This window comes from Rhodococcus sp. NPDC060176 (genome assembly GCF_042728675.1).
Lineage (GTDB): Bacteria > Actinomycetota > Actinomycetes > Mycobacteriales > Mycobacteriaceae > Rhodococcus_F.
The window spans coordinates 1-111,148 of record NZ_JBHWYS010000008.1 but is presented as its reverse complement, the minus strand read 5'-3'; the positions used below and the strand labels follow the sequence as shown (position 1 = coordinate 111,148).

Sequence of the window (111,148 nt, the reverse complement as noted above, 5' to 3'; positions counted from 1 at the left end):
CGACGTACGAGGTGACGAAGTCGTCGGGGCGGACGTACTCCCCTTTCGCGTATCGCTCGACAGGGTGCCGCGTGCCGTCCGGGCTTGTTGTGCGCCGTTCACGGAACGCGATGCACGCCACCGGGAGACTTGGTTGATGCGCTTCGACACGATGGGACAGCTCGTGCACGCTTGTCCGATGGGATGATTCCGGGCTGGATTTACTGTTGGGCACACGCATTTCGGAGAGAATTTGCGTTCGGTTGTCGGTGAGCCTCAGCTTCCACCGCCACCTCTTGTCTTCGTCCCGGACCGGAACCCACTTCGCGGTCCCTCGTGGATATCCGAGTTCGGCGACGCGGTCGTGAGGGTTCTTGTCGGGGGTCGCCGGCATCTCTTTTCGGGTCCGCCAGCTCTGCTCTTCGGACGGGTCGTCGGAGTAGTCGAATTCGTTGATCTCGTTGATGGACAGGCGAGATCGGCTGTTGTAGAAGGCTCTCGCGGAGGATTCTTTGACGACCATCGGCAGTCCTCGGGATGCTGCTTCCATCCAGCTGTCAGGGAACGATTGCGATGCCTGCGCGATCAGGGTGTGTGCCCGCGCCGAGGAAGTGGGGTGTATCTGTGTCGTGGATGTGCCGTACGGCCGATATCTGGCGAGGGTGGCGGAGGCAATCTGGCCTTCCTTTGTACCTCTGCGCATCATCGCGTCTTCGAGTTCTCGTCGGCGCGCCGACAGCAGCGCCGCCCGTTGGTGGAGCTCGCCGTGACGAGTGTTGATCTCCTGCTGCGCCTCTCCCCGCTCTTCAGAGGACATGTACCTGACTTTGCCGGAGAGGGTGTGCAACCGTTCTGCGTACGCCTTCTGATCTCGACTGAGTGCGTCGATGTCGGCGTCGAGCTGTTCGCGTTGCGATTCGATGTGGGTGATCTCGGTGGCGTCGAGTTCGTTGGCGACCTGATGGTCGATCTGGGTTGCCATTAGTGCGCCGACACAGCGGACAGCAGATTCATACCTTTGCGCATTCTCTGCTGTCTCCATCGTCTGATATGCCGACCATGCTGCAGCGACAGCTGCAGTGGCCTCGGCCACGTCGTCATCTGACGGCAGCATTGCCGGCGCGAGGGCGTCAACGTCCGGACCAGTGGGGTTCTGAGTAGCTGCAGCTTTCTGAGCGGCGTACAGCGCGCGGCGATAGTCGCGGCGCCGGTCCCCTCGCTGGGAGGGGCAGCGGCGCGGGCCGCCGGGGTCATTGATGCCGTTGCACACAGCTGGGTCTCCTGGGTGATCCACGATGCGAAGAATGCTCTGATCTGGGATTTCGGCGTCCCACGCCCCAATTGAGGTGGAGCGCGTGTCGTGCCGTTCACCACGTGACAGCGGTGACACGGCATGATTGCGTCACCACCGCAACTGTTTCCCCATGAGAAGAGGCCTCGCTGATGCCCGCCCGCCGCGCAGCTCTGTCCGAGCTCACCGACGCCGAATTCGTGCGTGAGGTGCTGAAGGAACTGGACTCGCGCCGAACGTTCTCCACAGTTCGTGATCAGCTCGGCACCTTGCTGGCGATGGGGCCGACCCTGACTGCCGCTACCGAAGCGGGCGTCGGACAGCTCGTCGAGGATGCACTCACCCGTGCACGAATGTTGATGGCCGAGCAAATGCTGGTCCTCGAGCAGCCCCTGTTCACTGCAGTGGAGGTATCTCAAGTTCTCGGGGCACGTGGGGGCGGCAATAGAACCGCCGCTGCCCGTGTCCGAGCGCGCGGTGACATCATCGGGCTCGAGGTCCAGGGCCGCTTCCTCTTCCCTGCCTTTCAATTCGACATTGCCCAGGCGCGAGTGCATCCAGTCGTCGCCGAGGTCAACCAACTGCTCGACGCGCTCGCTGAGCCTTGGGGCGTCGCCCTCTGGTGGCTGACGACACAGGGGCGCACGACGCCCATCGACCTGATTGGTCGGGGCGAGAAGCGGTTGCGGTCGTTGGCCGCGGCCGCAGAGGTCGGCTGAGGCTCTCATCGGGCCAACGGCACCAAGCACAGCAGCAGCACCGCCGACACGATCGGGCAAGCCGACCACCCCAGGCGAGCTGCTTGTTGCCATCGGCGGCCCACCTTCCGCGAATGCGCGCTGCGATGCTCCTGGAGGGACCTCGCGCGGGACTCGGAGACGACCGCGACGGCGGGTGCCACGAGCAGCACAATCAGACACCCCGCCATCACGTACAGGGGCCACGGCAGCATCTCCAACATGCCGGTGATGGTGCCGTGCAGGTTCTCCGTTCGGGATAACTCCTGCTCGTCATCTCCGGACAGGGTGGAGCGTCGCGGCAAAGACGCGATTCACTCGTCGCCGGGAGCCAGGAAGTCAACGGCGAATTGCACTGTTAAGCGCCCCGGGTCGCCCTGGTGGCACCCCCTGACCAGTTTCCGGATTCCAGGGCCGCTCGGGCGCTCACATGACGTTGCTGGAGAAGTCGTTGCTGCCGGGCGTGGTCTTCGCGGGGTACGTGAGACGACCTTCGCGACGCAGCCGCCGCATACTGCGGCCGAGCAGGAAGAAGACCAGCGTGAACACGACCAGGCCGCCTGCGGGGATCGCGACCGCCAGGAGCAGGCCTGCGTGTGCACTCATGGGGACCATCCTGCCTGTCGAATGCCCTCACCGACCGCTGAGCGGCAGTGACGTTTCCAGATCGTCTGCCACGGCCCGAATTCGGCAGGCACGGCGCACCGACCCGGTACCGGTAGACGATGCACCCGACGACCCGGCGGTTGTTGCGGAACGGACGTCCACCCTGTTCGCTGACAGGCGGCAGCAGGTGCTCGATAAACGCCCACTGGGCGTCGGACAGGCACTCGGTACGTGACACGCGGGCCTCGCCACCCGCTACGGCAAACACGCGATCGTCTGCCGAGCGGCCGTCCTCATCCACGCCGCAATCGCCTGGACCCACGCTTTGTCAGACACGCCCTGGGTCGATCTATGCGCAGACGGGCCGGACTCCGCTCAGTAGATGGGGCCGGGTTGCTCGTCATCGCCGCGGAGTCCTTGCCACAGGTCGTCGTCCTGTTCGACGACGAGACCGTGGCCGTTTGCCGCTCCAAGCATCGCGATCATCGCCCCTTGGCGGGTGTTTTCGTCGGCGACGCCGTACCCGCCTGGCGGAAGAACCTCGACCTCGGCGTTGATGGCAGCCAGCCGGCGGGCGGCGAGCACAAGATCAGGGTCGCCGGCGAATACTCCCCCAGACCACGCGACAGCACGGGTTTCCCCGGCGATCCGGACGGTCACGGTGTCTTTTTGTTTCGCCATCTCCTCGTCTTCCTGCCGGGAAGTCTGGTTGTCTCCGGCACTGTGAGGGTAGGGCTCTCGTTGGCCACGGCTGATCACAGTGTCACCTTTGGTCGGTCGAAGAGTAGTGCCGCTTCGGTGAGCGCCGAGTTGACCATTTCTGCGATGGCGTCGAGGGCTTCGTCGACCAGCGCAGGCCCGGTCCGGGTCAGGCCGGGCAGTCCGTTGTCGAAATCATCGACGATCATGTCGAGAGTCGAGACGGTGTCTTCCTCGATTCGGTGAAGGGTTGCGACGAGTTCGAAGAACTCACTGCCGCTGTCCCTCATCAGTCGCTCACCTGAGACCGCGACGACGAGGTCGGGTCGGTCAGTCGCGTGGAACGCGGACGGATGCGCCGCAAGGAGGTCGAGGACGTTCTGTGCGCCTTCTGGGCCGGCGAAGTCTTCCGCGGTCAGCTCGCCAGCGGCGTCGGCGTTGTCTTTTCTCTGGATGTGCAGCATGGTTGCGCCTCTCGAATCGCGTGTTTCTTGGATTCGACGATGCTCCTGCTGAGGTGGAGTGTTGCAGGACTCGCTCTCGGTGAGGTGCCGCCCTCACCGAGAGCTGTGGGGTCTTGGGACGCGGGCGCTGGATAGCGGCGCGGTGTTCCGTTATGCGAATCGGGCCAATAGGGCTGCCCGTTGGTTTTGCCCGAGACCACGGATCCTTCGGTTTTCGGCGATGTCGAGTTCAGTCATGGCGGTCTTGGCGCGAGCCTTCGCGAAGCCCGGCAGTGATGCGAGGAGATCGATGACCTTCATTTTGCCGGCGATGTCATCTGTGGCAGCGCGGGCGACGATTGTCGCGACGTCTGTCCGCCCCTTCTTGAGGTTCTCTTTGAGCAGTGCGCGGTCGCGGCGTACCGCGGTCGCCTTCGTCAAGGCATTCGCGCGGTCCTCGGCGGTGAGCTGGGGAAGAGGCATTGCTTCTCCTCGGGGTGTCCGATTGTGGGCGGTGGGGCGGGGGTGCCACACCGTCGCGGTCGATGATGCAGGAGCCCTTCTCCACTACCTCGTCAGCCGACACTTGCCACCCAATTCCGCCGCCGAGTTCGCTGTGCAACAAAGGAAATCGTTGTTCGTAGTGTCCTTCTCATCAACTTTCCGATAAGGAGCACACGCCATGGATCCCAACGCACTTTCCATCCGCGCCACGACCGCCCAGTATCCCGACGCCTGCGGGGCGACCATCGATGTCACGGCGATCGGTCATGACAACAACCCCCATGACCCTCCGGTCTGGGGAAAAGGAGGTGCCTGTCGCACGCGGCGGGTCCGCAGCTCGGAACCAACAGTGCGCCGACGACGCGCTCATCGCACACGGATACCGGCGAACAGGGCAGTGGACGTGCAGTTCCGATCTGACCGGATACCCATCGTGGACCACCGAGGTCACCGCGATCTGACACACCAGCTGCCCATGGAATTCGCGCTCGCCTGGCGCGATACGCCACTCGAAAATATCGACCACTCCGCGGGCCTCTACGCGGCACCAGCGATCACCAATCGAGAACGCGACACGACGGATCGGTTGCCCTCCGCATTCGGCGAGGGTGTCACCACTGCATGACACGATGACAGACAGAGGCTGATCGGCGACGACGATCTCGTCGTCAACTAAGACTTCAAAATTGGGGGAATTGTGACCGACTACGAAACCGAATTCCAGACCGCACTGAATCACGGTCGCATTTATGCCACCGTCGCACAATTGCGCGAGGCTCCAGAGGGAACCCCGATCACCGATAGTGAAGGCCGACACTGGATCCGCGGGTTCAACGACGCGACTGAACGCCGATGGCGTCGCCGAAAAGCACCGAGGCTGATCTGGGTGAGGATTTCCGGCGATCAAGCCAGATGCCCGTCCTCCGAAATCCCGCTCCCCTCACGGTATACAGCCATTGAGGACTTCTGGACGGTCGACGGATCACCGACGCTCGTCGAAGGTCCGCCCACGCCATTTCCGATCGGGTCGATCGCCGGTGGTTGCGTCGGGGCGATCGTCGGGGGTTGCGTCGGCGGCGCGCTGTGGGATGAGGCTGATGTCGCTACCCGCCGTTACTGGTTGGGGCTCGGACTGACTCCGGTTCCAGCCGCGTTCGTCGCAGGCAGTGTCGGCGATACTCCGGACGTCTCACCGTGAGCTGAGGCAGAGACACTCGCTCGTGCCTCCTTGTCAGGCGTCAGGGAACCGGGCACACGCGGTGAGCCCGAGGCCGCTGCCGCCCCCTGGATCAGGTTTCTCGATAGCTTCGAGGAGCAAGACCGATCGGAAAGGATGAGGCGATTGGTGGACAAAGACAGTCCGTCATTGTTGATGATCGACGCTGAAACCGCTCGCGATCGCGACGACGCGATCTCTGTAACCCGACTGCCGGACGGCGACGGATGGTCACTCGAGATCCACGTCGCCGGTGTCGCTGATGTCGTTACCCACGGTTCGATCGCCGACGAACAGGCATTCCTTCGGGGTGGGACCCGCTACCTCCCCACACGCACAATTCCGATGCTCGGGGAGGAAGCAGAATCAGCTGCCACGCTCACCGAGGATGCCGACCGCACAACTTTGCAGGTCACCGCCATAGTCGACCGAGACGGCGCTCTCCACGACGTGAGCGTGAGCAGAGCCAGAATCGCTGCGGGCCGCTGTGTCGCGCTCAATCATGGCCAGGTTCCGTCGATCCTCGCTGACCAAGGCCACCCGCTGCACCAGGACGTCGCCGCCGCAGACGAAGCGGCGCAGGTGCTGCTGAATGCGCGCAGGGCCAGCGGCGCGCTCGCGATCTACGATCTCGCCGCCGGCTGGGCGACGGACGAAGACGGTTCCCTCGTGCGAATCGAGGCGCCCAACCGCACCAGTGCATATGTCATCGTCCAAGAGATGATGATCGCCGCCAACGAGGCGGTGGCGATGTGGTGCATCGAGGCGGGTTTGCCAATCCTCTTCCGCAATCATCGGATGAACCCGGTTGCCGGGAGCGCCGAGGACCTGATGCACGAGTATGTCGCCGCCTCTGGTGATGCGACGCTGTTCGACAAGCTTCGAAGCCGGATGCTCGCGGCCGTACGGCCCGCGACTTACGAACCGACAGTGCACGGTCACCACTCCCTTCGGTTGGCCGCGTACACGCACGTCACCTCTCCCCTGCGGCGGCTGGCAGATCTGGTGAACCAACGAATGATCTTCGCTTACCTCGACCACGACCCCGCGCCGTATTCCGGTAGTCAGCTCACGGCGATCGGGACCGATCTCAACCGTCGTGCTCGGGAGCGGCGTGAGTTGAAGAAGAACAGCTTCAAGTCTGCGAGCAAACGGATCGTCGCCCGGCAGGCTGCCGGCGACCTCTCGGTCTTGGACGCCGGCGGGTTCACCAAGGTGCTCAAGAGTCTGCGGAGCCAGCCTCTGAGCGAAGATCTCGCGATCGAACTGAAACGTCGCTCGAGTACCGACCAACTCTCGGTAGCCGATATCGCGTTCCTCATCGACGCGGTCGATCCTTCGTGGAGGGCGTCGCAACTGGACGTGGTGGACCAGATGTCGCTCACTCACCCCGAGATGGCACCGAGCGCCGCGGCAGCATGGCGACAGATCGATCCGCAGCGGCCTGCGAGCATCGTCGAGTTCGAACAGCATGGACCGTCACACGATCGCTCTTTTGCGGCGAGGGCGACGCACCTGGGCTCGCAAGGTCCGTGGGTTGTTGCGAAGTCGAAGAAGGCGGCCGAGCAGGGAGCCTTGTGGGCGGCGATACGGGCGCAGCTCGCTGGTGTCGTCGTGGCGGACAGTGCCCCGGACTGGCCCGTTGCCGCCGTATCGGAGGCAGAAGCACCGGTGGACAGCGACTACGCCCCCGCGCAGAATCCTGTGGCCAAACGGAGGTCTGAGAATGAGGTCGCGGGCTCGGTGGTCACAATCGCATTGGGCGGTGCCAAGAAACAGAAGGCGCTGTCGAATCCCGTTGCCTGGTTGATGACGCTGGCACAGAAGGAGGATGTTCCGGCTCCGGAATGGGTGTTCGACGCTCAGGGGCCTGATCATGCGCGGCAGTTCGTGGCCACCGTGTATTTCGCGGGACGAACGCACACGGTGGCGTCAGCCACGAAGTCCAAGGCCAAGACCCGGTCCGCGACAAACCTGATCGAAGCTCTGTTCGCCGACTGTGCGGAGTGATCGGTGCCGCTCGTTTCCCCGGCGGCTTTGGAATGGGCTCAGGCAGCGGGCCTGATGCTCAGATCGATGTGTAAGCCTGCAGCCGAGACCATGTTCACCAGTGTGTCCAGGCTGAACAAGTCGATCTTTCCGCGATTGAGGTCGGAGATGCGGGGTTGAGTGACGTGGAGCCGCTCTGCGGCGTCCTTTTGGGTCCATCGTTGCGTCTTGATCTGATCGGCCAGAGCCATCATGAGGCGAGAGCGGAGGCGCATGTTCTCCGCCTCCTCCGGGGTGTTTTCGAGTGCATCCCAGACGCTGTCGTAGGTGTTCTCGCTCATCGCCGGTGTCCTTTCCTGCGTTCGTTGTCGAGTTGCTTGTATCGGCGAGTGGCGACGTCGATGTCGCCTTTGGGTGTCTTCTGGGTCTTCTTCTGGAAGCAGTGCAAGACGATCACTCGGTCGGCAAGTTTCGCGATGTAGACGATGCGGAACGCTCCGTGTTCGTCGCGTACGCGAATCTCGCGCACGCCTGCCCCGATGGTGACCATCGGTTTCCAATCGTCGGGGTCGAGGCCTTGCTGTATCCGGTCGAGCTGGTATCCGGCCTGTCGGCGTGCGGAGTCCGGGAATGCTCGTAGGTCGTCCAGCGCGGTGCCCATGAACTCGATTCGCTTCACACGTCGTTTATACAAAGTCTTGTATATCAGTGTTGCACGATACCTGCGCACCGACAACCCTGCATTCACCTGCACTGCAGGTAGTCGGCGTGCGAACCCGGCGGTGCGGAAGCTCACTCCCCCGACACTCTCGACGGAACGCGTGGATCGACGTACTCTCAACTGGAGTGATTCATTTTGGACCAGGAGGTGAGTGGTGATGACGACCCTCGAAAGCGTCACGCCCCAGCAGAACCTGATCCGCGCCGCCGCCCGACGCCGGATCGACAATCTCGAACTGAACCGCGCAATTTTCCGGGCCTCGCGCGACCAGAACCTCTCGCACCGCCAGATCAACGCCTTCGTCACGGATCTTTCCACGACCACGATCCAGCGGATCCTCGCCCGATTCTCCGACGACCCCTCGCTGCTCGACGAAACACCAGCCGAGGTAATCGACAAACGCGCTGCCGGCCTGATCGACGACAAGACCATGATGGACAGGCTCCTGAACTGGCGATACACCTTCGGGCGCGTGCAGTACGTCGATGATGTCGCCACCGACGCCTACGCAAGTGGCGACTGGGACGACATCGAGCAGGCTTACTATCGCGATCGACTCGGCGAAGAAGAGTTCAACAAGCTCGTCGACCGCCAGAAGACGCACCTCGAACGAGCGGCCCGCGCTCAGTGACAGACGATCACCAGTTGCGCCGCGCTGTCGCGGCGCAACTCATCGCCATGTCCGCCCTAGGAAAGCCGTTGCACACCGACGCGGACCACAACACGAGCATCCGCTACGCCGGCGACACACGGCGCTTCGCATTCCGTAAACGCGTCGTCGGCGAATATCTCGATCGGCAGACACCGGAACGAGGGGGATTTTGCGGGGTAGTCACGGCGGGGGCACCGGGGGCTGGCAAGAGCACTGCGCTGGGCGAATACGGCGCAGATCTAGCCGGCTTCCGAGTCCTGGATCCGGACATCGTCAAGGACTATCTGATCGAGCAAGCGCTGATCGACGGGATATTCGACGACATCCTCTCGCACCCCCTCGATGACGGTCGCACCGTCGCGCCGCGTGAGCTGGCAGCCCTCGTGCATCACGAATCGACTCAATTGATCGATCAGATCCGCCGGATCTGCATTGCACAGCGCGAGAACATCGTGGTCGAGGGCACGCTCAGCTGGAAGGGGCTGGCACCGAAGCTCGTCACCGAATTCACCGAAGGTGAGTACCGATCCGTAGAGATCCTCGCGATCGAGGCCGACCGTGATACCTGCCATGAACAGGCGCTTTCCCGGTGGTGGTCCGGACGCCGTCTATGGGCCGAGGGCGCGGACAGGCTCGGTGGCCGCTTCACACCACCCGCCGCGATCAACCTCTGCTACTCCGACACCGAGTCGTCACTGTGCACGGAGCACGCCGTCGAGTTCGAAGAGCTCGCGTCCGCCACAATCAGTCACACGCACCTCGCCGTGCTGCGCCGCGACAACTCCGGCGCGCTGGAAACGATCCTCGAACGTAGGCACCACAGGACCGACTAGGCGATCATGCGGCACCTACGTAAGGCCTTCAGATCCGACGAAAACCGCACCGATCGTTTTCGATTGGTCGTCTTGATCCTGTCGGCCGACTAGCGTTCCGTCAGGCGTACGTTTCGGCCATCAAAATGTGAGACTTCTTGGGAGAGAATATGACCGATCAGCTAGCTGGTTCGAGTGAAGAAGCTGTGGAGGTGGCTGACGCCTACCATGATGCGAACGGTAAGCCAATCATGGCCGAGTCGATCGTCATCTACATCGACGCGCTCGCAACCAAGGTGTACTGGGAAGAAGAATCAGACGCGACAAAGCTCGAGTTTGTCAGGGATTGGGTACGCCAGTTCAACGAATTCCGAGGAGACCTTGAGCTCTATCGTGACCTAATCGGTGGACCTGAAACGCCGCAACCTCCCATGGCTGTCACGTTCACAGACAACGTGGCAGTCGCGATTCCACTACCGCCGAAGCATATCGAGACACTTGCTGCATTGGCTGAGCACAGACTTCCAGCCGGTGCTGAGGCCGCTGAGCAAGCTCACGAAGCCTTGGATTGGTTGATGGGCATGGTGTTCAGTCTCCAGATTCATATACTGCGATTGGTGTGGGGACACAGCCGATTGTTCCGCGGTGCTGTGAGAGTTGGCCCTGTCTACGCGGACGACTGGACGATCATCGGCGACGGCCTCATCGACGCTGTAATGGGCGAGGAAGTGGGAACCATAGTCCCTGCCATTCAGCTCCCCGAATGGATGGTGCAGGCGTATGAACTGGATGCCAGTTTCTACAAAAACCACAGAGATTCCTCGCTATACCAAACCCTTGGACACACGAAGTTCACTGCAGGAGGAGTCGACTACTCGTTCGTGTTCTTGAGCTACCTCACCTGCCCCGACCACGCCGAGTACGCACTGTGGCGTGACGAGGTCATCCCCGCCCACAAGGCCATGGTGACCAAAGGTCTAGACACGAACGCCAACAGCCATGTCCGATTCAAATTCCTGTGGACAGCTGTGTACCACAACTGGGTTGTAGCAGACAACGGTCTCGACGAGTCCCTCCGAATAGATCTCGAAAACGAACTCGCAGCACGCTCCATCATCGTCCAATCGCTCGACAAAGCCACATGACCTAGTCGCTACGGCGGCAACCATTGCTTCGCATGTATTGCTGACTTCCCGCTCTCGATTCAAGCTGTCCGACATCTGCGCACAATTGCCCCGCGGATTACAGAGTTCCGCGGGGCCTGTGGCCTGTCCGCTGGTGATCAATGCGTCCACGGGCGAGGATCATCGGTCGTATTGCCTATGCCCGTCAGTGTCTCGATTTGATCCCCGGAATCACTCCTGAGGGTGACGCCGTGAAATGTGTTGACCGGCCGTACCGTTGCAGTCGTTATGGCCTTAGGGACGGTGTCTCACGTCAACATGGACCACCGCAGGTAAGGAAAGATCAACGAATGCACCACTCCCTGGTCGCCTTGGAAAAGTACAAAGGCTGGACGTTCTACGCATCGAGTCACACCGGCAAGGTCAAGAGACTGGTCGTGTTTGTGCACGGTTTCGGTGGCAAGGCCATCACGACTTGGCAGAACTTCCCGGTCTCGGGCGAACGAAACTGGTGGCTCGAAGCCGACATGCTGTTCATCGGCTACAAGTCGCGGACAGAGAACCCGAAAGGCGTAGCGGACCGGATCAGAGGATCCATAGGGGACTTCTTTCCGAAACCCAATGAGGCAGCGCTCAACACCCGCAATGGTCAACTGCGCACTGACATTACGACCGAGTACGAGGAACTGTTCCTGGTCGCGCACTCATTGGGAGGTCTGATCGTTCGCCGTGCGCTGGTCGACGCTGCAGAAAAATGGGAGGAAGACGATTTTTCCCCTGCAAAGAAGCCTCCCATTTTGAGTGCGGAGACTCGAATGTTCAGCCCTGCCTCTGCAGGATTTCGGGCGGCAGGCACGCTTGGAGCGATCAAAGCCGTGGACTCACTATGGGGCGCTATCGAAGTGCTCCTCCTCCGCGCCCCCGCGTACCACGATCTCCAACCCGGCTCCGAGTTTTTGGATACGACGAAAGCACGAACAGAAAAGTATGTGAAAAAGCGCGGATGTGAGGCGCTGAAAGCCCGGATCGTGTGGGCAAACCCTGACAATGTAGTCGTCACCGATCGCTACGACACCGATTACGTCGACGAATCCATCGACGAGACCTCCCACACAAAAGTCTGTAAACCGCGCGCCGCTGAACCAACATCAGGTGGGGACCAAGCCTTCGAGGCTCCCTGGATTTTCATCGAGACTGGCACCACGGAGGTGTCATGAATAATCACTTCGACATACCCGACGAGATTCTGCATGCACGGCTGACCTCGTTCATGGACACGTTGGTACTGCCAGAAATCAGAAGGATCAGCAACTGGGACTTTGGCGATCAGGATGAGTACGTTATCGGACTCATCTCGAACAACGGGCCCGAGGACCTAAACTGGAGCCCGTATTCGATCGAGCAGTCCGAGGCTATGACGTCGACCTTGCTACTGTTCGAAAAGCTCGATCTACTCCGCCGCGGCCAGATCGAGGGCTACTTCGTCGACAATTGGCAGGACGCCATTGACCTTGTGCAGAGGATCACTCCAGACCGTAAAGAACGCTTCACGAACGTGTTTGACGCCTGGATCCGTGAACCAATTGCAGACCACCAGAGGTTACTCGAGATCTTGCGAACGCAGGAACGAGATGACTTCTCGTGGCTGGGATTCAATACTCGATACGCAACCATTCTTGATATCGACACCCCAGAATTCCGAGAGTTCGTACGACTAACGCTGTTCGCGCCGGCACGTGAATGGAATTTCCGAATTGAGCAAGTTGAGCTGTTGATCGACGAAATCCTACGTAACCCAGCTGTTCTCTTGACTGCGGCCGAGTTGGATGAGCTGGCGTGGGCACTATCAGGAGCTGACGACATGCCCACCCCTGGCAGACTGTACTTCCCCCAATATGATGCGCCAATCACGCGAGCATTTGCCCATGTAGAGAACAGTGCCCGCCTCGCTGCACTGCGATCCGCACGGGCCAGACTGGCCGACATTGCACCAATAATCACAGCAGACGAAAACACTGCTGCACTACGTGCTCTCGATCGTGAGAGATACATGTCCAGGGTCGACCGCGAAAGACCTCGGAAGATATCGCGCGAGTACACCACCCTTCGATCCACGTTCGAAAACCCTCCAGATTTCCTGTGAGCCACTCGCTACAGAAGGTGACCTACATCCCCGAACTCGATTTGTAGGGCACACCTGAGTGCCGCGAAACGCCAATTCGTCGCGCCCTGTGGAACTGCTACCTCGTCACGCTGCCTCGCGGCTGCAGCAGCGTGACGCTGTTGTCGGCGAGGATGTGAGCGGGCTGATACCCGTTGATGATCCCGAGGGGGCGGCCGGCGTTGTCCGTGGTGGTGTTGAGGTAGACGGCCACAACGCCATCCGTGACTGCGGCTTCGTCGGCGGGGCGCGGGTCTCGGCTGGGTTCAGGGATGCGAGTGTGTCGGCCATGGGGCTCCTTCGGTAAGTGCAGCACGGTGCCGCGTTCCTCCATACCGTTCCGCTACCGGTTCGCCGGAGTTGCACTTCGCATCCGCGCCCCGCTGAGGTGTTGTCGTTGATGTCGACGGGCGGTGGGTTCAGGTGACCTGCCGATAGCCGGTGCTGACCGGGTGCAACCGATCGACATCGATGCGCACGACACGATCGATCGGCACCCGCTCACCGGTGGCACGGGCAACGCCGTGCGTGATGTGACAGACCGCCTGCCGGCTGCTGTAGACCTGTTCGATGTCGGTGATCGTGAAGTGCCGGATGGGATCCCTGGAGGGGTTGTTGTCGGCCCACCGTTGCCCGACACGGATAGCTGTGCCTCGTTTGTTCTCCACTTCGGTGTGGTGAATGTTCTTGCTGCTCATAGGTTCTCCTGGGTAGGTTTCGCAGGGTCATTGAGGGTCATTGAGGTTCACTGTCTTCGTCGCGGCGGTAACCGCGTCGACGTGACGACAGTCTTCGTAGCGGCGCTAGGTGTTGCAGCTCAGGAAAAGCGGACCCGGTGGACCGGGCTGTGAGGTTGGACAGACGAGGCCCAAGGTCGCGAGCCCGGCCGCGTCGCCGGCCGGGCTCGCGCGGTGGCGTCACCTGATGGTGATTCCCGTGCTTGTGCGTTTGATGGTGACTGTTGTGTTGTAACCGAAATGTCCTGCGTGATCTATCAATCCATCTGTGTAGTCACCTTCACTGAGCGACTGCAGGAAGACCTCGTCACTGTCACCATCGGTGAAGTCGACTTCGACGTTGCCGGAGGGGAAGTATCCGTCGTCGTATTCCTCGCTGGTGATCTCGATCTTGCGGATAGTCTTCCCTGTCTGTTCCTCGAGATCGTCAAGGATCCGCTCCTGCAGGGTGCGGAACGGGTACTCGCCTTCCCCGCGCAGGTCGGAGACGCAGAAATACGCGGTCGAGCCATCACGCTGCCACGGCCACGTGCCCTCGCTTGATGGCAGGTATTGGAGGCAGTGACTTACGAGCCTGCGGATTTCGGTGGGCAGCCCGGTGATTTCCACGGGTTGTTCCGTTTCGTCCGTGTAAATGATCTTGTCGAAATTTCGCCACGAGTCGATCCCGTGGACGGTCACCACCTCACACGAGGATTCAACGGATTGCGCCGCCAGCGCGAGTGCGCGTGCCGTTGTGGATCGCAATTCCGCTGCGCGGGCGTCAATCTCACGTCGAAGCAGTCGCTGATGGTTGTCGATGCGTTGCACTAGATTCGGATCGAGTATCGCTGTCATCGTGGCCTCCGTATGCCGAGGGGTTGGTACGTCTTCGAGCTTTCGGCATTGCCGAGGCTGTGTTGCAGGGCGCGATCATTGTTCTGCGCGCTGCGGCGGAAACCAGCAGCAAGGAGTGCCGCCAAGATGAGATCGGGTGATCAGGTGTGGTTTCATCAGCGAATGAAACGATCGCTCACAACGGTCATTCAGGGGGGACTCGCAGTTGCCGGCGCAACCATTCTGGTTTCGTGCGCCACTGCTTCAGACTCCGCTGAGACGACCTCCACGACGCCGGACAGCACGACATCCACAGCACCAACGACGTCGGTGTCGCCGTCCACTGTCACAGACGTCGACCCCGCGCAGTTCCAATTCGCACCGGATAGATACCGTTTCGCCGTCGACGGCACCCCTCGACGTGAGTGTGTGCTCTCTCCCGATATCTCCGCGTCCGAGAGGACTGTGACGTGTTCGGTGCCGTTTCCCGCAGGAACTCCCGAGGTCACCGTGCCACCGTTCGATAGCGGAAAGCCGAATGCAGTGGTGTTAGGGCCGCAGGGGCATTACCCGACGATCACCGAGTCCGGTCCACCTGGGGCGGCTCTGCTGACGGTCAATTCCCGTTTGACGGTAGGGAACACGACCTGCACGGCGATAAGTGGCGGGTTCGAGTGTGCGGTCGGCGAAAACTCGGTCCGGTCCGTCGATGACGCGGTGACGTTTGCCGGCGCTCAGGTGGCCGCTCCCACCACGACAAACGAAGTGCCGTCGACGATTTCGACGACCACTCCGCCACCTGCAAACGACGCCCCGATGGACGTTTACACGGACAGCACCACGCCAGCCTCACCAGGGACAACCTGCGGGGCAGCCACAGGCAGGCGGGTTGTCACTGTGGTCAGCGGCCCCATTTCTTGCCGTGACGCGATCGCGGTTATGGATACCTACTGGACGTTGCCCGCCGACGGGAACTACGGCAATGCAAATATCCGTCAGTTCGACGGCTGGAGCTGCAGTGCCCCAACAGCTGTGCGGTCACGTGAGCTCGGTTACGGGTCGCGATGCTCGAAGGATGACGTGACGTTGACGACGCCGCTCGGCGCATTCTGAGACAACCAGGCACCGCATGGAGGAACGACATCACCGCAGTGATGTCCCTGCTTCTGGGGGTGTGAGGCAAGGATGGCGGGCGATTGTTCGCCGCCGCGCCAGGTCGCTGCTGTCACTTCGGTCTCGGCGCGGGGAGCGATCGTCACAGCATGGTGTGATGAGCCTCCCTCGCTTCGGCCGCTCGTAGCATTCGCTGTGCGTGCAGATGCCGCCGCTGGAGAGCGGTGTAGCGCGCCAGACGTGAATCCTCACGGGACGCCACCCTGCGGGTTCGCTTCACCCCGAGGGCCGCTCCCCCAGCTGCTGCACGGTCATTGATGAGCGGAGTCGACAGCGCCTGCATCTCCTTGTCGATCTTCTCCACGCGTATGCGCCAATACGATGCGGGCCGATACTTCCTCGGACTCGTGGAACGCGGTGGTTCAGGATCCGGTAACCGTACATACGGAATGTCTGCATCCAGAACGAAATCCGCAAGGAGTGGTGTCCACATCGCCCGAATGGTGAGCCCTTCGCCTTCAGCGGTCGCCGTGTGCTGCTCGCTCCACGCCCTCTGCCTCGCCAACAACACGTGCTCGAGATAGGCGTCCCCTGTCAGTGGGTTGCCGTGTTCGGTAAGTGCGGCGTTCAGGAAATTGTCCGAAGCAGTCGTGTACTCGCTGGTCGTCGTCATTCGGATCTCCTCAGGTCATCTGCGCATAGTGATCGGAAGGGACGCTACGAACGCCGGACCCGCCATGTTCCAGGAGATGAGCCCAGGACACGCAAGGCATGCACCAACGGTGGACAGCGTCAGGTGGTCGAGCGGAAAGTAGAGATGGCGCGGGTGTGCCGGGACGGTATTCCCGGTATAGCGCGGTGCGGGGCCGAGATGATGCATCCGGCCCCGCACCGCCGTCGTCACTGCGCTTGGTAGACCTCCCATTTCACGCCGCCGACGTCAGCCCACCGCTCGAGGAACATGGAAGCCTCTACGTCGAAGTCGATACGCGCGGGGTCCAAGGCACCGGCTGCAATGAGCGTGCGGGCCTCCGTGCGAGCCCAATCGGCGAGGATCGCTTCCGCGTCGGACTCGGAGCCGACGACGGCGACATGGTCGGAGTCACTCTCGTCGGTGCTCTGCATCTGCACGATCCACACGCCGGTGATCGGGCCTCCGGAGTACACCGTTGTTCCTTCGTCGCGATGCAGGTCACCCGCAGCGTCGATGCGGTGCCGCCACCGCTCGTAAAGTTCATCCTCGCAGGTCACCGTTCCGCTGAATCCTGCATCCGCCAGGATCATCAGCGTCTGGTCGACTGCACGCGACCGCCCCCACCCGCAGGTCGTCACCATGAACTGATCGCCTGCGCGCACCACTTCCGTGGAGTACTCGTCACGGGAGATCCCTAGCGCTTCGGCAACCATGAAGGCGATGACCTCGAGCGGTGCCCCGGCGGCTTCGACCTCGTCGCCGATTTCCGGAATTGCCCGCAGTCGGTCAACGACCGTCGCGAGAATGTCGGCGGTGGCCCGCTTTTCGTCGATCATCAAATTTGCGGACGAATAGATGTCGTTACCCATCGGTGTGCTTCCTCGCTGTCGCTGATCTGTCGCTGTTCTGTCGCTACAAGATTCGCGAGTAACACCCTTCGATGTTGCACCTGAAGGGGATAGACACCGCCACGTCGAAATGAGGAAACGACTACGCCAGCCCGTACGCCACGCGTAGACGCCTACGCACCGGTCCCGGAATCCAACGTGTCAAACCCGGAGTCACCTTGATGCGCTGCCCCAGAATCCGCACATGGGTTTCGACGGTTACCTCGACAACATTTGCAGGATCTCGACTCATGACCACAACTCCACTCCCCCGAAAGTTCGGGACTCTGTGTGCACCCTCTGTGCACTCTCACTTTCACCCACTGCCGGGCACCATGTTTCGGAAAGCGAGTTCCGCAGCCGGCGTTTCTGACCCATGGTTCGTGGTGAGGTGCCTGTTGCGGGCCCTAGCTGCGCTGGAGATAGTGCGCGTCCTCGCCGAGCGCCAATTCCACTTCCGCTCTCAGCGTGGGACGTCGCTTCAATAGTGGGTCGGTGGAGAGCATTTCATGTGCATCCGCACGGGCAGCGTGCATCAGTTCCGCATCGGCCAGCAGGTCCGCGACCAGTAGTCCAGCGCGGTGGCCGGCTTGGGCGCTGCCGGCCAAAGCGCCCGGGCCACGCAGTTCGAGGTCGACATTGGCGAGCTTGAAGCCGTCCGTGGTCGCGCACATCGCGTCCATCCTCGCCTGACCGACGTCGGACACCTCGCCGGTCAGTACGCAGAATCCTGCGTACTTTCCGCGACCGACGCGGCCTCGAAGCTGGTGCAATTGAGCGAGTCCGAAGTTCCCCGCATTCAAAATGGTGATGGTCGTGGCATTGGGCACCGACACCCCGACCTCGATCACAGTCGTTGCGACGAGAACGTCGACTTCCCCTGTGGCGAAGGAATGCATCACCTCGGCGCGGTCGGCGGGCTTGAGGCGACCGGTCACGACGGCGATGCGCAGCCCGGACAGTGCGCCTTCGTCCAATGCCACTGCCGTCTCTACCGCCGCCGCTGCCTGTGCCTCCGACTCTTGTCCCGCCTTCGTCTCCGGCTCTGCTACGAGGGGGCACACGACGAATGCCTGCCGTCCTGCGTCGACCTGGGCGCGCACGAACTGCCAGTGCGTGTGATCGGCATCGTCGAGGGGAACAACCGGCTCCCACCGGGTCTGAATCGGTGTGCGCCCGGGCGGCAGCTCGTCGAGGATCGAAATGTCGACGTCCCCGAACTGGGTCATCGCCGCCGTGCGCGGGATCGGTGTGGCCGTTGCACCAAGTTCGTCGGCGACCGCGCCGCCGGGACCTTTGGCGATGAGCGCGGCGCGCTGGTTGACGCCGAAGCGGTGCTGTTCGTCGATCACCACCAGGCCCAAGCTTCGGAATACGACGTCCTCGGACAGCAGCGCCGTGGTGCCGACGGCGATGTGGATTTTCCCGGATTCCAACCCGGCGAGCGCTTCGCGGCGGGCCTTGACTTTGTTCTTCCCTGGCACGAGAACGGCGCGTAGGCCGAGCTGTTCGCAGGTTTCGGCGATTTCTTCGTAGTGCTGCTGCACGAGCACGCCGATGGGTGCCATGAGGGCAGCCTGGTGACCACCTTCGATGGCCATGAGCATCGCCCCAATCGCCGTGGCGGTTTTTCCACTGCCAACATCGCCCTGCAGGAGTCGCTTCATCGGCGACGACGAACGCAGGTCCTCGGCGATCTCTTTGAGGACGCGGTTCTGCGCGCCGGTCAGCGCCCAGGGCAGTGTCTCCAGCCACCGCCGCGTCAACGTTCCTGTTGGGGAGTGCACGACTGCCGGCCGGGCTTTCGCAGCGGCTCGGTGCACGCCCATCGCTAACTGCATACGCAGTAGTTCGTCGTAAGCGAGGCGGTCGCGACCGACTGTGGCGTCCTCTGCGTTGTCCGGTACGTGGACAGCGCGCATCGCAGCGAGCCGTGTGGGAAGCCCACGGGTAGTACGAATCCGGTCCGGTACGGGGTCATCGAGGGTCGGGATACGTCGAAGGGCGTCGAGGGCGGCCCGGTGCAAGGTCCACGTGCTCACTTGATGCTTCTCGGACTGGGGGTAGACCGGCATGAACGGGGCCGTGGCATCCTTCATCGGCGCGATCAGCGCGCCGGGCATCTGCACAAATCCGTTCCACTCGGTCACATCCCCGTACAGGAGCACCAAGTCGTCTGCGCGGAATCGCTGCGCCATCCACGGAGCTTGGAATTGAATGGAACTGACCCGATGCCGTCCGACACCGACTTCGATGCGGGCGTACCGCTTTGCGTAGTCGGCTTTCGTGGAGACCACTTTTCCTACGGTTGCGACGTTCTTCGTGCCCGGTCGTAAATCAGCCAGCGCAGTGATCTGCGAACGATCTATGTAGCGCAACGGGATACGCATCATCAGGTCGTACACGCTGCTGATTCCAGCGGCGTGCAGCCGTTCCAGTTCTTTGTCGCCGACCCCGGCGTCATCGCGTATGCCCGCCAAGTCGTCGATCGGCACACCCCGAAGACCATCGAGTGTCCCTTCGAATTCGAGTGACGGTTTGTGGGAAGGCAAATTCAGGACTGCCGCTGCCGAGAGCACCGGCACTGTAGGCAGCTCCACCTCGTGGCGTGGCCGCTCCGACGCCGCGGCTGTCGCGACTTGCGAGACGCGATGCTGCCCAGCGGGCTCCACTTGCGTATTCGGTGTCCCTGCGGGGGTACGCAGGGCTGGATCGAGAGGCTGGACCGATGGGCCGGCGCCGAACGCCAACCTGCCAACGAACACCGGCTCAGCTGGTTGCCGGAGCGCGGGATCGGTGGGCTGGCCGGCAGGACTCGCGCCGAACCGCCGGACAGCCTCCGGTACGGCGACCGACGGCGATGCAGGTGCCGGCGTGACCAGCGACTGGACGTCGACCCCGTACGCCTGGAGCTCGTCAACGAACTGACTCAAGGTCGCTTGTACGCGTGTGGTCACAGTGGGATGCCAGGAGGAGGCCTTCGCTGCCGCGGTCAGCACCGGCATGCGGATGCCCGCGTCCAGCAGGACTTGCACCGCGCTACGGAGCTGCCCTTCGGTCTCTGTCGTCACTACCCTTCCCTTCACTGTGAACGCGCGATTGTTCGATCATGACGGCGGGCACCGACACATCCCGCTCCTGTGAGCGTGCGGGATTGGGACGCTAACAAGTGGTTTCGCCACTGGATCGGCTCGACGATCGACTAACGACCCTCGCAACGAAGAGCGTCGTACGCCAGCGGGCAAGATCGCTCAGGCTGCATCATGTTCACCGTCGTCATCACTCCAACGACCCGACAAGTGAGCGCAGTGCGGCTCGTGGAGCGAATCCCAAGTTCCACAGGTGCACTCCGTGCGGGGTGCGATGCGAAAGTCGCGGCTTTCGAAATCGTTCATGGCGGTCTCCTGGCATCTCGGATCAATCGTGAGGCAGAAGACGACGGTACAAATTCATGGCCGACAATGTTTCAACATGCGACGCAGAGCAATTCGAGCTGGCGAGCTTCCCGATCCCGAGTACTACGGCCATCCGCCAAGGCAGAACCATCGCATGAACTCCCCCGCACGGATCGAAGGTCGAGTACAGCTTGCGAACTCGGTGGAGATCCCTGGTCAGGATGAGGGCGCGTCACATCCTTGCCGGAAGTATGGTGGTACGAGTGAAATCTCGAATCTAGTTCCTGCGCCCCTCTCTCTATATGCGCTCCACACTCGACGGCGGGAATTGTGCCGGTGTCTATAGCTGACGTACTGAAGTCCTATCCCGATGTCCAGCGGGTGCTGGTTCCGACGCATCCAGACCGATCATTCGACGTCTACAACACGTACGACCCTCCAGCAGACAACGAAGAGGTGGGTCGGTACTGGGATTTGAAGACTCTCCCGGATGATCTCTTCGATTTATGGCGAAGCGCGAGAGAATGCAGGCTCCACCAGGACAGGGGTTTAGGTAAGGACGGGATCACGCTGCTGTCGCCGTCCGAAGCTCGGGATAGAACGAAACAAGAATTGGAGTCGTGGGATTACGGGGACGGGCGCTTTCGGAAGAGCGACATCGTAATCGGCACGATGGTGGTCGAGCCAGACCTCATCGTCTTCGATAAAACAAAAACCGAGTTCAACGTACTGCTGGCATCAACGCTTGACGGACGCGATGACTGGCCAATCGTGGGACGGACCATTTCCGACTTCTTGCTTCGTTATCGCGATTCACTTGGCGACGGCGCCTGGCAGCGCTCGATCGGACAACGCCGCCGAAGTGAATGATGCGCTTGCTCAGTGGATTTCCGAAGCGGTCAGATGGTTGCCAGGGATGCCCATTGCCGAGTGGAAGGAACGGGCAACTCCCTCAGCTCAGCTCGGCGCCACGGGATCGGCATTGAACCCGAAAACCGATTTAGCGGAACACATTGCGGCAGACGCGTTTACCTTCGTCGGCCCAGGAACGGCGATCCGCACTCGGAAAGCTTCGCTATTGCTCGTGATTGCAGAAAAGCGGCCCACCTCCAAGGATGTGGGCCGCTCTCACGATCGAGGCTTCAGTTCTGCGAGTAGCTCTGCATCACATCGAAACGTGTGATCGGATGGAAGACGACGGCAGGGTTTGGAGAGGACAGGGCAGTGAGCTTTTTCGGACGACGACCGACAGTGTGCGGATATTGGGGCACGCGGGTGCAGTCGAGTCGGGAGGTGGCGCAGACGATGCGGGCTTTCCTCGATGATTTGGAAGCGGTCGACCCGGGGTTGGCGTTGCCCTGGGTCTCGACTGCCGAGTTCGACAAGGTGCCGGCGGATCTCAGTGTGGATGGGTTGGTGCGTATCTTCGAGCATTCCCGCTCGAAGGAGATGGGGTATTCGGACACCCCGGGGCCGGGCTACGACGTCGACTTGTCGCCCGAGGACGGGACCGCGCGCCGGGTCGGTGCCTGGGTCGGCGGGCTGGAAACCAGTGCTCCCAACAGTGTCCGGGTGTCGTTGCCGACGGAGAAGCAGCTCACCGACAGCACCCGGCAGTTGCTCGAACCCGACATCGGAGACGCGATCATGAAAGTGATCGTCAAGCATTGGGAGCCGGATCGGGCTCGGTGGAGCATCGGCGACTACCTCGATCTGCAGCCGCGAGTTAGAGGTCAGATCCAGGTGGGATGGGAAACGTACTTCCATTCCCAGATCGCAGTCGACCGCAGCGCACTGCCTGAAGCTGCGGCGATCGAGGAACTGCCCACTGGCACGTTGATCCGGTTGGGAGACAAGCCCATGCACGTCGATGCCGCAGACATCGTGGCGGTGCGGGCGGCCTTGGGTTACTCGGTGTAGCTCATGGTCCTGCTAATCGATCGTCTCGCATTCGAACAGCGAGCACCGTCACCACCGATTCGTCTCGTCGTCGGCCTGCCGTGGCGCGGTCGAGAATCCGGCACCAGCACGCCGGCTAAGGCGAGTCTGTAACCGTCAAAGAGAACGGGTCCGAGTTCATGGGCCCATTGCGTGCGGTGATGTGAATTGATTGATCGTCGGCAACGTCGAACTCACGCGGGAGAAGGGCAAGAAGCCAGGGTGTGCCCCGGTAGCGAATTCCAGCTGCGAGAGTGTGCATTCCCGCGGCGACTGACAGAGTCGTCGCCTTGCCCCAGCGAGTCGGATGCTCGACCCCGTCCAGGACTAGGACAGGACGTGCTGCAACCCACAGATAGCAGGCATTGACCCAGTGCCCACGCACCGTGACCACGAATTGCCCGCTCATGTGGCAACCATATCGATTGCGCCTCCGCTGATACGGCGCCGCCACCCATCAAGAAGAAGAACCCGCACCCGACGAGGCAGCGTGCGGGTTCTGCGGTTGTGAGCCTCGATCAGCCTTCGTTCCACTCGGGGCTGTTCTCGGTGGTCGTGGGGCGCCCAACCGCGGGATTCGTCGCCGATATGATCAGTGCCGGTGCGAGAGCAATGCGGGAGTGCATGTCACCGTCGGAAGCCTGGCGTGAATGTGACAACGACACGCGTGTCGCTACTGACGACTTTCCCTGCGGAGGGCTCGATTGCAAATGCCCGCCAATCTCGAGGCTGGGTGATCGAGGTTGTCGACACGTCTTTGGATGCCAACTGGACATTGGTGAGACCCAGTTTCTTCAGTTCATCGACGACGATCGCGCCATTCCGCCCGTACACCTCTGGAATGGTGACATAGACCGATGAGGCTGCGGACGTAGTCGGAGAGGGTGCGACCTGAGGCTCTGGGGCAGCGCAGGAAACACCCCCAAGTGCCGCCGAGATGGCCACCGCCGCAATGATCTTCTTCATCATTTTCCCTCTCGGTAGGTCTGGCACTCCCTCTTCGAGGCGGAATGACATGGATCAGAGCTTAGGGCCCGAGATCACGCGAGATCACACTCAGACCCTGAGGTGTGGGAGCGGACCGCCAGCGAGTCACGGGTGAGGGAACCATGCCCACCGCCAGTGGCGGGCTGGCGACGAGGAAGCCGCTGCGGCGATGCACGGTCGCGGCTTGGGTCGATCAGCCAAGATGCCTTGTTCTATCTGACAAGCTGCGGGGTTAGCCGATGGTCTTCTGAGCGTTGGAGTTCCGAGGTCACCGATCGCCCTCGTTGCACAGTTTTCAATAGTTGCGCGAGTTGGCGGCTTCAGCGTCGAACACCGCAAGAGCTGCCCGGCAATGTTCTCGGAAACGACCAGCTTTCGACCGGTCGAACCAGCCTTGCACCCGCCACCGCTCTGTGTCGGGACTGGCGACGACAAGTCCTTTGCCGCCCTGTAGCCGTATGGAGCCCTCATTGTCACGTGCGGCAGAGAAGTATTCCTGATCCGCACCGCCGACCCGCGAGTGCTCGACGACGACAGCGGAACGCAGTGAAATATCGAAGGTCCCCAGTAGCCGTTCCGCGATGCGTTGACACACAGCGAATTCGTCGATCATTTGATCGCGCGAGCAAGTGTCATTGTGGTCAGCGATGTGATCGAGCTCTTCGTTGATTTCCGCCTCGATCTGCTCGCGCAGGCCCGACGACTGCGCTCCCCCATCTGGGTGATCGGCGGAGGCGTGCAGGCTTGGATCGTCGTCACAGATGGAGTCGAGGACGTTCCCGAATTTTGTCATCACATTCCTTATGTCGCAACGATGAGTGCGCCGATCACGATGGTCGCACCGATGATGGCTGCGATAGCGACGGTGAAGAGGACGATCGTTGTCATCTGAATGGTCCCTCGGTGTAGTGAGTGCGCGGCATTTCTACGGTTCGGTCATGGAGAGTGGTCAGCGGTTCGGGTCATCGGGTCACAGGCGACAGCGAAATGGACGGCGTTTTGGCCAGTTGGGTGTCGCTGCTCTGGACTGGATGAAGGGTAGTGACGCCGTTCTCCAAGGCAAGGTGCTGTTTTCAGCCGGCGAGCAGCGCGCGCAATCCCGCTGTGGTCTCCACTGTCATTTCAATAGCCCAATCGATGATCAACCGCACAAGTTCACTTTCGTCGGCAGCTTCTGCGAAACCGTCGAGTTCGGCGATATCTTCCGCCGCTTCGCTCGCGCGGCAATATCGGATGGTGACGAAGAACGTGGGCGCGTCCTCGTCGCGGCTGCGGACCGCCGCGCTCAAGGCGAAGAAGGTGTCGCCATCTTCGGTGGTGCCCGTCTGCACTGTGGGAGTGACGTCGACTTTGCGCGCACCTGCCCCATCGGCGACTGCCATGGTGATGAGCCCTGCAGTTAGGTCTTCGAAACTTTCGAATAGCCGGCATACGATCGGGGCCCAATCCCCGCCGGTTCGAACTGTCTCCACGGTGAGTGGGTTCCTGTCATCGACGAATCCGGCGATCGCGCTGTCGATGGCGGATCGATCGACTGTTGTTTCGATCATCATGGGGGCCGTATCTTTCAGGTCGAGTGGAATGGTGATGTGAACGCTATGAGCCGACTACCCAACGTGTTTCACTCTCGCCCACAGTCCCGGCACATGTAGAACCCCAAGCGCGCCCACGATCAACGCCTAAGGAACTCGTCGGCTACGTCACCGAAATTGGCTGTTCCGCGCTTTCGGTCAGTGCGTCCACAAGTTCCTGAAACTTGTGTGCCGCAGTTGGTTCCGAAAGTAGAGCAGCGTCGTGAAGGGTGGTGCGATGCTTTTCGAGCAGTGAGCGCACGCGGTCAGCGAGGATGATCTGCCATCCGTCCGGCATGGCGGTTGCCGGCGAAAAGCTACCGAACTCACCCACGATCTGCCACGCAATCACGGACAGTTCCCTGTCCGGGACGGAGTCGACGCGTGAGAGCCTGTCTGTCAGTGCGTTTCGGATCGCATCGACGATCTCGGTCGGCCACACAGTCACCGGACCTGCGGCGTGAATCTTGTCGATGTCGGGGTTGGTGCCGCGGCAATGCGCGGCGTGTACGGGCATGACTGATGATTCCTTCGTTGCTGTTGGACCCCATTAGGGGGTGCGCACCGAGCTGCCGAATGCTTCGGGACGGACCGGCGACTCGTTGAGGCAGAGGTGAATTGGTCTATCGGGTGGGGAACGGAACAGGATCCAGTCCGTCGAAAACACGTAGGAGATTCACTGTGTTGTGAATGTCGCCGAGCACACGATGCTCACCGGCCATCTGGGACCTTGCGCGGGCGTATCGCTGTGCGGCAAGTTCTGGTCGCCTGACCAGCGCAAACTGCCAGAACGAGGAAGCGTCGATGATGCGGTAGCTGAACAATGCGTCGATCTTCGGCATGGCCACTTCGAGAAATGCGCGGTCCATTCGGTGGGAGCTGCCACAAAGTGGGGTGGTGTCGTCGGCGCCCCAACGGGTCAGGACGTCGATCGCTTCGGCTTCGTATACGCCGAGCCCATCGGGCAGGTTCTCGGCGCCCGTTTCGGCGATCTTGGTATCCAGCTCTGCGAGTAGCCCATTCGTTTCGTGCATGCCGCGTACGAAGTCGTATTGGGGCTCGGTGCGAAGCCTGAACAAGTCGTGGGGCGTAGAGGATGTGACCAACAGTCTCTGCCAGTGCTCGACCAGTTCAAGATCCCGGGAGTACAACGCCAGTCCGAGTTCGAAGATCGCATCCGTACCATGGCTGGTCCCACTGGTTTCCAGGTCCACGAACACGAACCCGTCAACGCTCATCTCGATCTCCATTCCCTTCGTCTCGATCGGTCGACATGACCGTATGAGGCCTCTTCTCCACTGTTTCAGCACAGACCGACATCACTCGCCGGGACCACGTTCCACGGCTCACCGTTCTGCGAGGTCGCCGAGGTCGACCCACGGCACCCGCAGCTCCCCGTCGATGACAATCGCACCGTCTGTTCCATCCCCACACCGCGCGAGGAGCCGGCCCACCCGCACGCGCACCGAGTCCACCAGTGGCTCGAACACCGCCTTGACCACTCCATTTGGGATCGCACCGGCTTTGGACGGCGGAACCTCGATCCCCCACGTTTTCATCGCCGCGATGAAGGGCCACGGCGATTGCGTCGCCGCCGTGACGAGGAGCTGTCGTGAGGTGATCCCTGCCTCTATGCACAGAGGCGCGGGCCTGCTGTTCTGGTCGGCGATGAACACCCACACAGGCGACTCTGCTGGAGTAACTTCTTCGTCGGTGGTCGTCATGGGAGGTGAAACTAGCGGTGGCATTCACCCGATGTTTCAGCCATGAGAGCGGCCGACTCTAGAGTTGGATTCCGCCCACACTCACAGGACTGGCGCTTGCTCGGCTTCAGCGAGGACGTTGTCATATCGGTCGATATGCCCGCACGGGTTGTCCCAGCTGTCGCAAGAGAGCCAGGCACCGTCGTCGTGAAAGTTGTAGTTGCGGGGCGTACCGCGCGAGCCACCACAGCGTGGGCATAGGGCGGCGATCGTGACGGTCCGAATGGTGGCGTTGCCGACGGGTGAACTGCGTCGATCCACAACGCGAACTGTCATGTGGGTTTTCGGCTTGTCGTTCATGGTTACTGCCCTTCGTATCGTGTGTGTGTTTGTCGAGCTGGGCTTGATCGTGTGAGGTCGTCTGTCGCACAACGCAGTCAGAGGGAGGGGCGCGGGCAACTAGAGCGCGAGCGTTGTTTGGCGTGTGGTGATGTCGACTGTGATGACTGGGCGCCGGCCGTCAAGCGCTCGAAGCGCTTCAACGGTGCCGCCGGAGGTGACCTGGCGATCTCTTACCGCGATGACCACGTCGGAGTCGTTGAGCATGAGTGCGTTTCGGGCGTGGAAGAACTTGTTGTCGGCGCGACCGCCGAGTGTCACCGTGCGCTGGGCGGCTGCGAGGAGCCGCTTATGCTCGCCGATCTGCTCGGCGGTCCATTGATCGGCCTGCGCAGGGAAGGGACGGTATCCCCACAGGTGAAGCCCGGCGCCGAGGGAGGCTTGCGCCCACCAGGTATCGGAGCCGGTCGCGAGACCGCACAGTGCAATCACGGTTCCATGACCGGCGGCGAGTTTGTGCGCGAGCCGTCCGAGCTCCTCATGCACCCATCGTTGAGTGTCCGGATCTGGGATGCGGTGCTCACGATGTCCCGTCACGGCAGCACGAACCCACCGGTTCGGCGCATCTCCGCGGAGACGCGCGCGGGCAGTCATCAGCGAGCGGCCCAGTTCATTCCGTCCGGTGGGGGTGCGGAATCCGCGCTCGGTGGTGCGCCCCCACAGTTGGTCGGTGCCCACATTCACGAGCAGTGCGTCACCGGTGTCGAGGAGGGCAGCGGCCAGCGCGAGATCATCGAACTTCGAGGCAACGATCTCAGTGATAGCTGCGAAACGGTGGGTTGGCCAGTCGTCACGACGTACAGCGTTCTCCCCGATCCGCTGTGCCTCGGCGGCGGTGGTAGCGGCGTGGATTCGCGCGTGCATTTCGGTGGAGTTGGTCTTGGCTGCGGCGAATGCGTGCGCCGCGGTCGGCCACTGCCTCCCGGTGTACTCCACGGGGTGGTCACTGGAGAGGCTCAGAAATTCCTGGAGGCCGGTGAAGTCGTCGATGACCGTGCCGGCGTTGTCGGTAGGGGTCGTAGTAGGCACGATCGTGGCCTTCCTCGTGGGTGTTCTGGGGGCTATTGCAGGGCGAACACGGGCAGTTCGTGCCATCCATTGGCCAGGTATCGACCGGCGAATTCTCTGATGACGTCGGCTCCCACGGAGCGGCCGCCGGCAGCGCCGCGCTGCGCATCCCGCCGGATGCACTCCTCGACAGGGGTAGCCGCGTCCCAGACGACCAGTTGCGCACCAGCGGCCGCAGCAAGATCGCGCCACACAAGGTTCCGGGCCGGGTCGAGGTTCGTGTCATCGCAGATCGGTGTCCTACCGGCTGCGAGTGCAGCTCTCACCCGCAGTACCTGCGCACGGGTGATCTCGGCTTCCTGTTCGTGCGCTAGGCGCCCCTCCGCCTGGAAGAGTTCCGTTCGGAGATCATCCCGATTGATACGAAGGCGTCGTTCGGGTTTCGCATCCACCAGTCTCACCGCGAGCGACGTTTTTCCTGACGCGGGTAGACCGCGGGTGATCACCAGGACCGGGCCGCCATTGGGCGAGTCTGTAGCGGTGCAGGGGTTTTCGTTCATAGTTGGTTGCGGAATTCGTCGGCGGTCATTGCACCGTTCACGCATTGCCAGAACATCGCCGTCTGCGTTTCTGTGAGGATCCCCGAGTTGAGGACCACGTCGACTGCGGCGTCGTTGGTGGTGTCTCTGCCACTCATGATTTCGCCTCCGCGATCGCCACGGTTGTTGAAGGCTGATCGGTTCGCTGCTGCTCTTCCATGAGGTGCTTGATGACGCCGTCCACCAGGAGTGGATAGTGCGTACGAAGCCAATGTTCGTCAATTGTGGCGGCAGGTGCAGCATTGGCCACGATCGATTCCTTCACCTGAGAAGTCATCGCGCCCTCTTCCTTTTCGTCAGTTGTTCGATGTCGCAACGACGGTCAGCAATACGTATCGGATGTGACGCTAGTTGCGGCTTGAGACCGTGTTGCAGACGTCGCAGAATCATCGGATTCGGTCAGGGACCGGGGGTTCTGCGCTCCGAGTGCAGCAAGGATGTTCGGGTCGACGATTGTGCGGAGTCCAAGCGCCCCGACGAATGGGACAGCCTCTGGTAGAGCCCAGGGATGTTCGAGTCGCAGGTGGAAGAACCCGGGTAGCGCCCACGGCGAGCACGCGCCGTTCGGCTCTGATGCGCATTCGGAATGGTGATGGACCGACCGGAGATACACGCCGCCGATGATCGCTCCGTACTGGAAGACTCGGGGGATCCCCGAGGGATGGAGACGGGGAAGGTCGCGGAGCGCTTCACGATCCGCGCGTAGGCCGGCATGTATCGCCAGCGGACCCCGATAGCGTCCGGCAATGTTCCGGGATCTGTTCTCCACGTCCTTCCCACCATTCACGATGTCCCATGCCCAGGGCTGCCGAACCGTGAGTACCTTCATCCGGCATCCCCTCTCTCGCTGTCGCGGCCGTTCACCGGAAGCGTGCTGTCACTGTCGCGGCGATCCTCGCGTAGGCCACCTTCGTTTCCGATTGCAGGACAGCGAAATCCAGCGCGGCCCCGGCATCGAGGTGTGGATCCCATGGGACCCTCCTGACGACGGCACACCGGCGTTTGAGGTCGGCGTGCATCTTGTCGACATCCACCGATGACGTCGCGGATACCCCGGTGATCACCGCGGTCGCCTCACCGACGAGATCACCGAGACCGAGATCGACGAGTTCGTCGATTGTCTCGAGCAATCCGTAGAACCCGTCAACCCGCGCCGGAGTCACCAACACCAATTGCCGAGCAACAGCGAACACCGCCCGCGCGGCCCCCGACGTCGAACTTGTTCCGCAGTCAGCGATCACGACACGATAGTCGTCACGCAACGATGTCAGCACTTCTCGGTACGTGCCCTCATCCGCCCGGACATCACGTCGACGACTCGACACCATCGCATCCAACCCGACGTCATTCCGCAACAGGTAAGGATCGAGCTGAGCATGACTGTGAATTTGATCGGTACGCCCGGCAAGCAAGTGCAACGGTCGGACCTGCTGCCCCATCGGCATCTTCAATTTCAGCGTGCCTTTGTCCGGGTTCGCGTCCACGACCACTACCCGCTCGCGCAATTTGGCCGCGAACACGGAACCCAACGCTGTCGACGTAGTGGTTTTGCCGGCCCCTCCCTTCCCTCCGAGCACCGCGATGTACTGAACGGTCCGCGGCGGACGAACCGCTGAGACAGCCTCGGCCATTTGCGCTCCAAGATCCGGGCTACGGCGAAAAGTGCTGCTCCACCACGTTCGCGCAGGGACCTCAAGCGCCACATCGACAGCGTCCTCGTCGTCGATGCCCACGCTCTCTCGTCCTGTCACCATCACCTCGTCTGTCCCTTCCGCTGATTCGGCAACTCCACATCAACGCCGCCGTGCCGCCACGACCGGGTCCGTCGATCGATCCCCCAGGGCGAACCCGAAGCCACCCGATCGGACAGCCGCCTCGCATTCCCACCAAGCCAGCAGCCGGCGGCCGGGCAACTCCAAACACCCAGCAGCGGCAACGAATCAATGAAGGTGCACTCGACGCCGCCGATAAGTTGGCACGCCCGACTCCACTCGGCGATCAGGGCACGTTCAGAGTCGACGGCGGTACAGGTGGTCATCCAGGAGCCTTTCGACGGTCGTTTGTGGTGGTGTTCGGCACCGTATCTGCTCGGTTCTCCACACACCGCCCTGACCTCGTCAACCAGTTGTACTGCGATTTCGGTGTCCCTAAACGCATCTCGATAGGGCGTGGCCACCTGAATGTGGTGCCGATCGTGGAGGCAGCGAACACGCCCGACGCCGCCGATCGCAACACTGGCATTGACTCTGGGGCAAGCTCATTCACGAAGCGCAAGTCAATCCGAACCTCTAGACAAGGACTCCCGTGAACCACACCAAAATGACGGCGGTAGCCGTCTGCGCCGCATTGAGCCTGGCAGTGGCGGGGTGCAGCAGCGACGACGAACCCGCCAACGCATCGGACGCCTCGAGTGCGTCATCGACTACGACACAGACTTCGGTCGATGCCACAACCACTGCGCCGACATCATCGGCGTCCTCCGCGCAGGGTGGTGTCGTAACCCCCAAGCCGCAGGACGAAGTGGGTGGAACACAACACGTCACCGGTCAAGGATTCACTGCGCAGATCAGTGTGGCAGAACCAGTAATGGCGGAGAGCATCGGGCGCAAGATCCTGGCGTTCCCGATCACCGTGATCGTCGATTCCGGCGCGCTCGTCGCCTCACCAAATCATTGGGCGGTGCGGACATTGAGCAGTGACAGCGTCAAGGGCTTGAACGGCCAGAGTGTCACCACAGAGATCGGAACGGCGAGTATCGACTCACGCGCAGAAGGACTCGTTCCATTCAAGGACTTCGGTTCGAAGTTGACCGATGACGTGTCCATCACCGAAGTGGCTCTCTACGGCGACAGCTACCAGAACGATCCTCCGCTCGCTCGGTGGAAGCTCCCGGAGCCAATCGCCATTCGCGATATCCCGGCCTTGACGAAGTAGTTCGCAACCCTCTCGGAATTCTGCACTCACTCGCATTCAATTGAAGGCCCCGTTGCAGCCCCTGCTGCGACGGGGCCTTCGTGCTTCCCCTCGACTTGTCCGGAACTCTGCTCGGACAGCGCAACATTCGTGATCCCGTGGCCGCCCCCACCGAGCGCTGAAGGAGTTCGCCGACGTCTAACCTGGTTGACTTCTCAGATGCAGAAACGATTGAAAGCCACGGTCGCGTGCCTCACTGCCAAGATTCCCACACAGCTCAAGCGAGCTATCTGCGCCCGCACCCACGCCCCCACACCTCAGCCGGCGGCCGCGGAGTCAGTCGAATCCGCAGCCAAACAGGACAGCGCTGCCCTCGAAGGTGAATTTTGGTCTGCCTCAGAACCTGAACGTCGGCGCCGCGGTGAACTCACTGTCCCAGCGCAAGCGCATGCGCGATTGGAGACAACCGGCAGCTTGGTCGATATGCGCGCGTTCTCGATGACCATTCTCGAGAACGGTCTTGTGGAGTGGACGCAATCCGAGGACCCCGCAGATGTAGTAGCCGACTTCTCCCCTATCACCATCCACGGAGTCCTCGACACCGGCCGCGAAATCACACTCGTCGACGCGATGGGAACCGCTGGTCCGGATTCTCAGAGCTTTCGAGTTCGTTATGTCTTGGACGGCGCGCATGTCGACGGTCACGAGGAACGTTTCAGCGCGGTGCGCTTTCAACTCGACGATCCGTGGTGGTGGGCCCATCTCAAAGACGGGATGAGCGCACAGGCAGGGGCAGTGGGTTCCTTGAGCATTTCGCGCGACGGACAGTCGGTGTGGTTCGTCTTCGAGTCGGCGGAACCGATGACCCTCCGCGAATGCGATTCACTCGTGATTTCCCCGGTGCTCACGCTCACGCGCCTGGCATTCGATGTGGACCTCGGCATCGGTCCGACTCAACTTCGGGTAGACCCAGCGACGTCCCCGTGGATTTCGGTGCTGACAAAGCGCCGCGGCTCGGAGCCTGTCCGTCGCACCAAGCTACCGACTGATTTGCTCCTCCCTAAATCTGTTCTCGGCATCGATAACTTCGCCACCTGGATCGCGCTGTCTGTTGACCTCGACGGATTGGCCGCAGTAGTCGCGCACCCACCGAGAGGTGTCGCCATTCAAGCGGAGGCATTAACCATGGCTGCCGTCACGGAAGGACTCCACAGACGTCTGTTCTCCGGAACGAAGCGGTTTCAATCGTTAGGGCCAGCGCAACGCCGAAAGGTCCGCAACGATGCGATCGATGCCGGTACCAAGGCCTTCGAAAATGCTGGGTATCCAAACCTCGTGGAGGCACGGGATGCTCTGACTGAAGCCCTCGGACATCTCTCGGATGTGTCGTACCTGTCCCGCCTCAGAGAACTCGAGAAGGACGCGACCGAGGTCGTACCGCAAGTGACAGCGGGATTCCCGAACGATTCATGGGGACCTCTTGTAGTGAAGACTCGCAACCTGCTCGCGCATCAGTTGAGTAACGACAAGAGAGTGATGCTCGAGAAGATCGACGCGATGACTCTCGTCACCTGGTCGCTGCCCTGGGTTCTGCGCATCGTCTTGCTCCGCCAAGCAAGAGTGGAACCCAAGATCATTCGCGAGTGTTTTGCCGAATTCAGCGCTTTCCAGTATTACCAAGCCAACGTCGCCGCAGTTCAGGCAGACAGCCAACGGTAGCCGTCTGACCGACTCCTACGTCAGTCGACTACGTCTCCGTCGGACAGCCTGTGGCGGGGAGATCCGGCGGTGCGCTGTTGCGAGAACTATGTGAGCAGACACCCAGCTTGGAAATGGAGGTCGCTACAACTGTCATCGACCGACTCGGTCGTGAGACCGGCAAAGACCTGAACGACGATTTTCACGGTGACACCTCCAGATGGGAAATGTCCCGGCTAATCCCTATCGCCGTTATCTCTCAATCCAAACTCCCTGTCCGCCAATCGATCAACCGGATCACCGGCACTGACACTCAGCCTCCGGAGCAAGACCGACAGCATTTGTTCCGGGTCGTTCACTACGTTGCTCGCCGCATACTGCCGGCTCGGACCAAACACGACGAACCTCGCTCTGGGTGTCCTACCTCTGCTCAAGCGGTGTGCCGAAGCTCTGGACCACCTGCACACCTGAGGGTGCTGTCATCAAGAGTTGCCTGCGCCGGGGTTGCCTGAAGCAGATGAATTCCGGCCCGGACGCCTACCCCACACCTCCGTCAGGGGCTCTTACCAAGAACCGCAGCGGTCGAGTTGTATCCCGCTCGGACCTATTTTGGATCCCGTGATGACGCTCCAGGTAGGGAGGAGAAGCACAGCAGCTTGTCAGCCCATTTTTCGCTCATCTCATATGGGCCCTCCCACTTGGTTCCGCCGGTCATGTGGTCAATGTGTCGATAAACGAGAACTGCACCGTCTGGGCGGACACCGTAAACGACCCCATTTTCCCCGCCGAATATGGATGAAAAGACAGCCCATCCTGCACCCACGACCTTCGGCCCTTCCCAGTTGTCTTCCCCTGTCGCAAACCCCACATGTTTGTGCCAATACAGCTGGCCGTCACCCATCAGGCCATAGATGATGCCTCCACCGACGGAAAAAACATCCCTAAACTTTCCCCACCCCCGGTCTATTCTCCGCTCGGCCGTGAAGGTTCCTTTTCCATCGAAATAGCCTGGGTGGCGTTTCCAGGTGAGGTCACCACCCCGCAACCAGTTCGTGCTTCCGTCAATCATGAAAGGGAAGTTCCGGGCAATGGCATACAGAACACCCTCACCGCCCCCGAAGATCTTGGCACGGCCCCTAACGTAATCCAGACGACTCTCTGTTGGTCCCCAGATTTGTCCTGGTTCCTGACCGGGGTCTCCTACTGCAGCGCCCCACGGATTTTCCCAGTCCGCCGTCGGCGGGTCCACCTCAGAGCCAGTATGGCGGAACCTGTAGATGAACCCGTCAGGCTTGAGTGAATAAATGGTCGCGCCGCCGCCGGGCACGATCCTGCCGACATTCCAACCCTCGCCAACAACCGTCGAATATTGCCACTGCGGTGCTTCCGGATTACCCGGCGGCAAGAGTTGCCGATGAAATACGAGAGCTCCCCCGGGCGCGACGGTATATACATCGCTACCTGTCGCTTGCGCGCCGAACACTCCGTAAGTCGGATTGGATATCGGGAACTGCGCAGATGCGGCCAAGCACCTCAATGTCGTACTGAGTGCGTCGAGAAGCTGGACGCTCGGATTGCTGTCCTGTGCTTCCGTGATCCATAAATCTAGATTGCTCAGTGTGCACAATTCGTTCGGCTGGTAGCCGTCGTTTTCGACCGATCCGAGAACCCACCTTCGGAGATCGATTCGGTCGACGCCAACCACGTCGAATTTGCACAGCCCGTCCTTCGGGTACTTCGATTCCGAGAACTCTTCAGCCCAAATTCGCGAGCGAACTTCCTCCATTAGACTCTGCGGCTTGTCGAGTCCTTGCTTCCATCCCCTTCGTACTTCTATTGCGTCGACGTGCCGCCATAAATGGTCTTTGTACTTCGGGCGAGTGTCCCCAGGCGTCGCAGCTGCTTCAAGGACTATTGCTATGCCCCACACAGCGATAGCCATTGCATACACAGGCAAGGCCACACTGGTCTTGAAATCGGGTTCCATCGGCACGACATGCTTGCCCTGCCCATCTGCGTCCGGGACCAACTTCGTGTCCGTCCACAACCAAAGCCCGCGGTCTGTGATCAGCTGGTCCGCGCGAGAACTCGCATCAATAACAGCCTTGGCTGCGAAGGCTCGATCGTGCGGGTCAATTTGAAGCTGCTCAAGGATCACGCCTAGCGCGCGCCGAATGTCTTCAATCGCCCTCACTCTCGATTCGTTCTCGGCTTTCGCCAAACGCTCAACCAGCACACTTAGCTGATCCTGCAGATCGTCGAGCAGGACGTTGATTCGTTGAATTTCCGCTTGTAGTTCAGCGATCGCTTTTTCAGTGGTCGTGGGACGGCCGAACTCGTACATGAATTTTATTGCTTCGTATGCTGCTTTGACATACGGATAGACCTCGACGACGGTCGCTATCGTCTGGTACTCCTCTGATTCAACCGGCGGTGGCATCGCAAAGCTCCATTTCCGAATCCCGGACGAAATCGAAACCAGGAGACATGGAGGTGCCTTCGCGGGTCTGCGCGCCTGCACGAACAACCCGTCCGTCCCTGGATGGCAATCTCGCAGGGGAAATCCCTTGGCGCGGAACAGCGCCCGTGACGTTGCGTCGACGCGAGACTGCGCGCCGACCACCTCCATCATCAATGCTGCCACGTTGCGACTGGTTGGTAAATACTGTGCGTCGATAGCCGCGGGACGGTTACCGAGTGCGCGAGACGGATCCTGTGAATCGTGACAGATTCCATCTGAAGATCAGACGCGACCCATCGGCCTCGGGATCGCGCGGCTCCCACACGACGAACGAATACCCCCGGGTCTGACCGAACTGCCACTGATCGGGTCCCGATACCGCCGAGACGTCACACTCGCCTGGGGCGCCACAACCGAAGCACCGCCCACCCGCCGCCTCAGCAGCTTCCTACTCCACTACCTCGACTGACACGACCACCCCCCACATCTGCCGCACACAGCCGAGTCGACCGCTCATCGGTTCAGCTCCTGTCATCAGCCCGATGACCCGCAACAGTTAGTGCTCCTCGATCAGTGCGAGTCCAGAACCGAGCGCTGGGCTGTGGATGACGTTCGCGCGAACGAATTCGATCTGGGCGGTCAGGTTCGCTCTCAGTGCGGTGAGTTCGTCGGCCCTTCTTTGAGTGTCGGACGTGGCGAGCTCGTTGAGCGTGATTTCGGTGTACGCCTGGTGGAGGCCTTCTTGCTGCTCTTCGAGCTGGTCGAGGGCTTTCATCTGCTTGATCAGTCGGTCTAGCGGTGTGAGTTCCTCGCGGTAAGCCAGCAGTGCGGCAACGCGGTTCACAAGGCTCCCCCGCATTTCGTCGATCAGCCCTGTGCTGCGCTCGACTGCCTGGCGGAGACGTTCGGCGTCGGGGCCTTCGTCCGCGAGAACGTCAGGGTCGATGGCGGCCGAGAGTTGTTGCTTGTCCAGTAGTGCCGCGCTCTTGGTGATCTCGAAGCCTTCCCGATCGAGGTCCAGCCGGATGCGGTGTTCGTCGAGCAGTGGAGATTTCCACGCTGCGCTCTTGCGGATGTCGGTGATGATTCGGTCTGCAACGTAGGCGATCTTTTCGGCGTCGCGGGGCAGCTTTCGTGCTTCTGCCTTGAATCCTGTTGTCTTGTTTGCGTCGTCAATCGCTCTGCGTTGGTCCTTTGTCACGTGGAGCGGGTGTGCTGCTGCACGCCGGCCACTTGCATAGCTGGCGATCGCCTACCCCGCCGGAAGAATGAACGGCACTGCCAACGCGATCGAACTCACGTCGCTGTTCGCCGCGACAACGACAACCATCACGATGGCGCTCAGCAGGGAGATCACTGACGTAATGGCGAAGAACAGCGCAGTCCCCCAACCGATCCCCGGCGCCCACTCCCAGGAGTCGGTGATGCCAACCTTCTTGCGCTCGTCGAGTTTCTCGACGAGTTCGGGTTGAAGAGAACTCCGGTCCAATCGGCGCAGATGGCTGAGTTTGCTGCTGGTCGCATAGTCGTACTGGGAGATGCGCGAGATGAGTTTCTCGACGTCGGCCGCTGAAACTGGTGAAACGTGCCGAGCGCGATCGAGACCGCCGGCCTCCGGTGCCAACTCTCCCCTGTTGCTGTTGTCGCTGCTGTTCCGGTCCATCGTTTCCCCTTCGTGCCGCGCCTGTATGGGCGCGGATCAATACCCACCACCAGCTCTGCTGATGTGTGCAGCGCCGAACCTGCGTCTGTGTCGATCACGATGCCACCACCCATCTCCGCTGTTTCACGTCCCGCGCTGCAATGGCAGGTGAGGCCGCTTCGGCGGTGAGCTGGCACTTGTTCAATTGGGGCATTCGTTCCGACCTGACCTCGGAGTCACCCATTCGTGCAGTTCAGAGACCACTTCGGGGACAACATCCTCCTAGGACAGCAGTATCCCGGGAGACTGACGTCATCCCGGGGATACATAGGCTTTCGACTTGAAGCTAGCTGGTGCGGCGGCGACCGTCTGCCGGCAACAGCTCTTCGAGCCGTTCGTTGTACTTGTCGTTCTCGTTAATTGCTTCGAGGCCGAGAAGTACAAGTGCGGTGATCAGCTTGTTGTCGGACGGGCGGCGACCGAGTCGACGCTTGCGTTCACGCTTGGAACGATCGCTGTACCAATCGTCGGCGCCGTCCTGGAACATTGCCTCGACTTCGCTCGTCCATTCGACACTCTTGCGCAGCACTTCGAGGTCGGGCGTGCTCGCCTTACGCGCAGTCTTCTTCGCCGGGGCCGACTTCTTGACCGGTGCTGATGTCTCCTCTGGCTCCGGTACAGGCGCCAGGGTCGGCGCTTGCGGCTCGACGTCCGCTGTCACAGTTTTCGCCGCTACCGATGCCGGCGACGGCGCCGAGCTTTCACCGAAACGGCTGGGTCGGTTCGAATTCATAGCCATCAGCGGACTCCCTCAACAGCGGAGACGGCTTCTGCCTCCGGAACGAACTTCAGTGGCGACTCGAACAGCACCTCTCGCATCACAGAAGGCATCTCTTCCTTCTGCAGCTGAGCGACGGTGTCCTCATATCGTGTTGGCGCCAGCAGCGCCAGCAAGTTCAACGCGTGACGCATATATGCAGACACGAGTCGGAATTGGTTTTCCGATCCGACCTTCGGATCCCCCACTGCGGTGTACAAGCTCGGCAGTGCGCTGGCCACCGATTCGCCTCGACCGTTCGCGGCCGGTACAAACGCAGCTTCGGTGATGGCGGGCGTCCATACGCCTGAGGCGAACGCCGCACGTGGATCGTCGTCGGGGAAACCAGAGTCCGGCCAAATTCCTGATACCCAGCCGATGGTTTCGGTCTGCCCTACCTTGTGTTCGTTCGTGCGGTTGACCTTGGTCAGCACGACGCCGGCCACGGCCAGCGGATGACGCCACGCCTCAGCGAACGCCTGGACAGCACGGACACCGTCGGCGAAGCCAACAGTGCCGAGCATTTCGGGGTGCGCGGGAAAGATGGTCCAGCCCGACGAGAGAATCGCCAGCTCGGTGGTCGAACCTGACGACGGCGGGCAGTCGATGAGTACCGCGTCGAAGTCGGCGGACACTCCCGATTCGTGCAGGCCCTTCCACATTCGCAGATGGGCTGCGGCAGGCTTTTCGTCGGTGATCTCCTTGAGCGCGCTGCCCGTCGAGGGGATTACCCAGATGCCGCCGCCTTCGACGAGAGCGCCACCTGCTCGCCACGGCCGCGTGGAGTCGGGCTGCCAGGCCGGCGCAGCCTGATGTACACAGCGGGCGCAAATGTCTGCGTCAGTGTTGTGCTTGATCAGGTCGGCGATCGAGTACGGGCTTTCCGCAGTCGGCGACGTGCCCGTCAGCATGGTCATACCGCGGCTGGGGTCGGCGTCGACGACGAGCACTTTCAGGCCGAGGCTCGCCAGGAATGCTGCGTACTGGGCGGTGGTGGTCGTCTTCGTGACGCCTCCCTTCTGGGAGGTCATGGCGCAGGTCTTGTCGAGGGCGGCTGAGGCCTCTTCGCGGGTGAGAGTCATCGGACCCCTCCCCCACTGGCGCCGCGGACCGAAGTCTGTACGGGAGATCGCTGCATCGCTGATCCTGTTCTGGTGGTTGTTCTGTGATGGTGCGAGAACCGTATGGTGTGGGTTCTCCACGACATCCGGACTTCACGGGTGCAGGTGGTAGCGCGTGACACCTGTGACTCCTGGGATACGTGCGAACAAAGGGTATCCCCCAGATTCCGGGTCCCATGGCATTGACGCGTCACACGCCGAACACGTCGAATCCACCACTCCCCCAGTGCACAGGATTCACGCAGGTCGTGGATGTTCCGTGATACCCAGATATTCCCGGTAGTCCGTGTGACGCCCCTTCGGCGTGTCGCACGCGATATCTGCAATACCCGTCAACCCCAGCAATCGTGCGATACCTGCAAAGCCCGCGTTTGCCACTGATCCCATGAAAAGCATTGAACCTGTGATGCGCGGATATCCAGTCGATCACGTGTCATCCGCAAGATGCGTGATACCCGGTGTCAACGTGACTCAATGGTGTTGAGGGTCACCCGCAACACCAGAAGTGCGCGTGTTACATGCGTATCCATTGAATTGCAGATTTCCTTCGTATCCCCCGTTGCTAGTGATACCTGGGAATCACGTATGTAGTGGATTACACCGCATTGGCACTAGACGTGGGTTATCCGCCATACCCGCAATTGATGGGATCAGCACTGATCTCGCACACTCCACATTGCCTGCGTTATCCATGGTGGGCGTGGATTACGCCATTTGCGTGATACCCACAATTCGCGTTCTTCCCGGCGCGCACTGGATTTACACGTATCGCAGATTTCCCAGATCCCATGCATATCCCGCCAACCACATGAAGTGCGGAATATGGCGATTGCACAGGGAGCCCACATATCCCGCTTCTTGTACGCATAGGTGAATACCCTGCTTTAGCGCGGGGTGCAGGCATCACGCGTTACCTGTATTACCCGTGATATCCACAGACGACGGGTAGTCCGGGTTCAGTGGGTGTCACATGTTCAACTGGTGACGCGTGGGTCGTGCGAGTGGGGGAGTGGCGGGTGATGGGGATGTTGCGCCGAATCCAGGTATCGCGGATGTCACGGTTGCTGCGTGAGGGCCGGGTATTGGGCCTGACGCGTCACTCACAGGTTCGACGGACTTTGCGTTGACCCTGGGAGATGCGCAACACGCGGATTTCATGGGAGCCGTGCTGGATGGGGGAGAAGTGCATTTTCCGTGTGTGGTGGATGTGCCACCACACACGCGAGACGCGTGAGACGCGGTATTCACGTGATCGGCGAAACACCCATGCACTGCGTGCAATACGCATAGTCCGGGTTCAGTGGCGATCAAGTGCCTTGTAGGTAACCCGCAACTACCCGAATATGGGTCATCCACATGAACTGTGTGCATCACGCGTTTCGTTGAATACCCGGCTACCCCCGATTACACGGATTCTCTGTGTCTTATGCATTTCACGGGTATTGCGCGTATTCACCAAGCCGTGCGATTTGCGGGAGCTGCGGGTATCGCGTCAGTTGGCGCGCTTCCACTCGACGGGAACTCCCGTAAGTCACGGGACGTGTGCAATTCACGGGTATTGCGGGTGATGGGGGAGGCCGGCAGTCAGCGCCACGAGGGAGCGGTTCGGTCCGGTGGATTCACCGCCGGCTGCCCCGGCTGGGGTGGATCCCCGCGGGATCCGGTCGGGCCGCCCGATTGGGGATGTGCCGAATTGGCCGCCGTGCGGCTCGCTGGCGGCCGAAACCGGGCTCAGGCGTCCGTCGGGCCCGCGGAGCCGCTCCCGGAGCTGAGATCGAGGCCTGTCGCCTCAGCGGCGGAGCGGTCCAGTCCCGCTCGCCGTCGGAATTGGCGGGGAGAAGTCGAACTGCACTGCCCCGTTTTGCCGCCTGACTGCCCCACAGAGCGACGAAACCGGCCCAGGTGGGGAGTTGGCCACAAAACGCTCTACGTGGCGCTCAGGGCGACCCTCCATTTTGGGGCGGCACGCAACCACGAGGCACCATCAGGCCAACCCGTCGGCGACCACACGGCCGCTCACGAATCCGGGAGGCGGCGAGCCTGGGCCCACAGAGCGCGAACCCGCGTCGCGCAACGCCGCAGCGGGGGAGTCGCCGCTGTACGCCGCTTGACCCCACGCCAGGGGACTGGTGGGCGCGGTCACCACTCGCCTTCGGTGGTTCTCGGCGAACCAACGAAGGCAGGTGAGTCGACCAAGCCTGCGCGAGCGGACAGCGAGTTCACTCGGCCGATCCGGGCGCCGCCGGCCGATCCGTCACCGGGCGCCCTCGTTTCGGACGAACTTCGCGTGACGACGTCGCGACCTGTCGGGGGATCGGAGGCAGCCGAGATGCAGAGTCGGACAGCGGTCTCCCGGGGAGACCTGAACCGGCAGGGGAGACACCGCCGTTCCCAGACACGAGTGGGGTCGGCCCTCACTGGAAGGACCGACCCCACTCGCGTCCACGCTGCGCGACAAGCGACCACCAGGGCACTCGCGCGTTCCGCCCCACAATCAGCACGTCCCTGCAATGCAGGGGCGGCGATCGAATCGGACTTCCGCTACCACCACGGGGGGCGGCGTAGACGGCACCACCCTACGTGGAAAGTTCACCGGTCACCGTGGAAAACGACGTCCGGCGCGCCGCCTCGAAACGCCCTCACTGGCGCCACAGGGGTCGGTAAGACTCCGCGGCCGTGGCAACCACCCGCCATGCCTCCAACGTCGAGACCTCCCGATCCCGCGCCGCCCGAACCAATGCCAGCCGACCGGAATCCGCCGCTTCCTCCTCGACGCGGGCAGCCAAGTCCTCGATCTCATAGTCACGCCGTCCCGGTTCGCTCGCGCACGCCGCCCGCTCGGCGTCGGCGGCGAGACGCGCACCGCATTCCGCGGCGACCTCCAGTGCCTGCAGTTCTCGCAGCGGCCGCGGCCCACCCCACCGTTGCGCCAACCCGGACAGCACAGAATCGTCGACGGTCATCGCATCCTTCGCCACGTCACCAGTTCGACCTCGCGCCGCCCGCCATCGAGCGTTTGCCGCCGCGCGGTTCAAGCCACCCATCGCGAGCTGACACTGCCGCCACGGAACCTCCAGGTCCCGCGCGATCGTCAACGCCTCACCCGAGGCCGCCACCGCGCCGGCCAGCCGACCACGCGCATCGACCTCACGGGCGAACGCCCCACGCAACACTTCGACCGCACGAGCCTGCTCCACCGCCGTCTCAGCAACCACGGACAGCTCCTCCCCAACAACCGTCAGAAATGTATATGTACATCACACATATACACGCCCGACGGGCTCCCGAACCGCATCCGCCGCACCCTCGCCCACGCGCCGCGCGCAAAAACACCCACGCTCCGCGGGGTGACCCGGGGTTGGCTGCGGTTGTCCTGGGGTGGCTTGGGGTGGCCCTTGGCAGTGGTTGCGTCGGGTTGTTGTGTTGCGTCGTCGTGGGTGGTGGTGGGCCCGGCCCGGGCGCGGTAGCGCCCGGGCGGTCGACCTGGAGGGTCGACCGAGGGCCCGCCTCCACCCACGCCTGTGGGTTGGGTTCGCCGGCGGTTGGGTGTGTTGCCGGGGGGTGGCCCCGGCTGTGTCGGGGTGGTGGGGGGTTGGTGTTGCCGGGTTGCGGTGAGCGCGTTGGGGGTGTGGCAGCTGGTGCTGCAGGGCGATCTCCGATCGCGCCGTCCGGCCGGGTGGGGTTGTCGAGAGGCGGCACATCCACGTGTGACCACTCACCGGCCTGGGGGTCCGCTCCGCTGAGACCCGGGGTCGGGTGGCGGTGGGGTGCGGGGTCGGGGGTGGCCTGGCGGGTTTGTCGACGGGTCCGGTGTGTGTGGCCGCTCGCGCTGAGGGGGTGGACCGCGTGGTTGGCCGTCGCCGGCCGCGGGTCGACCGGAGCCAACCCCTGTGCCGGGTGGCTGCAGGGCGATCCCCGAACGCGCCGTCCCATCCGAGTGGGGTTGTCGAGAGGCGGCACATCCACGTGTGACCACTCACCCGGCTGGGGGTCCGCTCCGCTCAGACCCGAGCCGGGTGACAGTCAGGTCCGTGGCCCGGTCGACCGCAGGGAAACCCGAGGGCTCCTCCGAGGAGACGCCGCCGCACCGCGCTGAACCCCACCGCGTCACGCCACACACCAGGTTTCCCAAAAACAGCACGGGGATCGCTCCGCTCAGACCCGAGTCCGGTGACAGCCAAGCGGTGGCCAACAACGAGGGAAACCCGAAGCCGACACCAGGGGACCCACCGTCACCCAGAGGCAGCCCAAAAACGGATGACCCGCCACCAGCCGCCACCACAACACCCACACCGGCGGCCGGCAGAACCAACGCACCCGGCACAGGGGAAACCCGAAGGGCAACCCGAAGCCGACCCCAGGGCGACCGCATCGGGAGCCCCAAACCAGCCACACAACTCCAGCGGCGGAGCCGCACCCCAGCCCAACAACCCGACGCAACCACCACCAAACCGGCGCACTGCGAAGGGGGTCCTCACCCCGGGCGGCCCGTGAACAACGCAGGTTCCGAGCGAGCGAGGAACCGGAGTGGTTCACACAAAGGCCGCCCAAGGGGTGACCCCCGCGCAGAGCGCCGGCACCGACACCCACCCGGGAAGCGGGACACCCGCACGAGGCACGAGTCGCGGAAGTCCCGCAACACCCGGGGGTGGAGGTGAGTCGGCGCGGTCGGGGTGGTGTGGGTGGGGGCTTTTCTCGGGTGTTTCAGCTGGAGAACCCTGGTGGTTGGGTCGTGTTGCAGTTCCCCACGCGGTGGGGGTTCTGGTGGGGCGCTTGCTGGGCTTGGCCGGGTGGCGCGCTGTTCAGTGCAGTCGATGTGTGGAAGGTGGGTGTCTGGTGCCGGAATTGGTCGGTGGCGGGGTGGGTTTCGATCGGGTTGTGTTGACGAGGAAGCGGCGGGCGGCTGCGGCTCGGTCGGCGAATCAGGGGGCCGGTGCGGGAACGGCGCGTAGGCACGGGTGGAAGCGGACGCCGGCGGATGAGGAGCTGCTCGATTTCGCGGGCAGGTTCGGTGCGGTCACGTTGAGGCATGCGACGCAGCACTTCTATGGGGGTGTGTGGGAGACCGCGAGGAAGCGTGTTCAGTACATGGCTGAGGCTGGGTTGTTGGATCGCAACGACAACCTGAAGTGGGCGGGGACGTTGATCTATCCGACGGCGGCAGGCATGTCGGCGGTGCGGGCGTTGGGGCATCCGGACTTGCGTGCGATCGCACCGAGCGATGAGCGGATGCTTCATCGGTTGTTGGTCGCGGAGGCTGCGTTGCGGATGCACGCCCGCAGTGTCCCGGTGATCTCGGAGCGGCAGATGCGTGCGGTTGAGCGGGCGGAGGACGGTGGCCGGGCGGCCGAGGCATTCGCGTTGTTGTCCGGGGTGGCGGTGGACGGCTCTGGGGAATCCGGGGGGCCGATAGTGCGGCCGACAGTTGATGGAGTGGGCCGGGTTCGGTGGTGGGGAATTCCTGCTGGGACGAAGGGGGAGGTGCACTGGCCGGACTTCATGGCGATCGTGGGTGGCCGGATGGTGGCGGTCGAGGTGGAGATCGCGATGAAGGAGCGGTGGCGGATGCTGTCGGTGTTGCGGGGCTACAAGATGGCGATCGAGGGGGGTCACATCGCGCAGGTGCTTTGGCAGGTGACGCCGGATGTGTTGGTTCAGTTGCAAGGCCGTCGCGGTTCGAACGGGTGGGAGGACGGGTTACTTCAGGAGCTCGGCTATCTCGAATCTGGGCGCGTTCCGGATTGGTCGGTGAAGGGCCGTCCCATGGTGGTGCGGGCGATCGAAGGGTCCGATGAGGGCGTTCGATATGCCTTGTCGCAACGCGTGCTCGTGCCGTCGATCCGGTCGTCGTATCGGCAGTGGAAGGTGTGGCGGTCGATCTGGATGGAGGAGTCGCCGTCGCTGGATTTCGAGGATTGGCTGATGCGCCCGACGACGATGGCGCGGTTGCGTTCGATGACCTGATCGTTTCTCGGCGGGGCGTTTGGTTGAGACTTGGCTTCTGGTGTCGACTGCTCTTCTGGAGGTTCCTCGTGGTGACTGTGGATGACTCGGTGCCTTCGGGCTGGCAGTTCCTGCTGCTCGCGGACGACATCCCGGATGGGGTGCCGGCGGCGGTTGCAGTGGCATGTCGGTCTGTCGGTCGAGATCTTCGGTGTGCGCAGGACGGTGGAGAGATCGACGTCGATCAGATGATGTGGACAGTCCAGGTGAAGGGTGAGGGTTCGGCTCGTTCGTGGCGAGTGGGGTGGGTAGCGCGAGGCCGGTATGACTCCACAGCAATGGACTCGGGGTGGCTTCATGTCGCCCTCGACGATCAGCCGGCGGTGACCGTGCATGTCGCCGAAACGGTTCAGAAGCACTTGGCGGTACACGGATCTGTTCAGTGGCCTTCCGGCAGTGGCCAACTCCTTCAAGCGTCGGCAAGGGGGCTGTTACCCGCCTGGATCGCGCCGCGGACCGGGCGCATTGTCAGTCGTATCGGCGCGCTGTGTAGTCCCGTCTCGAACAGGTAGAGCTGCGTCGACCCGACACTCGGGGGGGGTGAGTGCCGGGTCGACTTCGGCAGCCTAGCGGAGAGGCTGCCGGTGCGGTTCCCACTCGGGGGAGGGAAGAGGGAACCGCGGCGCGCCACCGGATCGGGGGAACCCGGCGGCGAGGTTCTGTGATTACGCTGCGCGCTCGATCTCCAGCGCGGTGCGCCAGTGCGGCAGACGGATGATGAGTGCTCGTTGGGCTTGTTCGGCGGTCTGCCAACTCTGCTGGGTTTCGGTCGTCGCGGTGTCCCAGTTGAGCCCTGTGATCGTTCGGTACGACAACGCGGCGACTGTCTCCGGATCCGTGGTGATCCGCCAAGCGTCGAACAGCCAGAGGTTCTCGAAGGCGGCGTTGACGGGTGGCCATTCACTTCCGTCGCCCCGGCCCAGCCACCCCAATTCGGCGAGATCTCGCACCGCAGGAGCTACGGGCCATGCAGGTGTCAGCCGGAACTCGCCGGAGTTGATGGTCATGCGGTGGATGGTCATCGGGATGACTCCTTGGGGTCGGTGTCCGTGGTGCCATCAACCTTTCCTGCCGTCCCATCCTGTGTTTCAGTCCGTTTTCGGGACGGCGGTGTAGTGATGCCGAACCCTCCGCGCCGCTGCGACGTCCAGACGAAACCGAGCTGGTTGAGCTCTTCGATCCGTGCAGAATCGGTCAGCCGGCCCGTGTGCGCCTGTTTGCGGCGGGTCTGCACCCACATGCCGAGTTGATATCCATCTGGACTGACGTAGCGGCGCGGTACGTCTGCGTCACCGTGTTCGGCGATATAGGTACGTAGGTGTGTGATCCCGTCGTTCCACTGTTCTTGATGGAGGGCGGTGGGCCCTTGAACTCCACGCCGTGGGTGGAGAACGAAACCGGATGCGTTGAGGGCCGCGATTCGTTGCTCGGTCATCGCGGGGCTGTTGTTCCTGATTGCGAGGCGTTTGACCGCTACCCATCGGCCGAGGCGGAATCCCTCGGCGGTAACGAATGTGCGGGGGACGCGTCCGTGGCCATGCTCGTTGACGTAGGCGCGCAAATGAGCAATTCCGGCATTGAACCGCTCGTCATTCCTCATACTCCGGAACGTTATGTGGGGGGTTCTCCAACTGTTTCTGTCAGCTGCAGACCTCGCGGACCGAGCGCCCGCAGCGCCGGCCCCGGGTGGTGATCGGTCGTCACGCCCGATTGACGGCGCGGCACTGGCGTTCGATTCGCTGGCGAATCCGGTCAGGATTGCACAGCACACTGAGCAGATACAGAAAGGGCAGGTACACGAGTTCCGGGGGGAGTTTCCCATCGTGCTGAGCGAGTATCCGTGTCACGCGCGGCTCGCCGGACTTGCCCCCAAAGCCGTGCGTCGCATTACGACGTGCCCGTAGGACAGCAGCGATCGCCTTGTCCGGAGTCAGGGACTCGACCTGGCCGTCGGATTTGACGAAGTCGACCGTTTCGGTGTTTCGGTGCTCTTTTATGAAGAATCCGTCGGCAACATTCGAAAGTGAGCTGACAGCTGCTTCGACGTTCGGGAGGAGAACACCAGCGACGGATGCGGGCATCGCTTCCTTGACTTCGCCGAGCGATTTCCGCGCGCGAGCGGGATCACACAGTGCCCCCATGTCTCCGCCGAGGAACGCTTCGCTGACCAGATCCAGCGCGCTGAAGGTCAGGATTCGGGCCCCGTACTGGTCACGCCAAGACAGCAGACTCGACGTCACCCGGTTGAAGAGTTCCTCGGCGTTCATCATCCAATTCTGGTGGTGATACGGCAGGTAGCAGTCGTTGGCATCGCGGTAAGAGGTGGGATCGCTGAGGTAGGTGAACATCTGGTTGAGTCTCATTGCCCACCAGTCCACTGCTTCTGCGCAAGCCCGTTCCGCGACAGCTGCACGCTGTTCTGGCCACTGAATCGGCGCGTCCCGTGGAAGAAGCTGCAACGGCTCCACGGGGATGGGTGCGACGCCATTGATGGCGGTACCGAAACTGAAGATGACCGTGCTCCCCAGTCGCTGGCCGTGGACAGCCCACACATCGGGTGCGCGACAGGCCAGCAACGGACCGGCGTAGGTGTCGGTGAGAAGTCCTGGTCCTGCCAGCGCCTCGCTGGAGGCGAACACAGAGCGCTCGGTCAGTTCGTCGGCCCCGCCCCGGCGGAGTTGGTCGAGCAAAACTGGATCGTGCTCGAATCTCATGACGATGGCTGGGAGCTTGGATCGCGCGTACAAACGGTTATCGATCGACAGCCAGTGTGCGGTAACACATGGAAAAACTGCTTCCTGAACGTCTGAGAAGCCGAGTTTCGTCAATTTCTCATGGCATGTTCGGGACGCGTCGATGAGGTCGGCGTCCGCGGCGGCGAGAATGTCGAGCTGGATCTTGTACAAGAAGGGTGCGAGCGATCCCGAATTGAGCCGAGCGTCGATCGTTCGGTGTCCCTCCTGAAGTTCATCCCGCGACATCGCGGGATGAATTTCATCCGATGGAGGGGTAAGGAGGTCGAACCTGTCGTCCCGAAACCACGGCGCAGCCAGTGTTTTGGCCTCGACGAGGGCGCGTTCTGCCCATGGCCGGCGGGCAACCGAGTCTCTCAGCTCCCATGCACCGGCCTCTGCCCCGTGGCGAGCGTCGAGACCCATCCGCTCGAATAGCGCATTGATTTGGCCGCCGTACAGTTCGCCGGGAAGAGTGACAGACACTGAATCGGAGCTGACCATCGACCGATTCTAGGGACCGCTCTGCCCGGACACTCTGTTGGAGCGCTGGCGAGGCCACGTTAAGCGTTCATTCAGTCACGAGGACGGCGCATCTTCGCGGGCCAACAGCGCTTCTGTGCGGGCGAGGAGTTCGGCGGTTCGGCTGTCGAGGTCGTCGAATGCGTCGTCGAGTTCTGCCATAGACTCCGCGCCGGCTCTCCGCGCGGCGATGCCTGCGTCGTACTTGGCGGCGAGTTCGTCGGCGGTGTAGTCGACGAACTGGGACGTTGATTCGTCCTTGTCGGTGGGGTCACTGTAGGCGGCGGTCGCGACGTCTTCGACGACATCTGTCCATCCATCGTCGAAATGGCGCACTGTGCGGTCGGGTCGATGGCGGGCATTGCCTGATAGGTGCGCGGAAGCGATGGAGGTGACGGCGTGGCGGGACAGTCCGCTGCGTCCGAGTGGTTCGTGTCCCCATCGGTCGAATGCGGGCAGGAGTGGGCCGTCGAACCGTATTCGGGGGAGCGGTTGGGTGCCGATGATGGTGTTGTCCGTGACTGGTGTGGCCGCGAGTAGCGACTCGGCGACCATCCGGTTCGTCGGGTGTCGGTCGTTGAACGCCTGCAATCGGGCCCACCGTAGGTAAACCGGTGCGGTGCCCGCGCGGGGGTCTTCGAGGTCTGCGGGGACGGTGATGTCGTGTCCACCTCGAACGTGGATTTCGGGCCCGGTGAAGATGATGTCGCTGCGGCGGAGCCGGCCGATTTCTGTGGGGGAGAGGTGCAGGTAGCAGGACAGCACCAGCAGAAGCGCGTCACGTCGACCGAAGAGTCCACCTGGCCATCCTGTGGTTGGCAGGTGCGCGATCACGTCGCGTGCTTGATCGCGTAGATCTGGGCGCGGTCGAGTGCGACGGGTAAGCCGATCCCGGAGCGCGCGAGCGGTGCCAGGTGCCGGGTACCCAGTGCGTTGGTGGACTGAGTTGATGGCAGTCAATCTCACGCGGTGAGTGTTGGTGGTCGCGGGATTTTCGTCGAGGTAGAGCGCGATCGTGACGGGGTCGGCGGGTAGTGCGCGCAGTTCGGCGGCTTGGCACCAGTCTGCGAACAGTTGCCAGTCATATCGGTACGCCTTCGCAACCGCGCTGGGCGGTGCCGGCGAACTCGGATGCGAGGCGGTCATTGGCCCATCGTCGCATCAGGGCTCGCCATCGAGGTCACGTCGCGGACGTCGGGAGGAGGATCGGGTATGCATCATCGATCCGTTTGCGCACCTCGTCCAGTTGGCCCAAGAAGATTGCCGCTCGACTGACCTTTGCCTTGGACAGGTCCGGGGCGCCTTGCGCACCAACGATGGTTCTCCAGTCGCTGATCAGGTCATCTAGTTGGTTGAGCTCCTCGTACATGTCGTCCACGATGGCCTTCACCGAGGGAACAGTGACGATCATTGATGCGGCTTCCACTGTTCCGTAGGCATTGAGCTGGTAGATCGCCATGAATTCAGTCAGCTCTTCCAACATTTTCGCTGCGTGCTCGGAGATGCCAGGCGGAGGGTCCTGTGTGAAGTATCCGTCGGTATCGTTGAACCACTCAAGGTGCAGCTCAATCTGGGTCAATCTCATGCACATAGCTCGAACTGGCAAACGGATTTCGGCGAGTGCTGCGATCTCACGGTCCCGTCTTGCCGCCCACAATGCCTGCTCGGCACGGGCCTCAGCTGCATTGATCGATTGCCATGCCCGATTTCGCGCTTTGGCGGAGTCAGTCAGAGCGACAAACACGGCACTAAACGTCGCGATACCCGCTACCCACGCCCCCACGGCCGCCCAGCCTCCTGCGGTCCACCTACTCGGATTGAGTTCGTTCCACAGAACTGCAGCTCCCAGGAAGGCCATCGCAAGGAACACGACGGTGATGACGCTCAAAATCACCACATCACCTGCGGTTACTGAACGTGAAACTCGTGAGGAAGGGCGCTCGGTCCGCACGGTGGGGCTGTCAGTCATTGGCAAAGGCTACCCAGGGCCCACAATGCTGACCGTGGTGTCGCTACAGGTCGAAGCCCGTGACGGCGTTGCCGGTGAGGGGGTTGTGCTCACGTGCGTAGATTTCGAGGGTTGCCGGATTCGAATGGCCGGTCTGGCGCATGATTTCGTGCGCTTGCGCGCCGTTGCGGAACGCCTGGGTGACGAAGCCGGCGCGGAGAGAGTGCCCTCCGAGCTTCGAGACCTTGGTGGGGGACAGACCCCCGTCTCGTGCCGCTCGCCGAATTGCAGCGTGGATGGCTGGCCCTGATAGCGCTGTCTCTCCGATGTTCCCGTTCACTCGGATGGGACGGAACACCGGTGCCGATGGATTCGGGATCGTCGGCACCGGTGTGTGGCACACGTGTGCGGTGAAGGGGACCGGTGAACGTAGGACTCGAATGACTCCGGGGCGACCATCAGCTTCATGAGCGAGGAGCACCTCGAGCCAGCGCCGATACAGGCACGGTGGGCACATCGCATGTCCGACAGCGACGGGTGCGGCTTTCACCATGCCCTCGCCGAACTGGTCGGACTTCGATCTACGAACTCGCAGGTGAAGACCGTCTGTGGGGTGGCATTCGATGTCTTGAAGGTCCAGGGCGGACAGCTCCGATCGGCGGAACGCCCCGAGGAAGCCGAGCAGGATCAGGAGACTGTCCCGCCGTTCCCTGAGCCGTGTCTGCCAGGTGGTTCCGCCGTCTCGCATGGCAGTGACTATGTGTGTGACTTCCGAGAGATCGAGTGGTGCTGCCCGTTTGGTGGGCCGCTCACCTGCTGCGGCATATGTTCGGCGTAGCCCAGAGAGCGTGTCTTTGACTACCTGGGAGTGTCCTGGGGCGGGGCGGGCACACGCTCGGTGCCAATAGTTGATCGAGGCGACCCAGCGCGTTAGTGAACTGGTGGCGTAGGCACGATCGCCCGTTTCGGTGCGCAGAGCTGCATGTTCAGTGAGGAAGTCCGCCACAGTATGCGGGTGTGCCGGCATTGATACGTGCCCGCGGATACTGCACCACTCGGTGAACTTGGTCCAGTCGTTTCGATAGTTGAGAGCGGTTGACGGAGCGTGACGTTGTTCAAGTGCCGCAAGGATCCGTGCTTCTGCATCCGGGGAGAGGACTGGAGGTTCGGATTGGGCAGGGACGGGAAGATTCGTCGCGTCGTTGAGCACGATCTCCGTCACTTGATCACCTGACCTCTCTTCTGTGATGACAGTAGCGAGTTGGTGTGACATCGCCTGTCGTCAGCTCGCTGTGGGCGCTCGTGTGTCGTCGTGGTTGAGACGTTGGGTGGGGAGCGGACTCCCATTCCCTACCCTTTCGCAGTTCGGAGCTGGCAGGATGAGCCTCGGCGGCATCACATCAGTGCAGGCCGCAGCCCTGTGAGTAGTTGCGGGCGCTGCGGTCCACTGTGACCGTCCCCTGTTGAGTGATAGTGGCGATCAGGCATTCACCGATCCCCAATGCGCCCGTCTCGGCGGGAGCGATCGACGTGCACGGAGTATGTACTTGCTCCAGGGCTATTTGACGGTCGCCCGTGTCGCTGACGACGGTGCTGGGTGTGCCGTAGGTGAAGTTGGGAGCATTCCACAGGCTTGCAGCTGTGAAGGCTGACTGTTGACCTGCAGAGCGCAGTGTTTGAAGGAGACTGTCGTTGTCCTCGAGTGCCTGGTTACGGACAAGAACGAGGTCGCGTCCCGTCGGTGGCAACCAGATGATGTGCTCGGGCGCTGTCTGAGGGTCGCTTGTGTCGAGCGACCGGCACATGGTGTGAGGCATGGTCTCGGCAATCTGGCGTCTGGGCCAGTCCGCACTGTCGCTGGCACTGCCGTCTGCGGATGTTCTCTCCGCAGCGAGGCTTCCGGCTCCCGGCGCAGTGTGGGCGGGAGCTGTCTCGCTCGGTGAGCATCCCGCGGCGAGTCCAGCTACGAGCAGGGACGTGCATGCCAGTTGACGAGCCTTCATTGTGATCTTCTCCCTGTATGACGTCGGGGTATTGGACCACGCTGGTTCTCCGAGCTGTTTACAGCTGCTGCCACTGCGTTGCTGACCTCATACCGAGACGGACTCCGGCGACTCGCCGGCCGCGATGCGGGCGAGTCGGTGCTGCTGTTCGCCGATTCCGCGGGTGCCGGCAAGTGGGGTACGAGCGTCGGGCCACACGAATTGGGCGAGGCGGGAGTAGTTCCGCCCGCCAAGGATGACGACGTCTGGATGACCGAGTAGCCCTTGGGTGTCAGCTTGGGCGATCAAGCAATCTGCGGTAATCGAGCCGGGCTGGCCGAGACGCAGCTCGTACGGGTCGATGACCTGCTCCAGATTCAGAAGACCGTGGAATGCGCTGATGATCCGGATGTTGGCGTTGGTGGTGAGGGCTTTCGCCGCTCGCTGCGTCATTCGGTGATATCCGCCGGTGTAAAGGTTGCCTGCGGGTCGGGCATACGGGGCCTTACTGGCACCGCAGGGGATGATCACCAGGGGATCGTCGTGGGTCTTTTCTCGGATTGGGGTGATCGAGGAGGGGGAGGATGCGTCGCGTTGGAGGTCGTAGGCAACGTGATCTGCGATGGTCCATCGCATCCAGTGCCACCCTTCACGCGCGGCGAGGTTGTCGACCTGGCCTGCGCGGAATGCGGCAGTTTCGAATGGTGTCGTCCATAGGTGCAGGTCGGTATTGGGAAGGGTCATTTCGACGTCGTCGTAGGGTCGGAAGAGCCGGGTGTGCAGGTGTCCGATCGCGCGGGGGATTCCCATGTAGCGACCTCCCGTTCGTGGACCGATGCCAGGGCGAGAGACCACTAGGCCAACTTTCATGACGAGGCCTCGGCCGGGCTCGGGCGAAGTCATGTCTGAGGCGTCGTATCGGTAGGTGGGGGAGTAGGGCGACACTTCGAGTCCTTCACTGCTCGGCGAGTGGACGTTGAGCTGCTTGCCCATGTCCTGCCGAGATGGTGCATCCGGGCTGGTCCGGGTGTTTCACACCGCGGCGACTCAGCTCGTCAAGATCCTCTTTTCGTCATGTGACGCAATGACCCGGTTGGTGGAGTCGCTCCCGCAACGAGCACCGCCGCCACTTGTGCTCGATCTGGTCCACTTACCGCTTCACCGCCCGTTTTCACACGGAAACACGGGGTCGATTTCGGCCGAAATCGGCGGCTGGAGCGTCAAAAACACGCCGGTTTCACCATTCCTCTAAGTCGCAGGCGCACGGGCTAATGATGGCTCTAATGTTTATTAGAGATGGTTATCCGAACGATGGGTAAAGCGACCACGAACCGAGTCCAAGGGAGACTAGGTTTCCGCAGGTCAGGTCCTGTTCGACCAGCGCCTAGCGACCAGGTTTCGCGCAACTCTCGACGCCCCTCAGCTTGAGAGACAACGGTGAATCACCAGGTGAGAGAGCTACTCGCGCTCCAGAGCACCATCCATTCGAGGATCGTGCCGAGTCCGCGAGAAGATGCATAGATGACCGAGTTGAGTAAGGGCGCAAACATCGAACTGGCTGATGCCCGCATCCGCATCGCCGTTGACTTCCCAGCCGCCATGAACGGAGTTGACCTGTTCTCCGTATTGCTCAATGCGGCCGGGACCACAGACTCAGACCGCAACGTCGTGTACTTCAACCAACCGACTTCTGCGTGCGGCGGCGTGACGCTGGACGGACCGGCGATCCAACTACGCCTCGATTCGATCCCGGCAAACGTGCAGACGATCATCGTCGCCGCCGCGCTGGATGCCGACGCGCCGGGAACATTCGCCTCCCACGACGCTGGAACGGTGACCATGACCGCGAGCGGGGGAGTGGTTGCCAGCCATACGGTGACTGGAATGACCGAGGAGCGTTGCGTAGTCCTGCTCGAGGTCTACCGACGTAACAGTGCATGGAAGATTCGGGCAGTCTCTCAGGGATGGACAAACGGTGTCGCTGATCTGATCAAGTCCTACGGGATCGTCGTCGACGAACAGCAATCAGAGGATTCGCCCCTGTCCACGACCATCATAGTTCCCCCTGAGATGGCCGGAGAGCCAATGGGTTCCGGCGAAGCAGCATTCAGAAAACAGCGCGCCCGCCTCCCGATGAACGCATATGAGCAATTGCATGCGTCGGAGTACGAGCAAGGCTTAGTGCGGGGTACACATTTCGTGAAGTGGACCGACGAGATTGCACGGCTCAAACGCGAAGGCCACCTTAAGAAGCCTTGGTCGTCCTTGTCGAAATTCTCGACGCCACCGAACGCACCCAAGCCCAGGAACGCGCCAATGCCGAAGCCCGTGCGGCACTGCTCGGTTGGCGGATCGAGGACGTGGTGGTGCGGGAAACCCCACCGGGATGGACAGAAAACGCGGCGATCGTTTTGCGGAAACTCGGGGACTACGCGGGGGAAGTTGACGTCATTGACCGCTGGCTCGCCCATGCCGGAGACCGGGAGAATTGGGTGGGCGCCACCCACACGAAACTGCTCGCCCGCAGAGAGAAGGCACTAGCACTGAGAGATCGACACCTCGCAGGTTAGGTAGCAGCCGTTCTCACGAACCGTGATGTCCCAGTACGCTCGACGACGCCGACACCAGAGGTCATGAGGGGAGATCCGGCGTACGGATGGACACAAACTTTGAGACTGAATTAGAGAAGCTCGCGGTTCCGATGCATCTGCGGATACGCCACTCATTCAAGTACTTCGCCGCGATAATGCGTGGACGGTTCATCTCGCCATTTGAGAAACGCAAGCGTGTGTTTACTCTCGTTTACGCCGCGACTGTTTTGTCCTGTCTTGGCTTCGCGGTTTTGGTCGGGTGGGCCTCCGGATGGCAAGTGGCGGCCTCTTTCTTGACCACGGTGATAGCCCTCGGTATCCCTTTTTGCTTCGTGGCGTGGACTGTTGCATGGTCCCTCCAACGGGGACATGTCGTGTATGACAACGAGTATTCAGTCGCGGTGCGATTCCATCGCATCACCAAAGGCGCACTGTCCGGCCAGTGGATGGTTGACGATTTCCACAAAGATCCGTTCAAAATGCCCACGACCGATGTAGTTGCCGCACACGTCTATCCGCTGGGGATCCTGGCAAACGCCCACGGCGTCAATCTGTTTGCAACGGCCGCATCAACGACGCTCGACAAACACTATCGGCAATTCGGATTCGTCAGTATCTCCACGTGGACTGACCGCGGGACACTTCCACTCACGTACAAGAGGCGCCCACTTCTGGTGAGGGTTGCCGCCAAATCGCACGGCTCTTCAGATGTGCTTCGATCGCAGGAGTGAGGCCCGCGGATCAGATCTTCGATAGCCTTCCTTGGGCCCGAGCAGAGTGTTGGGGTCGTCCTGGCATGTGACCGGTCGGGGAGTGATCGGAAAGTCGGAGGGTTCGTGGCAAGTCAGGGGATCAAGAGGGCTGGAACGCTGGGATTGATCGGGCTGGGTGCAGGGATGCTCGCAGCGGCAGTCATGATCCCCACGTATGCAGCACCGGCGTTGATGAAGACGCCGCTGACGATCAAAGCACCGACGGTTTCGACTGACAGCTCGGCGACTCTGTTGGATATGTCGGCCATCGATCGCGGCGAGTTGGTCATCAATTCGGGTGTACCGGTCACTGTTCAGCAGTACGTCACGGCGGAGGAGCCTTCCGACGCCGACGTCGTGACAATTCAGTCGACGCAGAAGGTCTCGCGAGATGATCGCAGCGGCGACGCCGGCGTCGTCAGTGCGATGGTGTTCCGCGTGACGGTTGACCGATCGACGGCGATGCCTGTTGCGGAGCCGCCGGCGACGGTCCAGAGGTATTCGGACCGACCTGGCGATGAAGTTCATCCGGAGGGCGTGAATTTCAAGTTTCCGTTCGACGTCCAGCGGCAGGCGTACCCGTACTTCGACACGCTCGCACGCGAGACTTATCCCATCGAATTCGTGGAGTCGACCGAGATCGATGGAACTGAGGTCTATCACTTCTCGCACAAGATAGAGCCGATGGACACCGGAGGCAAGCTCACACTGCCGGCGGCGAATTGGGGGCTCGCTGGCGACCCGGAGGAGCAGGTGTTGATGCACCGCTTCTATACCGCTCAACGTGATCTCTGGGTAGAGCCAGTCACCGGTGCGATTGTTGCCGGTAAGCAGTACGCGCGGCAGTATTACGCCCGAACTGCTGAGGACCGCGAGTCGGTCACCATCGTGGAGATGACGCCTTCGCTCGACGAACAGACGCGGGCGGAGCAGCTCGCTCAGGCGGTCCGTTACAAGCGGCTCATCGTCTGGGGCACGCAGTACGCGCCGATCGGGTTGGGTATTGCCGGTGCGCTTGCACTCGTTGGCGGCTTTGTCTTGTTGTGGCGTTCCGGTCGAGAAGGATCCAAGGATCCAGATCGGCGTGACGATGCGCAGGCGGAAGTACGGGGAGAGATTTCTGATACCGGCCGTGATGCCAGTCTGGTTCGCTGAAGTCTGCTGGTGTCATCCACGCAACACCGTTCGGCAGGAGCCACGCACGCGGTAACTCGTTCCGTAGACTTCGTCCGCTGCCGTATGGCCCCGCCACCACAATGAAAGGCTCAGGACCATTTCAATGAGCGCATTCAACGCAACTGGGGACGTGTCTGCAACGTCCGTCCTGATTGCACATTTCCGAGCACTCGAATCCACCCGCGATGACGCGCTGTTCAACGATCCGTTGTCGCCGGCACTCGTGGACGCGTCGGGACTTCCAGTAGGACAGGCGAAGCTCGAACACGTCATCACCAATCGTGTGTACGAATCCGTCGCGGTGCGAACCCGCTACCTGGATGAGCGTGTCAGCGCGGCCGTGTCCAGGGGAGTTCGTCAGATTGTTCTCCCGGCCGCTGGACTCGATACTCGCGCTTTCCGTTTGAACTTGCCTGGCGATGTTTCCTTCTTCGAGATCGATCTGCCGACGGTGTTCGCCTTCAAGGAACCGGTACTCGAGCAGGCTGCCGCACAGTCGAGTGGCCCTCGGTCTGTGGTTTCCGCTGATCTGACCGAAGATTGGGTGCCGAAGCTGACGGCATCCGGTTTCGACCCTGAAGCGCCCACAGTCTGGGTGTTGGAGGGGATCTTGATGTATCTGACCGATGATCAGAACGATCACCTTCTCGACGCGTTGTCTGCTGTCTCCGCCGCCGGATCCGAGTTGCTGTTCGTTTCCTTTGCTCCCGGCATGATCGCGGAGGAGCAGACCAAGGATCTCTCTGGGATGGCCGATGCTGCCGGTTTCGGTTTCAAGTCGCACGTGGCGGACCCGAAGCAGTGGGTGAGCGAGCGCGGCTGGGATCTCGAGGACCAGACGACGATCAAGGAATTTGGGGCCAAGCTCGGCCGCGAAGTTCCCTATGACGAGGAAACTTTCGGCCCGGTCACCTGGCTGGTTCACGCCGTACGTTCGGATCTGTAGCCTTCGAGCCTGCAAAACGAGGAACGTGCTGTGCCCGAATCATTTCGGGCACAGCACGTTCCTTTTGTATATGGCTGCGCTAAGGTCAGCGGCTCGTTGCGGCGTCCGAGAGGACGACCATCATCCGGTGCGTCGCGATCGGGGTGCGGCTGCCGCTCCACGCTGCTCGGCGGGTGCTGTACGTGGCGGCATCACGGGGGAGTAGCAGATGAGTGCCGGACAGGAGGACCTTTTCGTACTCCGCGCTGTACTGGCGAATCGCGTTGTAGCGCCGGATACGGTCCGGGAGTATCGCTGTTGCGAACACTAGGAGCGAGTATCCGGCAATGATCATCGGTCCTAGGACGAGTACCAATGTGATGGATTGGGCGTGGGCGGTGTACCAGTTGTGGACGTCGGCCGCCTGGAGTGTCAGGTAGAGCAACTTGTTCATGCCGTACAGAAATCCCAGTGTGCATGCGGCGGTCAGGACGGCAACGATGCGGCCGAGGGGTCCGGTGCGCACGCGACTTTCGCGGAGAAGTCCGACTAGGTAGTAGAGCGCGTAGGCCAAGGCGAACGTCAGTGTTCCGAGGTAGGCGCCCCAATACATGAGCAGTGGTCCGGTGGGCACGAAATCGCGGGAGACGAAGTTTGTCGGGGTGTCGGTGGCCGGGGAGAGTAGGAAGCCGGCGCCAGCAATCGCGACCATCAGCGCGGTGATCCACTGATGCCGTCTGCGGTTGAAGGTCAGAGGGCGGGCCACGGTGGCGACGGCTTCGATGATGGAACAGAACGCGAATGTTCCGAGTAGGACTGCGGTGGCGTCAGGGATGTTCCAGATGCCAGTCAGATCGTGTAGCCAGACGTCAAAGTAGTCGTCGGAGATCACCGGGATCCGAGCCGCTTGGCCCAACCCGAGCGCCAAGAGCACTTTGGTCAAGGGCCTGCTGTCTCTGTTCTCCTTCCACATTGGGATGCGGAATGCCACGAACAGCAAAAGGAGTATCGGGACGAGGGCGGCTGCCGTGTTGTAGAACGTCATCGGACCTGCCAGCCCATCATCCCGGCGAGCTGCCGAAGCAGGTTCTTCTGTGTGTCAGGGAGATCATCGGGGTAGAGCGGGGCCCTCATCTCGTCGGCTTTACCCATGATCAGCAGCGCCAACTCTTCTGCTTCCACCTCCACCGGGTGCAGAGCGCCAACAACCCGCGTGAAACAGACCTGGGAAAATGCGAGTCGGTCGATCATGTAAGGAGGCAGACTCGGTGCCACACGACGCATGTTGGCCGACAGGTACTCCCTGAATTCGGCTTTGCCCGTCCGCTGATGGGCCATGACGATATGGGCGATTTCGTGACAAATAATGTGCTCTCGGTACCCGCCATCGGCGTCACGTCGAACATAAATCACATCTCGTCGGTCGGATGGTATCCACAGACCTGTCACTTCGTCATGGAGTTCCAGGGGGAGGTCTTCGACGATGATCAACCGGCCGATGCTCAGCCCAACCTCGGCGATAAACGTCTCAATCGACCACGGGCGAGAGAACGGCAACGTATCAAGTGTGCGGCGCGCGAGTTCTTGCGGACTAGGAGCTATTTCGTCGAGCACCGTCACGGGCGAACCTCGGCGGCTGGTTTGCCGTATCGAGCGTGTGTTCGTTCGATCAGCGATGTCAATGCTGCAGCCCCCGTGGGAGACAGTTGTTCCTGCCTGGAGCGCATAGCCAACAGGCTGAAGTCCGTGCCCGCAAGTTTGAAAAACATCTCGAGCTGAACGTCGAACTTCTCGATCTCCGCACGGGTACCGCTGAGATAGCTCAGGGGAGCCTCGAAGTGTGTGGCGATCGCATCGAGCACCTCTCGCGGCGGTTCGGCGCCAGCACCGCCCCTGAGTGCCTCCATATCCGCATGAGTGAAGTTCAGGCCGGTACTCGCGGTCACTGCGTCGACTGCGCTGTCGCTGAGGTCGGTACGTCCCGATGCTTCGGCCGCGACAAACAGTTTGGTGACGCGGTCGGCGAGGGTCAGTGATGTCGTCATAACTTCCGATCTCTTCCTCTTGCTTGCCGCCAGTAGGTCGCTCGCTGGCGCGCGCCAAGTCTAAGCCCGGATCGCGACAAACCCGCATGTGCGCACGGGGCCAAGGTCCTAAGTCCTGGACTGGACCTCTGCCAAAAATCGCCTCGGGCCTCTGACTCCTGGAAGGCATTCGGGCTTGGAGAACCCGTACGCAACACTCCTCCCGACTTCACTCCCGGCTCGGAAGGAGACACCGGATGGCCGATGATTACGACGAAGACGATGCGCGTGGCGGATCGTCAGGAAAGAACGACGAGGGTGGAATCCCGGCCGGCGGGCGAATCTTGCTCGGGATTGTCGCAGCAGTGACAATCCCCGTGACGATCGCCATAACGGTCGCAGCGTTGTTGACGGTCGAACGTCGCAGGGTGCGCAGCAGATGGTGGCTGCTCTGGACGTGTGTCAGCTTCGCAGTGGCAGTGATCATGTCCGGATCGGTAGTCGGATGGTTGTTGCAACCGCTCCGGCTACCCGTGTGGCTGCTGTCAGGCCTCGCGGGACTGGATGTGTCCTCCGTCCTCGACAGATTGGGCGGGAACCTCGGCGAGGAGTTCAGCTCTCTCGCGACGTCTGAATTCGTTTCCGCAATGCTCGGCCAGCTCTTGTTCGGGTTACCTGTCGGATTCCTGATCACTGCCGTCTATACCCGGGTGCGCCGATTCAAGCGCCAAAAGCTCGGTGAAATCGAAGGACCTGAGTTCTCCGATCACCGCCCAGTAGGGGTTCTCGACAAGCGGCGCGCCAATCGCGTCGCACGGCAAATCCGGGCCGGCAATTTCACCGTCGCCCCTACCTCGGAGACGAAACGATGACCACCAACCTGACCCCATCCTTTCTGCGTGGGCCAAAGTTCCCATCGGGGCAAATCGCACTCGGTGTCGGCATCTACGGGCATCCCGTTCTGTGCCCCTTGGATACCTTCAAGCTGCCCTGCTGCGTGATCGGCGGAATGCGGACGGGCAAAACGCGCCTCGCGAACTCGATCAACTCCCAACAGGTCCGCACCACCGGTGGCGGCGCCGTAATCCTCGACTACAAAGGGGGTTTGGACATTCCCGCCTATTGGGCAGAGGTCGCTCAGCAGGAACACCGCGCATTCCATCACTTCACTCTCAACGAGAAGTCCGGTGGCGCTTACCACAGACCACATCCATATGCCCGCGCTGAACCCTCGTTTTACGACCCACTCGTACGAGGCAATGGCGATTCCAAAACATCGATGCTGCTGAACTCGGTCGACCGCGACGGTGACGCTGCCGCGTATCTACGAACCGCCGAAGACGTTGTCATGCTGGCATTCGACATCGCAGATCTGACAGGGCTCTCGGCAGGCAAGGGTGGTCTCGAAACTCTCAGCCAAGTCCTCGACATAGCGGAATTAGACAAGGCTGCAAACAAACTCACCATTGATGCCGTACTACGCGCACACCCGTCGATGAGTGAGGTAGATGCTCGAAGGCGTGTGACCATGCTGCAGCATCGCGTGTCCGAGATGAATCAGAAGACTCAGAGGGGGAGTGTCCTCGCCGGCGCGATCTCCGATAGCCAGACCACCATCTCGAAGTTTGCGAACTCCTCCGCCCTCGGTGGACGCCTCCGGCCAGGTCGCGACAACACGGACACGATCGACCTCGTGCGAGCAGTCCTCCAGGGTGAAATCATCGTGTTCTCGCTGCCTTCGAACGACTACCGGTCACTTTCGATCTTGGTTTCGACGATGGTGCTCCTCGATCTTCAGAATGCCACTTCGACGTTGCGTAAGAACATCATCGACGTGCGCCGGTTGACCGGGGATACCAGCCAGAAGGCGGACGCAACGCCATGGAAACCGTTCATCGTGCAGGTCGAGGAACTGGGGTCCGCAAAGTCGATGGCAGCAGCGAACGCCCTTCTCGGGTTGCTCAACAAGTCTTCGAACGAGGGCATTCGGGTGACTTTGTCCTCTCAAGGATGGGGAGACTTCATTGCTGTCGACGGGACGGGCGTGTGGGCTAATCAGGTGCTGCAGCTCGTCTACAACATGTTTGCGTTCCAGCTGGGATCCGAGGCTGATGACGAGACTGTCTGTGGATTCTCCGGGCAAGTCGACAAGATCAAGCCCCGTATCAAGCACGAGATTGACGTCGGCGGCCGATGGCGCCTTCGATCAGGCGCTCGTGCACTGAATGCGGGCATGACCGACTCCGTCCGCGAAACGCGAATTCCGGCGGGGACGCTGCAGGAACTGGTCAAAGATGATGAAACCGATACCCGCGAATTCGTATGGACAGCAAAGAGTCCGACATTGCGCACCACACATACGGTTCCAGAGGGGCCGAACATGTGGTTTGAACGACTGCGGTTGGTGACAGTGAAGGAGCCACCGATCAGCCACGACTTCTTCGCCGTGGCAGCTGACGTGGAAAAAGCGGAGACACAGCGAGACGAGGTGCTCGAGCACCTCGAGCAACGAGTTCGTTCAGACAAGGTGCTTGCGCACGTGCTGTCATCGGACGCTGCTGCCACCGGTGTGCCCGACTATGCCGACGGTGAATTGCAGTTGCCGGCGACCGTCACGTCCGCAGCAGTGACGTTGCCCTCTGAGGGAATCGTCGTGCCAGCGGCCGCGGACCCATGGGCGCCAGCGGCAACTCAGGCCCCCAGCCGTGTCGAGTGTCCCGTTTCAGGAAGCCGCGATCTGGCGGAGGACATTCCGCTCCCGCCAGATCCGGGTCCCGGCCCGTGGGACCGCGACTCGGTGACCGACGCGGGCGCCGACGCGGGGACTGCGACAGCTGCCACCGAGGACTGGGATGACTGGAGCTCCCCCTGGGACAACGCCACGCAACCTGAGACGGCGAACTCGCAGCCGGCGCGCGTGGAGAAGGCGACCTCTTCAATAGCGGAGCGCGGGAATCTTCCCCCTACTCCCAACGTGTCCGCACCGCTCGACGCAACTGATCTGTGAGGCTCATACATGTCTAATCCGACACCTCCACCCGGGTACCGACCGGTGCATCCCATGCCCGCCGCCAGCGAACCCAGCATGGAACATGCGAACGGACGCGACCGAAACGTCGAGCGCACTGCCACAATCCCCGTCCGGTCACCTCACAATGCACCGACCCACACGCAACAGCCAACCGCTAACACGCCCAGCCCACCTGCACGTCAACCTGCGGCGAGTCCACGCCCCACACCGCCGCCGTGGCGCGATCTTGAACCCATCGCGTACGAGTCCACCCCTCACGAGCCGCCACCGCAAACAGCCCCGACAGCCGGTAACAGCCTCTCGGGCAAGCGCAGCCAGCTCATCGCCAAAGCCCGACGACTCCGCAGCTCGACGGCCGAACCCACATACGACGGGCTCACCAACGATGACTTCGATGTACCTGCGATCGGCGGAAAGCCGTCACACGGAAAGGGACAGCAACTGCTTGTCCGTTTAGGGATCCCATTGGGTGTCCTTGCCGTGGGTACAGGGATCGCGTTTGCTGTTGGCGTCAATCAGGGTTCGTCTCGGATTCCAGCATCGGGTGCGATTTCGCAGGACGAGGCTTTGCGTTTTCGGTTGTCCGCGTTTCCGGTTGAACAGGCGGCAGCGTTCGGGCAGCGATATCTCGATATTTGCCTGACCCGTCCTGCTGGTGCAGATGTTGGGGCGGCGCGCATTCGCACTGAGGCACTCGCGCGGATGGCGACGTCCGGAACCGATTCGGGCTGTGGCTATTCGGGGACGGCTACTGCGGAGGCCGCGGAACCGCGGAACGTGATGTTCACCGGTGAAGTGAAATCGGTAAAGGGATACAACGCGGGATCTGCTGCGTACCTTACTTATTCGGTTGTATACGACACCGAAACTGTCGTCGACGCGGTTGTACCGGTCTGGGTCAATGATCGCGCCGATCCCACGCAAATGCGCGTTGTCGGAAATGTGGGGTTCATGCCCTCGAATCGCCTCGGAGCGCCACCGTCGTACACCGAAACACGCACAAAAGACTCGGCGTTGTCAGGCCAATTGAAGGACACCGTAATCGCACCTTTCCTGCTGGCGTGGGGAAGTTCCGACGGGCAGCAGCTGAACCTGACACTGACCGAGGACGCGACGTTCACCGCACGGGCCGGACTACGGGGAGTGCTGGTGAGCCCTTCGATAACCGGGGTGACCGTGTACACCGGTCGTTCGGTGACTGGGGGAGGCATCAAGTACGAGTCCGGCGATGAGGTCATCGCTGAGACGCACGTGCAGTGGACTAACTCTCTGACGAACACCAAACAGTCAGCGTCGTATCAGATTCGAGTGCGGCAGGTTCAGGGCAAATGGGCAGTGGTCGACGTCATCGGATCGGCCCTCGACCCGACCGGTGGCGCAGTGCCGAATACGGCCGGCTCGTCCGACAAATCCGAGAGCGGTTCGACGACGACGTCTCCGAGTAGTGCAACTTCGTCGCGGCCACCGGCTCCGAGCACGCCGCCGAGCTCACGGCCCGGGGAGTTCGATCCTGCTGGTGTCCCTGGCTGACCCCGGTATCCCGCTGGTGGATAACACCTGCAAGGGGTCGCCCGGAACAGGCGCCTTCAACTTTGGATCTCGGGGGTGGAGAACCCGCGTGGGATTGTCCACGCGACATCGAATGACAGCCGTCGGCCGAGGTCAGACACCTACGGAAGGAACATGGCATGTGGGATCAACTTGCGTCCGTTGCGGCGGACCCTTCGGTGACAGTGCTCGCCCAGACGAGCGACGGATGGGGCGGCCTCCAGGGGATGCTCGACTCCGTCCAGGACAACATGATGGAGCTCGGCCTGACGATCCTGGGCATCCTCGGCATCATCATCGCGATCAAGGTCGGCGGTGCTGGTAAGGGAAAAATGCGCGAGTCTGTCGAATCGATCGGTATTTGGGGGCTCGCAGGGTTGGTCATCGGCCTGGCCCTTTTCGTCCCAGGCGTCTTGTCCAAGGTCGGCCGGGACGTCGGCTCCAGCACTGGAGGCGGCAACGTTTCCGTCGTCGATGGTCAATAGGTAGTCGCGATGGCAGCCAATGACGACACCAGGATCATTTCCCACGACTGGACCGACCTGTTTCGGCACCGGTCTCGCCAGTTCACGATGGACCAGTACTCACTGGGCCCAGGTGTGGACTTCGTTGGCGCGGGGTGGGCGCTTGGCGCCTTCGCGCTCACCGGCGGAGGCCTGACTTGGTTCCTTAGGAAAGTCGACTTTCCGTGGTGGTGGGTCGGACTGGTTATCGGTGTCGTCGTCGCTGTCATCGCGTACACCCTCTTGTCCAAAGACACAGGAGGCAAGGTCACCCCTTTGGAGGGGGCAGCGCTGTGGCTCGATTACTGGTTGTTTCAGCCCGCGATGCTGCAGGGAGAAGGCGCAGACGACTATCCCACCGACTTGCACTGGCAGGTGCTCTTCTTCCGACCTGAGGACATGCCGCCTCATCATGACGCGTTCCCACCCGCTGTCCCGTACGGCACCCGCAGGAAGTAGGCACACACATGACCGTCCTCCTTGTCGTTTTGGTCATCGGCGCCCCACTCGCGTACTACCTCTCACGCAGGCGGCAGGTAAAGCAAGCGAAAAACGCGCATGCACTCGCAGCTCGACAGAAGACCGCCTCGGTGTCGTTACGGTCGCCGATCCAGCGCACCACACACGAAGATCGCGAACGGTTGCCGTACCGCTACGCCGACGACCTGATCTTCCTTCACGGGGACAGCGTGTGGACCGGACTCAAACTGGCCGGTACCACGGACGAGTACCTCACTGATGGGGAGAAGGCGAATGCTGCGGAAGTCGTCGCGCACACGTACAACACCCTGCTGGCAGTTTTCCGGGGCTCGTCAGTTTTATGTCACGAGCTAATCCGCTATCGCCCCTCCTCCACGGAAGAGTGGCAGCGTGGGTATCTCAAGTCCCTGTGGCATCCCAGCAGATTATTCAAGCAACTGATCCCGCAGGTATCGGAGCTGTTGACCGAGTCGACACCAGAGCGTCAACGATTCTTGATGGTGCGACTGGGCGATTTCACGGGCGAATCCGTACCTGATCCACTGTCGTCGATCGCCACTCATGTCACGGGAATTTCAGACGAGCACTTCCGTAGTTCCGATCTTCAGCCGTTCCGTGACCTGGCGATCCGCGTCCACATGCAGTTGGCGCCCTTCCGTGCCACACCCTGCACCCGCGGGGATCTGATCTGGCTGATCCGCAAGACCTTGTCAGGGCATCGGTTCCCTTCCGAGCAACCGATTTTGTCATCGAAGCCCCTGCGTAACAGCTTCTTTGACATGGCAGTCAATTTCCGCGGCCGCAACGGGCAGGACTACGTCGAGATCTTCGATTCAGATCCGGACACTGGTGAAGACCGGTCGACCTTCGCGACGACACTCGTTGTCGGCAGTGCATCCCCGATGGTCGAATTCAATCCTGCTATCGCCTGGGGCCCCATCCTTGCTCAGTTGCCGCGTGCGACGGAACTCTCATGGCGATACGAACTGCTCACGGCGGTCGACTTCAAAGACCGTGCTCTCAAGGTCGCGAAAAATGTCAAAGACGAACAGCGTGACCGCACCAAGGGCGCCGCGAACGAGGATCCCGCCTTCGACGCCAAATACGAACGCGCGGAGATGTTGTTCGAGGAAGCGAGCGCCCAACCCCAGCCTGCGATGATCGGCCGGTTGAGGCTGGTGTTGTCCGCCGCCTCGCCTCGAGAACTCGCTGCTGCGGAGGAAGACGTTCGGACTGCGATGGGCGACATCGAAATGGTTCGCGTGCCGCGCGCCCAGTCCGCACTTCTCAAAGAGCAATTGCCGGGCGATTTCCACGGCAAGGTGTTCGGCGGTCTCATCGCGTCGAAGAGTGGTGGTGTGCAGATCGGCGAGCGTGTCACCGACGTGTGGGCGCCGGCGGTGGCCCGTCTCGACTCCAACGACCAGGTCGGTGACGCGGTCCAATCCGAGCGGGGCCGTACCCGAGGCTGGCGAGGGTTCCCCATCGGATACACCTACAGCAACGGTTCACCAGCACACTTCGGCATGCACGTGCAGGTCGCCAGGGACCGCGGTGCCGGCATCGCGATCATCGGTGCATCCGGTGGCGGCAAGTCGACGCTGGCGTTGTTGATGTACTTCTGGGAGTCCGAATCCGGTACTCAATGCATGGTGCTCGACCCGAAGAACGACTTCGAAAAATTCACGTACTACATCGCTTTCGGGCATCAGGTGATGGATCCGGACTTCCAGAAGGAAACCGAATCTGGGATTCTCGGCACGCCGCAGTCGAAGTTCGAGCCGATCAATGCAGCGTTCTGGCATGACACGACGATCGTCAGCCTCGCTCGTGGTGTCGCTGGTCAGATGGATGCGTGGTCGCTGTGCAAGTCCTATGCGGATGCCGACGATCTCGCGCGCGGTCAGATCGAGGTTCTCTTCAAGGATGACAAGGACCGCGCAGTCGCCGAGCTGGGCCTTGTTGCCATGAAGGAGGCGTACGAGGCGCAGCAGAGCGGTCAGCTCCTCGAAGGTGTGGATCCGTTCGTGCCGTCGATGGGAGCTTTGGAGACGTTCCTCGTCGTGAAGCGCGCTGGCCTCGAGAAGATGGCTGTCAATATTGAGAACCCAAATGCGCTGGGAGCGATCGAGAAGATCGAACGCTATGACCGGGTGATCAACCGCTTCAAACGGGCGCGTGCCACCAAATACGCGAAACTGCTCGTCGGCAACGGCACGCAGGTCGACATGGGTGATATGAGTCGCCGGCGGGTGATCTTCACGATGCACGGATTCACACCGCCGCAGAAGCCTGACGAACCAATGTCCTGGTCAGAGTCCGATTGTAATGCTGCTGCGGCGATGTTCACCGCTCTGTCGCTGGTGCAGAACCTTTTTGACGACACCCCGATCCGGAACCCGGTGACGGGGATGATGGCGGTGCCGCCGCGCGCACTGTTCGTCGACGAGGGGTACATGATCGCCAGGCAGAAGACAGGCCAGGGGATCCTGTCGCGGGGTCTACGTCAGGGGCGCTCGTTGAACCTTGTGATCGTGTTCATCTCTCAGCAGCCCCGTGACGTTCAGGAGCTGGAGCAGCAAGCAAAAGACGCAGGTGAAGCGGACACCAACCAGTTCGGCACAGTCTTCATCTTCAGACAGAAGTCGCCGGCTGAAGCTGGGCTCGCGCTCCAGCTGCTGCGGGACACCAGTGGTGACAACACCTCTGAGACCGCCTCGCTTGCCCGCAAACTCCTGGAAGAGGGAAGCGGCGGATTGCTGCGCGGAGGGCGCTGTGTCATGCGTGATGTCGACAACCGGGTCTCGACGATCTCGGTGGATCAGATGTTCGCCGAGCTGGCACGAGCCACCGAGACGAACGCCGCCGCCCGCCCGCTGGCTCAGTCGCAACCGATCCCCAGCGATGGGCGGATGTGGGAGATCGATCCGACGACGATGTTGGAGGTTCGGACCGGCATCCGAGAAGCCCACGGCCACACGTACGAGAACGCCGACGACATCGAACTCGACCCCGAGTGGGAAGAGTTCATTCGCCAGAACGAGGCAGCTCTCGAAGAGGCGAACTTCGAAGCTGACCAGCAGCTCGCCGAGCTCTACGGCGACGGCTACACAGATATGGAAGAGGTTTCCTGATGGCGGTCGTACAGCAGCGGGATACCGGTTGGCAGGGCTCTGTGACCTCGGTTGCCATGCGGGCAGCAGAGGTCATGGCCGCACCGAGATTCACGCTGCGACTGTCGATGTGGTTCGCAGTCGCGATTGTCGCCGGCGGGATCTTGAACGCCACAGGTCTCTCGTCTTCGCTGGTGATCGCTGCGGTCATCGCAGTGATCGGCGTGACCGCCTATGCATGGAAGCGGAATTCGTCAGCGGTACTGGCTGTGGCATCGACGGTGTTCTTGTCCGGCGCGGTGGTCGCTGTCGGCGGAACATCGTCTGCGGCGACGCTGATCGACGGAGGCTTCGCGCATTACGCGGCATATCTCGTCGGGTTGTGGGCTATCGCGTTGCTGGTACTGCGCTCACCGCGCACCGGTGTCTCACCTGCGATCACGGTGGGCTTGGCGCAGTTGGTGTTGATGGCGACACTGCCTGTTCAGACGTGGACGAAGTCGTCAGGCGCCGCAGTGGGAGGACTTCTCCTCGCCTTGGTGGTGGTGTGGTGGCGGCTGAGGTTGGCGCCGACCGCGGAACTGCCCGCGTCGGGGCGGATGCGGTTCGTGGTCCGCGTCCAACGGATTGTCACGGCTGTGGTCGCGGCAGCACTGTTGGCGGGCACGATGATGCTCGGTTCCGTGGCCCCGGCACAGGCTTTCGGTCTGTCGAGCATCATCGGATCGATCACCGAACCCGTACAGGAAGCGATGTGTGGGCTGACTGCTCCCAACCTCGAGCAGCAACCGGTCGGTGCGGGGCCGGAAAGTTGGTTTTCGAATAAGAATCTGGCTGGCGCTACGGACTCGAAAACTGGGCAGGTCTCGGAGAACGCTGCCGACGTCACATTGGTTGCCAATGAAGACATGACCAAGTACACGCTCTATGAGATTGCCGGGCTTCGCGGCATGGATTGGGTGAATTGGCAGTACTCACCGAGTCCGGAGGATCCGGTCAAGCCGGATATGTGCAGCATCCCGGCGTGGATGTGGACTATGGCCGGCAACGCGGTCTTCACCGTCAACCTGTATTTGCTCCAAGCTACGATCGCACTCAAAGAGTTTGCACAAGGACCGAATCCTGTTGCGTGGCTTTACGACAAGTCCGATTCACTGGTCGCGAACTTCTTCGTCTCTGGCGCCGTGCCAATCATGTCGATAGCTGTGATCTGCAGTGCCCTAGCCGTCGGTTTCGCGGCAGTGCGTGGCGGAGGCCGCGAAGCGCTCGGAAAAGTTGCGGCATCGATGGGCGTGATGGTTCTCGGCGGTGTGATCTTCGGAGGTCTTGCGCTGAGCGACAATGGCGGCCCGAGCATGGAGAATCCGAACGGCTCTGGCTTCTACACCATTGCGAGCACGCTTGACTCGACGATCGGTGGCCTCAACTCCGCCGTCACGACCGGAGTTCTGAGCAACATCAGCACTGATTCCGGTGAAGAATTCTGCCACGTTCCTTCTGGCGACGATTCCAAATTGGGTCAGCGGTTGTCATCGTGTGTCCTCGCCGAAACACTCGCCTACCGGCCATGGGCGCTCGGCCAGTTCGGTCCGAGCGGCTCTGAAGCAATCTTCGTTGATTCGGCCACCCAGCAGACACAGGGGAATCCTGTTCAAGGGGTGCGCTATGGCGATGATGCGAAGATCGCAGGCGAGGGCCTGCCGTGCTACACCAATCTCGATATGTGCCATGACCTGCGGTCCTACTTGATCGTTCAGCAAGGTGGCCCGTCAATCGGCAACCAGATCACCGAATGCCTCGGTGGCGGCTCACCCGAAGGTCGTGAACAGGCCGAGCAGTGCGTTCCGTATTTCGCGGCAGCGAAGGTTCTGGCCGATCGTGTGAACGCCACAGCAGAGAGCGCTGACGACGCACCGGCCGCACCTGAATCCTCGGTCGACGCCAGAACGCTGTACAACTCATTCACTGGTACCAACGGTCTGCAGCGCCTCACCCAGGCGTCCTCGTCTTTGGTCGGCACGCTGGTAATCGCCATTGCTCTCATATCGCTGTCGATCATCACACTCGTCTGGCACGTCACATTGTTCGCGCTGTTCATGATCGGCCCGGTAGTCCTGGCCGCCGCCACATTCTCCGGCAAAAGCCATCTAGCCAAAGAGTGGGCCTTCAACGTCCTCCACACATTTTCCGCGCGGGCTGTCTACGGGCTGGTCATGACGCTGATCATCTTCCTGATTTGCCTGGTATTCCGGTCCAAGCTGGAAGATTTCATGAAAATCCTCATCGTTGGGATGGTGCTGTTCGGATTCTGGAAGCTGATCCGCAAGGTCGACGAAATGATCCGGCCACAGGCCGGCACCATGAATATGAATGTTGCCGACAAGACGCGCGAGGGCATGACGAAGGCCACCGGCGCACGGCAACTCAACAACGCCGCCTCTCGCAAGATCTCGCAAGCTCCACGGGCGTTGAACAACGGCGCCAAGCGAGCAATCCCCGGAGCTGCTCAGGCAGGCAAGAGCGCCACATTGGCAACAGGTCGTGTGGTGCGTGGAGCAGGTGTGGGCACGGTCAATGCTCTCGGCGGCACGCACAAGGCGAATCTTGATTCTGTGCGGGACCAGAAGGGCGTGGCTCGGGTGACTGCGCGCCGAATGGTCACGGCGCCGATCACCGGCACTGGCGGGGCGATTCGCGGCGCTTACCAAGGCGCTCGCGGAAGGACCCCGACGTACAACGGGGCCGGCACCAACAGGGCCGTCGATACGACAGCGCGTGTTGGCAAGGAAGTACGGTTCCAAGCTCAATTCGCGGCGATGCGTACGAAGGACTGGGGGAACCGCAAGTTGAATCCGTCCAGGCAGGTAGCCGCGCAGCAGTACAAGACCGAACAGGAAGCCAAGCGCAACGCCGGGAAAAAATCCTGATCGAGCGCAGCGTGGTTCTCCACTGATCTAGATCGGTGGAGAACCACGCAGCTACACACAACCTCACAGTCGTTGCGAAGGACAATCCATGGACCACACCCAAGACACCCCAACTCAACCGGCCGCGGGCGGCGCTCACTCCGCCGAAACTCTCAATGGTGCGGAAGATTTCGCATCCATGGGGGAGTTCACCCCCAGCACGGACCCTGATCCCGCGGGGGATGACTTCGCAGCCGCCATGGCCGCATACGATTCAGCCGAGGAAGCCCCCTACAGCGACGACGACGACGTGGTCTTCGCATTTGAGCCGCAGGTGTTATTCGATACCGACACCGGCGATACTCGGCTCTCTGTTCTGTTGCCCATCGACGATGACACGGTGCAGCAGATTCATGTTCCCCTCGATGCACCTACGATGGCTGCGCTCGTCGACGGATTCGCCGAAGCCAGGGGTGTTCAGCGGAGGCAAACCGTTGCCGGTGGGGCGGATTCTGACTCGATCGACCCACTCGAAAACGATGCGGCACCCCGCCGCAGCGGAATCGGGAGCCTGCGCGAGAGTGTCGCCGGCCGCAAGATGGTCGATCCGGCCGGCCTCGGCCGACTTAAGGAAGACGATTTCCCCGAGTTGATCCTCGGTATCCCCCGCCAGCGGTTCTTCCTCGTTGTGATCGGGGTGGTGATGTTCATGTCATTCCTGCTCGCCCTACTCACGTAACGCTCAAGAGTTAGTCGCGGGCCGCGCCAATTCTCTTCTGGCGCGGCCCCTCTGTGTGGAGAACCCATACGCAAAGCTGCCCGGGATCACACAACTCCGGAGGGCCGAGGAATTCCCATGGGCAGCAAAACCAGCATGGACGAGTTGCAGGTACGGCGCCACGCCGCCACCGCAATCGACCGCATCGGACAAGCACTGGCGACAAGACTGCGTGCACGACTCGCGCTGTGGGTGGTCCTGATGCTCATGGCCACAGGCCTTTCGACTTCAGAATCAGCCACAGTAGGACGGTTCGGTACCCGGCTCGCAGGAATTTTCCTGGCACTGGTGGCCCTCGAGCTCGCATCGGCTGCAGTTCTGTGGGGATGGCGCCGACTGCGTCGGAGCCGTCGTGGCGGTCTCCGATGAAGCGACTCTTCGCGGCCATCACTCTCTGCGTCGCCTTCTTGGCGCTCACTGGCTGCGCAGACGATCCGCCCTCGCCATCGAATCCTCACACATCCATTGGGGCAGGGGAGGGACTCACCGGCAGTTCCGAGCCGAGTCACAGCTTCACCACAGTTGATGAGGTCGCTGCCGTCGAGTTAGCGACAAAATTCATCAAGGCCTACGGAACATTCACGCCCGCAGCCCCACAGCCTGGTCAAACCTGGATCAACTCATGGCGTAAGTGGGCAGACAAGAACGTCATCGAGCAAGCGACAGACACGTTCGACGCGATGTGGGGATGGACCTGGGATCAACAAGTACAAGCGCAAGACGTCACACCCACGCTCCCCGCATCAGTGACGGACCAGGGCTTCGGAACCCTCAAGATTCAAATCCCTTCCAAACGCTACGTGCTCGGACTTCTGGCCCGCCGGATCGAGGACGGGCACTGGCAGAACGTGGACTTCGAAGTCGTTGTCGGACCCAAGAAACCCGGCATCGACGGCGCCGAGTTGACGGTCTACAAAATTGCCTTCGCGGTCACGGGCGGCGCCTGAGATGTGGGTTGTAGCAGGAAAGCTCGCAAGTAAGGCCGCCGTCGGAGCCGCGAAGAAGGCCGCCGGAACCATGGCGGGCAAAAGTGGGGGCGGTGGCCAGGCGCCAAAGAAGCGATGGCCGCTATACGTCACAATCGCTGGAGCACTCGCTGCACTATGCGCGATCGCCATGTTGATGATCGGCACTGTGTTCTCGAGTATTTTCGGGGCAATCGCCGGAACGACGGCCACCGCTTCCGCTGATTGTGGCGTCAGCCGCGACCGGGTCTCCGCCTTCGGCGGCTCCGGCGGATCTCTGTCCGGTGTCCGCGCCGGATCGTTGGCGTTTCCACTGGCACAAGGCACCTACACGATCAGCTCGGGCTGGGGCATGCGCGACGGCGACATGCATAACGGCACCGACTTCGCAGCGCCCGAAGGCACCCCCATCTACGCACCCGCCGACGGCGAGGTAACGCTGGTCGCGACAGACCCGGGCGGCTACGGTAACTGGATTGTCGTGCGCCACAACCTCAACGGCGAAACAGTAGACACTCTGTACGGCCACATGTTCGATGACGGGGTTCTCGTCAAGGTCGGCGACCAAGTACGCGGTGGCCAGCATATCGCCAACGTCGGAAACGCCGGATCCTCCACTGGCGCACACCTGCATTTCTCTCTTCATCCCGGCGGCTACGAGAGCTACGCGAACGGCGTGGATCCACTCCCATGGCTCAAGCAGGACCTACCGACGTCGGCTGGCGGAACACAGTTACCCGTTACTCGGGCACCGCCGGCGGATCCCGCGACCCCTGCACCGGTCGATGACCCCTTCCGTGCACTGACCGCGGACCCGAATACCGAACTCGCGCCCCTCCCCGCAGACAAAGGCACCGAGGCCGGTGCCCAGGTCGACAGCGTCAGAGTCATGCGGGTCATCGCACAGAAGTTCCCCGAAATCACCGACATCGGCGGCCTGCGCCCCGGCGATCCCGGCGCACATGGCGAAGGCCGCGCCGTCGACATCATGATCCCCGGCTTCGACACGCCGAAAGGCAAGGAACTCGGCGACAACATCGTCACCTACCTGCAGGAGCACAAAGACGCCCTGCACATTGACGATCTGATTTGGCAGCAACGTTACTGGGCCGGCGGCGAGTGGTCCGACATGGAAGACCGCCACTCACCCACCCAAAACCACTACGACCATGTACATGTCACAGTCGCAGGCGGCGGAACACCCACATCCAGCACTAACTACGGCACACTTCCCGGCGGCGCAGATCGCGGAACCGTCACTCTCGCAACCAATTTCGGCTCCAGCAGCGCAGACTGCGTCAAGCCCACCGCAAGCGGCTCCGGCGTAGGCCTCGCCGAAGGCACCGTACCTGAGAAGTATCGCGCCGCCATCATCGCGGCCGGCAACGTCTGCCCGGAAATCGGGCCACCGGTGATCGCTGCACAAGCAGAACAGGAATCGGGATTCCAAGAGGAAGTGGTCAGTACCGGCGATGGAGTCAATGAGGGTGGAGCTCTGGGATTTTCGCAATTCATGCCCGGAACGTGGGCGTCGATGGGCGTCGACTCGGGACTGGACAAGGACGGCCAGCCGGAACCACCGAACGCGCCGGACGCCTTCAACCCCTTCGATGCGATCGCCTCCCAGGGCCAGTACATGTGCTACATCGTCGACTTCATCAAACCGCACGTTGAAAGTGGTGAAGTCAAGGGCGACATCGTCGATCTGGCCCTTGCCGGCTACAACGGCGGTGAGGGCGCAGTCGTCATGTACGGAGGTATCCCTCCATTCGGCCAGACCCAGGCATACGTGCCGTCTATCCGCGAGAAGATGAAGAAATACACCGCCGACCTCAGCGCTCCCCAACCCGCAACTCCTGGAGGACCCGAGATCAACGTCGCCGGAACACCGTTCGCGCGCGCCGTCATCGCCGCTGCGTCGACCCAACAGGGACTGCCGTATGTGTGGGGAGGTGGAAACCAAACTGGCCCCACCACCGGTGACGGTGCCACCGGCGAAACCGGATTCGACTGCTCCGGCCTCGTCCAGTACGCCGTCGCGCAGGCATCGAACCAGCGCACCATCCTCTCCCGCGGCACTTGGGACCAAGTCAAGGAAGGAACCGCAGTAGCGAAAGCAGATATCCAGCCAGGCGATGCGGTCTTCTCCAACGGCACCGGCCACGTCGCGATCTGGATCGGCGACGGAAAAGTAATCGAGGCATCAACATTCGGTGTCCCACTCCGAGTAAATCCATTCGACCTCAACAACGCCGAAAACATCAGGAGGTACGGATAATGGTCTACACCCACCGCCGGATAACCGTGGCACTAGCGGCAGCACTGACGACCACCACACTCCTCATCGCAGGATGCAGTTCGTCTGAACCGAACGTCTCACCTCAAACCACCGAAGCACGACCGGCGAAGGTGATTCCGTATTCGCTGCCCACACTCGAGCTGTCCGATGTCGACACCAGTAACCCCGACGAAGTCGCTCTAGCCTTCGCGGAGACCGCATACACGCTGTTACCGAGTGTCGATCGGAACCAGAACGAGGGAATGGTTCGCGCCTCAGTGGTCTTGACCGACCAACTTTCGGCAGGTGTCCGCGCATTCGACCCTCCGACAGGTCCTGGGTACGACTGGAACCAGTGGGCGAAGAATCGCGCGATTGTCAACGCGTCTGCTGAGGTTGGTACGCAGGAGGTTCCACCCCAAACAGCCACGAACGCATACCGCATGCTGCAAGTCACCCAAACAATCGAAAGTGCAGCGAAGTTCATCGCGAGGAAGTCGTTCGTCCTACTCGTCAGCATGCTCAGCACGCCCGGTGGTTGGAGAGTTGACCGGATCACGCAGCTTTGACGTCGGATCGTGGCAGAGTTGCCACGATCCGGCCCAACGCGGCCGCGAAGTCAGCACGGCCATCCGCGAACGTCGGAAAGCGATGTCGGAGAGCGCGCACATGATGCTCGGACCTCCGTGGTTTCGCCTCCGCTGGAGCAGAACGCCACGCCAATTCCGTCTGCCACCATTCCCACACCAGCGATTCCGCGGTGTACAGGCGCCGACGAGCATCCACAACACCAGCAACTCCCAGCTCGGTGGCCGCAGCATGAAGAGCGCCCCCGAGTTGCCGCACCGCGTGCCCGGACCGGGTGATCAGCCCGTGGGCGTGGAGGAGAGCCTGGTGCTCGCGGACTGTGGGCGCGGAGAGGCCGGTTGCTTGGGTGAGGGACGACAGGCTGGTGTGGCCGGCAAGGATGGCACGGTGGGTGGACCCGCAGCTGGAACCGAGGCCATTGCGTGTCCAGAGGTCGTGGCGGGCGTGTCGCAGGGTGGCGAGGAGCTGTTGGGGCAGTTGGGGGGTGGGTACCCCTTGTGATTCAAGTGATTGCAGAGACTGAGGCTGAAGCAATTGGTACCTATCTGATTGAAGTCCGCCGGGGGTTGCAATCCGGTTGATCCAGCCTGCTTCGCGTAGCCATTTGAGGGAGCGTGATGCCGTTGGCTGTGTTACGCCCGCTGAGAGGGCAAGGCGGCGTTGGTCAATGTCGAACTCTGCGGCACCGGTTTCGCATGCGATGAGGCAAAGTGCGTCAAGCACGGACCGGCGGTGGACTCCGGCTTCGGTACCCCAAACGCCCTTGTGCGCGCTCGCCGCTTGCTGAATTGAATGAGCGCGCCGCAGTCCTACCGACAGGACGGTTGTGAGCTTCTGCGCCCTGTTCGCGTTCCACGTACGGAACTTGTCATTGGCGCGCTTCCATTGCCGGATGGTGAAGTCTGCGGCATCAGCACGGGCTGAGCGACTAGAGCCAGAGGTACGGCCTGTGCGTAGATACTCGAGGGCTGGCGCCGTCGACGCGGCGGCTAAGACATCCGCGCGTGTCCATCCCGCTGCAGCCATACGAAGCAAGAGGCTGAACGCTTGACGACTGTGGTCCGCGGCGCCGTCGACGGGGATCTGTAGCGCAGACGCTAGCGCAGCGTCTGGACGCACAGCGTCGTTTGACCGCATTTTCAAGCCGTGACCACGAGTAGGCACGATTGCCGGCCCGGTCAACGTCTCGTATGGGGAAACCGATACGCGATCTCGCCGCGGTGCGGCGGCAACTCCGGCGGTGGTCAACACCTTGAGCTGTACGCGTAGGTGGTTCCGGAGGCGCCGGAGATCTGCGGCGTGTGTGCCCGCTGCGAAACGCGCAAGGTCCTCGATGCGAGTCTCGTCGTCGACTGCAACAGGGGTCGAGAACCCACCTCGACGGTGCGTGGCACCAGGGATGCGGGTGCACCCAGTGCGTGGGTTAGTCAGTGCGGAGATATCAAGAGTGGGGTGGAGTTCTTTGACGAGTTCAGCAAGCGAACGGATCATTCGAGGGGCGACGTTCTCGTTCAAGAGGATCCAGATGTGGCGTCCCCACTCGCTGCCGGATGCGGTCATCAAGTACGGGATACCGAGTGCACGGAGTGCCGCGGAAAACGCGACAGCATCGGCGATTGAAGGCACCAGACCTGGCGACGATGGTCTGCGCGGTGCATCAAAATCGAACGCCAGCAGTCTGAATGCGCCGTGTTTGTCCGCGAGATACATCGCGATCGGCTCGTCGGGAAGCTGGTCAGGGAGCGGCGCATCAGCATAGATGTGCCCGCGTGTCGCGTCGATTCGGCACGAATTTCGTGGCGTCCAAGCGCGAAATGCCTGGTAAAAGACGTCGCGCCATGGAGGTGGTGTGACAGTTGTGACGGTCTTGTGTTGTGTGCTCGATGGAACAGCGCGCGTAGATGCGCTACCATCGAGGAATCCTGGTCGCACAGGAAAACCCCTTTGGAGAGGGAACCGCGGATCAGAGTTGGTAGCTCTGCCCGTACATGAACACCGATCCTGGAGTTGGTAGCTCCGGGATGGCTATGACAGGCCCCGCCTTCGAGCGGGGCTTAGCCATATCTGAGGGTGGTAATTCTCAGTATGCAGACAGCATGATTCGCGGCTCTGATGGAATTGTGGGTACTACCATGTGCCGGGTCCGACGTGGACGAGTGAAGATCCGGCGAGCTTCATCAGCCGGTCATTTGCAACTGCCGCCCTTCGTCCGCGAACTGCGGTAGTCCGACAGCATGTGCCAAGAGATGGATCGCAATATCCGGACGTTTGAGTCCAGCTTCCCGCGCCATTCGGTCCAGGGTGTCTACGACAGTGCTCGGTGCTCGAAATTTCATGATTTCGAGTTCGCCCGGCGCCGAGACCGGGATAGTCCCTGCTAGGGATCCAAAATCGAAGAGTGGCATCTCGCTGAGAACGAGATCTGGATGTCCAGCTGCCTCTGATAGCAAATCAGCGGTGGTCCGACTCATTGGCAGACCCCGCCGATCCGCGTATGCGGAAAGGCAGTCGACTAGCGCTTTGGGCGCGTGGAATCGGAGCTGCGTCCGATCGCCGAGATGCGGTTGGGCCATGCGGATCATTTAACCGGATACCAGGTACAGACCGTTCAGCGACACGCCGATACCAGGTATCGCGTTTGTGTTGACCGTTGATTCTTTCACCGGCGACGGAAACTGAAACTCCGGGAGAACCCCGCTCCTACGGTTGTTCCATGAGTGAAGCAGACGCGTTCTCCTCTTCGCCGGCGGCGAGACCCACCGGTGGCGACAGCCCATCGGTCGCCGGCGGCTCGCTTAGAGCGCGTGTCCACGCGCAACGACGAGCTCTCCGCGTGCTCACTGCGCACTTTGCACTCACAGTCGTGGCGATCACGACAGCAGCTACCACCGCAGCGCTGATGTTCATTATCTCTTTCCCCGACGCTCTTTCATTCGGGGCATACTCCGCGGCCACCATCGCTCTCGTCTACGGCGCCGTGACCTTTCCTCGGCGAGCTGTTGGTGTCGCTCTCGGCCTAGCTGCGTCAGCAGCGGTGCTCTGGGTCTCCTCGCGCTATCACGTCGACGCCCTCATCACATGGACTGCAGTCGGAGCGGCCGCGTGGACGACCGCATCAGTCTTCAACACCCGACGTAGTCGCCGTAGCCCCTATCTGCCCGCCTCGACTGCATTGGCGGTGACGCCCCTATCTATGGGGATCGTGTCCGCCCTCGATTGGAACGCGTGGTTGTGGGCCCTGCCGGCAGCTGCCGCCGGCCTCGCAGCAGTCGCCTGGCGAGCGGAATGGATCGTCACGTTCAGAGCACGACGCGCAGCAGTGAGATCGCATATCAAGTACCGCACCGGATATCACCTGACCTCTCGACCGGAAGGTGACGGCCGCTGGATGAATGAGGCAAACCTGGAAGTCGGCGCAGACGCCGAGGCTCTTACGGCCGCCCAACTCTCACGGCTCGGCGATCCCTGGCACGTCCTGCACTCTCGGTCACTGCACAACACTGCCGCTGACGCCGACCACATCGTGATCGGCCCGGGCGGAGTGGTCTTGGTGGACTCGAAGTACCGGTCCGGCCACTTCGAATGCCACCCGTGGGTAGCTGAAGACGGCACTACCGGCGCCGACTGGGCATACAACGGCGCCCCAGTCATGACTGATCTGGTGGGATCCGCTTTGTTCGAAGCCGACAAAATCGCGTGGGCCTTCCACGCCGATGATGTCCCAGGCCAACCGGTCCCTGTTGTCCTTGCGATACACGGTGCCCGGATGAACGTTCCCTGGGGCGAGTTGATCATCGAATTCACCGCTCAAGCGGAAACGGAGGGCGACCCAAACGAGCAACAGGTCACTGACACGAAGACCGTCACACTTGTCGACGCAACGCACCTCGCCGAGTACCTCCGTCAGCTACCCGCACGCCGGTTCACCAGCCCATCGACGAGGGAGTTCGCCGCAGGTGAAGCCGCCGGGCAGTCACTCGAAGAGATCGAATTGGCCGCACAACGCCGATACATCCGGGACCTCGCGACCGTCGCCGAGCACCTGTTCGTTCCGGTATCTGCCGACTGACCCATCCGCCGTCCAGCGAGCCGACACGATCTACGCGAGTTAAGCCCGGAACTTCCAGCCCAGCTACGGTAGAGCCACATAAAGGACACATAGAGGCCACAAGAAGGGGAATCTGGTGACAAAGAACAGAGGACTGGCAGCTGCTGTGGCCGTCACCGCGGTCGCGGTGCTCGTCACAGCCTGCAGCGGCGGATCTGACACGCCCGAGGAGGGCACTGGGTCTGAAACATCCACGCAGGCAGCGAGCATTGCTCCCATCCCGGCCTCACCCGTAACCACAGAGAAGAAGCTGGGAGATACCAGCGCGACCGTGGAATCGGAGGATGCGTTCCTCGCTTCGCTGAAGCCAGACCCCTGCTCGTCGACGCTCACGGACGGCATCGAAGCGATCCTGCAAAACTACCAGCGGGTGGAACGGGCCTTTGGGGCCACAGTCAACGCCACTGATATCAACATCAGCGGAACAGCGGGCTCTTCGCCCGGGGGAATGCCGCAGTGCACTTACACCGTCACCGGGGCCGGAACACTGAGTTCGATCCGATTCGCGGGTGTCACTGCTGCAGATAACATTCCCGAGCCCGGCCGGTTGCAGTGGGACGATGTGATCGCCAAGTCCGCGAGCGAGAAGCCGACGGGGGTTGCCGACCCGATTCCTCGGTGCCGGAGCACCGACGAGTTCCTTCGCACGGTTCAAGAGATGGGCCCGAATCCTGCGCTCCTCACTTCAGAAGTTGGGGAGGAGCCTCGGATTGTGGATCGACGTGCATCGACAGAGCTGGGCCAAATCGGTGTTAACGCTGCGCTGACGACGTCCTCCGCCGTGGAGGCACAGCTTCGCTGTGACCGGCACAAGGGAATGGTTCTGTCGCGGCCCGATGGTCAGTCACCCGATTGGTTGGTGCAGACAGTGATGTCGACGCCGGCCGGCGTCGACAGCCAAACTTGGAAAGCTATGCGCAGGACTGCCAAACTCATTGCCCAATGGGTCGCGGGCGGCACTGTGACCGACCAAGAGCTCGCCGCGGTCAACTCCAAATAGTCTGGTTCGCAGTACATTCCTCAAATCAATTCGAATGTACAAGCCACCGACCACGAAGTGAGGCCCCGCACCAAGACTGGTGCGGGGCCTCACCTGTGTTCGTCAGAAGTTGCGGCGGATCAGATCCTCGAACGCCTGTGACTCTTCTGAAGACGCTGACGTGGAGGAGTTTTCCGGTTCGTCGTCCTCGGGCAGGGCCACCTCGGATTCCGAGAATTGTTTCTCCGAAGGAGAACCTGAAGCGGCCGCAGGCGCATCCCACCAGCCAGCCGGAGCCGCGGACGGGCCAGCGGCAGCGACCATGGGCTCGGTGTTCATGTTGCTCGCGGATAGGCCGCTGGCAGCGGACCTTTCACGGCGTAGCTGCTGGAGGTTGTCCCACTGCACGATGGCCAACCCGAACAAAGTCCATGACTGAGTGACGAGTATCGCGGCCATCGGCAGGGCCGCCATCCATGAGGGCACGCCGGCCCAGAGGAGCACTCCGACAGGGATGGTCATCAGCGCGGTGAGCATCATCGTGAGCCACCAGATTGGTTCGGAGATCGCGGTTTTGACCATCGCGACCGCAAACACGAGAGCGATGGCACCGCCGATCAGGTGAATCAGGGCAGAGAACACGGTGCGCTCCTTTTCGTCGTCTACTTGTCGCTGGGGGTCGAGCTTTCACTCGCCACGGTAGTTGGAACAATCGTCCGTGTTGCAGTTCCAGTCCCGGGTGCGCTTTCAGTCGTGGAAGTGCTTGAGGTGGTGCGTGTCCCGAGTTTGGTGGTCAGGAAGTCGGCCGACCATGTCAGTGCGTCTCGGCCTTTCGAATCGACGACGAGTTTCCCGTAGTCCGTGTGAGCACCCCCTGAGTAGAAGGAGATAGCGCGGGATGCGGACTTTGTGACATCGGCGACGTTGAAGGACTTGGAGAGGTCTGCAACTGCCCCGAGATCGAGGCCGCTGAGGACGCCGCTGGTGTCGGCCGCGATCGCGATGGTGTCCAGTACCAGTGGCGGAATGGCAAGTAGGTCACCACTCATCAGGTATTTGACCATCAGTGCTGCGTTCTGGGCGAGTGCTGTCAGATCGAGGGCGTTGATGACCTTCAGTACGTCCCCCGCTAGTCGTTCGGGAGTTCCCAGGGGCATGGTTGCGAGGATGGCGATGAGTGGATCAAGGTCGACCGAGTCGACGGCTTCGACGACACCGATGAGCTTCGCGTTGAGGGCGTTGATGGTGTCGGGCATCGCGATGAAGTTGCCAGTTGTGGCGAGGCCACCGATACCGATCATGTCGTTGACGATGCCTTGAAAGTCGATTCGCGCGACTTTGCCGGATGTCAGGGATGCCTGACGCATCAGGGAAACGGGCTGGATTCCCCGAACAATGCGCGAGGCTGCGGTGATGTCGCCTCCGCCCAGTCCGACAAGCGGGCCCACCTGATCGGTCAAGGTCGCCGCCGCTTCGCCGAGTTGATCAGCGCCGAGAGAGTCTGCGCCGTCAGCGATCTTGTCTAGCGTCTTGCTCAGATTGTCGACGTCGACGTTCTTGACGGACCCCAGGACTGTGCTGGCCCTGAACTGTGCGGTGTCCTGTTCGAAGTCGGCCAAGGTCGCGGCGGCATAGCCCTCGTTGATGTTTCGCGTGAGATCTCGGAAGACTGTTGTCTGCGACTTCGTTTCGTTGGCGATGGTGCGAGCTCCGGCTCGGTCACCGGCCGCGAGAGCCTTCTCGATCTTCGCGGGTGCGGTCTTGATCGCCTCGACGTTGAGTTCTCCGAGGTTTGTTGCTGTCGCGAGGTCGGCAGGGTTGGTCGCTGCCTCCTTGTCGTCGCCCCCTGTCATGCCGGTGTTTCCGAGGACGGTGCCGAGAGAGTTCAGCAATCCGTCGTCCGAGGGAGTCGCGCAGTACAGGTCTGGTGCCGGATCGCAGATGGTGACGACGTCGAGATCGCCGAATCCTTCGCTGCGCGGCCCGACGATGCCGTGTCCCGGCGGGTTGGGGCCGACCACGGTCTCGCCTTTGGTTCCGCGTCCCGGGTCAGCGATCAGTACGGTTGCGCGCAGCTTGGATGCGGTGATCGGACCCCGGCCCTGGGCGATGTTCTCGGCGATATCGCCAGCGATATCGGCGCCTTGGCTGTATCCGATGATCGAGAAGACCGTTGCGGGGCATCGGGCGGCGCGCTGACGCAGGGTGTCGGTAACCGATTTCACTCCGTCTGCTTTGCTGTCCGCATATGGCACACCTTGATCGAAGGCCGTCGCTTCGTACGCGGGATAGACGGATGCGACTGTGTCGCCGAGTTTTTCTTCTACTTTGTCGGTGATGGGCTTGAGCATTCCGACGGGCACGTCCGGGTTGGCGTTCTTGTTCGTCTCCCAGGTCCCGGAGACGGCAACAATTTCGCTGGGAGAGCACGATCCGGGTTTGGCTTGGATCGGGGCGGCGGTGACCGCGCTGGCGCCGATCACCGTGATAAATGCGAGCGCTGTGGTGGTGATGCGCGCGATCAGTGTGCCGTGTGGCGTCATCGGGTTTCGTCTCCTGGGCGACGGGTGGCATGGTTCCCGATCGACGCTATCGGCACGGTAGGTCGAACCTATGTGCGTTTCCCGGGATCCATTGGTGTGGACTCGGCCACGATGACAGTCGGGTTCTCCAGCGGAGACGCGCTGAGGGGAGGATGCCGAGCGGGTGAGCGCCGGCGTGGCCGGCGCTCACGGGCTATATCGGATCACCGCACCCATCTGCCGTAGGCAGAAGCACGGGGCGTACACGAACTGAATCATGCACGGCCGCACGGTCTAGTCACGCTAGCCGCCAGCACAGTCGATATTAGTGGATTGCCCGAGCGATCCATAGCTGTGCAGCTCACCGCCCACCCTTTGGGAACAGCGTGTGATGTCGGACTACCGGCCCGGACCTGCGGGGGAGTGTGGAGAACCTTGTGTCTACCTTCGGCAGGTACACCGCAACTATGAGAAGGGAAGTCCATGTCGAACGTCGAGTCGGTCTTCGCGACCGCCGCTGAACGCCTGCGGATCATCGCCCGGCAGGCAACTCCCGGTCCTTACCAACGGTCCCGGACCGTACCTGGCGCGTTGAGGTGCGTCGATGCCGACGACGGTGGTGAGCAGCATCTTGCGTTCGGGGTCGCCCGCAAGGAGGATTTCCGGTTGCTCGTTACCGCTGATCCGGGGGCGTTCGAGCTGCTGGCGTCGATTTTGGAGGTGACGTCGGCGTCCGACGATGCGGCTCCAGCGTTAGCTGAGTACGTCCGCTATCTCAGCCGAAAGATGGGTTTGCAGCTTCCCGAAATCGATTTCGGTATCGATCCTGTGCGAGCGCAGGCGGTTCCGGAGGTAGTTGCATCGCCTGTTCAGAAGAAAACTGTGATCGACGTTCCGCGCTCGGCGCCAGCCCGGGCTGCTGCTCCGGTCTTCGATGCCACCGATCTGTGACCGACAACTTGCGAAGGGGCCCCGCACAGTAAGACGGTGCGGGGCCCCGAATCATGACGGTCGGTCAGCCGGCCATCAACAGCTGATCTCCACGAAGCACGTCGTCGCCGATGCTGCGGTACATCTGCGCGGCGACATCTTCGGAGACATCGAATTCTGCATTGCGGCGCGCCGCGACAGCAGCGCGATGCGCCGCCTCGTTGAGCGCATGGCCTGAATGTCCCGGTACCCAACGCACTTGGCTGCCCGTCCGTTCGAGTGCACGCTGCAGCGCAACGACACGGTAGGCGTAGATCACGTCCATATGGGTGTAGAGGTCGTCCAGCGGCAGCTGGAGGTATTTCAAAGCGACGCGGCTGTCCGTCACAATCGACAGTCGCCTGCCGTGGTGTTGATTGACCGCGAGTGCGATGGCCAGGACCTCACCGACATTGATGTCGGTGATGGCAGGAAGCCATGCCGTATGCACGATTCCTTCCGCATCGACTGCTCCGATGCCGACACCGTTGTGCCGATAGCGTTTCGATGCATCAGTGCCGACGGCCAGCGCCGCGATCTTCCGCGGATTGACCGTTGGCTGCACGGCAGGGGCAGCTGGCTCTGGCAGTCGCTCGCCGGCACTAATGAGCATGGGCTGCAGGACGCCGGTCGGGAGGTTGACGATGCGGACGCAGGGGAAGCTGCCGGAGACGGCGATGAGCTCATTGCGAACACCTGAATGGTCGATGAACACGCTGGTACGCGAAAGTCCTTCTGCTGCTCGGCGATACAGCCACTCGAATGCGTCGAGAGCAAGTACTGAGACCGGCGTTTGGGAGGGACGGGTCAACACCTCGGTGTGCTGCGTTGCGCCGCGGCGGTAGACGATGACCGCGGTGCGCGGGCGCGCGTCGCAGATCGTGTTGTGGAGCGTGTTGTGGATCGGACGTTCGAAGCGAATGACAGCGGTGTCGATCGACTGTTCATTGCGTCGGCACCATGCCTCCCAGGATGACTGAAGTGTCAGCTGGTGCTGGAGTAGCTGTAAGGCGGCGGAGGGTGTGCACATGGGAACAATTCCTGTCCTTCGTGTAGTGGTCCGGTTGGATTCTCGCCGGGACGTTCTCCACGGTAAATTCGCTGCCCCAGGGTGTTTCAGTTACCAGCCGCTGCCGCTGTCACGGTGTCGGGCAGACTGAATCGCAATTGAGCTTGTTCGCAATGTAGAACCGGCCAGCAGTCGAAACGACGGTGTACTGCTGGTAGTACTCGTGGATCAGTCCGTCGGGTGTCGCCAACGTGAGCTTCACGTTGTAGACATTCTCGGCTTCGGTGCTGGTGATCACGATGTTGCGTTTGACGCCCCGGTCGACGCGGTCCACGTCGGTTTGGATTGCCGCTGCTGTTGCTGGGGTGTTCTGGCTGGGGACCAGAAACGCAGCCGCCGCCGCACCGCTGCGTTGGTCGTAGTACGCGTTGTCGAAACCGAGGATGACTCCGGGGCCGCTGGTGGTGTCACCGATGGACGGTGCGTCAGCGACAGTGCTCGGCGTGGTGACGGTGCTGGTCACGGCTGCGGTCGTTTGGGGTGTTGCCGAGGTGCCGTCACTGTCGGCAGGTTGCTTGACGACGATGACGATGCCGATTGCGACGGCCACAGTGGCGGCGAGGCCCCCGACGATACGCAAGGTCCGCCGTCGCCCCGCTGGTGTTCGAGTCGGCTTTTGTGGGGTGCGCAGATACGCGTCGGTCTGAAATTGGGAAGACCCACTGTCGTATGTGTCCTCGTAGCTGTCGTAGCCGGGGTCGTGAGTGGCGGCTGAGGGTGTGAAGACTGGTTCCGCCGATTCCCACGGATCTATCGGTGCGGGCACGGCAGGGATCACTGTCGTCGCGTCGTCATCTAAAGGCTGAGCTGAGATCGACGGTTCCGAGGGCGGAGAAGCGATCTCGTCCTGGACGAATCCGCCACCGAATTCGTTCTCCGGCGTCCACTCTGTGCCCCATTCAGGATCTGCGTCCCAGGATTCTGTCCGTACCGATTCCCTCTCGAAACCGTTGTTGGTGATGTCAGGGTCCGGTTCTACGCGTCCGCGTGCCATGGCGTTCCTCCGTCGGCTCGATTAGTGCTCTAACTACGACCGCGGACGGTAGCGGTTGGCTTCTCCGATGGTTCTCATCTCGATGAATGCGCACTGCGAGCGCGCTCCTGAAGGACCGGCCGGCCGTATCGCAGCGGCCGCATCGCGCGGTTCGGCGCCTCCTTACTCGTCGGGCTCAGATGGGGGGACTGCTCGATGAGGTCAGGGTGGAGAACCCTGTCTCTACCGTCTGCAAGCGTCGGATCTCGCAAGGATCGCGGCGCGCGAATCACCAAGTTTCACCAGGCTTCCTGGCAGGTGTGCGTTGCCGACTCTCGCGGGATTCGTCGGGTTGAGCTCGATCGGAGTTCGGCCCTCCTTGAAGTGCGCACGAGAGGAACTCAATGCCCAAGAAGCACAGGAAGCCACGCAAGCGGTGGATCGCTCCAACTGCGATCGCGGCCGGAATCAGCACGAGCGCGATGTTCGGCGCGGGGATCGCTCACGCAGCACCGGAGTCAGGATGGAGCAATCCGGATCCCGGGCAGCAAGCGCCGGAGTCGGGATGGAGTAATCCGACTCCCACTCCGACCACTCCTGCACCTGCACCTGCCCCCGAACCCGCTCCGGTTGAGGAGAACCGGTCGTACTGGACCCCTCCGCCCCCGGAGTACACCGATGTCCAGTGGCGCCCATCACCTTCCGCCCAGTCGCCGTCGAATTCCGGAAATGGCTACACGGAGCCGACTTACACAGCTCCGGTCCGAGTCGAAGATCTGCACCTCCCGATCGCCGTCGATCCAATCGCGCCGATTCAGGCACCCGCGGAGCGTCTGCGGCTTGGTGACTTCGTCACCGACCAGCCGAACTGGTTGTCCGATGAGTACCTGGATCGAACCAATAACACCGCCGCGGTGATCGAAGCGCAGTACGGCACGGCCTGGAAGTCCATCGGCGTCGATGCCGAACGTAGTGATCGGATTGCGGCAGCCACCGTGGCAGGGGTCGCGACGGGAGCCTTGGGCGGTGCGGCTATCGCAGGCACGCCGTTTGCCGTTGGTGGTGCGCTCGTCGGCGGCACCATTGGCGGAAACATCGGCTTGACCCTCGGAAATGTTCTGGTTCCGGGTGTCGGCTGGGTGCCAGGTGGCGTGGCAGGAACAGCGGTGGGCGCCGGTGTCGGGGCTGCGGTGGCGGGCGTGCCTGCGGCATTGGTGGGTGGCGCAGTCGGCGGTGTCGCCGGTGGACTCGCGGGTACCGCATTCGGTGCCGGTGACACCACGAATACCCCCACCGAGTTCGACCTGCCTGATGTTGCAGAACCAGACACTGCGGCGATCACCGCGCAGGTGACGGAGACGCTCGCACAGCAGCAGCCTCAGGTCGCCGAGTTCGTCCAGGACACGGTCGCCTCGGCGCCGCAGGTCGTGGAGCAGGTTACCGAGCAGGTCGCAACTGCCCGTGAGGCAACGCTGGCTCAGCCTGGTGGTGAAGATGTGATCGCTGGTTTGGATGCTGCAGCGAAGGAGCTCGACTACGCCTTCGGTCCTGTGGCCGCGATGGTCAACGACGCAGTGGCGGCAGCTACTGCGGGTGTCAATCCGGCCTGAGCTGTCGGATACACGAAGGCCCTGAGATTGACGATGTAGCCAATCTCAGGGCCTTCGGGCTTCTCCGGCCTTTCGGCTTCGAGCAGAGGGGTCGGGAAGTCGATTGGAAAGTCTCCTCTTACTTCACATCTGAGAAAGGTTGACCGCTATGTCAACGGGAAAACGACCACAATTTCTTGCACGTATGTCCGCTGTGGCGGTCACTGTGGCAACTGCCGGACTCGCTTTCACTGGCGTCGCAAGCGCCGATACGCCACCAGTCACTCCGAGTATCGGAGGGGACGATATCTGGCCTGTCGAAAACCTCGAGGTATGTGGAGGGCCGATCCACCTCGATCGCGAGACCGACCGAGAGCGCCCTGGGAACCTCGAAATTATTGCGACTCCACGCGGGGCTTTCGGCGCTAGTTCGCAGTGTGCCACCACCATTCAGGTTGACTGGATCAACGGCATCGCGCCATTTGTTCACACGACGTGGGCACAGCTGGACCGCGCGGGAGCCACGCGAATCGACATTCCGGCTGGGGCTGGCGTCAGCCTGGTGACGGTCTCGGTGGTACCGCAACGCGCACTCGCGGTATCGAACTACGTTTGGATCGCTCCCTGAAACGCCGACGATAACGCCAGCCACGCTGTCACCGCTTGTTCTGAGCCCTCGGAGATCACTCGTGAACCTCCGGGGGCTCTGGCGTACCTAACCTGCCGACATGTGACATCGAACGCATGTTCGACTACCGTAGGGAGGGGCGCGGCTTACGGCAGGAGGGCAGCTCAACATGGCAGAACTGTCCGACCAGGTCACCCCCGTTCCAGAAGTCCTCAGCAAGGCGGAAAAGCTCGAACAACTCCGCCGGAAAATGGCGTCGATTCCCGCCCGCTCCGACGGCACCGAACCAACCACACCGTCGGTGATGCTCCGGCCGGTCGACGAGCGCGAGCCGACGCCCATCGTGGCCACAGCGCAATCAACCCTCAGAATGCTTCCCGTCCCCAAGCCGATCGGCGACCTACTCCCACGCGGGGGACTGGCACGCGGAACCGTCGTCAGCGTCGACGGCGCAGCCTCAGTCCTCATCGGACTACTCGTCACCATCACCGCCGCCGGCGGCCACGTTGCCGTGATCGGAATGCCCGGACTCGGACTCCTCGCCTTCCACGAGCAAGGCGGAGATTTAGCGAAGGTCGCCCTCGTGCCCCAGCCAAAGGACGCCGGAATCGACTGCGCCGCAATTCTGCTGGAGGGTTTCGACGTCGTTGTCCTAGGACTCGCCGGAGGCGCCGTGACGCCCTCCCGGGGTCGGGCAGTGACAGCAAGGGCGCGAAGTAAGGGATCGCTGCTCATCGTGACAGAAGGCCAGTGGGACGGCCCGGATCTGCGAATTTCGTCCCGCGTCTCCGGGTATTCAGGATTATCAGCGGGGAGAGGACGTGTGACAGGCATTCAGCTCGACGTCGCGGCCGCCGGCAAAGGATTCCAACAACGCACCGGACGCATGGAAATCCGCGACGAAACCGGACAACTCCGCTGGGTAACAGTCGAGGACACCACCCTCGTCGCGACACCGCCATTGATGGCAGCGCAGTGATCAACACCGACCACTGGACCGAACGCTGGCCCGATCACCCCGTGATCAGGACGTTCGACCCGCCTAGAGCAGTGAAAGTCGACATCGGGAGGGCCCTCCCGCTCGGACGCGGGGGAGCCTCTCGGGCCGATCATGTGAGCATGCGGGTGAAAACGTCCGCGCTCTACATGTCCGGGTATCTCGATGCAACCCAGCAGTTTTGGGTCAAAATGCACGATGGGCAATGGTTGGCCGGGGTGACCGTGCGGGTGACCGATGCCGGCGGAACCAACCTCGTCGAGATCGACATGCTGGTCACCGCCGATGCCGTCACCGAAGTGTCGGCTACGTAGCTCGTCTCCGAGAGCCGCCGTCAAGACTTCCGAGCTGCCAGGTCAGTGGGAAGGCCGGCAATGGAGAAGGGTGGTGAGACCGTTCGTGAGCGGCAACCGTCGCAGATCATTATCGAGGAGACGAAACACCATGGACGACGAGACCGGTATCCCGACAGGTCCCAAGGCGCAGGGCGATATTCGCCGTCAGCCGCGTGAGTACCGCATCGTGAATTGGGGAGAAATCCCGAAGAATCTAGTCGACGCAGTCCAGGTCGGAAACTACCCACCTCATACTCCAACTCTTCCGGAAGAGCGCATAGCTAGCTGGCTATATCGCATCTTCGCTCATGGAAAGGCGAATGAGAAAAAGGTCAACGACGCAGTCTCTGTCACCACGTGGCCCAGCGAACCCACGGCGCCACAACGCCGCATCATGGAACTCGTCGTCGAGGCTGAAGACGCGCGGGAATCGATTGAGGATGGTCTCGGCTCGCCGCTGGCGGTTGTTCGCGAGTACCCCGAGGTGGATCTCCGCCGAGACTGCAACGAGATCGGCGTCGCCGCCTATCGACTCCTCAGCCAGAACGGAAATGGCAACGTCAGCCATCACACGCACAGCACCATCGACAGCGTGGAGGAACTCGCGCGACGTGTAAACGCGATCACCCGCTTCTCCGCTGCGGTCCGAGAAAGTCGACGCGCAACTGCTTGAATCCCGTCGATGCACTGACCGGCGAGTGAAGCTGTCCGCCAACCCCGCCGGAGATCAGAGCAGCAATCGGTGGGGTTGGCTCGAAGACTTCCTCCGGATCGGCGCCCCAGAGATTGCCCGCCATTACAGGCGTCTCGGACGAGACATCGGCCGATCGGCACTTGCGCTGCACAGCACGTTCTCACCGTCTACCCGCAATTGCCGAAAAAATCACGGACACCGCAAATCGCCTGGTATCCAAAGGGCCGGAACACTATTGGCACGTCGGGTGGGAACTGTTCCTACGTCTACTGCCACACCACATCTAGCGTGCAGATCACTCGATCCGGCCGCCCGGCAGCAGCAGCTAATACGGACCATGTGCCGTTCTCTGTACGACGATAGGGCACCGATGTGTCATGGCTTCCGGACACTTCCGCGGGTATGGATGACGCCCACACCACGGTTCTCAGACGACTGAAACATCGCGCGGCCGGGCCGGAAAACTGATGGGCCCCACAACCCACCAGGAGCTAACCGTGCCAAATGTTCAATCGCCTACCGCTCGAAAAATTGCTACCTCCGTTGCCGAAGCGTGGCACCGGAGTTCGAACAACTCGTCAACTTTGGAGATTCCGCTTGGCATCGTGGCGACATTTTCCCTTCATGCCCAGCACCGTAAGTCTGCCGACCATTCCCCTTGTGCCCTTGTCCAACTCGATCGCGAGGACCGTATCGCGGCCCTGCGCGCGACTTGGGCACTGACGTGGCTCTCCGATCCGTACCTCGTGGAAATCGCATCACCACTTCACCGGTGGCTCGACGACGAGATCAGCGACGAAACCATTCGAACTATTCGCGTCATTTTGGATGCGGCACACACTGCCGGGCTTCCATCCCTCGTTGATCGCAGGGGCAGCGTCCCGGCCTTCGACGTCCTCGGGTTCCTTGTCACCGAGCTGCGACCAGCTCGCGCGTCAACACCTTGGCGAGTTCTACACACCTCCCGAGGTCGCAGATGTGATGGCGGCCCTCACACTGCCTGAACTTCCCACCCCGGGGGCTCTTTTCGCTGATCCGACAGCTGGGACCGGTGGCCTCCTCGCTGCGACCGCTAACCGCATCCGCATTCTCGGCGGCAATCCTCGCGACTATGTCTGGGAAATGTCCGACATCAATCATCTGTCTGTCGCATGCGCGGCAGCGAACGCGGCCATCTGGGGACTTGGGGTGAATGTTCTTGTGTATCGCGCCGATACTTTGGCTCCGGGTGATCACCGTGCCGAGGCTCTGGCCACACGCGCTGGCGTGCTCGAACATCACCGAACCACGCTCGGGGCTGCACGTTTGGCTGTCCTGCTAACGGGGAGCGCGGCAGTCGGTTCACCTGCATGTGCAGCGGTGTGAAGTGATTGAACCCGGCGGGCACCAGCTCAGGCCTTCTTGGCTGAGCTGATGCCCCATCGGGGACTATGTCCCACCGATCCAACCGCGGTGTGCGCCACCTGGCTGTCCGATCGCGGGGGATCGGGAACCGTCAAGTCAGTAATCGGCCGTCCGCAACATTGAGTGGATCCACTGAGCTACAAAGGAATCAGATGAGCAAAGTCACGCGTCCTCGAGATCGCCATGAACCCACCCAAGCCTCACAGAATTGACCGAACCCCGTTCGGCGAACACGACCTCGAAGCCATCTCACGGCGATGTGGAGAAACCTACTTCGCCAGGTCCGGCGGATCCGCGACTGTCGAAGAGGTCATGGACGATTGGGACCTGCGCGATGGATTTCTGGTCTGCCGCCCCGACGTGGGGACCATGTGGGTTCGTCACGGCACTGTTGACGGTGAGGCTGCATGGTGGGTGGAGGTGCCCTCTGGCAACACTGGGTGGAACTATCACGCGCACTTTCCGGGCATCCTCACAGGTGAATGGGTCTATTGGCTCTACTCGCAGTGGTTGGCGTGAAGCGATCGATGTCTCCACAAAGTGTGTGATGACGCTCCCGGGCGGTGTCAGAGTCTTCGAATGTCACGAGTGCGGGCATGATGTGGGTCAGGCTTTTGGGGCAGGAGAGGCCTTGTTTGCGGCATCGGACACGTGGAGAGCGTGGGCGGATGTGAGTACTGCAAGTGACGAAGACGGGGGATCCGATGGGTAAGGCGAAGAGTAAGCGGAAAACTGTTGTGCGAGAAGCAGCTCCGAAGCACACCCCGGGCGCTCAACTGCGGCACGGGCTTGCAGTTCGGCATCGAGCGGTTATGGCGTTATCGACGGGAAAATTCAAGCCGTCGCAGATGCCGTTGCTATTGGACGCCTTCGACGAGGCGGCAACGCCTGTTGTGAAGCATCTGGAACCGTTTGCTTTCGCGGTGTGGGAGTTGCGGAGTTTCCGCGCGTCGGGAGTTGTCGGTCCGACGTTGAATCGGTTGAGCGAGTTTTATGGGCGCCCAGCACAGGTGCTTGCTGCGAGCCCAGAGCGATATCTCGGGTTCGGGGGCACGCGGACTTCTTCCGACGATGCTGTGGACGAGCAGGGGGTGCTCGTCATGTACTGCGGGTATCGGTGCACAAGCGGAGCGACGTCGAATCGGTACGCCTACTTTGCGTCCGAGGAAATGACGGCGCTGATTCTGGCGGGAAGTGAGGGCTCCGCGGATGTCGGTGTGACGATCGCTGATCTGCCCTCACCGTCTGGTGTCGCCTACCTGACACAAGCTGCGGGCGGGTTGGTGTTGCTGTGGAACACCATCGACGATGTGCTCTCGGTTCAATTGGTGCCGACCGCCGGGGCTGAGGACCTCATCCTGAATCAAGGCGAGATTCAAGATGGTTGGGGACACAGGTTCGGCAACCACAGATATCTCCCGATCCCGTTCGCCGAGGCGGAATTAAGTTCGCCTGAAAGCGATTCCCCACCAACACTTCAGAATGTCGGCGGATATACCCCGGGGATGCCCGACGATGCGCCGGCTTGGTCTCGCACGGGGATCTATCAGGGTTGGGCTCCGGAACAGATTTTGGCTGTGTTCCTCTCGTTCACGCACATGCTTCGGCAGGAGTCGTTGGTGGACTCGCCAACAGTTCGAACTGCGAAGTCGTCGTTGAGTGGCCGACGCCGCCAACCGGGGTTGGTGACGTATTTGACGTACCGATCTCGTGGTGGAGCGCGTGCCACGGCAGGCGCCGACGAGGCCCCGTCGCGGGTGTACTCACACCGGTGGACTGTTCGAGGTCATTGGAAGCGGCACTGGTATCCGAGTGAGCAACGGCATCACCCGATTTGGATTTCGACGTACATCGCGGGTCCGGAAGCTGCACCGATGAAAACGTCCGACAAGGTGACGCTGCTATGAGGGGTCTACGGCGCTGACTGTGTGGTGTGTGGTCGTGGTCATTGGGATTGCAGAAGAAGAGGGTTCGGAGGAGCAGTATGCGTCTCGAGGATGAGCATCCGACGTTGTTTCGTCAGTTGCATCCCACGCGCAATGCAGGGATAGACCCGGGTTCGGTGACGAACTCGTCGAACGAGATGGTGTGGTGGCTCTGCCCGGCGGGCCATGAATGGCGGGAGACGCCGTTGCAGCGGCGTTCCGACATGATGTGGAAACAGAGTGACATCTACGCGTGTTTGTATTGCGTTGCTCCGGGGTGCACCGTGCACAGCTGTGGTCATCGTCGGTTTCAATCCGGCAAGGATTCCATTTTTCGTGTGCTCGCACATCCATGTGACAAGTGCGAGCTCACGGAGCACGCCCGCCTGGTACTTGATGCACATGCTGATGCTGCGCCGGCGGCGATCGGTGTTCTCGAGAGCAGCGCGTTGTACGCGTTGTTCTGCAGCCGCGGATCCGAGGTCGTTGAATGGTGGGACAAGATTTTCCCGCTGGTCGAAGCCTATTTCGTGCGAATGCTCTGCGTGTACGTAGCAATCGACACCGTGCAATTCCGCCTTCGACGAAAGTGGACGGAACCGGTGGTACTGGGGGCGTGCATGCGACGGATCGTCAAGGAGTTGCCGCGAAACACTCACCAGGAGATGTATTCGGTAGTACCGGCAGATGCGGGGCACTTCCGTCAGCACTATATGCCCGAGATTCAGCCGAGCGAGATCGTCCGAGCGTTGACGAGAGTCGGGTTCGACGTCCTCGACACCGCGTTGGGTATCGACATCGAAAACCGGGTCCAATTCTTTGAACAGCAACACTTTTCCGGGAATGGCGTGTTGCCTCCGACCACGTTCGAGGGTCGGCACTACCCGACTTTTGATCACATCTCCTTCGATCGCGAGAAGGGTGCGGCCTCGAGGTTGCAGCAGTTCCGGCCGATGGAATTCGTGCAGAGAACCACCGCGGTACGGCTGACGCTCGGTGATTCTGCACCTGCAGATGCGGACGATCCACTCGGCCGGGACTACATCGGGTATGCACCCGACCTGACGCCGGAGCAACTTTGGGAACGTGCGCGTGGAATGTGGAAGTTGCGCGCGGACTACGCCGCTGCGTCGTCGATCGCCTTGGTCGTCGTCGAGCGACGAGTGGTCATGGTCGCTTCAATCTCAGGTGTGACCTTTCATCGCGGCGCTCTGGCCATTGCCGGCAATCCGATGCCCGATCACCCATTGATGGGGAGACCGGATCCGCTCCATACCCCGAATCCCCTAGCTCACGGCACTTTCGATCAAGGTCAGGTGCCATGACGAGGACCAGCAACGGGCGTCATCTCGATGGCGCCGCGATTTCGGATGTGCGCCGAACAGGTGACGTGGGGTCGTTGATGCAGTTTCTGCTGGCAACCCAACCTGTCGGCGCAGTGCAGGTCGTCGACGGCTGCAAGGCGGTACGCCGCCACGTCCAGTCATATCCGCTGCCCGGAAGGCGCGACGGTGACGCCATCTGGGCGCAGTCCGTGGCTTCATTCATGGAGAAGCCTCAGCGCACCCGTTCGGGCCTCAAAGCGGCGCCGCGGGGGCCGAAGTCGCCGGTGGAGTCGTGGACTGCTGTCCTCAACGTCGGAGCGGCAGCGTTCGCAGGAGCGGGTAGTGATGTGTCGGCGATAGCGACGACTGTGATGGGTCGACTAGGTATCGCGGCAGATGATGGATCGTGGCGGTGGATTGCTTTGTCCTTTGCCACCGTCGGCCAGTTTGTGCAGCGGGTGCATTTAGCGGCGACGCCCTTGGACAACCGCGACCCGACGTGGAGTCTGCTCGATCACGACAGATGGGCATCACGGACAGCTGCGATGGTCATTGCGGACGCCGAGCGTGGGATCCTGCTGTGACCTCCGCAGGTACGGCTGGGCGCGAATGGTGTCGGTGTCGAGCGGTTCACGTCAATAGGTTTTCACGACGTCCGTGATCGATGCCGGCACGGTCACGGACGTCGGCATGCGGGTGGCGAAACCCGTGTAGCTGACATACGGCCGAACGAATCTCCTTGCGAGGTATCACTGTAGGGATCGCCTGCGCATGGTGAGAAGTTCGGCGAGTTCGTTCACCGGCTCCCAGACCACTGGTTGAGGCACCTCCGGGGCGCTCTGCCACCGCATCCCGCCGGCGATCCACCGTTCACGCCACTCTGCATGCATGCGCGATTGCGCGCTCTGACGGTGCTGGTCGGCACCGGAGGCCACGTCGAAAGTGAACGCGCACGCTGGACACCTCTCGCCGGAACCCGAACCATCTCGGGCATAGGGCCGCTCGCGTAATCCAGGGTATCCACACACTTGGCACCGAAAAGTCCTGGTGGCGGAGGGGACGATGTCGACGACGACGCCCTTGCTGCTGAACTTGGTGGGGTAATCGTCCTCGAGACGGTCGAGAGCGGTCCACTCCACCCCGGGCTCGATCTGGTGAAACCGGAAGGTGCCGCAATTGCTGCTGACGAAGATCATGCATCGAACGGGGGTGGGTTCGGGCAGATCGTAGACAAGCTGGGCGAATTCGCGGGCGAACGCGATGCCTTGCTCGAGCAACGCGCGTTGATCGGATCTGGTGATGAACGGTCCCATCGACTCGACCGGAAGGCCGGAGGGAAGGAAGTCTTCTGCGACGGCATTCGGGGTGCGCAGTGGCACATAGTCTTCGAGGTGGAATGAACTGTCGTTGCATTCCCACCCGGTGTAGTCGAAGAAGTTTGCCGGCGGAGTCTCGTCGTCGGCACGTGAGTCCGCCCAGACCAGAAGCTTTCCGCGCCGTTCTATTCCGCGATTCAACTTCGCCCTGAGCTGCGGCGTCAGGCCGTCGGTGGGGTCGATCGTGGAGAACCCGACGCCGAGACCGAGGAATGCTGCGGCGTTGTCGGTGATCCGGATAGTGAGCATGTCCTCATGCTTCCAGTGACCGCGGCACTCCGCTGGCAGGTGATCCTGTGGTGCGGCGCACGTCGGGCCGGGCGCACTTGGTGAGCGTTACGGTCTGACGATGACTCCGTTTGAAATCGACCTTCCGGATCCGGCTGCAGCACATCGGATGCTCGCGGGATGGGCGGCAGCGTACGCGGCAGTTTTCTCCTTCTCTGACCTCCATTCGACCTTCACCATCGAAAACAATCGAGTCACCTACCGCGACGGCGGCGGATCACACTTCGACGTCATTTCGCTGCCGGGTGGCCGTGCTGCGATCTTCGGTTTCGACCGGCACGACCCTGATCCTGCGTTGGAGGGCGGCCGCGCCGTCTTGTGCGATCACGGTGCCGAACCCTGGTGGCTCGAAACCGCCGGCAACGACGAAATCCTGAACTTCGCCTACGGATACGAGGTCGGGAGGTGGAGAGCTGTTGGCCATGATCCGACACGCGTTGTGCCTTTCGTCCTTGCGCCGGGGTCGTCGGGGCAGCCGAATTCAGCGCTCTCATCCCTCGCAGACTTCCTCGAGCAGGCTTCGGAAGACCTTCTCGGGGAATCGGTACGCGGAGATGACACAGCCCTCCGCGCGCTGCTCAATGCTGGATCGGATCTCGACGAGCTGACTCTGCGCGCAGCGCTGGTGGGGGAGTACGAGTACCTGCAGGATGGGCTCGAAGCGGCGGCTCTGTTTCGGCTCCGCGACGCTCCGCGGTGACCGTCAACTCACAGCGGCCAGACGAAAGTTGCCGGTCGCCTTGTGTGCCAATGGACGTGCAGTCAGACCGGCTCCAATAATGATGGGTTGTTGTTGCGAGGGCTGTTCACTGCAGTCGAGACTTCGTAGGGTTCGAGATGCGGCTCCGGAACTGAGTTGATCATGGCCTGGACCTCGCCTTTGTCGGTGAGGTTCGGATCGAGCCAATGTTCCCAGAACGATTCGGGCAGGATCAGCGGGGATCTGTCGTGTATGTGTCCCGTGGCATCGCTGGCTGGCCGAGTCAAGACTGTGCAGGTCCATACCCACTTGTCCGGATCATCTTCGGGCAGTTCAGGATCGGGCCACAATTCGTAAAGACCGGCCATCGCGAGAATGTCGTCCTCGCCGCGAAGAAAATAGGGAATCTTCGCCCCTGCTTCACTTTTCATCCACTCGTAGTAGCCGGCGGCCGGGATGATGGCGCGCCTTTTGGAAGCACTACCTCTGAATGACGGCTTCTCCGTGACGGTTTCGCTGCGGGCGTTGATCAACTTGGACGCCATCTTCCGGTCTTTCGACCAAGCAGGGAGCAAGCCCCATTTGACCGTCCTGAGCTGGCGCTGGGGCTCGGAGTCGGGTTCCTCGCGTGGGGTTCCGTTCGAGGATCACCCGGACAGGTTGGGTGGGTGCGACGTTGTAGGACGGGGGCAGTTCGTCGCCGACGGTCTGCATCGTGTCGAAAAACGACTGCAATTCCTTGCTTGAGCTTGTGCTTGCATAGCGCCCACACATGGCCTGACCTCCTCGTAATCGGTTCCCGTCCCATTGAACAGCGTGGGTCCGACTTCCGCGCCAAACGCCGTGTGATGATCTGTGCGAGTACGTCGTCGACTGTCGCGAAAGGGGAAGTGCGATCACCAGTCCTCGGCCGGCGCCTACCGATGTCGCGTTGGCGATCGTGGCCGCCACAGTCCTCGGTGTCACAGTCGGAGTTCTCCTGGCCGACGTGGCGGCCGGCGTCGCGGTCGGAGCTGGCACCGCTATTGTCTTCCGCTTCATACTTCGGACGATCATCACCCGGAAATGACGGAATCGTCGCAGTTCATGCACCCTAACTGCTAGATGCGAAGGTTAGACTGCTCGGTTCATTGATCAAACGAATGACGTGGATGGGTGCCGAAGATGTCGAACGACGGTGACAACTCAAACCAGCTGAACAACGACGACTCCAACGTGCCCGAGAAGGCTCAACTAGATAGGTGGATCGACGGGGAGGTCTCTACGACGTCGATCTTGGACAAGATCCTGACAGCCATCGGCGTCGCCCCCAGAAAATGAATTCATATGCCAGTGTGGCGAGCACCGGCGGCACTGGCTTTCCGGTGGCGGCGCTCACGCCTTCTACTGTGCGCTGGTTTGTACTGGTTTTGGCCGGTTTTCGGAGGTTGAGACAATAGTGAAATGAGCGAGACTGCAGAACCGGATGAGACTCAGGGGTGGAGCCCGGCCCCGGACGAGGGCCAGGCCGGCACGGTGATGACGAAGGACGGTCAGTGGGCGTACCGGTACAAGGATGGCGCGGAGTTGATCATGATGAAGATGCCTGAGCGTCCAGCCGCGACGTAGCCGGCAGAAAATTCAAGAAGATCAGGTCGCCACATGTGACCGATCTGCAAGGATCTTGCAGGTCAGGACCTTAGCTCGCGCTGCGGTCTGGTCAGTGTGGCGACCTGATTCTCGTCGCAGGACACAGACTAGTACGCGGGCCCGACATCTTCGATGCGGAGATCTAGGGGCCGGTCTCCGGTTACTCGATCGGGGAGAGCGCGGACGCGTGCAGGAGGGACGATGCTCCGAGTAGTTCGATACCGAGGAGCCGTCCGTCTCTGTCGTAGTCGAGGATGATCTGGCTGTCAGAGCCGTCGCAGTGGACGTGCTGCTGGCGCACAGCGTCTCCGTTCGCCCGGTCGGAGGCCACATAGATGTATGAAGCGTCGGCGTCAGGGTCGTATGCTGCCGCGAAGGTCAGATGCATATCGAGAGAATAGTTCTGGGCGGAGCGTGAGGCGACTTGACGCTGTGGCCGCGCGGAGGACTTCACCACGTGAAGTACCGGCACATATCCTCGCCGAGCGCGGTTTCATCCGAATCAGTTGGGACTGTTGAAGAATTCCTCGGTGAGGATGTCGCCGTCTTGGATTCCACTGTCTCTCAGCTTCTTTTTCATCTTCAAGGATGCATACACGTAGGGCAGGGCGGATCGCGGATCGGTGTCGTAGTCCTCTTCGTTCCCGCCCAAGAACACGAAGACGCGCGGCGTGATGCATTGTCCGACATCCAAGCTGGACAAACCGGCCCGTTGCAGCCAGAAGGCATATTGGTCCAGTGCGCAGCCGTTCAAGATGGTTCCATCTGCGATTCTCAGCAGCAGAAGGCCGTACGGTAGCAGTTCCTCTGCGATGCCTCGGGCGGGATCGTAAATGTAAACCATTGTTTCAGGATTGTTCTGAGTCAGCTTGTCGAGGATGAAGAACTGGATGCCACGCCAGTCCTGGGCGAAGCAGTACATACGAGGGTGGTCGAAGTACTGGGATAGCAAGTCAGAAAGCCGATCCGAGATCGATTCGTCGTAGACCTGGAACGCCCCACTTCCCAAAGAGAGGGAAGTTCTTCCGCTGGGCGTGCCGCCGGTACCCATGGGTGAGTCCTCACTGTTGCGGTTCTGTAGGGCTTTTTCTTCGGCCTGTGGGGCGCCTGGATCCGATGGGCCCTGCACCAGAGCTATCCACCTACAGGCCGAACACCACAGCTCGTAATTGGTGCCCCCCGTAGTGGAAAGGGGTTCGTCGAGGGGGCGCCACTCGACCGTCAAATCTCGTTGATTGCAGTTCGGGCACCGAATTCCTTCGAAGGATCCTTCCCGGATCCTGGCTGCGACGAAGTCCGGCACCGGCACTGGCGTCGTACGGGCCACGTGGTTCGGAGGCGAAGTGGGAGGCTGTGAATCGCCCACAGGCGATCGTTCGAGAGGCGGCGCGGGCGGGAGGTCGGGCCACCGATCAGGTATCGAGGGGCGATACGTGTGGCGGGAGCCTTTGCGGACGAGGTAGATGAGCAGAGCCACCGTCCCGGCGATGATCAGCACGGCTGTTTCTCCATTCGCTGGGGGATCGGGGAAAGGACTGGCTTCACGGAGTCGTCGGTGGCGGGCATGTTGGTCACAGACGGTGCCTCGCTGGGCGCTCTCGCGTGGTGGTCAGATCAGTAAGCCGAGCGCCAGAAGCGTGAATGCGATCACTGCGGTACTGGTGGCGGCTCTGGTGAGCGTCTTGTGTCCGGCGAAAGCCAGTGACGTGGCCTGCAGCGCCAAAGAGATCAATCCGGTGCCGACGGCGGTAAGCAGGACAAGTTGGGGCACGGCCACGGCGGAGTCCAATCATGTTCATTGTCAACGGAACAGCGATCCGATGACACCGCCGATGACGTCGACGACGAAGTCCACGACTGTTTCGAGGACGCGTTCTACGATGCGCCGCAGTCGACCGGGTTGCGAGGGAGCCATTTCGTCGGTGCCCGTAGGAGACTCAGAGGCTGCGGGGGAGTGCGATGGAGGTGCAGCGCTGCCGCACTCGGCTACGACGACTCGATCGGAATGTCACTCCGCCGGACGTGGCTGCCACGCGGACGTGGGGTTCACACGACATGTGTGGGCTCCTCCTGTCGGCGATCGCCCCGGTGAGCCCATTGAGGACCGCGAGGTTCCGTTACCGACAGTCAACGCCCTTGCGTGAATATTCAGCAATCATTTTGTGTGGTTCGAGAGTGAAATCACACAGGACTGAAAGGGCTCTTGTTCTTGAAGAGATTCCTGCATGCCACGTCCCGCACGGTCCGCCGTACTGAGGTGAACACCATGAGGGTTACGCGATGGTTACCCGTCGGGCGCCCCCCGATATATGTCCGAGCGAGATGTAATTTCATGCGCCGAGTCCGACGTTGGTCCAGATGTCGAGGTAGGTGGAGTAGTCAACGAAGTACGGGGGCTCGTCTGACGACCACACCACCCCTCTGACAGCGTCCCCGTCGACGTACAGGCAGAGGAATCCACCGCCGCCGGAGCGGAAAGTGGCGACGCAGCGGGCGGGGTCGGGGTACTCGTCGGGGGAGAGACCGTCCAGGATTCCCCATTCGAAGGCGTCGATTCGAAACATGTCGCGCAGTGGCAGTGGCCCGACCGTTCTCCCAGCGATGCAGTTCCAGCCGTTGTGAAGGTGGGTGTAGAACCGTGTGAGGCTTGCCGGAAAGTGGTGCCACACTGCCGGGACGTCGTCGTTCTCGGTGACCGGCCGCCCGCCGAGATAGTACATGTCGTCGCCGTCGGCCGCTGTCATCCGGTACAGGAGAAACCACTCACCCTTAGATGTCAGCAAGGCGACGTCGGCGAGACTGGCGGTGATCGTCGTGTAGGTGTCGGACATGATCGGTCGCCCGAAGTCGTTCCACCGCTTCAAGACTTCCGCTACGCGCCACGCACGATCCCCGGCGAGAGCGTGCAGCCAGTGCTCCGGTAGCGTCGGCGGTCCGGCATTGTGAGGTCGTCGAGTGCAATCAAATCGGGTGCGGCGACAAATCTCGCAACATGCTCCAGATCCACGTTTCCTTCGTCTGCGACGTCGAGCTACCTGTCTGTATTCGGCATTGCCGCGTGCGATTCTCGGTCACTCATTGCTGACGTGGCCGCCTGTTGGGTTGGTGGTCCTTGTCCCAGGCGTAGTGGAGGAAGGGCCGCACGTGGGCGAAGGTGTCGATGACTTGGTGGACTATTCGCTCGATCGCGGCCGCGCCGTGCAGCGGGGAACCCTCCGAACTGCCCAGTTCCCCTTCCCAGATCACGCCGGCGGCAGAGCGGATTTCCAGCACTGCACTGTCCGCGACTTTCAGTCCGTAACCTTTGGCGATCTGGCGCTCGGTGACGTCGTCTCGATGCACATACGTGCTCGTCAGTCGTCCCGGTACGGGAAGAATCACGATGCCGTCTTCGGCCGCTTTAGCGATCACTGCCTCAGTGAAACGCGTGTATGGGGCGTACGGAAGATGTGGGATCTCGCCGCGTACGTACGCAACTTCCAGTTCCGGTGTCGAAGCGTCTACAAGGCCGACGGGGAGCCAGGTAAGCGCCCACTGCGACACATCGCCCACGATCAGGAAGGGCCATGTGCGGGAACTGAACTCGGCTTCCGCCCGCTCCCACGCTATGCGTTGACGCTCGTAGAACTGTGTGTGCGCGGTGGGAACCTCAGGCGTCTCGACCTGCACCTGCTCCGACACCGGTGGTTCTACCGGCCGCTGTCTCCGTTGAAACCATCTCCGCACCGACCAGCCCATCAGTCGAGTAAAGCACCGTTGCCTCCCGGCCTGGCCAGGCGGTGCTGTCGGGGCGGGCATGGGTAACTCTCGGCGCCTCGAGGTCGTCTCGGTGTCGACACAAGGATTGCTAGGGTTACCCGGTCATTGTAGAGATTCCTATCGAATTGGAGACGATGTTGCATGGCTGAGAGAGTGATTCGCCAACTTATCGACGATCTCGACGGTAAGCCGATCGACGACGGGTTCGGCGAACGCATCCAATTCTCGTATCAGGGGTCGGACTACCTGATCGATCTGCGGCCGACGAACGTCGACAAGTTCAACTCTGCTCTCGACCCTTTCGTGAAGGTGGCCGAGAAAGTCGGAAAAGCACGCCGCACTGGTAAAGCTGATGTGACGGAGAAGGTTACCGGTTCAGGTCGCTCGAAAGAGCAGCTGCAGGCAGTGCGGGACTGGGCGGTCAAGAACGGTTACGACGTGGCTCCGCGGGGGCGGGTCAAAGCGGAGATCCTCGACGCCTTCGATGCCGCGCACTGATTCGATCCGTTTGATAAGACGAGACATTCAAAGCTGATGCGAAATCGGGTGTGAGGGGAATGGTTTCCCACACACCCGTATCTGCCTAACCCGGCGCGGATTCCGCCACCGCTGTCATCACCGGCGCGAAGTGCGGGTGTTTCCAACCGAAAACACCCGCGCATCACGCACCTTTCGCAGCCGAAGCGTGCCGCCGTTTGCGCTCGGTGCAGGCGTGTCGCCGACACAACTGAGGTCACAGGTCGACTCCGACTGCCCACCACGAGCACCCGCGATTAGACGCAGGCATCTCCGGGTACAGTTCCGCCAGCAGCCTGCGGAGTGCGCGCATACACAATCCAGTCGGTCCACCGTCGACGTCTTGCGCTCATTCTGCAGGCTGCACCCGCAACTGTCAGTGCAGATCATTCCCCGAGTTCCCTTGCCGGCGAGTGGGCCCGGCAACGGAAGCATCATCGACGGCCTTACACAGCTCACTCTTCGTTGAGCCAGACAACTTCTGTAGCTTGAATCTTGCGGATCATCGATGGACCTGCGGTCGATCGAACCTGCTGATTGCCAGCGCTATCGGCGACGGCTCAGTCGGAATGGAGCGACTGGAATGTGGTCACGAAGCCGTCGATGGTTTCGCGCACTTGGTCCTCGTCTTGCGATGCGCGGCTCGGGTCATCGTGTCGTAGAGCGTTCATGATTTCGATCTGCCCCCATACCCAGCGTAGGTCTTCGTGGCGATCGCGTTGTTCGTGCTCGTACTTGTCGACAATCGATTCGTAGACGGTTACCAAGGCGTGCAGGGAAGTTCGGCCGTGATCGTAGTCGTCGGCTACCTCGAGGATCAGAGTGTGAAGATCTGGCGATTCGGGTGAAGGATCGTGCGGGTTGTCCGGAGCCATGTGTCTTGTCCTCGCGATTGGTGGCCGGGAAGGTTCCGGCGGGGATGTATTGTGCGACGAATTTGGCGTCTTGGGAGTAGTGCTCGGGCGTCGGTCCCGGTATTCATGGATAGCCATGTCAGTCGGTGCTGGGCCAGTTCCACGCTGCGATCGTGCCACCAGGTGTCGAGACGACGAGCACGTTCCCGGGCGCGGAGACGTTCCAACTTTCGAAGTCCGGCGACGGTGGCACCGACAGTACGGTCCCGGAGTCGAACAGCACGACGAGTGATCCGTCTGCGGTGCAGTTGCTGAGTTCGATTGTTGCGCCGGTCAGTTCCGCTGCGATGTCAGTTCCGGATGCAGGTGCCGGAAGGCTGATGACGACTTCGGTGTTGTCGGGTCGGGTGAGGACGGGGTTTTCCTCGACGAAGTATCGAACGTGCGCGTCTGTTTCGAGCTGTAGGGCGTGACCGACCTCGGTACGGACAACCCGCTGTCCGACGCCTGGAAGATTCATCGCGTTCACCTCAGAAGGATATGACGGTCGCTCCCGACCACGCCGACCCGGCGGTTCTGGGGTGGGCAGATGATGCGGATCAACTCGGCGATCGTCCACCCTCCGAGGTTTCGGGTCTGTGTTGCAATAGTGTGCGGGCATGGCGCCCGTCGATGAAGAGAAGATCTCGGTGACCGTGGGGCAGATGGCGTGTGGGAACGTTTTCCGGACTCGTCTGAATGAACTGTTCGCCGCCGCCGGCCCCACTCTCACGAATGCCGGCGTGGTGCGGGGCCTTGTCGAACACGGTTGCCGGATTTCGAAGCCGTACCTTTCCCAGCTACGCCGCGGGCACCGTGTGAGCCCGTCCGACGAGGTCGTGACTGCGCTTGCGGAATTCTTCGGTGTCTCTCGTGGCTACTTCTTCACCGCCTTTGCCGCGAACGGTGACGTTCACGTCGAGGACGCCCAGATAGTCGAGCGCCTCGACGACACGGTGCACAAAGCTCTGCTGCTGGCAGCGGATGGTCTCTCCGCGCCGTCGCTGGAACTGCTTTTGGATATGGCTACCAAGCTCCGCCTCTCCGAGGGCCGCCTGGAGGTTCCTGCGGATTCACCGTCCTATGTACGGTTGGGCGAAGCGGCCCTTCGGTCTCGCCATTCCGCGTCGCAGCCGCATATCAGACACTTGTAAGCCTGTTCCGCGGACCGGTTGCCGGAACGTCACTGATTTCGTTTGAGTCGTCACCAATTCGTGATCGTGAGTCCCGTCACGCAGCACAAGTGAACAAACCGCCTGGCCCGAGTGTTCCGGAAATGTTGCTGTAACGCCGGGTACGACTTTTGGTGGGCTGATTCGGATATCGGGGGCTGGTCGGGCATCCGTGTCGTGTTGTAGCGTCCCGGTCAGACGTTCAGCTAAGTTTCGGCAATCGCTCGGGTTGCTGGAATTTTTACTCACCCACAGGGAGACCGACCATGGCCACCACGACCGTCGAGACCGCTCAGGCCCGAGTAGGAAAGCACCGTATCGGTAAGGCTGTGGGTTCTTGTGCTGCGGTGTCGGCCGTGCTGATGGCGGGTTCTCTCGCGTTCGCCGGCAGTGCGTCGGCGACCCCGACGGCGCTGCCGGACAAGTTTGCGAGCACGGTCACCGACGACGGGTGGACGCTCGACCTGTCGGCTACCAAACTTTCGGCGAACCCGGTCCCGAACCTGGCGACAACCGCATTCACCCGCGAGGGATTCGTGTCGGCGAAGGTCACCGGCACCATCACCGGAACAGGCAATTCTGCGGTGAAGACCGGATATGTCGAGCAGGGATTGCAGATAGGCTGCCAGATCGACGTCTCCTCCGGACTCGGCCTGGGACTGGGCTTCTCCCTCGGCCCGTCGGTGGGTGTGTCCATTGCCGGTACCGGACCCAGCGCGAACGTGGGGGTGAACGCGTCGGTGAACCCGAGCATCCAGACCACCATTGCACCGGGCACGATCACCACGATCCCGCTCGGCAAGAAGGATCTCGAAGCTGCGAAGGCGTCGATCACGGCGGAGAACGTGCACGTCAAGGTCGATGCGTGCATGGGCCCGGTCACGATCCGTTCGTACGCACAGTTCGCGGTGTCGACAGCCGTCTCGGATAACAGTGTGTTCGTGTACTCCGATCCCACCTGGCTCTGATCCAGGCTGTCGTCAACGGCATTCCGCGCCCGCAATCGCCTATCTCGGTTGCCGTGCTGGTCCGCCGTTGGCGCTGTTAACCAACACTTTCCACTTTTCCATCCATCAGAGGAGCATCATGTCTTTGACGCGCACGAAGAAAATCGCAGCCACCGCTGCAGCAGCCACGCTTGCAGCCGGCGGGGTTCTGCTTGCTACTGCACCGGCCGCGACGGCTGCTCCCGTGACGATCGACGGGCCGGTTCCGGCGGAATCCGGCGCACCGGTGGTGCAGGTTCCCCTGGGCCACGCCTTGACCGTCGCTGCCCGCGACAGTGGGATCGTGACTGCGCTCTCGAACGCGAACGTCATGATCCCAGTTCCCAGGTGGGAGTATGTGATCGACGCGTCGGCGGACAATCTCGCGTGGGCGACCTCGGATGCGGCCGGGCATCCCAACGGTTGCGCCTCATACCAGTTCTATCTCCCGCCGGCAGGAGGGTGGCTCGCCGGAGCCACCTCGTACATCAACTGCCCCTGGTAAAAGCCACCTCTTCCTGTCCACTGCTGTATCTCCTCCCGTTGACCTGACTGCCCCGTAACTGGTTGGCCACGGGCATCTCGAGTCCCGCGTTTCTGTTTGGCGGGGAAAGGCATTCACCTCCGATGACCACCTCACCGACACAGACCGCGCAGATGACCTCACCGACCGCACGCGACACCGCGATCGACAGCGTCTTGCCGTACATGCCGCCGGGAACCGTTTTGTTGCCCTCGTCGGCGTACGACGAATTGGCCGCCGAGGTCCCCGCTGCGTCCAGCAAACGAGACTGGGACCCCGACAGTGAACTGAGTCAGATGTCGAAGGCTGTGATCGCGACCGCGTTCGGGCTCGCGTTGTTGATCGCGGCGTTTGCGGTGATCGGACGCCTCGGAGGATGGGCCGCCGATTACGGGACGATTCTGGTGTATCTGGCGTTCTTTCTGTGGATGTCGATCGCAGGACGGGTGTTCTGTTGGGGCGCAGACACACTCATCGCCGAGATTCGGAAGAAGCCGAACACGGGTGATCGCCGGTGAAGCCTGCGCGCCGTTTCGACCGCACCTCACCGACCACGGTGATCTCTACCGTGGTGGTGCTCGCGGCGATGGTGATCGCACTGCTGGCGCTGCTGATCTTCGCCCCGACCTCCTCCGCAGGACCGGCAGAGGACTGCGCAGCGGTGCGGGCACGTGATCATCAGATCTACCTGAACCTGATCGCCTCACTGCCACCCGGTGCCCCCATCCCGCCGGAGTACATCAACCCGTGCTTGACCGCTCCCACCACGACCCCGACGGCCGCCCCGACAACAACGGTCGGACTTCCCGGTGCGCAAGCACCAGGCGGCGGCCCCAACGTCGGAGCCAACGCGCCGACGAACTTTCCCACCTACAACGGCACCCCCATCGTCCCTGTTCCGACGATCGAGGTTCCGCCCATTGCTTCCGAGTCCCCGACCTCGGAAACCGGTGCCGGCGCATTCCCCAATGCATCGACGCCGCAGGTTCCCTCACCCACATCCACACTCAACCCCACCCCGGGTGAGGGAACCACCCCGGACCGCGGCCCCGGACCCGTCCCAGCAGCGACGCCCAATGCTGTTCCCGAACAGCCTGAATCAACCCCCACGGTCACGACCTCCGGTCTCGATGAGGGCGACGGCCGTGACCGCTACCTCGAACTCGTCCTCGTCGGCGCCGCCGCGTTCACAGCTGGCGGGATCGGAGTACGTGGGCGTCGTTCACCGTTCGGCCCACGCATACCGTTGGGTGGGCGTACGCCGGAATCGATACTCTCCCAGGCTGTCGGAACTCTCGCCTCGCCGCTCATGGCGTATGCGAAGGGTGGCCAGTCGAAGATCACCGTCACCGAACCCGACGGAGGACGGCGGACGTTCTTCCTCATCCACGACAACACGTCCTCGCACGAAGCGGAAATCCCTGTCGATGTTCCGCCCGGCGGACACATGAGCGTTAATCCGGACGGCTCCGTCGCTGTCTTCGACGCGGACGGAAACCCGGTATCAGTCGTGGCAGCTCCGTGGGCGTACGACGCCAACGGCAATCCTGTTCCGACCGACTACGAAGTTCGCGACGGCAGCCTGATTCAAAAGGTGTACGCCGACGAAGCGACCGCGTACCCAATTTAGGCTGATCCGCCGGCGAAGAAGGTGAAGGCGCCAGCTTCGGTGGCCTCGAAACAGGTGACGAAGAGCTCGAACACCACGTCGAAGCCGAATTCGATGACCTCACGCACGAGCGCGCAGAAACCTCAGAGCAGTGGGAACACGAATTCGGGCAACACATCCGGTGGGAATAAGCCGGCGCCGAATTCGATGACGCCGCGCACGAGCCCGCAGAAACCTCAGAACACTGGAAACACTTCTGGCGGGAATACATCCGGCGGTAATACGTCGGCACCGAATTCGATGACACCACGCACGAGCCCGCAGAAACCTCAGAACACTGGAAACACTTCTGGCGGGAATACATCCGCCGGGAATACGTCGAAGCCGAACTCGATGACACCACGCACGACACCGCAGAAACCGCCCACCACCGGCCTCTGGGACAGTGCGTGGGGATTCGGGGAAAGCGTCGTCGATACAGCAGTCGAGAGCGTGGAAACCCTCGGAGATGCCTGGCGCAATTTCCTCGTCGTACCCGTCAACGATGCCGCCGTCGATCCGTTCGGCCTCCATCCTGGCCTACGAGCCGAGCCCTCACCCGAGCATTCCCCGGTTGAGATCGCAATCGCAGCGTTCAATATTGCCAGCACTATTCCCGTGGTGGGTGGAACAGCCAAAGGTGTATCGGTTGTAAGGGCAGCAGTTGAGGACGTACTGGCACGCGGCGGTACCGAGGCCGCAGCTCGGGATGCGGGCACAGCCGTGGCAAAGGCCGAAGCCGCAAAAGCCGCGGGTGTCGGGGGAATTGTCGACCCGACGATTCCTCAACTGTCCATTTCCCAATCGCAGTTGGGTACCAAGATCGGCAAGCACGCACAGGACTTCGGATTGGATCCGCGGGTTGCCTCCGATCGCGCACGGGTGGGGGAACGGATCGCAGAGATCGCGGCGTCCCCGGATCAGGTCCGGCAGGGCGCGTGGAACCCGAACGGCGGCGGTGGCACTGACTATTTGTTCTATTTGCAGGGAGACGATGTCGTGGTGGCGAAGAATGATGGTGTTTTCGTTACAGTGCTCAAAGGCGGAGTGAACAACGGATGGTTCCAAGGAGCGAAACAGCGATGACAGAACAGCTTTCGCTCACAGATGTTCAACGGAGTGTTGTCGGCGATCGGATCACCAAGATCAGACGCGTCTACTACGTTCTCGGAGACACGATTCAGTCGCGGAACGGTCCCGTCGAAGTGACCGTCGGCGATAGGGCGCCTCTTGTGTTCGATGCAGGTCCGGACGGAGAAGAATTGGTGTGCCGGGAAGGTCCGTGGCTCGACCCGTTCGCTGATGTCGGTACTGGTGCAGATCCTGAGGGCGAAGCCGAGAATGCCCGGTACATAGCCGAATACGGAAAATGGACGGTGTTCGACGCAGACGAGGGATCTGCTGTGTCCGCCCTGGTCGGGCACAGCGTCGAAGCGCTCACCGTCGACACTGTGGCGGACGGTAAACCGGTCACTGCAGTCTTCGATCTGGGCGATCGTAGTTTGGTGTTGGCGGCAATGGGAGACGAGCTCGTCACCACGGTGCGGTAGCGGTCAGATTTCCTGTAGTCGGGTTGGGGATCGAATTGTGACACGCACTACGCCCCACCCGGCTACCGACTCTGCGACCTGCAAATCAGCGATCGATTCGCCTGAGCCACGACGGAAAGGAGTGAAAATGCCGTCGACATCACTGCGCCGAACCATGACGGACGGACTGACCTTGAGAGCCGTATCGCCTGAGGGGCTGCCAGCATCCGAAAGTGTCACCGCCGCTCTCGTTGTTCGTTCGCTGCAGTTACTTCGTGACATCGACCCGGTCTTCGGTGTCGACCTCTATCAGTCGGTAGGCGACGATCTCCCC

Annotated in this window: 117 protein-coding genes and 4 pseudogenes (1 of these 121 cut by a window edge); 58 read left to right on the top strand and 63 right to left on the bottom strand. The window is 61.7% G+C overall.

The genetic code is table 11. The features are described from left to right. On the bottom strand, positions 1–1,273 hold the 5' portion of the coding sequence (locus tag ACFWEM_RS27975) for a hypothetical protein (RefSeq protein ID WP_378539021.1). 155 nt of this gene lie to the left of the window's left edge; 1,273 of the gene's 1,428 nt are visible here — the first part of the coding sequence; the start codon lies at positions 1,271–1,273; the stop codon falls past the left edge of the window. A 149-nt stretch (positions 1,274–1,422) separates the two neighbouring features. Between ACFWEM_RS27975 and ACFWEM_RS27970 the strand changes: the two genes are divergently transcribed. Beyond that, positions 1,423–1,989 carry a hypothetical protein gene (locus tag ACFWEM_RS27970; RefSeq protein WP_378539020.1) on the top strand — a complete coding sequence of 189 codons (567 nt, stop codon included), beginning with the start codon at positions 1,423–1,425 and terminating at the stop codon, positions 1,987–1,989. A 5-nt stretch (positions 1,990–1,994) separates the two neighbouring features. On the opposite strand, the gene ACFWEM_RS27965 is transcribed toward ACFWEM_RS27970, so the two are convergent. From ACFWEM_RS27965 to mihF, 6 genes and pseudogenes are all read right to left on the bottom strand, one after another. Then, positions 1,995–2,312: a hypothetical protein gene (locus ACFWEM_RS27965; protein ID WP_378539019.1), complete on the bottom strand. Its 318-nt coding sequence runs from the start codon at positions 2,310–2,312 to the stop codon at positions 1,995–1,997. A 121-nt stretch (positions 2,313–2,433) separates the two neighbouring features. Continuing rightward, positions 2,434–2,613, bottom strand: coding sequence for a hypothetical protein (locus ACFWEM_RS27960; protein WP_378539147.1), 180 nt, complete (start codon positions 2,611–2,613; stop codon positions 2,434–2,436). 103 nt (positions 2,614–2,716) lie between these two features. Then, positions 2,717–2,851 (bottom strand): annotated as a pseudogene (locus ACFWEM_RS27955) (transposase); the annotation flags it as partial. 137 nt (positions 2,852–2,988) lie between these two features. Further along, positions 2,989–3,294, bottom strand: coding sequence for a hypothetical protein (locus tag ACFWEM_RS27950; RefSeq protein ID WP_378539018.1), 306 nt, complete (start codon positions 3,292–3,294; stop codon positions 2,989–2,991). 74 nt (positions 3,295–3,368) lie between these two features. Next, complete coding sequence (locus ACFWEM_RS27945; RefSeq protein ID WP_378539017.1) at positions 3,369–3,776, bottom strand: hypothetical protein; 408 nt, start codon at positions 3,774–3,776, stop codon at positions 3,369–3,371. 150 nt (positions 3,777–3,926) lie between these two features. Beyond that, positions 3,927–4,238, bottom strand: coding sequence for an integration host factor, actinobacterial type (mihF, locus tag ACFWEM_RS27940; RefSeq protein WP_378539016.1), 312 nt, complete (start codon positions 4,236–4,238; stop codon positions 3,927–3,929). Positions 4,239–4,437: 199 nt separating this feature from the next. Here mihF and ACFWEM_RS27935 point away from each other — a divergent pair, with 199 nt between their 5' ends. The 3 genes from ACFWEM_RS27935 to ACFWEM_RS27925 all read left to right on the top strand — a co-directional run bounded on the left by ACFWEM_RS27935 (position 4,438) and on the right by ACFWEM_RS27925 (position 7,485). Beyond that, positions 4,438–4,884 (top strand): hypothetical protein, encoded by a 447-nt coding sequence (locus ACFWEM_RS27935; protein ID WP_378539015.1) that lies wholly within the window; start codon positions 4,438–4,440, stop codon positions 4,882–4,884. Between the two features lie 72 nt (positions 4,885–4,956). Then, the gene (locus tag ACFWEM_RS27930) at positions 4,957–5,457 is read left to right on the top strand and encodes a hypothetical protein (protein WP_378539014.1); all 501 of its coding nucleotides are present in this window, start codon (positions 4,957–4,959) and stop codon (positions 5,455–5,457) included. A gap of 147 nt (positions 5,458–5,604) precedes the next feature. Further along, positions 5,605–7,485 (top strand): RNB domain-containing ribonuclease, encoded by a 1,881-nt coding sequence (locus ACFWEM_RS27925; protein WP_378539013.1) that lies wholly within the window; start codon positions 5,605–5,607, stop codon positions 7,483–7,485. 38 nt (positions 7,486–7,523) lie between these two features. Here the strand turns inward: ACFWEM_RS27925 and ACFWEM_RS27920 are convergent, their stop codons facing one another. Both ACFWEM_RS27920 and ACFWEM_RS27915 read right to left on the bottom strand, forming a co-directional pair. Then, complete coding sequence (locus ACFWEM_RS27920; RefSeq protein WP_378539012.1) at positions 7,524–7,805, bottom strand: helix-turn-helix domain-containing protein; 282 nt, start codon at positions 7,803–7,805, stop codon at positions 7,524–7,526. Then, a complete protein-coding gene (locus ACFWEM_RS27915) occupies positions 7,802–8,143 on the bottom strand; it encodes a type II toxin-antitoxin system RelE/ParE family toxin (protein WP_378539011.1) in 342 nt (113 codons plus the stop codon). The genes ACFWEM_RS27920 and ACFWEM_RS27915 overlap by 4 nt, the downstream gene beginning before the upstream one ends. A gap of 199 nt (positions 8,144–8,342) precedes the next feature. On the opposite strand from ACFWEM_RS27915, the gene ACFWEM_RS27910 reads away from it, so the two are divergent. The 5 genes from ACFWEM_RS27910 (at position 8,343) to ACFWEM_RS27890 (ending at position 12,916) form a co-directional block, all read left to right on the top strand. Further along, entirely contained in the window at positions 8,343–8,816 is a 474-nt protein-coding gene (locus tag ACFWEM_RS27910; RefSeq protein WP_378539010.1) for a winged helix-turn-helix domain-containing protein, read from the top strand. Beyond that, complete coding sequence (locus ACFWEM_RS27905) at positions 8,813–9,670, top strand: zeta toxin family protein (protein WP_378539009.1); 858 nt, start codon at positions 8,813–8,815, stop codon at positions 9,668–9,670. The genes ACFWEM_RS27910 and ACFWEM_RS27905 overlap by 4 nt, the downstream gene beginning before the upstream one ends. A gap of 149 nt (positions 9,671–9,819) precedes the next feature. After that, on the top strand, positions 9,820–10,794 hold the full coding sequence (locus tag ACFWEM_RS27900; protein ID WP_378539008.1) for a hypothetical protein: 975 nt from the start codon (positions 9,820–9,822) through the stop codon (positions 10,792–10,794). A gap of 329 nt (positions 10,795–11,123) precedes the next feature. Then, positions 11,124–11,990 (top strand): hypothetical protein, encoded by an 867-nt coding sequence (locus tag ACFWEM_RS27895; protein WP_378539007.1) that lies wholly within the window; start codon positions 11,124–11,126, stop codon positions 11,988–11,990. Continuing rightward, positions 11,987–12,916 (top strand): hypothetical protein, encoded by a 930-nt coding sequence (locus tag ACFWEM_RS27890; protein WP_378539006.1) that lies wholly within the window; start codon positions 11,987–11,989, stop codon positions 12,914–12,916. The genes ACFWEM_RS27895 and ACFWEM_RS27890 overlap by 4 nt, the downstream gene beginning before the upstream one ends. 97 nt (positions 12,917–13,013) lie before the next feature. Here the strand turns inward: ACFWEM_RS27890 and ACFWEM_RS27885 are convergent, their stop codons facing one another. From ACFWEM_RS27885 to ACFWEM_RS27875, 3 genes are all read right to left on the bottom strand, one after another. Then, on the bottom strand, positions 13,014–13,268 hold the full coding sequence (locus ACFWEM_RS27885; RefSeq protein WP_378539005.1) for a hypothetical protein: 255 nt from the start codon (positions 13,266–13,268) through the stop codon (positions 13,014–13,016). Between the two features lie 85 nt (positions 13,269–13,353). Continuing rightward, positions 13,354–13,632, bottom strand: coding sequence for a hypothetical protein (locus ACFWEM_RS27880; protein WP_378539004.1), 279 nt, complete (start codon positions 13,630–13,632; stop codon positions 13,354–13,356). Between the two features lie 219 nt (positions 13,633–13,851). Further along, positions 13,852–14,508: a hypothetical protein gene (locus ACFWEM_RS27875; RefSeq protein WP_378539003.1), complete on the bottom strand. Its 657-nt coding sequence runs from the start codon at positions 14,506–14,508 to the stop codon at positions 13,852–13,854. A gap of 162 nt (positions 14,509–14,670) precedes the next feature. Between ACFWEM_RS27875 and ACFWEM_RS27870 the strand changes: the two genes are divergently transcribed. Then, on the top strand, positions 14,671–15,600 hold the full coding sequence (locus ACFWEM_RS27870) for a hypothetical protein (RefSeq protein WP_378539002.1): 930 nt from the start codon (positions 14,671–14,673) through the stop codon (positions 15,598–15,600). Between the two features lie 142 nt (positions 15,601–15,742). Here the strand turns inward: ACFWEM_RS27870 and ACFWEM_RS27865 are convergent, their stop codons facing one another. The 4 genes from ACFWEM_RS27865 to ACFWEM_RS27850 form a co-directional block, all read right to left on the bottom strand. Next, positions 15,743–16,273 (bottom strand): hypothetical protein, encoded by a 531-nt coding sequence (locus tag ACFWEM_RS27865; protein ID WP_378539001.1) that lies wholly within the window; start codon positions 16,271–16,273, stop codon positions 15,743–15,745. A 227-nt stretch (positions 16,274–16,500) separates the two neighbouring features. Then, positions 16,501–17,163 (bottom strand): hypothetical protein, encoded by a 663-nt coding sequence (locus tag ACFWEM_RS27860; RefSeq protein ID WP_378539000.1) that lies wholly within the window; start codon positions 17,161–17,163, stop codon positions 16,501–16,503. Between the two features lie 121 nt (positions 17,164–17,284). Further along, the gene (locus tag ACFWEM_RS27855) at positions 17,285–17,434 is read right to left on the bottom strand and encodes a hypothetical protein (protein WP_378538999.1); all 150 of its coding nucleotides are present in this window, start codon (positions 17,432–17,434) and stop codon (positions 17,285–17,287) included. 154 nt (positions 17,435–17,588) lie between these two features. Next, positions 17,589–20,252 (bottom strand): DEAD/DEAH box helicase, encoded by a 2,664-nt coding sequence (locus ACFWEM_RS27850; protein WP_378538998.1) that lies wholly within the window; start codon positions 20,250–20,252, stop codon positions 17,589–17,591. Between the two features lie 660 nt (positions 20,253–20,912). On the opposite strand from ACFWEM_RS27850, the gene ACFWEM_RS27845 reads away from it, so the two are divergent. Next, the gene (locus ACFWEM_RS27845) at positions 20,913–21,446 is read left to right on the top strand and encodes a hypothetical protein (RefSeq protein WP_378538997.1); all 534 of its coding nucleotides are present in this window, start codon (positions 20,913–20,915) and stop codon (positions 21,444–21,446) included. Positions 21,447–21,800: 354 nt separating this feature from the next. After that, the gene (locus tag ACFWEM_RS27840) at positions 21,801–22,496 is read left to right on the top strand and encodes an Imm52 family immunity protein (protein WP_378538996.1); all 696 of its coding nucleotides are present in this window, start codon (positions 21,801–21,803) and stop codon (positions 22,494–22,496) included. 115 nt (positions 22,497–22,611) lie between these two features. On the opposite strand, the gene ACFWEM_RS27835 is transcribed toward ACFWEM_RS27840, so the two are convergent. From ACFWEM_RS27835 to ACFWEM_RS27770, 14 genes are all read right to left on the bottom strand, one after another. Further along, a complete protein-coding gene (locus ACFWEM_RS27835; RefSeq protein ID WP_378538995.1) occupies positions 22,612–22,923 on the bottom strand; it encodes a hypothetical protein in 312 nt (103 codons plus the stop codon). A 218-nt stretch (positions 22,924–23,141) separates the two neighbouring features. After that, positions 23,142–23,480, bottom strand: coding sequence for a hypothetical protein (locus ACFWEM_RS27830; RefSeq protein WP_378538994.1), 339 nt, complete (start codon positions 23,478–23,480; stop codon positions 23,142–23,144). Positions 23,481–23,796: 316 nt separating this feature from the next. Beyond that, positions 23,797–24,294, bottom strand: coding sequence for a hypothetical protein (locus ACFWEM_RS27825; protein ID WP_378538993.1), 498 nt, complete (start codon positions 24,292–24,294; stop codon positions 23,797–23,799). Positions 24,295–24,574: 280 nt separating this feature from the next. Then, positions 24,575–25,054, bottom strand: a complete 480-nt coding sequence (locus tag ACFWEM_RS27820; protein ID WP_378538992.1) for a hypothetical protein — start codon at positions 25,052–25,054, stop codon at positions 24,575–24,577. A gap of 142 nt (positions 25,055–25,196) precedes the next feature. Next, positions 25,197–25,589: a hypothetical protein gene (locus ACFWEM_RS27815; RefSeq protein ID WP_378538991.1), complete on the bottom strand. Its 393-nt coding sequence runs from the start codon at positions 25,587–25,589 to the stop codon at positions 25,197–25,199. Between the two features lie 106 nt (positions 25,590–25,695). Beyond that, entirely contained in the window at positions 25,696–26,310 is a 615-nt protein-coding gene (locus ACFWEM_RS27810) for a hypothetical protein (protein ID WP_378538990.1), read from the bottom strand. A 108-nt stretch (positions 26,311–26,418) separates the two neighbouring features. Continuing rightward, positions 26,419–26,796, bottom strand: coding sequence for a hypothetical protein (locus ACFWEM_RS27805; protein ID WP_378538989.1), 378 nt, complete (start codon positions 26,794–26,796; stop codon positions 26,419–26,421). Positions 26,797–26,877: 81 nt separating this feature from the next. Then, positions 26,878–27,135 carry a hypothetical protein gene (locus ACFWEM_RS27800; RefSeq protein WP_378538988.1) on the bottom strand — a complete coding sequence of 86 codons (258 nt, stop codon included), beginning with the start codon at positions 27,133–27,135 and terminating at the stop codon, positions 26,878–26,880. Between the two features lie 99 nt (positions 27,136–27,234). Further along, positions 27,235–28,203, bottom strand: coding sequence for an NADAR domain-containing protein (locus ACFWEM_RS27795; protein ID WP_378538987.1), 969 nt, complete (start codon positions 28,201–28,203; stop codon positions 27,235–27,237). A gap of 32 nt (positions 28,204–28,235) precedes the next feature. Next, a complete protein-coding gene (locus ACFWEM_RS27790; RefSeq protein ID WP_378538986.1) occupies positions 28,236–28,742 on the bottom strand; it encodes an AAA family ATPase in 507 nt (168 codons plus the stop codon). Then, the gene (locus ACFWEM_RS27785) at positions 28,739–28,879 is read right to left on the bottom strand and encodes a hypothetical protein (protein WP_378538985.1); all 141 of its coding nucleotides are present in this window, start codon (positions 28,877–28,879) and stop codon (positions 28,739–28,741) included. Before ACFWEM_RS27785 ends, ACFWEM_RS27790 begins: the two co-directional genes overlap by 4 nt. Further along, the gene (locus tag ACFWEM_RS27780; RefSeq protein ID WP_378538984.1) at positions 28,876–29,058 is read right to left on the bottom strand and encodes a hypothetical protein; all 183 of its coding nucleotides are present in this window, start codon (positions 29,056–29,058) and stop codon (positions 28,876–28,878) included. Before ACFWEM_RS27780 ends, ACFWEM_RS27785 begins: the two co-directional genes overlap by 4 nt. A 45-nt stretch (positions 29,059–29,103) precedes the next feature. Next, complete coding sequence (locus ACFWEM_RS27775; RefSeq protein WP_378538983.1) at positions 29,104–29,610, bottom strand: hypothetical protein; 507 nt, start codon at positions 29,608–29,610, stop codon at positions 29,104–29,106. Between the two features lie 31 nt (positions 29,611–29,641). Next, the gene (locus ACFWEM_RS27770) at positions 29,642–30,535 is read right to left on the bottom strand and encodes a MinD/ParA family protein (RefSeq protein ID WP_378538982.1); all 894 of its coding nucleotides are present in this window, start codon (positions 30,533–30,535) and stop codon (positions 29,642–29,644) included. Between the two features lie 550 nt (positions 30,536–31,085). On the opposite strand from ACFWEM_RS27770, the gene ACFWEM_RS27765 reads away from it, so the two are divergent. Together ACFWEM_RS27765 and ACFWEM_RS27760 are read left to right on the top strand one after the other, a co-directional pair. Further along, complete coding sequence (locus ACFWEM_RS27765) at positions 31,086–31,715, top strand: hypothetical protein (protein ID WP_378538981.1); 630 nt, start codon at positions 31,086–31,088, stop codon at positions 31,713–31,715. A gap of 198 nt (positions 31,716–31,913) precedes the next feature. After that, positions 31,914–33,413, top strand: a complete 1,500-nt coding sequence (locus ACFWEM_RS27760) for a HEPN domain-containing protein (RefSeq protein WP_378538980.1) — start codon at positions 31,914–31,916, stop codon at positions 33,411–33,413. A 583-nt stretch (positions 33,414–33,996) separates the two neighbouring features. Here ACFWEM_RS27760 and ACFWEM_RS27755 read toward each other — a convergent pair. The 7 genes from ACFWEM_RS27755 to ACFWEM_RS27725 all read right to left on the bottom strand — a co-directional run bounded on the left by ACFWEM_RS27755 (position 33,997) and on the right by ACFWEM_RS27725 (position 42,648). Then, on the bottom strand, positions 33,997–36,036 hold the full coding sequence (locus ACFWEM_RS27755) for a tachylectin-related carbohydrate-binding protein (RefSeq protein WP_378538979.1): 2,040 nt from the start codon (positions 36,034–36,036) through the stop codon (positions 33,997–33,999). 373 nt (positions 36,037–36,409) lie between these two features. Further along, the gene (locus ACFWEM_RS27750; protein WP_378538978.1) at positions 36,410–37,054 is read right to left on the bottom strand and encodes a hypothetical protein; all 645 of its coding nucleotides are present in this window, start codon (positions 37,052–37,054) and stop codon (positions 36,410–36,412) included. Between the two features lie 51 nt (positions 37,055–37,105). Continuing rightward, a complete protein-coding gene (locus tag ACFWEM_RS27745; RefSeq protein ID WP_378538977.1) occupies positions 37,106–37,516 on the bottom strand; it encodes a hypothetical protein in 411 nt (136 codons plus the stop codon). Positions 37,517–37,841: 325 nt separating this feature from the next. Continuing rightward, entirely contained in the window at positions 37,842–38,288 is a 447-nt protein-coding gene (locus tag ACFWEM_RS27740) for a hypothetical protein (RefSeq protein ID WP_378538976.1), read from the bottom strand. A 5-nt stretch (positions 38,289–38,293) separates the two neighbouring features. Then, a complete protein-coding gene (locus ACFWEM_RS27735) occupies positions 38,294–39,394 on the bottom strand; it encodes a ParA family protein (protein ID WP_378538975.1) in 1,101 nt (366 codons plus the stop codon). Between the two features lie 2,023 nt (positions 39,395–41,417). Next, positions 41,418–41,576, bottom strand: a complete 159-nt coding sequence (locus ACFWEM_RS27730) for a hypothetical protein (RefSeq protein WP_378538974.1) — start codon at positions 41,574–41,576, stop codon at positions 41,418–41,420. A 496-nt stretch (positions 41,577–42,072) separates the two neighbouring features. Continuing rightward, positions 42,073–42,648, bottom strand: coding sequence for a hypothetical protein (locus ACFWEM_RS27725; RefSeq protein WP_378538973.1), 576 nt, complete (start codon positions 42,646–42,648; stop codon positions 42,073–42,075). A 1,621-nt stretch (positions 42,649–44,269) separates the two neighbouring features. Here ACFWEM_RS27725 and ACFWEM_RS27720 point away from each other — a divergent pair. Both ACFWEM_RS27720 and ACFWEM_RS27715 read left to right on the top strand, forming a co-directional pair. After that, positions 44,270–45,397 (top strand): hypothetical protein, encoded by a 1,128-nt coding sequence (locus ACFWEM_RS27720; protein ID WP_378538972.1) that lies wholly within the window; start codon positions 44,270–44,272, stop codon positions 45,395–45,397. A gap of 71 nt (positions 45,398–45,468) precedes the next feature. Beyond that, positions 45,469–45,948, top strand: a complete 480-nt coding sequence (locus ACFWEM_RS27715; RefSeq protein WP_378538971.1) for a hypothetical protein — start codon at positions 45,469–45,471, stop codon at positions 45,946–45,948. Between the two features lie 153 nt (positions 45,949–46,101). Here the strand turns inward: ACFWEM_RS27715 and ACFWEM_RS27710 are convergent, their stop codons facing one another. The 8 genes from ACFWEM_RS27710 to ACFWEM_RS27675 all read right to left on the bottom strand — a co-directional run bounded on the left by ACFWEM_RS27710 (position 46,102) and on the right by ACFWEM_RS27675 (position 53,430). Then, entirely contained in the window at positions 46,102–46,443 is a 342-nt protein-coding gene (locus ACFWEM_RS27710; protein WP_378538970.1) for a hypothetical protein, read from the bottom strand. 11 nt (positions 46,444–46,454) lie between these two features. Further along, the gene (locus ACFWEM_RS27705; RefSeq protein WP_378538969.1) at positions 46,455–47,036 is read right to left on the bottom strand and encodes a helicase associated domain-containing protein; all 582 of its coding nucleotides are present in this window, start codon (positions 47,034–47,036) and stop codon (positions 46,455–46,457) included. Positions 47,037–47,136: 100 nt separating this feature from the next. Next, positions 47,137–48,672: a hypothetical protein gene (locus ACFWEM_RS27700; RefSeq protein ID WP_378538968.1), complete on the bottom strand. Its 1,536-nt coding sequence runs from the start codon at positions 48,670–48,672 to the stop codon at positions 47,137–47,139. 75 nt (positions 48,673–48,747) lie between these two features. Continuing rightward, positions 48,748–49,836, bottom strand: coding sequence for a hypothetical protein (locus ACFWEM_RS27695; protein WP_378538967.1), 1,089 nt, complete (start codon positions 49,834–49,836; stop codon positions 48,748–48,750). A 34-nt stretch (positions 49,837–49,870) separates the two neighbouring features. Further along, a complete protein-coding gene (locus tag ACFWEM_RS27690; protein ID WP_378538966.1) occupies positions 49,871–50,659 on the bottom strand; it encodes a hypothetical protein in 789 nt (262 codons plus the stop codon). 43 nt (positions 50,660–50,702) lie between these two features. Next, positions 50,703–51,860 (bottom strand): site-specific integrase, encoded by a 1,158-nt coding sequence (locus ACFWEM_RS27685; RefSeq protein ID WP_378538965.1) that lies wholly within the window; start codon positions 51,858–51,860, stop codon positions 50,703–50,705. Positions 51,861–52,038: 178 nt separating this feature from the next. After that, on the bottom strand, positions 52,039–52,641 hold the full coding sequence (locus tag ACFWEM_RS27680) for a hypothetical protein (protein ID WP_378538964.1): 603 nt from the start codon (positions 52,639–52,641) through the stop codon (positions 52,039–52,041). 87 nt (positions 52,642–52,728) lie between these two features. Beyond that, the gene (locus ACFWEM_RS27675; RefSeq protein WP_378538963.1) at positions 52,729–53,430 is read right to left on the bottom strand and encodes a DUF6884 domain-containing protein; all 702 of its coding nucleotides are present in this window, start codon (positions 53,428–53,430) and stop codon (positions 52,729–52,731) included. A gap of 711 nt (positions 53,431–54,141) precedes the next feature. On the opposite strand from ACFWEM_RS27675, the pseudogene ACFWEM_RS27670 reads away from it, so the two are divergent. The 5 genes and pseudogenes from ACFWEM_RS27670 to ACFWEM_RS27650 all read left to right on the top strand — a co-directional run. Next, positions 54,142–54,561 (top strand): annotated as a pseudogene (locus ACFWEM_RS27670) (TerD family protein); the annotation flags it as partial. Between the two features lie 314 nt (positions 54,562–54,875). Next, positions 54,876–55,190 (top strand): hypothetical protein, encoded by a 315-nt coding sequence (locus ACFWEM_RS27665; RefSeq protein ID WP_378539146.1) that lies wholly within the window; start codon positions 54,876–54,878, stop codon positions 55,188–55,190. A gap of 86 nt (positions 55,191–55,276) precedes the next feature. Beyond that, positions 55,277–55,942: a hypothetical protein gene (locus ACFWEM_RS27660; protein ID WP_378538962.1), complete on the top strand. Its 666-nt coding sequence runs from the start codon at positions 55,277–55,279 to the stop codon at positions 55,940–55,942. Positions 55,943–56,047: 105 nt separating this feature from the next. Further along, complete coding sequence (locus tag ACFWEM_RS27655) at positions 56,048–57,118, top strand: DUF3068 domain-containing protein (protein ID WP_378538961.1); 1,071 nt, start codon at positions 56,048–56,050, stop codon at positions 57,116–57,118. Positions 57,119–57,242: 124 nt separating this feature from the next. Further along, positions 57,243–58,085, top strand: a complete 843-nt coding sequence (locus tag ACFWEM_RS27650) for a class I SAM-dependent methyltransferase (RefSeq protein WP_378538960.1) — start codon at positions 57,243–57,245, stop codon at positions 58,083–58,085. A gap of 85 nt (positions 58,086–58,170) precedes the next feature. Here ACFWEM_RS27650 and ACFWEM_RS27645 read toward each other — a convergent pair whose 3' ends face one another. The 3 genes from ACFWEM_RS27645 to ACFWEM_RS27635 are packed head-to-tail and all read right to left on the bottom strand — an operon-like array spanning position 58,171 to position 60,109. Next, complete coding sequence (locus ACFWEM_RS27645; protein WP_378538959.1) at positions 58,171–59,109, bottom strand: hypothetical protein; 939 nt, start codon at positions 59,107–59,109, stop codon at positions 58,171–58,173. Next, positions 59,106–59,684: a hypothetical protein gene (locus ACFWEM_RS27640; protein WP_378538958.1), complete on the bottom strand. Its 579-nt coding sequence runs from the start codon at positions 59,682–59,684 to the stop codon at positions 59,106–59,108. The genes ACFWEM_RS27645 and ACFWEM_RS27640 overlap by 4 nt, the downstream gene beginning before the upstream one ends. Next, positions 59,681–60,109, bottom strand: coding sequence for a hypothetical protein (locus tag ACFWEM_RS27635; RefSeq protein WP_378538957.1), 429 nt, complete (start codon positions 60,107–60,109; stop codon positions 59,681–59,683). The genes ACFWEM_RS27640 and ACFWEM_RS27635 overlap by 4 nt, the downstream gene beginning before the upstream one ends. Before the next feature lie 236 nt (positions 60,110–60,345). Here ACFWEM_RS27635 and ACFWEM_RS27630 point away from each other — a divergent pair, with 236 nt between their 5' ends. From ACFWEM_RS27630 to ACFWEM_RS27575, 12 genes are all read left to right on the top strand, one after another. Next, positions 60,346–60,960: a hypothetical protein gene (locus tag ACFWEM_RS27630; protein ID WP_378538956.1), complete on the top strand. Its 615-nt coding sequence runs from the start codon at positions 60,346–60,348 to the stop codon at positions 60,958–60,960. Next, positions 60,957–63,095, top strand: a complete 2,139-nt coding sequence (locus tag ACFWEM_RS27625; protein ID WP_378538955.1) for a hypothetical protein — start codon at positions 60,957–60,959, stop codon at positions 63,093–63,095. Before ACFWEM_RS27630 ends, ACFWEM_RS27625 begins: the two co-directional genes overlap by 4 nt. A gap of 9 nt (positions 63,096–63,104) precedes the next feature. Continuing rightward, entirely contained in the window at positions 63,105–64,649 is a 1,545-nt protein-coding gene (locus ACFWEM_RS27620; RefSeq protein ID WP_378538954.1) for a conjugal transfer protein, read from the top strand. A 158-nt stretch (positions 64,650–64,807) separates the two neighbouring features. Further along, complete coding sequence (locus ACFWEM_RS27615) at positions 64,808–65,152, top strand: hypothetical protein (RefSeq protein ID WP_378538953.1); 345 nt, start codon at positions 64,808–64,810, stop codon at positions 65,150–65,152. A gap of 9 nt (positions 65,153–65,161) precedes the next feature. Then, positions 65,162–65,629, top strand: a complete 468-nt coding sequence (locus tag ACFWEM_RS27610) for a hypothetical protein (protein ID WP_378538952.1) — start codon at positions 65,162–65,164, stop codon at positions 65,627–65,629. A gap of 8 nt (positions 65,630–65,637) precedes the next feature. Further along, complete coding sequence (locus ACFWEM_RS27605; RefSeq protein ID WP_378538951.1) at positions 65,638–68,784, top strand: ATP-binding protein; 3,147 nt, start codon at positions 65,638–65,640, stop codon at positions 68,782–68,784. Further along, entirely contained in the window at positions 68,784–71,690 is a 2,907-nt protein-coding gene (locus ACFWEM_RS27600; protein ID WP_378538950.1) for a DUF3488 domain-containing protein, read from the top strand. The genes ACFWEM_RS27605 and ACFWEM_RS27600 overlap by 1 nt, the downstream gene beginning before the upstream one ends. A gap of 88 nt (positions 71,691–71,778) precedes the next feature. Beyond that, positions 71,779–72,408 (top strand): hypothetical protein, encoded by a 630-nt coding sequence (locus ACFWEM_RS27595; protein ID WP_378538949.1) that lies wholly within the window; start codon positions 71,779–71,781, stop codon positions 72,406–72,408. Between the two features lie 117 nt (positions 72,409–72,525). Then, positions 72,526–72,816, top strand: a complete 291-nt coding sequence (locus ACFWEM_RS27590) for a hypothetical protein (RefSeq protein ID WP_378538948.1) — start codon at positions 72,526–72,528, stop codon at positions 72,814–72,816. Further along, positions 72,813–73,394: a hypothetical protein gene (locus tag ACFWEM_RS27585; protein ID WP_378538947.1), complete on the top strand. Its 582-nt coding sequence runs from the start codon at positions 72,813–72,815 to the stop codon at positions 73,392–73,394. Before ACFWEM_RS27590 ends, ACFWEM_RS27585 begins: the two co-directional genes overlap by 4 nt. 1 nt (position 73,395) lies before the next feature. Next, the gene (locus tag ACFWEM_RS27580) at positions 73,396–75,690 is read left to right on the top strand and encodes a peptidoglycan DD-metalloendopeptidase family protein (RefSeq protein WP_378538946.1); all 2,295 of its coding nucleotides are present in this window, start codon (positions 73,396–73,398) and stop codon (positions 75,688–75,690) included. Next, positions 75,690–76,259: a hypothetical protein gene (locus ACFWEM_RS27575; protein ID WP_378538945.1), complete on the top strand. Its 570-nt coding sequence runs from the start codon at positions 75,690–75,692 to the stop codon at positions 76,257–76,259. Before ACFWEM_RS27580 ends, ACFWEM_RS27575 begins: the two co-directional genes overlap by 1 nt. Here the strand turns inward: ACFWEM_RS27575 and ACFWEM_RS27570 are convergent. Continuing rightward, positions 76,246–77,988, bottom strand: a complete 1,743-nt coding sequence (locus ACFWEM_RS27570; RefSeq protein WP_378538944.1) for a hypothetical protein — start codon at positions 77,986–77,988, stop codon at positions 76,246–76,248. The two genes, ACFWEM_RS27575 and ACFWEM_RS27570, sit on opposite strands and share 14 nt — an antisense overlap. A 1,003-nt stretch (positions 77,989–78,991) precedes the next feature. Between ACFWEM_RS27570 and ACFWEM_RS27565 the strand changes: the two genes are divergently transcribed. Both ACFWEM_RS27565 and ACFWEM_RS27560 read left to right on the top strand, forming a co-directional pair. Continuing rightward, on the top strand, positions 78,992–80,347 hold the full coding sequence (locus ACFWEM_RS27565) for a nuclease-related domain-containing protein (protein WP_378538943.1): 1,356 nt from the start codon (positions 78,992–78,994) through the stop codon (positions 80,345–80,347). A gap of 115 nt (positions 80,348–80,462) precedes the next feature. Then, positions 80,463–81,386, top strand: coding sequence for a hypothetical protein (locus tag ACFWEM_RS27560; RefSeq protein ID WP_378538942.1), 924 nt, complete (start codon positions 80,463–80,465; stop codon positions 81,384–81,386). Between the two features lie 102 nt (positions 81,387–81,488). Here the strand turns inward: ACFWEM_RS27560 and ACFWEM_RS27555 are convergent, their stop codons facing one another. Then, positions 81,489–82,007, bottom strand: coding sequence for a hypothetical protein (locus tag ACFWEM_RS27555; RefSeq protein WP_378538941.1), 519 nt, complete (start codon positions 82,005–82,007; stop codon positions 81,489–81,491). Between the two features lie 20 nt (positions 82,008–82,027). Further along, complete coding sequence (locus ACFWEM_RS27550; protein ID WP_378538940.1) at positions 82,028–83,908, bottom strand: cutinase family protein; 1,881 nt, start codon at positions 83,906–83,908, stop codon at positions 82,028–82,030. 462 nt (positions 83,909–84,370) lie between these two features. Between ACFWEM_RS27550 and ACFWEM_RS27545 the strand changes: the two genes are divergently transcribed. Continuing rightward, positions 84,371–84,838 carry a hypothetical protein gene (locus tag ACFWEM_RS27545; RefSeq protein ID WP_378538939.1) on the top strand — a complete coding sequence of 156 codons (468 nt, stop codon included), beginning with the start codon at positions 84,371–84,373 and terminating at the stop codon, positions 84,836–84,838. Between the two features lie 64 nt (positions 84,839–84,902). Here the strand turns inward: ACFWEM_RS27545 and ACFWEM_RS27540 are convergent, their stop codons facing one another. Further along, positions 84,903–85,886, bottom strand: coding sequence for an RNase H family protein (locus ACFWEM_RS27540; RefSeq protein ID WP_378538938.1), 984 nt, complete (start codon positions 85,884–85,886; stop codon positions 84,903–84,905). A gap of 109 nt (positions 85,887–85,995) precedes the next feature. Next, positions 85,996–86,919 (bottom strand): hypothetical protein, encoded by a 924-nt coding sequence (locus tag ACFWEM_RS27535; protein ID WP_378538937.1) that lies wholly within the window; start codon positions 86,917–86,919, stop codon positions 85,996–85,998. A 383-nt stretch (positions 86,920–87,302) separates the two neighbouring features. Between ACFWEM_RS27535 and ACFWEM_RS27530 the strand changes: the two genes are divergently transcribed. The 10 genes from ACFWEM_RS27530 to ACFWEM_RS27485 all read left to right on the top strand — a co-directional run bounded on the left by ACFWEM_RS27530 (position 87,303) and on the right by ACFWEM_RS27485 (position 96,379). Then, on the top strand, positions 87,303–88,508 hold the full coding sequence (locus ACFWEM_RS27530; protein WP_378538936.1) for an insoluble domain protein: 1,206 nt from the start codon (positions 87,303–87,305) through the stop codon (positions 88,506–88,508). 148 nt (positions 88,509–88,656) lie between these two features. Continuing rightward, positions 88,657–89,115, top strand: a complete 459-nt coding sequence (locus tag ACFWEM_RS27525; RefSeq protein WP_378538935.1) for a hypothetical protein — start codon at positions 88,657–88,659, stop codon at positions 89,113–89,115. A gap of 169 nt (positions 89,116–89,284) precedes the next feature. After that, positions 89,285–90,094: a hypothetical protein gene (locus ACFWEM_RS27520; protein WP_378538934.1), complete on the top strand. Its 810-nt coding sequence runs from the start codon at positions 89,285–89,287 to the stop codon at positions 90,092–90,094. Then, positions 90,091–90,426 carry a hypothetical protein gene (locus ACFWEM_RS27515; RefSeq protein WP_378538933.1) on the top strand — a complete coding sequence of 112 codons (336 nt, stop codon included), beginning with the start codon at positions 90,091–90,093 and terminating at the stop codon, positions 90,424–90,426. Before ACFWEM_RS27520 ends, ACFWEM_RS27515 begins: the two co-directional genes overlap by 4 nt. A 130-nt stretch (positions 90,427–90,556) precedes the next feature. After that, a complete protein-coding gene (locus ACFWEM_RS27510; RefSeq protein ID WP_378538932.1) occupies positions 90,557–91,120 on the top strand; it encodes a hypothetical protein in 564 nt (187 codons plus the stop codon). An 849-nt stretch (positions 91,121–91,969) separates the two neighbouring features. Continuing rightward, positions 91,970–92,506: an N-6 DNA methylase gene (locus ACFWEM_RS27505; protein WP_378538931.1), complete on the top strand. Its 537-nt coding sequence runs from the start codon at positions 91,970–91,972 to the stop codon at positions 92,504–92,506. Between the two features lie 222 nt (positions 92,507–92,728). Continuing rightward, positions 92,729–93,064, top strand: a complete 336-nt coding sequence (locus ACFWEM_RS27500; RefSeq protein WP_378538930.1) for a hypothetical protein — start codon at positions 92,729–92,731, stop codon at positions 93,062–93,064. Positions 93,065–93,357: 293 nt separating this feature from the next. After that, positions 93,358–94,452 carry a hypothetical protein gene (locus tag ACFWEM_RS27495; protein WP_378538929.1) on the top strand — a complete coding sequence of 365 codons (1,095 nt, stop codon included), beginning with the start codon at positions 93,358–93,360 and terminating at the stop codon, positions 94,450–94,452. A gap of 77 nt (positions 94,453–94,529) precedes the next feature. After that, entirely contained in the window at positions 94,530–95,795 is a 1,266-nt protein-coding gene (locus tag ACFWEM_RS27490) for a zinc-ribbon domain-containing protein (RefSeq protein WP_378538928.1), read from the top strand. Then, on the top strand, positions 95,792–96,379 hold the full coding sequence (locus tag ACFWEM_RS27485) for a hypothetical protein (RefSeq protein ID WP_378538927.1): 588 nt from the start codon (positions 95,792–95,794) through the stop codon (positions 96,377–96,379). Before ACFWEM_RS27490 ends, ACFWEM_RS27485 begins: the two co-directional genes overlap by 4 nt. 165 nt (positions 96,380–96,544) lie before the next feature. Here ACFWEM_RS27485 and ACFWEM_RS27480 read toward each other — a convergent pair whose 3' ends face one another. Continuing rightward, a complete protein-coding gene (locus ACFWEM_RS27480) occupies positions 96,545–97,420 on the bottom strand; it encodes a hypothetical protein (protein WP_378538926.1) in 876 nt (291 codons plus the stop codon). A 100-nt stretch (positions 97,421–97,520) separates the two neighbouring features. Between ACFWEM_RS27480 and ACFWEM_RS27475 the strand changes: the two genes are divergently transcribed. Continuing rightward, the gene (locus ACFWEM_RS27475; protein WP_378538925.1) at positions 97,521–98,159 is read left to right on the top strand and encodes a hypothetical protein; all 639 of its coding nucleotides are present in this window, start codon (positions 97,521–97,523) and stop codon (positions 98,157–98,159) included. A gap of 62 nt (positions 98,160–98,221) precedes the next feature. On the opposite strand, the pseudogene ACFWEM_RS27470 reads toward ACFWEM_RS27475, so the two are convergent. After that, positions 98,222–98,933 (bottom strand): annotated as a pseudogene (locus ACFWEM_RS27470) (SOS response-associated peptidase). Positions 98,934–99,099: 166 nt separating this feature from the next. On the opposite strand from ACFWEM_RS27470, the gene ACFWEM_RS27465 reads away from it, so the two are divergent. Then, a complete protein-coding gene (locus ACFWEM_RS27465) occupies positions 99,100–99,228 on the top strand; it encodes a hypothetical protein (RefSeq protein ID WP_378538924.1) in 129 nt (42 codons plus the stop codon). 374 nt (positions 99,229–99,602) lie between these two features. After that, the gene (locus ACFWEM_RS27460; RefSeq protein WP_378538923.1) at positions 99,603–99,767 is read left to right on the top strand and encodes a hypothetical protein; all 165 of its coding nucleotides are present in this window, start codon (positions 99,603–99,605) and stop codon (positions 99,765–99,767) included. Positions 99,768–99,948: 181 nt separating this feature from the next. On the opposite strand, the gene ACFWEM_RS27455 is transcribed toward ACFWEM_RS27460, so the two are convergent. The 6 genes from ACFWEM_RS27455 to ACFWEM_RS27430 form a co-directional block, all read right to left on the bottom strand. Continuing rightward, positions 99,949–100,176 carry a DUF2283 domain-containing protein gene (locus tag ACFWEM_RS27455; RefSeq protein ID WP_081559366.1) on the bottom strand — a complete coding sequence of 76 codons (228 nt, stop codon included), beginning with the start codon at positions 100,174–100,176 and terminating at the stop codon, positions 99,949–99,951. Between the two features lie 114 nt (positions 100,177–100,290). After that, positions 100,291–100,839 carry a hypothetical protein gene (locus ACFWEM_RS27450; protein ID WP_378538922.1) on the bottom strand — a complete coding sequence of 183 codons (549 nt, stop codon included), beginning with the start codon at positions 100,837–100,839 and terminating at the stop codon, positions 100,291–100,293. Positions 100,840–101,397: 558 nt separating this feature from the next. Continuing rightward, the gene (locus ACFWEM_RS27445; protein ID WP_378538921.1) at positions 101,398–101,565 is read right to left on the bottom strand and encodes a hypothetical protein; all 168 of its coding nucleotides are present in this window, start codon (positions 101,563–101,565) and stop codon (positions 101,398–101,400) included. Positions 101,566–102,118: 553 nt separating this feature from the next. Continuing rightward, positions 102,119–102,619, bottom strand: coding sequence for a hypothetical protein (locus tag ACFWEM_RS27440; RefSeq protein ID WP_378538920.1), 501 nt, complete (start codon positions 102,617–102,619; stop codon positions 102,119–102,121). Between the two features lie 41 nt (positions 102,620–102,660). Continuing rightward, positions 102,661–102,795, bottom strand: coding sequence for a hypothetical protein (locus tag ACFWEM_RS27435; protein WP_378538919.1), 135 nt, complete (start codon positions 102,793–102,795; stop codon positions 102,661–102,663). 68 nt (positions 102,796–102,863) lie between these two features. Beyond that, positions 102,864–103,469, bottom strand: coding sequence for a hypothetical protein (locus ACFWEM_RS27430; RefSeq protein WP_378538918.1), 606 nt, complete (start codon positions 103,467–103,469; stop codon positions 102,864–102,866). Positions 103,470–103,688: 219 nt separating this feature from the next. Between ACFWEM_RS27430 and ACFWEM_RS27425 the strand changes: the two genes are divergently transcribed. Beyond that, a complete protein-coding gene (locus tag ACFWEM_RS27425) occupies positions 103,689–104,045 on the top strand; it encodes an Lsr2 family protein (protein ID WP_378538917.1) in 357 nt (118 codons plus the stop codon). A 578-nt stretch (positions 104,046–104,623) separates the two neighbouring features. On the opposite strand, the gene ACFWEM_RS27420 is transcribed toward ACFWEM_RS27425, so the two are convergent. Both ACFWEM_RS27420 and ACFWEM_RS27415 read right to left on the bottom strand, forming a co-directional pair. Continuing rightward, a complete protein-coding gene (locus tag ACFWEM_RS27420; RefSeq protein WP_378538916.1) occupies positions 104,624–104,938 on the bottom strand; it encodes a hypothetical protein in 315 nt (104 codons plus the stop codon). Positions 104,939–105,056: 118 nt separating this feature from the next. After that, positions 105,057–105,437: a DUF6188 family protein gene (locus ACFWEM_RS27415; protein ID WP_378538915.1), complete on the bottom strand. Its 381-nt coding sequence runs from the start codon at positions 105,435–105,437 to the stop codon at positions 105,057–105,059. 139 nt (positions 105,438–105,576) lie between these two features. Between ACFWEM_RS27415 and ACFWEM_RS27410 the strand changes: the two genes are divergently transcribed. The 8 genes and pseudogenes from ACFWEM_RS27410 to ACFWEM_RS27375 form a co-directional block, all read left to right on the top strand. Then, on the top strand, positions 105,577–106,110 hold the full coding sequence (locus ACFWEM_RS27410; RefSeq protein WP_378538914.1) for a helix-turn-helix domain-containing protein: 534 nt from the start codon (positions 105,577–105,579) through the stop codon (positions 106,108–106,110). Positions 106,111–106,490: 380 nt separating this feature from the next. Further along, positions 106,491–107,096 (top strand): MspA family porin, encoded by a 606-nt coding sequence (locus ACFWEM_RS27405; RefSeq protein ID WP_378539140.1) that lies wholly within the window; start codon positions 106,491–106,493, stop codon positions 107,094–107,096. 118 nt (positions 107,097–107,214) lie between these two features. Next, complete coding sequence (locus tag ACFWEM_RS27400) at positions 107,215–107,619, top strand: hypothetical protein (RefSeq protein ID WP_378538913.1); 405 nt, start codon at positions 107,215–107,217, stop codon at positions 107,617–107,619. Between the two features lie 122 nt (positions 107,620–107,741). Further along, positions 107,742–108,155, top strand: coding sequence for a hypothetical protein (locus tag ACFWEM_RS27395; RefSeq protein WP_378538912.1), 414 nt, complete (start codon positions 107,742–107,744; stop codon positions 108,153–108,155). Continuing rightward, positions 108,152–109,267 (top strand): hypothetical protein, encoded by a 1,116-nt coding sequence (locus ACFWEM_RS27390; RefSeq protein WP_378538911.1) that lies wholly within the window; start codon positions 108,152–108,154, stop codon positions 109,265–109,267. The genes ACFWEM_RS27395 and ACFWEM_RS27390 overlap by 4 nt, the downstream gene beginning before the upstream one ends. A 372-nt stretch (positions 109,268–109,639) precedes the next feature. Next, entirely contained in the window at positions 109,640–110,371 is a 732-nt protein-coding gene (locus tag ACFWEM_RS27385; protein ID WP_378538910.1) for a hypothetical protein, read from the top strand. After that, positions 110,368–110,835, top strand: coding sequence for a hypothetical protein (locus tag ACFWEM_RS27380; protein ID WP_378538909.1), 468 nt, complete (start codon positions 110,368–110,370; stop codon positions 110,833–110,835). The genes ACFWEM_RS27385 and ACFWEM_RS27380 overlap by 4 nt, the downstream gene beginning before the upstream one ends. 127 nt (positions 110,836–110,962) lie before the next feature. Then, positions 110,963–111,148 (top strand): annotated as a pseudogene (locus ACFWEM_RS27375) (hypothetical protein); the annotation flags it as partial.

What these genes read in the sequence shown, in the direction of transcription:
- ACFWEM_RS27590 (WP_378538948.1), top strand. Translation starts at nt 72,526, where the DNA reads ATGGGCAGCAAAACCAGCATGGACGAGTTGCAGGTACGGCGCCACGCC.
- ACFWEM_RS27740 (WP_378538976.1), bottom strand. Translation starts at nt 38,288, where the DNA reads ATGAATTCGAACCGACCCAGCCGTTTCGGTGAAAGCTCGGCGCCGTCG.
- ACFWEM_RS27710 (WP_378538970.1), bottom strand. Translation starts at nt 46,443, where the DNA reads ATGACCATCAACTCCGGCGAGTTCCGGCTGACACCTGCATGGCCCGTA.
- ACFWEM_RS27420 (WP_378538916.1), bottom strand. Translation starts at nt 104,938, where the DNA reads ATGGCTCCGGACAACCCGCACGATCCTTCACCCGAATCGCCAGATCTT.
- ACFWEM_RS27970 (WP_378539020.1), top strand. Translation starts at nt 1,423, where the DNA reads ATGCCCGCCCGCCGCGCAGCTCTGTCCGAGCTCACCGACGCCGAATTC.
- ACFWEM_RS27490 (WP_378538928.1), top strand. Translation starts at nt 94,530, where the DNA reads ATGCGTCTCGAGGATGAGCATCCGACGTTGTTTCGTCAGTTGCATCCC.
- ACFWEM_RS27790 (WP_378538986.1), bottom strand. Translation starts at nt 28,742, where the DNA reads ATGAACGAAAACCCCTGCACCGCTACAGACTCGCCCAATGGCGGCCCG.
- ACFWEM_RS27690 (WP_378538966.1), bottom strand. Translation starts at nt 50,659, where the DNA reads ATGACTGACAGCCCCACCGTGCGGACCGAGCGCCCTTCCTCACGAGTT.
- ACFWEM_RS27525 (WP_378538935.1), top strand. Translation starts at nt 88,657, where the DNA reads ATGTCAACGGGAAAACGACCACAATTTCTTGCACGTATGTCCGCTGTG.
- ACFWEM_RS27540 (WP_378538938.1), bottom strand. Translation starts at nt 85,886, where the DNA reads ATGTGCACACCCTCCGCCGCCTTACAGCTACTCCAGCACCAGCTGACA.
- ACFWEM_RS27485 (WP_378538927.1), top strand. Translation starts at nt 95,792, where the DNA reads ATGACGAGGACCAGCAACGGGCGTCATCTCGATGGCGCCGCGATTTCG.
- ACFWEM_RS27890 (WP_378539006.1), top strand. Translation starts at nt 11,987, where the DNA reads ATGAATAATCACTTCGACATACCCGACGAGATTCTGCATGCACGGCTG.
- ACFWEM_RS27615 (WP_378538953.1), top strand. Translation starts at nt 64,808, where the DNA reads ATGTGGGATCAACTTGCGTCCGTTGCGGCGGACCCTTCGGTGACAGTG.
- ACFWEM_RS27870 (WP_378539002.1), top strand. Translation starts at nt 14,671, where the DNA reads ATGAAACGATCGCTCACAACGGTCATTCAGGGGGGACTCGCAGTTGCC.
- ACFWEM_RS27460 (WP_378538923.1), top strand. Translation starts at nt 99,603, where the DNA reads ATGAGCGAGACTGCAGAACCGGATGAGACTCAGGGGTGGAGCCCGGCC.
- ACFWEM_RS27780 (WP_378538984.1), bottom strand. Translation starts at nt 29,058, where the DNA reads ATGACTTCTCAGGTGAAGGAATCGATCGTGGCCAATGCTGCACCTGCC.
- ACFWEM_RS27395 (WP_378538912.1), top strand. Translation starts at nt 107,742, where the DNA reads ATGACCACCTCACCGACACAGACCGCGCAGATGACCTCACCGACCGCA.
- ACFWEM_RS27565 (WP_378538943.1), top strand. Translation starts at nt 78,992, where the DNA reads ATGAGTGAAGCAGACGCGTTCTCCTCTTCGCCGGCGGCGAGACCCACC.
- ACFWEM_RS27550 (WP_378538940.1), bottom strand. Translation starts at nt 83,908, where the DNA reads ATGACGCCACACGGCACACTGATCGCGCGCATCACCACCACAGCGCTC.
- ACFWEM_RS27770 (WP_378538982.1), bottom strand. Translation starts at nt 30,535, where the DNA reads ATGGTGACAGGACGAGAGAGCGTGGGCATCGACGACGAGGACGCTGTC.
- ACFWEM_RS27820 (WP_378538992.1), bottom strand. Translation starts at nt 25,054, where the DNA reads ATGATGATCGAAACAACAGTCGATCGATCCGCCATCGACAGCGCGATC.
- mihF (WP_378539016.1), bottom strand. Translation starts at nt 4,238, where the DNA reads ATGCCTCTTCCCCAGCTCACCGCCGAGGACCGCGCGAATGCCTTGACG.
- ACFWEM_RS27455 (WP_081559366.1), bottom strand. Translation starts at nt 100,176, where the DNA reads ATGCATCTGACCTTCGCGGCAGCATACGACCCTGACGCCGACGCTTCA.
- ACFWEM_RS27660 (WP_378538962.1), top strand. Translation starts at nt 55,277, where the DNA reads ATGGACACAAACTTTGAGACTGAATTAGAGAAGCTCGCGGTTCCGATG.
- ACFWEM_RS27885 (WP_378539005.1), bottom strand. Translation starts at nt 13,268, where the DNA reads ATGGAGGAACGCGGCACCGTGCTGCACTTACCGAAGGAGCCCCATGGC.
- ACFWEM_RS27520 (WP_378538934.1), top strand. Translation starts at nt 89,285, where the DNA reads ATGGCAGAACTGTCCGACCAGGTCACCCCCGTTCCAGAAGTCCTCAGC.
- ACFWEM_RS27575 (WP_378538945.1), top strand. Translation starts at nt 75,690, where the DNA reads ATGGTCTACACCCACCGCCGGATAACCGTGGCACTAGCGGCAGCACTG.
- ACFWEM_RS27620 (WP_378538954.1), top strand. Translation starts at nt 63,105, where the DNA reads ATGTCTAATCCGACACCTCCACCCGGGTACCGACCGGTGCATCCCATG.
- ACFWEM_RS27440 (WP_378538920.1), bottom strand. Translation starts at nt 102,619, where the DNA reads ATGTCCGACACCTACACGACGATCACCGCCAGTCTCGCCGACGTCGCC.
- ACFWEM_RS27935 (WP_378539015.1), top strand. Translation starts at nt 4,438, where the DNA reads ATGGATCCCAACGCACTTTCCATCCGCGCCACGACCGCCCAGTATCCC.
- ACFWEM_RS27500 (WP_378538930.1), top strand. Translation starts at nt 92,729, where the DNA reads ATGAACCCACCCAAGCCTCACAGAATTGACCGAACCCCGTTCGGCGAA.
- ACFWEM_RS27495 (WP_378538929.1), top strand. Translation starts at nt 93,358, where the DNA reads ATGGCGTTATCGACGGGAAAATTCAAGCCGTCGCAGATGCCGTTGCTA.
- ACFWEM_RS27735 (WP_378538975.1), bottom strand. Translation starts at nt 39,394, where the DNA reads ATGACTCTCACCCGCGAAGAGGCCTCAGCCGCCCTCGACAAGACCTGC.
- ACFWEM_RS27585 (WP_378538947.1), top strand. Translation starts at nt 72,813, where the DNA reads ATGAAGCGACTCTTCGCGGCCATCACTCTCTGCGTCGCCTTCTTGGCG.
- ACFWEM_RS27945 (WP_378539017.1), bottom strand. Translation starts at nt 3,776, where the DNA reads ATGCTGCACATCCAGAGAAAAGACAACGCCGACGCCGCTGGCGAGCTG.
- ACFWEM_RS27775 (WP_378538983.1), bottom strand. Translation starts at nt 29,610, where the DNA reads ATGAAGGTACTCACGGTTCGGCAGCCCTGGGCATGGGACATCGTGAAT.
- ACFWEM_RS27900 (WP_378539008.1), top strand. Translation starts at nt 9,820, where the DNA reads ATGACCGATCAGCTAGCTGGTTCGAGTGAAGAAGCTGTGGAGGTGGCT.
- ACFWEM_RS27600 (WP_378538950.1), top strand. Translation starts at nt 68,784, where the DNA reads ATGGCGGTCGTACAGCAGCGGGATACCGGTTGGCAGGGCTCTGTGACC.
- ACFWEM_RS27815 (WP_378538991.1), bottom strand. Translation starts at nt 25,589, where the DNA reads ATGCCCGTACACGCCGCGCATTGCCGCGGCACCAACCCCGACATCGAC.
- ACFWEM_RS27920 (WP_378539012.1), bottom strand. Translation starts at nt 7,805, where the DNA reads ATGAGCGAGAACACCTACGACAGCGTCTGGGATGCACTCGAAAACACC.
- ACFWEM_RS27950 (WP_378539018.1), bottom strand. Translation starts at nt 3,294, where the DNA reads ATGGCGAAACAAAAAGACACCGTGACCGTCCGGATCGCCGGGGAAACC.
- ACFWEM_RS27835 (WP_378538995.1), bottom strand. Translation starts at nt 22,923, where the DNA reads ATGAGCGGGCAATTCGTGGTCACGGTGCGTGGGCACTGGGTCAATGCC.
- ACFWEM_RS27860 (WP_378539000.1), bottom strand. Translation starts at nt 17,163, where the DNA reads ATGGGTAACGACATCTATTCGTCCGCAAATTTGATGATCGACGAAAAG.
- ACFWEM_RS27810 (WP_378538990.1), bottom strand. Translation starts at nt 26,310, where the DNA reads ATGAGCGTTGACGGGTTCGTGTTCGTGGACCTGGAAACCAGTGGGACC.
- ACFWEM_RS27830 (WP_378538994.1), bottom strand. Translation starts at nt 23,480, where the DNA reads ATGAAGAAGATCATTGCGGCGGTGGCCATCTCGGCGGCACTTGGGGGT.
- ACFWEM_RS27635 (WP_378538957.1), bottom strand. Translation starts at nt 60,109, where the DNA reads ATGACGACATCACTGACCCTCGCCGACCGCGTCACCAAACTGTTTGTC.
- ACFWEM_RS27605 (WP_378538951.1), top strand. Translation starts at nt 65,638, where the DNA reads ATGACCGTCCTCCTTGTCGTTTTGGTCATCGGCGCCCCACTCGCGTAC.
- ACFWEM_RS27760 (WP_378538980.1), top strand. Translation starts at nt 31,914, where the DNA reads ATGCAGAAACGATTGAAAGCCACGGTCGCGTGCCTCACTGCCAAGATT.
- ACFWEM_RS27745 (WP_378538977.1), bottom strand. Translation starts at nt 37,516, where the DNA reads ATGGACCGGAACAGCAGCGACAACAGCAACAGGGGAGAGTTGGCACCG.
- ACFWEM_RS27675 (WP_378538963.1), bottom strand. Translation starts at nt 53,430, where the DNA reads ATGGGAATCCCCCGCGCGATCGGACACCTGCACACCCGGCTCTTCCGA.
- ACFWEM_RS27595 (WP_378538949.1), top strand. Translation starts at nt 71,779, where the DNA reads ATGGACCACACCCAAGACACCCCAACTCAACCGGCCGCGGGCGGCGCT.
- ACFWEM_RS27960 (WP_378539147.1), bottom strand. Translation starts at nt 2,613, where the DNA reads ATGAGTGCACACGCAGGCCTGCTCCTGGCGGTCGCGATCCCCGCAGGC.
- ACFWEM_RS27880 (WP_378539004.1), bottom strand. Translation starts at nt 13,632, where the DNA reads ATGAGCAGCAAGAACATTCACCACACCGAAGTGGAGAACAAACGAGGC.
- ACFWEM_RS27545 (WP_378538939.1), top strand. Translation starts at nt 84,371, where the DNA reads ATGTCGAACGTCGAGTCGGTCTTCGCGACCGCCGCTGAACGCCTGCGG.
- ACFWEM_RS27510 (WP_378538932.1), top strand. Translation starts at nt 90,557, where the DNA reads ATGGACGACGAGACCGGTATCCCGACAGGTCCCAAGGCGCAGGGCGAT.
- ACFWEM_RS27505 (WP_378538931.1), top strand. Translation starts at nt 91,970, where the DNA reads ATGCGGCACACACTGCCGGGCTTCCATCCCTCGTTGATCGCAGGGGCA.
- ACFWEM_RS27475 (WP_378538925.1), top strand. Translation starts at nt 97,521, where the DNA reads ATGACTCCGTTTGAAATCGACCTTCCGGATCCGGCTGCAGCACATCGG.
- ACFWEM_RS27630 (WP_378538956.1), top strand. Translation starts at nt 60,346, where the DNA reads ATGGCCGATGATTACGACGAAGACGATGCGCGTGGCGGATCGTCAGGA.
- ACFWEM_RS27415 (WP_378538915.1), bottom strand. Translation starts at nt 105,437, where the DNA reads ATGAATCTTCCAGGCGTCGGACAGCGGGTTGTCCGTACCGAGGTCGGT.
- ACFWEM_RS27785 (WP_378538985.1), bottom strand. Translation starts at nt 28,879, where the DNA reads ATGAGTGGCAGAGACACCACCAACGACGCCGCAGTCGACGTGGTCCTC.
- ACFWEM_RS27400 (WP_378538913.1), top strand. Translation starts at nt 107,215, where the DNA reads ATGTCTTTGACGCGCACGAAGAAAATCGCAGCCACCGCTGCAGCAGCC.
- ACFWEM_RS27875 (WP_378539003.1), bottom strand. Translation starts at nt 14,508, where the DNA reads ATGACAGCGATACTCGATCCGAATCTAGTGCAACGCATCGACAACCAT.
- ACFWEM_RS27705 (WP_378538969.1), bottom strand. Translation starts at nt 47,036, where the DNA reads ATGAGGAATGACGAGCGGTTCAATGCCGGAATTGCTCATTTGCGCGCC.
- ACFWEM_RS27405 (WP_378539140.1), top strand. Translation starts at nt 106,491, where the DNA reads ATGGCGGGTTCTCTCGCGTTCGCCGGCAGTGCGTCGGCGACCCCGACG.
- ACFWEM_RS27425 (WP_378538917.1), top strand. Translation starts at nt 103,689, where the DNA reads ATGGCTGAGAGAGTGATTCGCCAACTTATCGACGATCTCGACGGTAAG.
- ACFWEM_RS27805 (WP_378538989.1), bottom strand. Translation starts at nt 26,796, where the DNA reads ATGACGACCACCGACGAAGAAGTTACTCCAGCAGAGTCGCCTGTGTGG.
- ACFWEM_RS27700 (WP_378538968.1), bottom strand. Translation starts at nt 48,672, where the DNA reads ATGGTCAGCTCCGATTCAGTGTCTGTCACTCTTCCCGGCGAACTGTAC.
- ACFWEM_RS27625 (WP_378538955.1), top strand. Translation starts at nt 60,957, where the DNA reads ATGACCACCAACCTGACCCCATCCTTTCTGCGTGGGCCAAAGTTCCCA.
- ACFWEM_RS27910 (WP_378539010.1), top strand. Translation starts at nt 8,343, where the DNA reads ATGACGACCCTCGAAAGCGTCACGCCCCAGCAGAACCTGATCCGCGCC.
- ACFWEM_RS27680 (WP_378538964.1), bottom strand. Translation starts at nt 52,641, where the DNA reads ATGAAGGCTCGTCAACTGGCATGCACGTCCCTGCTCGTAGCTGGACTC.
- ACFWEM_RS27825 (WP_378538993.1), bottom strand. Translation starts at nt 24,294, where the DNA reads ATGACAAAATTCGGGAACGTCCTCGACTCCATCTGTGACGACGATCCA.
- ACFWEM_RS27650 (WP_378538960.1), top strand. Translation starts at nt 57,243, where the DNA reads ATGAGCGCATTCAACGCAACTGGGGACGTGTCTGCAACGTCCGTCCTG.
- ACFWEM_RS27865 (WP_378539001.1), bottom strand. Translation starts at nt 16,273, where the DNA reads ATGACGACGACCAGCGAGTACACGACTGCTTCGGACAATTTCCTGAAC.
- ACFWEM_RS27480 (WP_378538926.1), bottom strand. Translation starts at nt 97,420, where the DNA reads ATGCTCACTATCCGGATCACCGACAACGCCGCAGCATTCCTCGGTCTC.
- ACFWEM_RS27695 (WP_378538967.1), bottom strand. Translation starts at nt 49,836, where the DNA reads ATGACCGCCTCGCATCCGAGTTCGCCGGCACCGCCCAGCGCGGTTGCG.
- ACFWEM_RS27385 (WP_378538910.1), top strand. Translation starts at nt 109,640, where the DNA reads ATGACACCACGCACGACACCGCAGAAACCGCCCACCACCGGCCTCTGG.
- ACFWEM_RS27530 (WP_378538936.1), top strand. Translation starts at nt 87,303, where the DNA reads ATGCCCAAGAAGCACAGGAAGCCACGCAAGCGGTGGATCGCTCCAACT.
- ACFWEM_RS27535 (WP_378538937.1), bottom strand. Translation starts at nt 86,919, where the DNA reads ATGGCACGCGGACGCGTAGAACCGGACCCTGACATCACCAACAACGGT.
- ACFWEM_RS27570 (WP_378538944.1), bottom strand. Translation starts at nt 77,988, where the DNA reads ATGTATCTCGCGGACAAACACGGCGCATTCAGACTGCTGGCGTTCGAT.
- ACFWEM_RS27380 (WP_378538909.1), top strand. Translation starts at nt 110,368, where the DNA reads ATGACAGAACAGCTTTCGCTCACAGATGTTCAACGGAGTGTTGTCGGC.
- ACFWEM_RS27610 (WP_378538952.1), top strand. Translation starts at nt 65,162, where the DNA reads ATGGCAGCCAATGACGACACCAGGATCATTTCCCACGACTGGACCGAC.
- ACFWEM_RS27895 (WP_378539007.1), top strand. Translation starts at nt 11,124, where the DNA reads ATGCACCACTCCCTGGTCGCCTTGGAAAAGTACAAAGGCTGGACGTTC.
- ACFWEM_RS27800 (WP_378538988.1), bottom strand. Translation starts at nt 27,135, where the DNA reads ATGAACGACAAGCCGAAAACCCACATGACAGTTCGCGTTGTGGATCGA.
- ACFWEM_RS27855 (WP_378538999.1), bottom strand. Translation starts at nt 17,434, where the DNA reads ATGAGTCGAGATCCTGCAAATGTTGTCGAGGTAACCGTCGAAACCCAT.
- ACFWEM_RS27580 (WP_378538946.1), top strand. Translation starts at nt 73,396, where the DNA reads ATGTGGGTTGTAGCAGGAAAGCTCGCAAGTAAGGCCGCCGTCGGAGCC.
- ACFWEM_RS27410 (WP_378538914.1), top strand. Translation starts at nt 105,577, where the DNA reads ATGGCGCCCGTCGATGAAGAGAAGATCTCGGTGACCGTGGGGCAGATG.
- ACFWEM_RS27645 (WP_378538959.1), bottom strand. Translation starts at nt 59,109, where the DNA reads ATGACGTTCTACAACACGGCAGCCGCCCTCGTCCCGATACTCCTTTTG.
- ACFWEM_RS27450 (WP_378538922.1), bottom strand. Translation starts at nt 100,839, where the DNA reads ATGGGTACCGGCGGCACGCCCAGCGGAAGAACTTCCCTCTCTTTGGGA.